The 115,343-nt window shown below is 48.0% G+C and carries 63 protein-coding genes and 2 pseudogenes (2 of these 65 running past the window's edge); 39 read left to right on the forward strand and 26 right to left on the reverse strand.

The window, feature by feature from the left end; all coding sequences use genetic code 11:
- Positions 1-887: the 5' portion of a nucleoside recognition domain-containing protein gene (locus tag PRU_RS13600; protein WP_013064839.1), read on the reverse strand. 346 nt of this gene lie to the left of the window's left edge; only the first 887 of its 1,233 coding nucleotides appear in the window; the start codon lies at positions 885-887; the stop codon falls past the left edge of the window.
- A 318-nt stretch (positions 888-1,205) separates the two neighbouring features.
- A complete protein-coding gene (locus PRU_RS13605) occupies positions 1,206-3,560 on the reverse strand; it encodes a hypothetical protein (protein WP_041386304.1) in 2,355 nt (784 codons plus the stop codon).
- Positions 3,561-3,730: 170 nt separating this feature from the next.
- Between PRU_RS13605 and PRU_RS13610 the strand changes: the two genes are divergently transcribed.
- Positions 3,731-5,062, forward strand: a complete 1,332-nt coding sequence (locus PRU_RS13610; protein WP_041386306.1) for an LruC domain-containing protein — start codon at positions 3,731-3,733, stop codon at positions 5,060-5,062.
- A gap of 92 nt (positions 5,063-5,154) precedes the next feature.
- On the opposite strand, the gene PRU_RS16375 is transcribed toward PRU_RS13610, so the two are convergent.
- Positions 5,155-7,506, reverse strand: coding sequence for a DUF4842 domain-containing protein (locus PRU_RS16375; protein WP_218140787.1), 2,352 nt, complete (start codon positions 7,504-7,506; stop codon positions 5,155-5,157).
- Between the two features lie 296 nt (positions 7,507-7,802).
- Here PRU_RS16375 and PRU_RS13620 point away from each other — a divergent pair, with 296 nt between their 5' ends.
- Entirely contained in the window at positions 7,803-10,142 is a 2,340-nt protein-coding gene (locus PRU_RS13620) for a beta-glucosidase (protein WP_013065579.1), read from the forward strand.
- A gap of 12 nt (positions 10,143-10,154) precedes the next feature.
- Positions 10,155-11,396, forward strand: a complete 1,242-nt coding sequence (locus PRU_RS13625) for an esterase (RefSeq protein ID WP_013065014.1) — start codon at positions 10,155-10,157, stop codon at positions 11,394-11,396.
- A gap of 39 nt (positions 11,397-11,435) precedes the next feature.
- Here PRU_RS13625 and PRU_RS13630 read toward each other — a convergent pair whose 3' ends face one another.
- From PRU_RS13630 to PRU_RS13640, 3 genes are read right to left on the reverse strand one after another with little or no spacing between them, the layout of a single operon-like run.
- Positions 11,436-11,885: an MgtC/SapB family protein gene (locus tag PRU_RS13630; RefSeq protein ID WP_013064315.1), complete on the reverse strand. Its 450-nt coding sequence runs from the start codon at positions 11,883-11,885 to the stop codon at positions 11,436-11,438.
- A gap of 2 nt (positions 11,886-11,887) precedes the next feature.
- A complete protein-coding gene (locus PRU_RS13635; protein WP_013063511.1) occupies positions 11,888-13,018 on the reverse strand; it encodes a hypothetical protein in 1,131 nt (376 codons plus the stop codon).
- A gap of 52 nt (positions 13,019-13,070) precedes the next feature.
- Positions 13,071-14,963, reverse strand: a complete 1,893-nt coding sequence (locus PRU_RS13640) for an AAA domain-containing protein (RefSeq protein WP_041386310.1) — start codon at positions 14,961-14,963, stop codon at positions 13,071-13,073.
- Between the two features lie 76 nt (positions 14,964-15,039).
- Here PRU_RS13640 and PRU_RS13645 point away from each other — a divergent pair, with 76 nt between their 5' ends.
- The 15 genes and pseudogenes from PRU_RS13645 (at position 15,040) to PRU_RS13715 (ending at position 42,222) form a co-directional block, all read left to right on the forward strand.
- Entirely contained in the window at positions 15,040-15,852 is an 813-nt protein-coding gene (locus PRU_RS13645; protein WP_013064698.1) for a bifunctional hydroxymethylpyrimidine kinase/phosphomethylpyrimidine kinase, read from the forward strand.
- Entirely contained in the window at positions 15,849-17,213 is a 1,365-nt protein-coding gene (locus tag PRU_RS13650) for an RluA family pseudouridine synthase (RefSeq protein ID WP_049769178.1), read from the forward strand. The genes PRU_RS13645 and PRU_RS13650 overlap by 4 nt, the downstream gene beginning before the upstream one ends.
- 54 nt (positions 17,214-17,267) lie before the next feature.
- On the forward strand, positions 17,268-19,763 hold the full coding sequence (locus tag PRU_RS13655) for a M1 family aminopeptidase (protein WP_041386313.1): 2,496 nt from the start codon (positions 17,268-17,270) through the stop codon (positions 19,761-19,763).
- 129 nt (positions 19,764-19,892) lie between these two features.
- Positions 19,893-23,603, forward strand: a complete 3,711-nt coding sequence (gene purL / locus PRU_RS13660; protein WP_013065273.1) for a phosphoribosylformylglycinamidine synthase — start codon at positions 19,893-19,895, stop codon at positions 23,601-23,603.
- Entirely contained in the window at positions 23,603-24,151 is a 549-nt protein-coding gene (locus tag PRU_RS13665) for a chromate transporter (protein WP_041386315.1), read from the forward strand. The genes purL and PRU_RS13665 overlap by 1 nt, the downstream gene beginning before the upstream one ends.
- 16 nt (positions 24,152-24,167) lie before the next feature.
- On the forward strand, positions 24,168-24,743 hold the full coding sequence (locus PRU_RS13670; RefSeq protein WP_013063661.1) for a chromate transporter: 576 nt from the start codon (positions 24,168-24,170) through the stop codon (positions 24,741-24,743).
- Between the two features lie 72 nt (positions 24,744-24,815).
- Positions 24,816-25,841, forward strand: coding sequence for a LacI family DNA-binding transcriptional regulator (locus tag PRU_RS13675; RefSeq protein ID WP_013065485.1), 1,026 nt, complete (start codon positions 24,816-24,818; stop codon positions 25,839-25,841).
- Positions 25,842-25,864: 23 nt separating this feature from the next.
- Positions 25,865-27,166: an MFS transporter gene (locus PRU_RS13680; protein WP_013064553.1), complete on the forward strand. Its 1,302-nt coding sequence runs from the start codon at positions 25,865-25,867 to the stop codon at positions 27,164-27,166.
- On the forward strand, positions 27,163-30,084 hold the full coding sequence (locus tag PRU_RS13685; RefSeq protein WP_013063949.1) for a two-component regulator propeller domain-containing protein: 2,922 nt from the start codon (positions 27,163-27,165) through the stop codon (positions 30,082-30,084). The genes PRU_RS13680 and PRU_RS13685 overlap by 4 nt, the downstream gene beginning before the upstream one ends.
- A gap of 184 nt (positions 30,085-30,268) precedes the next feature.
- Positions 30,269-33,484 carry a SusC/RagA family TonB-linked outer membrane protein gene (locus PRU_RS13690; RefSeq protein ID WP_041386318.1) on the forward strand — a complete coding sequence of 1,072 codons (3,216 nt, stop codon included), beginning with the start codon at positions 30,269-30,271 and terminating at the stop codon, positions 33,482-33,484.
- Between the two features lie 37 nt (positions 33,485-33,521).
- Positions 33,522-35,270, forward strand: coding sequence for a RagB/SusD family nutrient uptake outer membrane protein (locus tag PRU_RS13695; protein WP_033150532.1), 1,749 nt, complete (start codon positions 33,522-33,524; stop codon positions 35,268-35,270).
- Positions 35,271-35,313: 43 nt separating this feature from the next.
- Positions 35,314-36,777: pseudogene (locus tag PRU_RS13700) on the forward strand (hypothetical protein); the annotation flags it as partial.
- A 459-nt stretch (positions 36,778-37,236) separates the two neighbouring features.
- Positions 37,237-39,012 (forward strand): glycoside hydrolase family 43 protein, encoded by a 1,776-nt coding sequence (locus PRU_RS13705; RefSeq protein WP_013063755.1) that lies wholly within the window; start codon positions 37,237-37,239, stop codon positions 39,010-39,012.
- Positions 39,013-39,016: 4 nt separating this feature from the next.
- Positions 39,017-40,066 carry a family 43 glycosylhydrolase gene (locus PRU_RS13710; RefSeq protein ID WP_013064174.1) on the forward strand — a complete coding sequence of 350 codons (1,050 nt, stop codon included), beginning with the start codon at positions 39,017-39,019 and terminating at the stop codon, positions 40,064-40,066.
- 104 nt (positions 40,067-40,170) lie between these two features.
- Positions 40,171-42,222, forward strand: coding sequence for a glycoside hydrolase family 43 protein (locus PRU_RS13715; RefSeq protein ID WP_041386321.1), 2,052 nt, complete (start codon positions 40,171-40,173; stop codon positions 42,220-42,222).
- On the opposite strand, the gene PRU_RS13720 is transcribed toward PRU_RS13715, so the two are convergent.
- Complete coding sequence (locus PRU_RS13720) at positions 42,223-43,095, reverse strand: hypothetical protein (RefSeq protein WP_041386323.1); 873 nt, start codon at positions 43,093-43,095, stop codon at positions 42,223-42,225.
- Between the two features lie 129 nt (positions 43,096-43,224).
- Between PRU_RS13720 and PRU_RS13725 the strand changes: the two genes are divergently transcribed.
- The 10 genes from PRU_RS13725 to PRU_RS13770 all read left to right on the forward strand — a co-directional run bounded on the left by PRU_RS13725 (position 43,225) and on the right by PRU_RS13770 (position 58,909).
- Complete coding sequence (locus PRU_RS13725; RefSeq protein ID WP_013063402.1) at positions 43,225-44,247, forward strand: glycoside hydrolase family 53 protein; 1,023 nt, start codon at positions 43,225-43,227, stop codon at positions 44,245-44,247.
- Positions 44,240-45,400: an exo-alpha-sialidase gene (locus PRU_RS13730; protein WP_013063757.1), complete on the forward strand. Its 1,161-nt coding sequence runs from the start codon at positions 44,240-44,242 to the stop codon at positions 45,398-45,400. Before PRU_RS13725 ends, PRU_RS13730 begins: the two co-directional genes overlap by 8 nt.
- 59 nt (positions 45,401-45,459) lie before the next feature.
- A complete protein-coding gene (gene axe7A / locus PRU_RS13735; protein WP_013064540.1) occupies positions 45,460-46,779 on the forward strand; it encodes an acetyl esterase Axe7A in 1,320 nt (439 codons plus the stop codon).
- Between the two features lie 11 nt (positions 46,780-46,790).
- Positions 46,791-47,909: an alpha/beta hydrolase family protein gene (locus PRU_RS13740; RefSeq protein ID WP_013064981.1), complete on the forward strand. Its 1,119-nt coding sequence runs from the start codon at positions 46,791-46,793 to the stop codon at positions 47,907-47,909.
- Between the two features lie 17 nt (positions 47,910-47,926).
- Positions 47,927-49,570 (forward strand): glycoside hydrolase family 43 protein, encoded by a 1,644-nt coding sequence (locus PRU_RS13745; RefSeq protein WP_041386327.1) that lies wholly within the window; start codon positions 47,927-47,929, stop codon positions 49,568-49,570.
- Positions 49,571-49,786: 216 nt separating this feature from the next.
- On the forward strand, positions 49,787-52,822 hold the full coding sequence (locus tag PRU_RS13750) for a SusC/RagA family TonB-linked outer membrane protein (protein ID WP_013064223.1): 3,036 nt from the start codon (positions 49,787-49,789) through the stop codon (positions 52,820-52,822).
- Positions 52,823-52,846: 24 nt separating this feature from the next.
- On the forward strand, positions 52,847-54,460 hold the full coding sequence (locus PRU_RS13755; RefSeq protein ID WP_041386329.1) for a RagB/SusD family nutrient uptake outer membrane protein: 1,614 nt from the start codon (positions 52,847-52,849) through the stop codon (positions 54,458-54,460).
- Positions 54,461-54,484: 24 nt separating this feature from the next.
- Positions 54,485-55,591: a SusE domain-containing protein gene (locus tag PRU_RS13760; protein WP_013065219.1), complete on the forward strand. Its 1,107-nt coding sequence runs from the start codon at positions 54,485-54,487 to the stop codon at positions 55,589-55,591.
- A gap of 27 nt (positions 55,592-55,618) precedes the next feature.
- A complete protein-coding gene (locus tag PRU_RS13765; protein WP_177168166.1) occupies positions 55,619-56,995 on the forward strand; it encodes an Outer membrane protein SusF domain-containing protein in 1,377 nt (458 codons plus the stop codon).
- Positions 56,996-57,118: 123 nt separating this feature from the next.
- Positions 57,119-58,909, forward strand: a complete 1,791-nt coding sequence (locus PRU_RS13770; protein ID WP_013065195.1) for an alpha-amylase family glycosyl hydrolase — start codon at positions 57,119-57,121, stop codon at positions 58,907-58,909.
- A 4-nt stretch (positions 58,910-58,913) separates the two neighbouring features.
- Here the strand turns inward: PRU_RS13770 and PRU_RS13775 are convergent, their stop codons facing one another.
- The 12 genes from PRU_RS13775 to PRU_RS13830 form a co-directional block, all read right to left on the reverse strand.
- A complete protein-coding gene (locus PRU_RS13775; protein ID WP_013063212.1) occupies positions 58,914-59,717 on the reverse strand; it encodes a glycosyltransferase family 2 protein in 804 nt (267 codons plus the stop codon).
- Between the two features lies 1 nt (position 59,718).
- Positions 59,719-60,297 carry an LbetaH domain-containing protein gene (locus PRU_RS13780; protein WP_013063979.1) on the reverse strand — a complete coding sequence of 193 codons (579 nt, stop codon included), beginning with the start codon at positions 60,295-60,297 and terminating at the stop codon, positions 59,719-59,721.
- On the reverse strand, positions 60,294-61,568 hold the full coding sequence (locus PRU_RS13785; protein ID WP_013064221.1) for a glycosyltransferase family 4 protein: 1,275 nt from the start codon (positions 61,566-61,568) through the stop codon (positions 60,294-60,296). The genes PRU_RS13780 and PRU_RS13785 overlap by 4 nt, the downstream gene beginning before the upstream one ends.
- A gap of 410 nt (positions 61,569-61,978) precedes the next feature.
- On the reverse strand, positions 61,979-62,458 hold the full coding sequence (gene ispF / locus PRU_RS13790) for a 2-C-methyl-D-erythritol 2,4-cyclodiphosphate synthase (RefSeq protein ID WP_013064879.1): 480 nt from the start codon (positions 62,456-62,458) through the stop codon (positions 61,979-61,981).
- Positions 62,459-62,497: 39 nt separating this feature from the next.
- The gene (gene porV, locus PRU_RS13795; protein ID WP_143040125.1) at positions 62,498-63,640 is read right to left on the reverse strand and encodes a type IX secretion system outer membrane channel protein PorV; all 1,143 of its coding nucleotides are present in this window, start codon (positions 63,638-63,640) and stop codon (positions 62,498-62,500) included.
- 88 nt (positions 63,641-63,728) lie between these two features.
- A complete protein-coding gene (gene porU, locus PRU_RS13800; RefSeq protein ID WP_013063569.1) occupies positions 63,729-66,869 on the reverse strand; it encodes a type IX secretion system sortase PorU in 3,141 nt (1,046 codons plus the stop codon).
- Positions 66,870-66,905: 36 nt separating this feature from the next.
- Positions 66,906-67,523, reverse strand: a complete 618-nt coding sequence (locus tag PRU_RS13805) for a fumarylacetoacetate hydrolase family protein (RefSeq protein WP_013063311.1) — start codon at positions 67,521-67,523, stop codon at positions 66,906-66,908.
- A gap of 208 nt (positions 67,524-67,731) precedes the next feature.
- Complete coding sequence (locus PRU_RS13810; RefSeq protein WP_013064783.1) at positions 67,732-70,095, reverse strand: beta-glucosidase family protein; 2,364 nt, start codon at positions 70,093-70,095, stop codon at positions 67,732-67,734.
- A gap of 3 nt (positions 70,096-70,098) precedes the next feature.
- Positions 70,099-71,304 carry an esterase gene (locus PRU_RS13815; RefSeq protein WP_013064520.1) on the reverse strand — a complete coding sequence of 402 codons (1,206 nt, stop codon included), beginning with the start codon at positions 71,302-71,304 and terminating at the stop codon, positions 70,099-70,101.
- Positions 71,305-71,393: 89 nt separating this feature from the next.
- Entirely contained in the window at positions 71,394-72,308 is a 915-nt protein-coding gene (locus PRU_RS13820) for a hypothetical protein (protein ID WP_041386335.1), read from the reverse strand.
- Positions 72,309-72,357: 49 nt separating this feature from the next.
- A complete protein-coding gene (locus PRU_RS13825) occupies positions 72,358-73,944 on the reverse strand; it encodes a RagB/SusD family nutrient uptake outer membrane protein (protein ID WP_013065049.1) in 1,587 nt (528 codons plus the stop codon).
- 40 nt (positions 73,945-73,984) lie between these two features.
- Positions 73,985-77,014 (reverse strand): SusC/RagA family TonB-linked outer membrane protein, encoded by a 3,030-nt coding sequence (locus PRU_RS13830; RefSeq protein WP_013065448.1) that lies wholly within the window; start codon positions 77,012-77,014, stop codon positions 73,985-73,987.
- A 269-nt stretch (positions 77,015-77,283) separates the two neighbouring features.
- Between PRU_RS13830 and PRU_RS13835 the strand changes: the two genes are divergently transcribed.
- The 3 genes from PRU_RS13835 to PRU_RS13845 all read left to right on the forward strand — a co-directional run bounded on the left by PRU_RS13835 (position 77,284) and on the right by PRU_RS13845 (position 84,562).
- A complete protein-coding gene (locus tag PRU_RS13835) occupies positions 77,284-78,363 on the forward strand; it encodes an HAD family hydrolase (protein WP_013063153.1) in 1,080 nt (359 codons plus the stop codon).
- A 116-nt stretch (positions 78,364-78,479) separates the two neighbouring features.
- Positions 78,480-82,520, forward strand: coding sequence for a two-component regulator propeller domain-containing protein (locus PRU_RS13840; RefSeq protein ID WP_013064289.1), 4,041 nt, complete (start codon positions 78,480-78,482; stop codon positions 82,518-82,520).
- A gap of 110 nt (positions 82,521-82,630) precedes the next feature.
- The gene (locus PRU_RS13845; RefSeq protein ID WP_013063995.1) at positions 82,631-84,562 is read left to right on the forward strand and encodes an alpha-amylase family glycosyl hydrolase; all 1,932 of its coding nucleotides are present in this window, start codon (positions 82,631-82,633) and stop codon (positions 84,560-84,562) included.
- Positions 84,563-84,616: 54 nt separating this feature from the next.
- Here the strand turns inward: PRU_RS13845 and PRU_RS13850 are convergent, their stop codons facing one another.
- The 6 genes and pseudogenes from PRU_RS13850 to PRU_RS13875 form a co-directional block, all read right to left on the reverse strand.
- Positions 84,617-86,068, reverse strand: a complete 1,452-nt coding sequence (locus PRU_RS13850; protein WP_013064013.1) for a family 43 glycosylhydrolase — start codon at positions 86,066-86,068, stop codon at positions 84,617-84,619.
- Position 86,069: 1 nt separating this feature from the next.
- A complete protein-coding gene (locus PRU_RS16460; RefSeq protein WP_373314246.1) occupies positions 86,070-86,768 on the reverse strand; it encodes an acetylxylan esterase in 699 nt (232 codons plus the stop codon).
- A gap of 471 nt (positions 86,769-87,239) precedes the next feature.
- A pseudogene (locus tag PRU_RS16465) lies at positions 87,240-88,166 on the reverse strand (family 43 glycosylhydrolase); the annotation flags it as partial.
- 553 nt (positions 88,167-88,719) lie between these two features.
- Entirely contained in the window at positions 88,720-90,474 is a 1,755-nt protein-coding gene (locus PRU_RS13865) for a RagB/SusD family nutrient uptake outer membrane protein (protein ID WP_013065068.1), read from the reverse strand.
- A 28-nt stretch (positions 90,475-90,502) separates the two neighbouring features.
- Complete coding sequence (locus PRU_RS13870; protein ID WP_224082996.1) at positions 90,503-93,610, reverse strand: SusC/RagA family TonB-linked outer membrane protein; 3,108 nt, start codon at positions 93,608-93,610, stop codon at positions 90,503-90,505.
- A 329-nt stretch (positions 93,611-93,939) separates the two neighbouring features.
- On the reverse strand, positions 93,940-96,207 hold the full coding sequence (locus tag PRU_RS13875) for a SpoIIE family protein phosphatase (RefSeq protein ID WP_041386340.1): 2,268 nt from the start codon (positions 96,205-96,207) through the stop codon (positions 93,940-93,942).
- A 187-nt stretch (positions 96,208-96,394) separates the two neighbouring features.
- Here PRU_RS13875 and PRU_RS13880 point away from each other — a divergent pair, with 187 nt between their 5' ends.
- The 4 genes from PRU_RS13880 (at position 96,395) to PRU_RS13895 (ending at position 105,699) form a co-directional block, all read left to right on the forward strand.
- Complete coding sequence (locus PRU_RS13880; RefSeq protein WP_013064189.1) at positions 96,395-98,572, forward strand: cellulase family glycosylhydrolase; 2,178 nt, start codon at positions 96,395-96,397, stop codon at positions 98,570-98,572.
- 24 nt (positions 98,573-98,596) lie between these two features.
- On the forward strand, positions 98,597-100,612 hold the full coding sequence (locus tag PRU_RS13885; RefSeq protein ID WP_013064664.1) for a bifunctional carbohydrate acetyl esterase/feruloyl esterase: 2,016 nt from the start codon (positions 98,597-98,599) through the stop codon (positions 100,610-100,612).
- Between the two features lie 242 nt (positions 100,613-100,854).
- Entirely contained in the window at positions 100,855-104,064 is a 3,210-nt protein-coding gene (locus PRU_RS13890) for a SusC/RagA family TonB-linked outer membrane protein (protein ID WP_013065288.1), read from the forward strand.
- 21 nt (positions 104,065-104,085) lie between these two features.
- The gene (locus tag PRU_RS13895) at positions 104,086-105,699 is read left to right on the forward strand and encodes a RagB/SusD family nutrient uptake outer membrane protein (RefSeq protein WP_013063149.1); all 1,614 of its coding nucleotides are present in this window, start codon (positions 104,086-104,088) and stop codon (positions 105,697-105,699) included.
- A 48-nt stretch (positions 105,700-105,747) separates the two neighbouring features.
- On the opposite strand, the gene PRU_RS13900 is transcribed toward PRU_RS13895, so the two are convergent.
- The gene (locus tag PRU_RS13900; protein ID WP_224083063.1) at positions 105,748-107,148 is read right to left on the reverse strand and encodes a glycoside hydrolase family 125 protein; all 1,401 of its coding nucleotides are present in this window, start codon (positions 107,146-107,148) and stop codon (positions 105,748-105,750) included.
- A 234-nt stretch (positions 107,149-107,382) separates the two neighbouring features.
- Here PRU_RS13900 and PRU_RS13905 point away from each other — a divergent pair, with 234 nt between their 5' ends.
- The 4 genes in view from PRU_RS13905 to PRU_RS13920 are tightly spaced (at most 53 nt apart) and all read left to right on the forward strand, a layout consistent with a single transcriptional unit that may run on beyond the window.
- A complete protein-coding gene (locus PRU_RS13905) occupies positions 107,383-109,530 on the forward strand; it encodes a GH92 family glycosyl hydrolase (protein WP_041386342.1) in 2,148 nt (715 codons plus the stop codon).
- A gap of 52 nt (positions 109,531-109,582) precedes the next feature.
- Positions 109,583-112,720: a SusC/RagA family TonB-linked outer membrane protein gene (locus PRU_RS13910; protein WP_049769184.1), complete on the forward strand. Its 3,138-nt coding sequence runs from the start codon at positions 109,583-109,585 to the stop codon at positions 112,718-112,720.
- A gap of 20 nt (positions 112,721-112,740) precedes the next feature.
- A complete protein-coding gene (locus PRU_RS13915; RefSeq protein ID WP_041386912.1) occupies positions 112,741-114,357 on the forward strand; it encodes a RagB/SusD family nutrient uptake outer membrane protein in 1,617 nt (538 codons plus the stop codon).
- A 53-nt stretch (positions 114,358-114,410) separates the two neighbouring features.
- Positions 114,411-115,343, forward strand: partial view of a SusE domain-containing protein gene (locus PRU_RS13920; protein ID WP_013063198.1) — the 5' portion only. The gene runs 192 nt beyond the window's last position; 933 of the gene's 1,125 nt are visible here — the first part of the coding sequence; it begins with the start codon at positions 114,411-114,413; its stop codon lies off the right edge, out of view.

The following is a 115,343-nucleotide window of genomic DNA, read 5'->3' on the forward strand; positions in this document are numbered from 1 at the left end:
GAGGCACGGAACACACCGATGCCCACCAGGATGGCTACCAGGTAGGGGATGATACGTACGGCAGTAGTAAAGCCCTCTTTGGCACCCTCGATAAACGCATCGTACACATTAATCTTCTTGCGAACGCCTGCCAGTATAAAGGCGATGATAATCAGCATCAGCATAATGTTAGCGGCGCTGGTGCTCACTTTGTTCATCAATATCGAGTCCATCTGTCCGAAGCCCCAGATAACTGTGGCTACCACCAGAGCTGCACCGCCAAGGGTAAGCAGCATGGTTTTATTGAGCAGATTGATCTTCTGGAAAAAGCTGGTGATGATGATACCTGACAACGTAGAGAAGAACGTGGCCAGCAGGATGGGTATAAAAATATCTGTGGGCTGTGCAGCACCCATCTGGGCACGATACACCAGGATAGATATTGGTATGAGTGTAAGTCCGCTGGTGTTCAGTACCAGGAACATAATCATCGGATTGCTGGCTGTGTCCTTCTTCTGGTTCAGATCCTGCAACTGCTCCATCGCCTTAAGTCCGAGTGGTGTAGCGGCATTATCCAGTCCTAACATGTTGGCTGCGATATTCATAAATATCGAGCCCGTAACGGGGTGCCCCTTGGGGATATCGGGAAACAGCTTGGTAAAAATCGGACTAAGCAACTTAGCCAGTACGTTTACCACGCCGCCCTTTTCGCCTATCTTCATAATACCCAGCCACAGCGACAATACGCCTGTGAGACCCAGTGAAATTTCGAAGGCAGTTTTTGACGAAGAAAACGTTGAATCCATCATGGCTGGGAATACATCAAAATCTCCCCAGAACACCAGTTTTATCACGGCAATCACGAATGCGATGATAAAGAATCCTATCCAAATCCAATTAAGTACCATAACAGCGTGCAAAGATACAGTATTTTTCCGATATAAACAAGCATTATAGCTAATAAAAGCAAAAGAGAGCACCTGCTCCCGCAGCCGCTCACTTCATTTTTAGTTTGTTTAAGTATTTGATGCAAAGTAATTGGTTAAAAAACCGGTTTACTTTTTTTACCATGCAAAAATACTAAAAATAGTGCACCGCCAATGATTATTGTTGTTAAAATTCATTAAACGGCAGGTTTTTTATTGAAAACAGAAGAGCACCTGCTCCCGCAGATGCCCTCCCCAACATTTATTAAAGTCTTATTTTTATTTTGAAAAATCCAATTATTATGGAATAAGGGTTATCTTATTCAGTTTGAATTTCTGGCCTTGAACCTGCAAGCTTGAACCTGGAGTCCAACCTAAGTTCTTTTCCATAGCCAAAACCTGAGCATCGTCAGAAGTCAGTATATAATCGAAGTATCCCTTACTGATGTCGGTATTTGAGCCGTTTCTATAGCTATTTGCCATTGTCCAGCCTTGCTCATAACCAGTAAAGATTGTGAATTCCCATTCATTTTCATTGCTATTGTAGTTAGTTGCAGTACTTTCTACATAGAAGCGTATGATGCTGCCACCTTTTACACCCTTATTCATAAATGCGTCCAAGGGGAGTGAAATCTTGTTGCTCCATCCAAAGTCTAATGGTCCTGTCCATATTTCAGATTCTGCTGCAGGAACCTCATCAGCTACCTTCTGGCTGTTGTCGTAAGTAAGGGCAAGTGCAGTGGCACCAGTTCCTTGAATGATAAGACCACTTTGCTTAAAGCGGTTTGCCGTGGTGGTGTTTAGTTTAAACTCCACATAACCATTCTTTGCATTGCCGCTAATGAGATTCTTGTTCCAACCTGTGTTGTTAAGTTCAAAATCGCCCCAGGTATTATCTGTTGCCTTTATGGTATAACCGCTCTCGCTTGTGAAATAGATTCTTATGATAGTACCATTTCCAATTCCTGCAGCATTTAACTCGTCAGTAGAAATGGCTACGTAACCATTCCAATTGTCGAATTTGGTGTTGCCAGATACGTCGCTCCACCATACATGCTCGTTGGCTGCGTCGGCCAATGAGTAGCTATATGTAGTAGTTGAACTGCTGCTAAGCTCTTCATAACTTACTGATCCGGTTTTGTCGGTCTTCATGTCGTAAACCACGCCATCCAAGGGATAAAGATTATCCTCAACGCCAGTTGTGCCCCATGGTTCAGCGCCACCGCTTACATAACTTGAAAAGCCAGTGTAAGCATCCTTAATGTCTGTGCGCTCATAAGCCCAGCGGGTGCCTACGGGTACACAAATCTTATGAGGAGCTTCGCCCTTATATGCCGAAAGATCGTAAGCTACCTGCGAAGAGCGTACAATAACTACAAGGTTGTTGATGTTGGCATCGTATTCCGAAGTAAAACTGATTTTGTCTGTATTTCCTGCCAACGCCTCGATATGTGGTGTAGGTATGTCCTGATCAAATCGACAGGTGTTGATTAGTACGTTGTCCCCGGCTGTTGGGGTGAACATCTGGTGGATGTTACTGCTTAATGCATTAAACTTAATCATCAATTCGCCTCCTGCTGCCAGTGGTGTTACTTCGGCATAGTATGAGTGAGAATGATCGTCGGTATATGCCGATTCGTTACCATCGGCATCTCTCAAAACCTTGCACTCGTCGATGATTTTTGCATCAAATACCAAATCGTTGTAGTCGTAATCCTTATTGCTTGATGAGCTACCAAGGTCCTCGCAGAATACCCATTTGTGCACCATTACCGTCTTCTTTTTGTATACTTTGGTAACTTTGTCGGTGCTGATGGTGCTGCCGTTTCCAGGAATAACTTTTACAATCCAGTCGTCGGCGTATTGCAGATCTTTCTGCTCTTTATTTATCTTGCGGTAGCCATTGTCGTATTTCTCACCATACATACACATTCCTACGTACCAGCCCTTGCCTACGCCAGGTACATCAATTTCTGCGCACTTGAAATAGGTGAACTCTTCGCTCGACCAGCTGCAATGATATTTAAAACTCAAAGCCGAGCTGTTTTCCATATAGATGGTTTTCCATTGAGTTCCAGCATCGTTCGCGTTGAAATCTTTCAGATGTGTATAGTTGGTTCCATCGCCCACACTCAGGTAGTCAATTGTACCATTATCCCAATAGTCTGCACGATAGTAGTTGGATGTAGCTCCAGGATGATTGGTCTTGTAGTTCTGGTCGTAGGCTTCATACCATACTAGGTATGGCTTGCTGGCCTCGCCATATACATGCTGAACGTAGAAGTTGCTGATGTTGAGTCCTTCTGTGAATCCTGGGTGGGTCTCAAACCAGTTCTTTACATAAGCGCGTTCTTCGGCAGTTATGTCGGCTGGAGCATTTGCACTGGGATAGTTGGTCATGTCGGGCTTAATACAGGTTCCGCATGAATTATCGCCTACTCCTCGTGTCATAGCTCTGGTTGCAGCTATACTGGCATCGCTGAATCCCCAATCCTGAGTAGGACTGATTTTGCCGTAGAATTTCTCAAAGTTCTCGGCAAATTTGGCTTTTTTAGCTTCCTCCAGGCTTCCGTAATCTTCCATGGTTTCATGGCAACTGGTCATAAATATGTTGCTAACCAGAGCCAATACCCCTGCTATCAAATACTTCTTCATATTGCAGACTTTAATAAATTGTTACGTAACTGTTTCGATTTTCGGTGCAAAGTTACCATTTTTTCTGATTGGTTGTATCAGTATGATAGTTAAAATCTGTAAATATTACAGAAATATGCACTATTAATAGAGATATTTTTGTAATTTTGGCCACAAAAATAGATGATATTATGCGTAAAAGTCTGATTATTACACTTATAGCAGGTGTGGTGGTGATGCTCGGAGTTGTCTCTTGTAGTAAGAATGTGTACGACGAGAATACCCATCGCGAACTGATACATTATTTCTCGGCTGTGGATAGTGTCGACCAGCAGCATATGTGGATGCTTTCGGAGAGCAAGAGCCTGCGATATCAGGTGCCTTCGGGGTCTTACAAGCAGTTACGTATTTATTCTGCCAATCCAATATCAAATAGCAAGGCCGAACTGATGAATCAGATTTACGTTTCGGGTAATCAGTCGGGTGTTCTTACGGTAGATGTGCCTTATCAGGTAACAACCCTTTATGCAGCACTTGTTGATGCCAGCGGCAATCTTACCGTAGCCTCGTTCCCCTCTTCGCAGGGATCGGAAGAAACGATAGATTTTTCGGCTGCTACTACGGGTAAGGCATTGTCGACATTGAAGCCTCAGACTTACACATACCTTTTTGAGGAAAATTATCCCGAACCAGGCGATTACGATTACAACGATGTGGTGATGCGTGTTTCGCAGGAGCGTACCGCTGTTAATCAGATTACTGTGAACGTAACCCTCTCGGCTGTTGGCGCCGAAAAGCAGATAGCAGGCTGTATCCGACTGGTTGGTTATTCGTATGATGATATCGACTCGGTTTATACCACCACGGGTGTAACATTCAATGATGGTATCAACGACCAGACGCTTTACCCATTTGGTAATATCTTCAGCGATAAAACAGTGGCTCATTCATTGTTAATGAAGGGACGTAACCAGGAGGCAGTGCTTAATCTGTTTTGCGATGCCCATTGGGCTATGGCCTTTAACATCAATGCCGACTATGGACTGTTTACGCGAAAGAAATACAATGTAATGGATCCTTATAGCGACTATTACGATACGGATGTCTATCAGTCGCGTTCAGAACGCACACTTAGCTATGTGATTACGTTCAAGGAAGATAATCAGCTTGTTATAAACTCGCTTGATAACTTCTGCCAGGAAACTCTCGATCCGTTTATTATTACCTATTATAATGGTGGTAATTTTGAGACTCATGTTGAGCAATTCAAGGCTGCCAAAGTGTTTGCTGATTATTCTGTAGCATCGTTTAAGGACCTGCCTTGGGCATTAATGGTGCCACAAGGCGATTTTCTCTATCCTCAAGAGGGTAATGAGATTGGTTATAGAAAGAAACTTGAGTCGGGTGTTGTGGCAATGATGGGAGCCTACGCCACTTCGGGGCATAGCTTTGGTGAGTGGGCCGAAGATCATACACGATTCCTTGACTGGTATCTTTATCCCAATACAAGTATGACGTACTAATAGCGTACGAGTTAAGAAAAATGGCGGAGGGGCGTTCACATCACGTGTACACCCCTCCTTTTTCAATTTGACTTATAATAGAGTTTGAAAAATTACTCGTCGTAAACCATATCGGCTGTTGGGTTCTGATACCAGCCCCCTGTTTCGGCTCTTAGTGTCAGATCTGTTTGCTTACCCCATGCAACAAAGCCCTCGTAAGCATTGATGATATTTATGCGCTCTTTTGGCCACTTCCATTTGTCAGGGATGGCGATACCCAGTGGTGCCTGAGCCAGTCCGCTTGGGTTACCCTCCTTTACAATGCCAATAAAATCATTACTAAGCGACTTTGATAAATCATCTGGACTTGCACCAATTTTGAATGGGCGGATTTTAAAGTCGGCATTCTGGAAGTCGAAGTCGGCCGAAGGCTTGTCGATCGTTACTGTTACGGCAGGCAGATCCACGCCGCGACCGCGACCTGTATTTACCATGGTTTTGCTAGGTGCACCGAATGCAGCGTGTACCTCAGCTCCATTGGGCCAACTAATGCGTGTATCGCCTAAATATACGTAGTTGTCGTATTCGCAACCTGCTGCTACCAAAGTAATATCTATTTTGTTAGAGTTGCTACTATTCTGTTTCACCTGAATCACCACGTCGTTCATATCAAAGTCGCACTTGGTGGTGTTATCCTCAAAGGCGTATGTCCAAGTCTGATTCTCGACAGGTGTTGGGGCAATTGGTGGGTTGCTAGTCCAGCTGGCACCACAATCGGTAGCATTATAGGTTGGATTTAACTCGCTGAATTCTACAACTTTTGTGTTCTCTCTGAATTCTACATCCGGACCATACCATTTATTATCTTTGCCCTGGTCGTTAAGGTTTTTAATGCCGATAAAGATCTTTCCTTCGGTTACTAAACTGTATCTATGAGCTTCCACGGTTGTTGTGCCACCCAGACGTACATAGTTGTTCTCGCCTGTTGCAATGAATCCCTGATAGGTATTATCGCCCTGGCCTTTCCAATGGCTATCGCCTTTGATATTTATGCCAGCATTGCCATTCATGTTGATTCGGAAGTTGTTGATGATGGCTGTTTCTATTTCTGCGTAACTACCACTCATAAGATTGAATTGTCCATCGTGCATATAGGCTTGGCCATGAACAAACAATTGACAGTAGTTGTAGAAAGTAGAATTCCATGCACTGAATTCAATACTACCGGTTTCGTAATAGCCATTGTTAATCCAATAAATGTTTGACTGGGTTACGACCGTCTCATTAGTGATATTAACCTTTCCGCTGTTATAGAAATTACATGATGAGTTCAGTGTCATTGAAGGCGCGGTGATATTTGCATCATCGCCCATATTGATAAAGTATGAGGTATTGGCACTTCCAGGAGAATAACTCATAGGTCCACTAATGTTGAAATCTCCTTCGTTATAAATTGTGCTGAAGTTGCCAATATCATATCCTTCGGTGTTGGTAGCATTAATGGTGCCGCGGTTATACATCTTGATACCTTGATTGGCAGCAATACTGTTACGCTGGTCGTTCAGTGTGGCCCCTGCGGCAACAGAAATTGAACCAGCCTGCTCGCCATAGTTGCTCTCCAGCGTTACATTACCTCTTAGAATATACAGGTTAAAGTGAGTGGAGCCATTTCTACGGATGGTTACATTACCATCTACGTTAACATACACATTATATAATTGTGGTACGCCATCAACAATATTCTGATAAGTTCCTCCGAGTTCGAAAGTGCCTGCCTGGGTTATTTTTAGGTTGTAACCAGCCTTAATACGATTGACGTAAATTGCATATAAATCCCACATAGTTACTGGTCCATATTGAGTTTGGACAGTTGTACCTTTGTAAAGCGTTTCAAGTTCTGAGACCTCATCTGCGTTAGCAGGGATTGATGTTGGGAAGGCTGATGCTAACTCGTCATTGCTGGGGAAATTAAAAGCATCGTATGTATCACCATTTACAGTAATACTTCTTGTACGTGCATTGGCAGTAGTGCTGAAGTCGTAGCTTGCATTAATCTGACCGTCTTCGATGTCAACGCACTTGTAAATCATATTGCCATCGCTCTCTTGCAGGCCCACAAAGGCTTTGGTCATATACTGTGGAATGCGGAATCCGCTAATGGTGGTGGTTGTACCTGTCATCGGTGCGCTGGCAAGTATGCTGCCATAGCCCTCGGCCAGTGGACTATTTGAAAATACATATACGGTGCCGTTGGTATCGCTCAGTCCCTTTACGTTAAAGGTGGCTGTAGCGGTAGTGGTCATCACCCAGTCCTGGTTGGCGGGGATGTAGAATCCAAGTGTTTGTTGGGCATTATCGAGTGAGGCCTGCTGCTCCTGCACTTCAACGTTAACCTCCTTCATACAAGAGGTCATAGCCACTCCCATAGTAAGGAATGCGAATCCATTCAAAAGGTACTTTTTCATACTCTACTATTAGCTAAATTCTAAGTCAAATATATTTTTCCGGTGCAAAGATACGGACTTTATCTGTAGCAGCCAAATATTTTTGCGAATATTATACATTTTGAACAAATCAGAACGGTTTTGAACAAATCAGAAAACGTTGTAACTGATTTGAACATAGGTGAAAAACAAAAGTACGCAATCGAAAGCAACATTCTGAAAGATTGTTTACCTTTGCACTCGCAAGTTTCAAAATATTATCGTATATTTGCACCCAGAAACCAAATTCATAATAACTAAAAAATATAAATTAAACAATGAAAATTTCGTTTCATAACATTTGTTTGGTTGTAATGGCTGTAGCTGCCATGTGTGGCTGCAGCCTTAATGCAACTGCCCAGCAGTTAAAGGCTGAAAACATTGATGAGATTGTAAAGGCAATGACCCTCGAAGAAAAGTGCCACATGGTACTGGGGCGCGGCATGCATTTTAACGATGAGGCCAAATTCCCTGGTACAGCCGGTAGTACATTCTCGGTGGCTCGTTTGGGTATCCCCGAAACCTATTGTGCCGACTCTCAGCAAGGCTTGCGCATGAATGCCACTCGTGCTTGGGATCATAACGATTACTATCCTACAGATTTCGTGGCTTCGATGACGTTGGCTTCTACCTGGGATCGCGAGGCAGCCTTTATGGTTGGTCAGGGTATTGGTAACGAGGTGCGTGAGTTCGGACTCGATTGGATTCTGTCGCCTGCCATGAATCTTATCCGTAACCCATTGTGTGGACGCAACCATGAGTATTACTCTGAGGATCCTTATCTCTCAGGAACCATCGCTGCAGGCTATGTACGTGGCGTGCAGAGCGAGGGTACAGCTGCCTGCCCTAAGCACTTTGTGGCTAACAATCAGGAAACTAACCGCAATAACAATATCTCTCAGGTGTCGCAGCGTGCGCTCCGTGAGATTTATCTCAAGGCTTTTGAAATAATGGTTAAGGAGAGTGATCCTTGGACTATTATGACTTCTTATAATAAGCTGAATGGTCCATACGCTGTGCAGAATCGTGAACTGCTTACTACTATCGTTCGCGACGAGTGGGGCTGGAAGGGTATGTTTGTGAGCGACTGGAATGCTGGCGACGATGCCGTAGCTGCGATGCTTGCTGGCAACGATATGTTGCAGCCTGGTCAGGACAAGCAATATCAGGCCATACTCGAGGCTGCCAAGAGTGGCAAATTGCCCATGGAGGTGCTCGATGCCAACGTTAAACGCATTCTTGAGTATGTGATAAAGACTCATAACTTTAAAGGTTATAAGTATAACAACGAACCTGATTTAAAGGCTCATGCCCAGACGGTTCGTCAGGTAGGTGCCGATGGTATCGTACTGCTTAAGAATAGTGGTATTCTGCCATTGATGGGTAAGCGTGTGGCTCTGTTTGGTTGTACCAGCTACGACTGGATTTCTGGTGGTTCTGGTTTTGGTGGCACCTCAGTTGGTCACTATACCGTATCGCTTGTTGAGGGTATGCGCTCAGCTGGCTACGACGTTTATAAGCCACTGATTCGCGCCTATACCCAGCATATCGCTGCCGAGGAAAAGCGTTTGTTCCCCAATGGTCGTCCACCATTCTCACTCATGCCACCTGCACGTGCCGATGAGAAGCAGTTTACTGCCGATGAACTCAATGCTGCCATCGACGGTTCGGATGTAGCTATCATATCTTTGGGTCGTAAGAGTGGTGAGGCTGCCGATCGCAGCGAGGCCGACTTCTACCTGAAAGAGGGCGAGAAGCAGCTCATCAAGGTTGTAAGCGAGGCTTATCATGCAAAGGGCAAGCAGGTAGTTGTATTGCTCGATATCTGTAGTCCTATCGACGTGGCATCGTGGCAGAACCAAGTTGATGCGCTGGTTTGCACATGGCAGGGCGGTCAGGAGAGTGGTTTTGCTGTGGCCGATGTACTGAGCGGCAAGGTGAACCCCAGCGGCAAACTGCCTATGACCTTCCAAGTGAAGTATGGTGATGCCTATGCTGATAAGAATTTCCCTGCTCATGTGGACGATAAGACGATGGGCTCGATGTTTATGTGGGGGCGCAACAAGGATGATGCCAAGAAACGTGAGCCCCAGGCTAATATCGACTTTACTAACTACGAGGAGGATATCTATGTAGGCTATCGCTACTTTGACAGCTTTGGAAAACCTGTGGCTTATCCCTTCGGATTCGGACTGAGCTATACCACCTTTGCTTATGAGAATATGTGTGTGAGCGAGGTAAATGGCATTTATACCATTAAGGTTGATGTGAAGAATACAGGCAAGAAGGCTGGTCGCAATGTGGTAGAGCTTTTTGTGGCTGCACCAAACAGCAAGAAACTGAACAAACCTGAAAAGGAACTGCGCAACTATGCTAAGACAAGTTTGCTGCAGCCTGGACAGACAGAGACTGTTACCATGCTGGTAAAGGTAGAGGACTTAGCATCGTTCAACGAGAAAGCTTCTGCTTGGAAAACCGATGCTGGTCGCTACAACTTCCTGATTTGTTCATCGGCTAACGATGTTGAGGCTAAGGCATCAGCAAATGTAAAGGGCTGGACTAAGAAGGTAAACAACGTAATGAAACCCAATGTGAAACTTAACTTATTAAAAAGGTAATATAACAATCGTATGAACAAAAAAATCATGACTTTAGCGCTGGCAGCCATGTGCTGTGTTGGCGCTCAGGCACAGGAGAAACTCTTCAATAGTGCCAGTGTTCAATCCCCCGTTGTAAACAAAGACGGAACCGTAACATTCAATCTCTTTGCTCCTAAAGCCGTAAAGGTTGAGGTGACAGGCGACTTCCTGCCAACTCAGCAGATCGACATTCCTGGCTATGGCAAGTACGATGCCCCAGGTGTTGCTGAACTGAAAGAGGGTAAGAATGGCGTGTGGAGCTTTACCACCGATAAGCTGGCTCCTGAGATGTACAGCTATACCTTCAATATCGATGGTATGACTGGCGTAAAGGACCCCGCTAACATCTATGTAAATCGCGATATCGTTTCGTTTACAAATATCTTTATTGTAAGCGACCAGAAGGGAGATAAAGGCGATTTGTATAAGGTAAACGAGGTGCCTCACGGAAACCTGAGTAAGGTTTGGTACAATAGTCCTACACTGATAATGCAGCGTCGTATGACTATCTATACCCCTGCTGGTTATGATAAGGGTGGTAAGTATCCTGTGCTGTATCTGTTGCATGGTGCAGGTGGCGATGAGAATGCTTGGAGCGAGCTCGGTCGTGCCGCACAGATTCTCGATAACCTGATTGCAACAGGTAAGGCTAAGCCTATGATTGTAGTTATGCCTAACGGTAATCCCAACTGTCAGGCTGCTCCTGGTGAGTGGTCATGGGGTATGTACACTCCAGGCTTCCGCGACGGAGGTACTGGTCCTACAGCTCCTGCAGCAGCATCAATCCCCGAGAGCTTTATGGATATCGTAAACTATGTTGATGCCAACTATCGTACTCTGAAGGATCGTTCTCACCGTGCTATCTGTGGCTTGTCGATGGGTGGTGGTCACACTTTCCACGTAAGTCTGCTCTATCCTAACAAGTTCGATTACTTCGGTCTTTTCTCGGCTGGTCTGCACTTGGAGAATGGTACATACGAGGCTTCGTTTGCCAAGCAGATTGAGAATAGTAAAACCTTCGCACAGCAGAGTGCTAAACTGTTCGGTAGCAAGCCAAAGCTCTACTGGATGGGTATGGGTAAGACTGATTTCCTGTATCAGAGCACAGTCGACCTGCGTAACTACTGGGATAGCAAGGGTTACAAGTATGAGTATGTTGAGACCGATGGTGGTCATATCTGGCGCAACTGGCGTATTTATCTCACCATGTTCGCCCAGAAGATTTTTAAGTAATAGCAAAAAGAACCCTCGCCAATTGGTGAGGGTTCTTCTTTATTTCTTATGCTTATCTATTTTTCGAAGTACAAAGTTAAAGGCCTCTAAACCAACCAGTACTAAAACTGTGGATGCTATGGAGAGTACATACATACCGCCTCCACAAGCCAGACCGATGGCGGCTGTAACCCACAAACCTGCTGCGGTGGTTAAACCACGAACCACATTCTCGCTTTTATGGAAGATAATGGTACCGGCGCCAATAAAACCGATACCCGATACAACCTGGGCAGCTACACGCGAAACATCCCAACGGTGTTCAGGCGTATTCATAACGCCGTCGAATCCGTAAGCCGAGACTATCATAAATACTGCCGAGCCTAATGCCACTAAAAAGTGGGTGCGCAAACCTGCCTCTTTGGCTCGATATTCGCGCTCCAGTCCGATAGCACCTCCAAGGAGTGCGGCTACGAATATGCGTAATATAAACTCCCAAGTCATATCCATAACTATATCTTTTTACGATAACAACGATGTCGTCTGTGAATAGTGGCATCCAGATACTGCCACTGCGAGAGTACACCCTCGTTGGTCTCCATCTGCGGGCCTGTTTCTGCCCATTTAAAGCCATAGCGCTGGAACTGGCGAATCAGGTCATCGAAAATCAGGGCGTTGGCACCTTTGCCACGATACTCGGGTAGTACGCCTATCAGTAGCAGGTCGACAGTATCGGTGTTATGCCATTTCAGTGTTTTCAGCAATTCCCACCAGCCAAAGGGCAGGAATCGGCCATCGCGAGTGCGCTGGAGGGTACGTGAGAATGAGGGGAAGGTTACACCAAATCCCACCATTTTATCGCCGTCCATAATTCCTGTAACCAGGTTCAGGTCGGCAATCTTAATGTAATCGTTCACCAGTTTGTCTATCTGGTGTTGTGAAAGTTCCGAGAATCCGTACAAATCCTTGTAGGTTGCATTCAACAGATGGAATACCTCGCGGCCCCAGCCATCGCTTACCAGTTCCTTGCGGGTAAACTTATGTACCCTCAATCCATAGCGATTACGTACCATATCAGTAATCTTGGCAAACTTGGCAGGCACCACTTCGGGTACTTTCACCTTGCATTCTACATAGTCGTTGTCCTTTATGAATCCCCCCTTCTGTTCCATGTGTTGAGGATAGTAGGGGTAGTTGTAGTTAATGTACATGGTAGATAACTGGTCGAATCCATCAACAAGCATGCCCTCACGGTCGGTATCGATAAAACCTAACGGACCGGCTATCTCTGTCATGCTTTTTGCTTTGCCCCAGTCTTCTACAGCTTTTAAGAGTGCTGTGCTCACTTCGGGGTCGTCGATAAAATCGAACCAACCGAAGCGTACCTGTCGGCACCCCCAGCGCTCATTGGCGCGATGGTTAATGATGGCAGCCACGCGTCCTGCAATCTCTCCATTCTTGTATGCTAAGAAATATTCTGCTTCACAGCATTCAAACGAAGGGTTCTTATCGCGACGAAGCGTTGACATCTCATCTGAAAAGAGATAGGGCACAGCACTGTCGCATCCCCTGTACAGGTCGTAATAGAACTGTACGAACTGCTTAAGCTCACGCTTAGTTTCAACCCTTTTTATCTTTATCATAGGTGCAAAAGTAATACAAAAAAACGAAACTCGCAAACATTTATGAAGTTTTTTATAGGGCTTCTATGTAATCGTAGAGCTTCTTGTAGAATGGATGACGAGTCAGTGTCGAAGCATCTCCAAGTATGATTAGTTTCATTCGGGCACGGGTGATGGCTACATTCATACGGCGCAAATCGCGTAGGAAACCAATCTGTCCTTCGTCGTTGGCACGTACCAGCGAAATCATAATAATGTCGCGCTCCTGTCCTTGGAATCCATCTACGGTATTTATGCTGATAAGACTTTTGAAAGGCTTGAAGAATTCGCGCTTTTTCAGTTGTTGGCGCAGATACTGTACCTGGGCGCGATAGGGCGAAATCACACCCACATCGATGCGTTCTTTGATTATACGTTCCTTACCAATCTTCTCAAAATACTGTTGCAGCGCCAGCATGGTCAATTCTGCCTCGGCCTTGTTAATTCTACCAAAACTCTCGCCTACAAACTCTTCTTTGAATGTGATGCCGCTCTCCTCGGGGAAATCGAATTGTGAGGTGTCTATCCATGTCATCGGTACATCCAGGTCCAGAATGCTGCGATACTTTACATCTGGTGCACTTTCCACCTGGTTGTTGTAAAACCAGTCGCTCGAGAATCGCATAATCTCTTCGTTCATGCGGTATTGCATCTTCAGCAGCGTCACCACTTCAGGCTTGTTTTCAACAATGCGCTCCATCAGTGTTTTGCCTAATCCTGCCTTCAGGGCCTCGTAGCACTTAACGGTGGGTGGCAACTGACAGTGGTCGCCAGCTAGTATTACTCTCGATACACGTCGCATAGGAATCCAGCAGGCTGCTTCGAGCGCCTGGGCTGCTTCGTCAATAAATAAGGTGCCGAATTTCTGACCATCAAGCACTTTATTGGCCGAGCCTACCAAGGTGCAGGCTATCACACGTGCTTCGCTAAACAGATCGTTCTTGATGCGCAATTCCAGTTCGGTGGCTCGTTCCTTTAGGCGCTCCACCTTTTGGTGGAATTTCTGGTCGCCTCTTTTGCGATTGGCTCGAACCTCACGGATAGCCTTTCTTAATGCCCACAACATTTCATAGTCGGGATGGGCTTCAAAGCGGCGCTCGTAGGTAAACGATAGCATCTTATCGTTCACGCGGGTGGGATTTCCTATTCTCAGGACGTTTACGCCACGGTCGACTAATATCTCTGATATCCAGTCAACTGCCATGTTACTTTGAGCACACACCAATACTTGGCTTTCGCGCATTAACGTTTCGTAGATGGCTTCAACTAGTGTGGTAGTCTTGCCGGTTCCTGGAGGTCCGTGCACAATGGCTACATCCTTGGCTCTCAGCACCTTGTTTACAGCATCTTCCTGTGTGGCATTCAGATATGTGAAGTGTAGTGGACTGAAATTGAAAGTCTCAGCCTTCTGTCTGTTATAAAACAGGTCGCGTAGATAGCCTAATCGTCCTTTGGCGCTCATCACTCTGTCAAGCGCATCAAACATCATCTTATAGCTGGTCTCGTCGAAGAAGAGTTGTATTCCTAACTTTTCGGCATCCTGTATCTCTACCAGTCCGATGCCATCGGGTACAGCTACTACCATTCTGTTGCCATCTACATAGCTCACACTGGCTGTCATCTTAAAATAGCTGATTTTCCCGTCGGCATCCACGCTGAAGAATACTACGGGCTTGCCATATTCAAAATTATGTTCAATCTCCTCGTCGGTTTGTCTTAAAACCTCTATAACGCGTTGGTTCAGCGAGTTGTAATAAGTTTTGCTAACGGTGAGCGGAAACCATACGTCACCACGTTTTATCTTCCGCTGCAGCCCCATTTGTTCTGTCTGCTGGCGGAATTCTTCTTTCTCGGCCTCATACTCCATTTGTAGCAGTTGCCGTTGTTTCTGTAGTGCCAATATCGGCGAATCAAGTTGTTTTTCCATAAACGTGTGCAAAGTTAGCAAAAAAATAGGAAAGTATTATCGACTTATCTTAAAAAATAGTAACTTTGCAGCCGAAATGAAACAGATATTGCTTATTAACGATGTTGTGGGCTATGGAAAGGTTGGCATGGGAGCCATGTTGCCTATCCTCTCTTACTTAGGCATCCCTACGTATAGCTTGCCTACTGCCCTTGTGTCTAATACACTCGACTACGGAAAGTTTAATATCCAGGATACCACCGATTACATCCGTGGTACTCTGCCTGTGTGGAAAGAACTTGGCTTTGGTTTTGATGCCATCTGTACAGGACTGATGTTCAGCGATGAGCAGGCTAAACTGGTGGCTGGCTACTGCAAAGAGCAGGGCGAACAAGGCACAACGGTATTCGTTGACCCGATTCTGGGTGATGGTGGACGATTGTATAATGGCATGACGGAACGTCAGGTGGAGCTGATGCGCGAGATGGTATCGGTTGCGCATCTCTGTTTTCCTAACTATACCGAGGCTTGCTACCTGACCAATACACCAATCAAAATGGAAGGTATTAGCTGGGAAGAGGCTGGCGATTTGTTGGACGAGTTACGTAAGATAGGCACCAAGTCGGCTCTGATAACAAGCTGTAAGGTAGACGGACGCAATGCGGTGGTGGGCTATAATCACTACGATGATAGCTACTTTCACCTGGAGTATCATGAGATTCCTGGTTTGTTCCATGGCACTGGCGATATCTTCTCAGCGGTATTGATTGGTCATCTGCTGAATGGCGAGAGCTTGAAGACAAGTACTCGTACAGCGATGGATACTGTATTCCGAATGATTGAGCGTTACAAGGATACCGATGATAAAAATCGTGGTATTCCAGTAGAGAAATGTCTCGATCTCTTATGATCATCCATCCTCTTCATACTAACATTCCCAAACCAGAACGGTTCACTTGGCCTTTCTGCTATGAACCTCATCCGCTGTGTTTATTGGCATGCGACGAGGTGAAGCAGGAGATTGAAAGGATAGGTCCGAAAGAGGGTAAGATGTTTGGGGTCCTGGTTGTGGAAGTTAATGGCGGCTTAGGTTTCCTAGCTGCTTATTCTGGATTGTTAGAAGGGCGGAACGACTGGCCCTATTTTGTGCCGCCGGTTTTTGATGCCCAGCAGCCTGATGGCTATTTTAAGCAGAAAGAGCGCGAGATATCTGCACTTAACCAACACTCATCATCTGAAACTCAAAACCTGCACAAAGAGATGTCGCAGTATTTACAACTGTGGCTATTCCAACAATACAGAATATTAAATGCCCATGGCGAAATTAAAGATCTGGTGGAGATATGGCGCGACTATCACCAGAACCCCAAAATACAAAAGAAATTTCCCTTACCACCAGGTGGCACAGGTGATTGCTGTGCACCAAAACTGTTGCAGTATGCTTATCTGCAACATTTAAAACCTGTATGCATGGCAGAATTCTGGTGGGGACCTTCGCCTAAAAGCGAAGTGCGTTACCATGGTGAGTTTTATCCTGCCTGCAGAGGTAAATGTAAGCCTGTGCTTACTTGGATGTTGCAAGGTTTGGAAGTGGATCCCGATCCGGAAACCTCGGGCTTTTTGCATCAAGGCATCGAAATCGTCTATGAGGACGAGGCGATTGCGGCTGTTTATAAGCCATCAGGTATGCTGAGTGTACCAGGTAAGACTGATGATTACTCGGTCGCTACATGGGCTAAGGAACGATGGGCTGCATCTATGTTGCCTCATCGTTTGGATTTGATGACTTCCGGCATTATGCTGGTAGCCAAAACACCCGAGGCTTATCACCATTTGCAGAATCAGTTTGCGGCTCGTACTATCAAGAAGAAATACTTAGCAGTTGTCGAGGGCGAAATACAACAACCTCATGGTGTAATCGATCTGCCTCTGAGTAGCGATCCGATGAATCGCCCTTGTCAGATAGTTGACTATGAGCACGGCAAACGTGCCATTACCGAATATCGTGTATTAGACCGTCAGCAATCCCCTACCACTCATCGTCCAGTAACCCTTCTTGCCCTTTATCCTCATACGGGGCGTACGCATCAATTGAGAATGCACTGTGCGCATCAAGAAGGGTTAGGGTGTCCGATTTTGGGTGATGAACTCTATGGTCATAAGGCAGATCGACTTTATCTTCAGGCCGAGTCGATAGCTTTTGAACATCCAACTACTGGTAAGCGTTTGCATCTTTTTTGCCCGCAAGACAAAAAAATATGGCCAATTTGATGGATGTTTGCAGATAATTAGCTATTTTTGCAGGCAAATAAAAACAATAATTGTATGAAAGCTATTAAATATTTATGTTTGTGCATGCTAAGTTTCTTTACACTTGGTGTGTATGCTCAGGCGGATAGTCGTGTGGGCAATATTACTGGTATCCTGTATCAGCTGACGTTTAATGTGCCAGAGAATCCTCAGGCAAAGGTAACAGGTAAGGCTACAATTACATTCGATACCAGAACCAAGCAGGATGTGGTACTCGATTTTCAGGGAACACCAGGTAATGTGTTGGTATATAAAGGAAACAAAGGTAAAGGTAAGCAGGCCAGTGTAAAGATTCAGAATAATCAGATTATTATTCCAGGAAAACTGTTTAAGGCTGGTACAAATAAGGTTTCACTCGACTTTACTAGTCAGGACAAAGCTTTTGTTCGTAGTGGTAGCGTGCTGTATACTCAGGTGCAGGCCGACGAAGGCCGTGCCCTCTTCCCTTGTTTCGATGTAGAGGGTTTGCGTGCTCAGTATCAGACTACCATCAATGCCCCTGCTGGTTGGAAAGCTATTACTGTGGATATATCTGAGAAGATGGCACCATCGCACTACGCTTTTGCAGTTGGTAAATTCAACGAGAAATCGTCTACAGTAGATGGTCGTACTTTGCGCGTGTTCTACACAGAGACCGATCCTGCCAAGGTGGCCCAGATAGATGATGTATTTAAAGAGGTTACTAAGGCCATGAAGTGGATGGAGGGTTACACTGGTATAGCTAACCCTTATGATAAAGAAGGTGTGGTTTATATCCTGCCCAGTTTCCAGTTGGGCGGTTTGGAGCGTCGTGGCGCTGTAGCCCTGAGCGAGAAGACCATTTTCTTAGGCAAGAAGCCTTCGAAGGAGGATTTGATGAAACGTACCGAATTGATTGCCCACGAAACGGCTCATATATGGTTCGGTAATATCACTGCTATCGACGAGCCTTGGGCTAAGGAGGTGCTGGCCAACTTTATGGCATCAAAGATTACCAGTAGTCAGTATAAGAAGAATGAGTTTGAGATAAACTTCATGAATACCTATATGCGCAATGCGATGAATCTGGATAGAACCGAAGTCTCTCATCCCATTGCAGGTGAGTATGGTGATCCGCATGACCCCGTATGGATGTACGACCATATTAACTATTGCAAGGCACCAGTAATGATGCGTATGCTTGAAGATGAGATGGGAGCCGAGGCCATGCAGAAAGGTCTGCAACAGTGCATTAAGGATCACTATCTGGGTCATATCAGTTGGAATCAGATTGTTGAAACACTCGACAAGCAGGCTCCTGGTGCTGGTGTACGTCAGTTCTGTGATGTATGGGTAAATCAGAAAGGTATGCCTATTATCACAACCTCTTTTAAGAATGGTGATGTGATTGTATCGCAGACCGATCCTTATGGACGTGGATTGTGCTGGCGCCAGAAGTTTGAGCTGAAGGTGATCAGCAATTTAGGACAGTCGCAGACTATCAAGGTTGATATGCAGCAGCCAACCATGACCTTCAAGCAGAAGAGTGGTGCTGCTCCTGGCTATATTATTCCAAACCAGGATGGTCGCGGTTATGGTCGCTTTACACTCGATGATAACTATGTGAAGATTCTGCCCATGCGTCTCATCACAACACGCAATGACTTGCACCGCTATACCTTGCTGAATCTGATTCACGATAATTACTTGCAGGGTAAGTTGGCGCCATCGCACTTTGGCGAACTGTTCCGTTTCTTGGGGCGTGAGAAGAATCCGATAATTATGGAAACAGCCATCGACCAGATGCATAAGATTGCTTCAGACTTGACCATGCAGCAGCGTTATACACTCGAGTTGGTAATTATGGATCTGCTGGGTGAGAATAAAACCAAGGAGTGCCGCCAGTTGGTATGGCGTAAGTTGGGTACCAGTGCTATCTCGCCTGAGGTACTGAATAAGTTGCAGACCATTCTGGATCGCCATAACGAGAGCGTTTTGGATGAGCACGACTATATGGAGATAGCCTATCGTCTGGCCATCACCCGTCCTGACCGTCGTCAGCAGATTCTGGAAAAGGAGCGCGCTCGCCTCACTACCGATGAATTGCGACAGGAGTTCGATTTCGTAAGTCGTGCTACTGATCCTATTGCCAGCAATCGTGTAGAGGTTTTCAAGAGCTTGCTGAAGCCTGAGAACCGTCAGAACGAGGCGTGGGTACTGAATACCCTGCGTTTGTTGAACTCGGATGTGTATGAGCCACAGAGCAATGTTTACATTGTTGAGGGCTTGAAGGCACTGCCTGAGATACAGAAGACTAACAGTTTGGCTTTTCCAAGTCGCTGGACCAGAACGTTGATTTCTTCGCATAAGAGCGCTGAGGCTAAGACCGAGGTACAGAAGTTCTTGAATAGCTCGGCTGGCTTCCCTGCCAATCTGAAGAACTACGTATATGAGTCGGCCTGGGTGCTGATGAATCAGATTCCATACGTGGATAAGACAGTAAAGGCAGCGCCTGCTTCGGCTAAGAAGACTGTCACCAAGAAAAGAAAGTAATAATCTAAAGAGCCTCTCCTAATTGTATGGAGGGGCTTTTAATTTAAGTTTTAGGTAAATATATTTGTGATTTCAAATTAAAAATAGTACCTTTGCACGCAAATTAAAATATTATAAAATAAGTAAGGTATGATACGCTTCTTTCAGACCCCACAGAAATCGGTGATCGCCACGGAGGTTGATCACGTACTGAGTGAACAGGAAATCAAGGAATTAAACTGGCTTTATGGTGATGCCACGCTATTAGATGCAGAGCAGCTGGAGGGCTACTATGTTGGTCCACGCCGCGAGATGGTAACACCATGGAGTACAAATGCCGTTGAGATTACACAGAATATGGGCCTCAGCGGCATTTCTCGTATAGAGGAATATTTTGCCGTAGACTCAAAGGATGCTGAGCACGACGAGATGTTGCAGCGTATGTATAATGGCCTGAATCAGGACATTTTTACCATCAACATCAAGCCAGAGCCAATTAAGTATGTGGATAATCTGGAGGAATATAACGAGCAGGAAGGTCTGGCTCTTAGTCCAGAGGAGATTGAATATCTGCACGGACTGGAGAAGAAGAACGGACGTCCATTGACCGATTCAGAGATCTTCGGTTTTGCCCAGATCAACTCTGAGCACTGCCGTCATAAGATCTTTGGCGGAACCTTTATCATTGACGGTAAGGAGATGGAGTCAAGCCTCTTTGCAATGATTAAGAAGACTACACAGGAGAATCCTAACAAGATTCTTTCGGCTTATAAGGATAATGTAGCTTTTGCGCAGGGGCCTGTGGTTGAGCAGTTCGCTCCAAAGGATCAGAGTACTAGCGACTACTTCCAGGTAAAAGATATCGAGAGTGTTATCTCTCTGAAGGCTGAGACACACAACTTCCCCACAACCGTAGAGCCATTCAATGGTGCTGCTACAGGTACTGGTGGTGAAATCCGCGACCGTATGGGTGGTGGTGTTGGTTCATGGCCTATCGCTGGTACAGCTGTTTATATGACCGCTTATCCACGTTTGACCGACGATGACAAGCTGACTCGCGACTGGGAGGATATTCTTCCCGTTCGTCAGTGGTTGTATCAGACACCAGAGCAGATTTTGATTAAGGCCTCGAATGGCGCTTCTGACTTCGGAAATAAGTTCGGTCAGCCGCTGATCTGCGGTTCTGTACTCACCTTCGAGCACCAGGAGCCAAACGATACCAAGTATGCTTACGATAAGGTTATCATGCTGGCTGGTGGTGTTGGTTATGGTACTAAGCGTGACTGCCTGAAGAAAGAGCCTCAGAAGGGTAACAAGGTGGTAGTAGTAGGTGGTGATAACTACCGTATCGGTCTTGGTGGTGGCTCTGTATCATCAGTTGATACTGGTCGCTACAGCAATGGTATCGAGTTGAACGCTGTTCAGCGCGCTAACCCTGAGATGCAGAAGCGCGCCTATAACCTGGTTCGTGCTCTCTGTGAGGAGGATGTGAACCCCGTTGTTTCAATTCACGACCATGGTTCAGCCGGTCACCTCAACTGTCTCTCTGAGCTTGTTGAGGAGTGCGGTGGTGAGATTGATATGACTAAACTGCCTATTGGCGACAAGACTCTGAGTTCTAAGGAGATCATTGCTAACGAGAGTCAGGAGCGTATGGGACTGCTCATCGATGAGAAGCATATCGAACATGTACGTAAGATTGCTGAGCGCGAGCGTGCTCCACTGTATGTAGTAGGTGAAACTACTGGCGATGCTCACTTCTCGTTCAAGCAGGGCGATGGTGTGAAACCATTCGATTTGGATGTGGCTCAGATGTTCGGTCACTCACCAAAGACTATTATGAAGGATAATACTGTAGAACGCCACTATGCTGACGTAACCTACAGTCAGGATAAGATTAACGAGTACCTCGACCGCGTGCTCCAGCTTGAGGCTGTGGCTTGTAAGGATTGGTTGACTAACAAGGTCGACCGTTCGGTTACAGGTAAGATTGCACGTCAGCAGTGTCAGGGTGAGATTCAGTTGCCTCTGAGCGACTGTGGTGTTGTTGCCCTCGACTATCGTGGTGTTAAGGGTATCGCCACAGCGCTTGGTCATGCACCTCAGGCTGGTCTGGCTGATCCTGCTGCTGGTTCTGTACTCTCTGTTGCTGAGGCACTGACCAACATCGTTTGGGCTCCTCTGGCTGAGGGAATGGATTCGCTGAGCCTCTCTGCTAACTGGATGTGGCCTTGCCGCTCTCAGGAGGGTGAGGATGCTCGCTTGTATGCTGGTGTTAAAGCTCTGAGCGATTTCTGCTGCGACCTGCACATCAACGTACCAACAGGTAAGGACTCGCTGTCACTCTCTCAGCAGTATCCTAATGGCGAGAAGATTATCTCTCCAGGAACAGTGATTGTATCAGCTGGTGGTGAGGTTTCTGACATTAAGAAAGTTGTATCGCCTGTATTGGTTAACGATAAGAATGCGTCACTCTATCATATCGACTTCTCGTTCGACGAGCAGCGCCTTGGTGGTTCGGCCTTTGCCCAGAGCTTAGGTAAGGTAGGCGACGATGTTCCTACTGTTAAGAATGCCGAGTATTTTGCCGATGCCTTCATGGCCGTTCAGGAGATGATTAATCGTGGTTGGATTATGGCTGGTCACGATATCTCAGCCGGTGGTTTGATTACCACTCTGCTCGAGATGTGCTTTGCCAACACTAAGGGTGGTATGCATATCAACCTGCACGAGATTTGTGCCGATGGCGATGTTGTTAAGACTCTCTTCGCTGAGAACCCAGGTGTAGTTATCGAGGTAAGCGATGACTACAAGCAGGAGTTCAAGGACTTCATGGAGGAGCAGGGCGTTGGCTATGCTAAGATTGGTTATCCTGTTGAGGATGCCCGCACTATTGTTGTGAAGGCTGGTGATGCAGAGCAGACATTCGACATCGATGCTCTCCGTGATACATGGTATAAGACTTCTTATTTGCTCGATCGCAAGCAGAGCTTCAATGGCAAGGCTGCTGAGCGCTTCGCTAACTATAAGAAGCAGCCTATCGAGATGCAGTTTAATAAGGACTTCACTGGTAAGTTGGCTCTGTATGGAATCTCAGCCGATCGCCGTCAGGCTTCTGGCATCAAGGCTGCCATCATCCGTGAGAAGGGAACCAACGGTGAACGTGAGATGGCTTACTGCTTGTATCTGGCTGGTTTTGATGTAAAGGATGTGATGATGACCGACCTGATTTCTGGTCGCGAGACACTCGAGGACATCAATATGATTGTATTCTGTGGTGGATTCTCTAACTCCGACGTACTTGGTTCGGCTAAGGGTTGGGCTGGTGCCTTCCTCTTCAATCCTAAGGCTAAGGAGGCTCTCGATAAGTTCTATGCTCGCGAGAATACTCTGTCGCTGGGTATCTGTAACGGTTGTCAGTTGATGGTAGAACTCGGTCTCACAGGTGCTAAGGGTGCTAAGATGCTGCACAACGACTCTCATAAGTTCGAGAGTGAGTTCATCAGCCTGAGCATTCCTCAGAACAACAGCGTGATGTTTGGCTCACTGAGTGGCAACAAACTTGGTCTTTGGGTAGCTCATGGCGAGGGTAAGTTCTCACTGCCAGAGGCTGAGAGCGCTTACAATGTGATTGCTAAGTACAACTATGCTGGCTATCCCGCTAATCCTAACGGATCCGACTATAATGTAGCTGGTATCTGCTCAGCCGATGGTCGTCATCTCTGCATGATGCCTCACTTAGAGCGAGCCGTATTCCCATGGCAGAACGCCTGGTATCCTGCCGATCGTCGTCAGGACGAGGTTACTCCATGGATTGAGGCCTTCGTCAATGCACGTAAATGGGTGGAGGCTCACAAGTAATGAATATATATTGGGATTCTTTTAAGACCTTCTTTCACATTGGCATATTCACCCTTGGCGGTGGATATGCCATGATACCTTTGATAGAGGAAGAAGTTGTGAACAAGAAGAAGTGGGTAACCAAGGACGAGATGCTCGATTTGATAGCTATCGCCCAGAGTTGCCCTGGCGTGTTTGCCATCAACATCGCAACCTTTATTGGTTATAAGCTGCGCAAAACACGTGGAGCCATCTGTACCACGCTTGGAACGGCTTTGCCTTCGTTCCTGATTATTCTGGCGATTGCCATGTTCTTCAGCCAGTTTAAGGATAATAAGGTGGTGGCAGCAATGTTCCGTGGCATCCGTCCGGCAGTGGTGGCTCTGATAGCTGTACCTACATTTAATTTGGGTAAACGTGCCAAACTCAACTGGTACACCATCTGGATTCCCATCGCCTGCGCCCTGGCTATCTGGGCTTTAGGTGTTTCACCTATTTATATTATTATGATAGCTGCTGTTGGAGGTTATATCTACGGCAGAATAAATAAGACATCGTGTAATTCGTGAAATTCGTGCTTGAAATATGATTTTCGTTAGTTTATTTATCACATTTTTCGAGATAGGTCTTTTTGGCTTTGGTGGAGGTTATGGTATGCTTTCACTCATTCAGCACGAAACGGTCGAGGCACATCATTGGCTCTCAACATCAGAATTTACCGATATTGTTGCCATCTCTCAGATGACACCTGGTCCTATTGGTATCAACTCGGCCACTTATTGTGGTTATACTGCCATTCATAATGCGGGTTATGGTCATCTGGTTTCTATTTTGGGTTCTGCCACAGCTACCTTTGCTTTGGTGTTGCCATCGCTTATCCTGATGATACTTATCAGTAAGATGTTTATGAAGTATATGAACACATCGCTGGTACAGTCGATTTTTACAGGTTTGCGCCCTGCTGTTGTGGGGCTGTTGGCAGCTGCCACCCTGTTGCTTTGCAACACCGAGAACTTCTCTACACCTATCGAGAATCCTTGGCAGTTTGGTATCAGTTGCGCCCTTTTTGTGGCTACCGCTTTTGGTACAGGTTATCTTAAAATCAATCCCATCCGCATGATCTGCTATGCTGCATTTGCGGGGTTATTGTTGCTGTACTAATATTTTTTTTGATATTTTGGGATGCTTTTCGCAAAGATTTATTATCTTTGCACGCGGAATAATTGGAAACCGATGGAAGAAAAGGCGCCAATGACAATGAAGGATATCGCACGGGAGTTTGGTATTTCCGTGGCTACCGTGTCGCGTGCACTCAAGGATTCACCCCGTATCAGCGAAGAGCGTCGCAGGGCTATCCAGCAGTTTGCACGCGAGCATAACTTCTATCCTAATGCCATTGGCGAGGCTCTTCGCCATAGTCGTGTTATGCCCCAACGTGTTATTGGTGTAATAGTACCAGAGTTCACGCATTATTATTTCTCGTCCATCCTTACAGGTATCGAGGAGGCTGCTGCTGCCCGTGGCTATCGTATCATGGTGGCGCTTAGTGGCGAACAGTACGAGCGTGAGGCACAGATATGTGATAACTTCCATCGCTTTAAGGTGTGCGGTGTTATTGTGTCGCAAGCCAAGGATACCAAGAACTACGATCACTATCAGAAGTTGATTGATGCAGGTGTGCCCATCGTGTTTTACGATAGAATATGCACGGGTGTAAACGCCAGTCGTGTGGTTGTTGATGACTATATGGGTGCCATGAACGCCGTTAATTACCTGATAGAGTCGGGCTGCAAACGTATTGCTTTCTATGGCGGTCCGCTTCAGCTCGAGATATCCAAGAACCGTTTTAATGGTTATAAGGATGCCTTGTTGAGTCATGGTATGCAGATTGATGAGAGTATTGTGCAGGTGTGCGATAATCGTGCCGAAGCCGAGGAACTTACACCTAAACTGATGGCGATGGATAATCCGCCGGATGGTTATTTTGCAGTGAATGACGATACGGCTATCGGTGTGCTCTATACCGTTAAGCATGCAGGCTTCAAAGTGCCAGAGGAAGTGCAGATATGTGGCTTTACTAACGGACAGCGTGCTGTGGCCTGCGACCCGATGCTGACTACCGTTGAGCAGCGTGGTCATCGTGTAGGCGAGGAGGCTGCTACCATTCTGATGGATAAGGTCGAAGGTCTGTCGCCACTCGATAAGGTAGAGAAACACGTGGTTAAAACCCGTCTCGTTGTACGAGGAACAACCAAATAATTGAGAACTAAGAATTAAGAGATATGAAACAAAAACCTGATTTGTCTTTTTGGAAATTGTGGAATCTGAGTTTCGGATTCTTTGGCGTGCAGATTGCTTATGCTCTGCAGAGTGCTAATATTTCACGTATCTTCCGCACGTTAGGTGCCGATCCTCACTCTCTGAGTTTCTTCTGGATATTACCCCCGTTGATGGGTATTCTGGTGCAGCCTATCGTGGGTACGCTGAGCGATAGAACTTGGACCCGTTTCGGTCGTCGTATACCTTATCTGTTTATTGGTGCCTTGACTGCTGTAGCAGTAATGTGTCTGTTGCCAAATGCTGGTTCGCTAGGTCTTAGCATCTCCATGGTAATGATCTTCGGTTTGCTCATGCTGATGTTGCTCGATACCAGTATTAATATGGCCATGCAGCCATTTAAGATGATGGTGGGCGACATGGTAAACGAAGAGCAAAAGGGTAAAGCTTACTCTATCCAGTCGTTCCTGTGTAATGCGGGTAGTGTAGTGGGGTTCCTGTTCCCGTTCATATTTGCCTGGATTGGCCTGAAGAATGTGGCTCCCGAAGGCGTTGTACCCGATACGGTTATCTGGTCGTTCTATATTGGTGCTGCCATTCTTATTCTCTGCGTTATCTATACTACGCTCAAAGTCAAGGAGTGGACGCCTGAGGAGTATGCCGAATACAATCCTGTATCTAACGAGAAAGAAGATTCGGGCAACTGGTTCGTATTGCTTAAGAATGCCCCTTCGGCATTCTGGCGTATCGGCTTGGTGCAGTTCTTCAGTTGGGCTGCTTTCCTTTATATGTGGACATATGTGGTTGATGCAGTGTCGATTACGGTTTGGGATACTGCAGATTCTGCCAGCGAAGCTTATCAGGTGGCTGGTAACTGGACGGGTGTGCTCTATGCCATTCAGGCTATGAGCTCGGTAGCTTGGGCAGCCCTTATTCCACGCTTCAAGAGTATCAAATTGGCTTATGCTGTCAGCATGGCGCTGGGAGGTTTAGGCTTTGCACTTATTCCATTCTGTCCTGGTCAGTACCTGCAGATTGTACCATTCCTGTTTATCGGATGTGCTTGGGCTGCCCAGCTGGCATGTCCGTTCACACTGGTTACTAATGCCTTGCAGGGCTATGGTCACATGGGTGCTTATCTTGGACTCTTCAACGGAACCATTTGTGTGCCTCAGATTGTAGCAGCTTTGTTGGGTGGCTCTATCCTCACACTTGTTGGTAGCAACCAGGCCTATATGATGATTGTATCAGGTATCCTGTTGTTTGCCGGAGCCTGTGCCGTGTTCAATATCAAGACTAAAAAGTGAATCGATTAACTACGATTATACTTTCTTGTATGTTGTCGCTGACCATGTTGGCCAGCGGCAACATATTAACTGAGCGGTATAATCTGTCGTATATCAACCTCGAGAACGGCTTGCCGCATAACAATGTCAGTTCGCTTTATACCGATTCTAATGGTTTTTTGTGGATAGCAACATATGGTGGCGGATTAGTGCGTTACGACGGCTATGGTATGATGTCGCCGATGCTTGGTCTGAAGAGCCTGTCGTGCAAGTCGATAGCCGAGGACCGTTTTAAACGCCTGTGGGTTACCTTCGACGAAGGTACGAATGTCATCGACCTGCGTACGATGCTTACTGTCGTTCCCAAATCGCCTAATGCCGATTTGGTGTCGCTGCTTTCTCAGTCAGGTGTAAAATCCTACTGCGATGCTCTTGGACGTATCTGGCTTATTACCGACAAACGCGTTAATCTGATTACTTTTGCCGAAGATGGAAGTGTAGCTCATATTGCCTCATATCAGTATCGAGGTAATACCCCTGAGATATGTATTTGTGATGTTGAAGGAAATGGCAAACCTTGGGTAGGTATCGATTACGGTATCTATCGTATGGTAGAGAAGGATGGCAAACTGGTAAGAGAAGAGATATCTACCTTGCTCCATCCCTTGTATGGTCTTTATATTACCGATATCCTGAAGCGTGGTAATACTGTTTGGCTCACCACTAACCATGGTCTTTTCCGCTACGATCCATATCTGCAGCGTTTGGATCAGACGCCCATCCAGCATCTCTCGCACGAGTTTTTGTCGAGTCTCGCCCTGATGCCAGATAATACACTGTTGGTGGGTTCGCTATGCGGTGTGAACATCTACGACGATAAGTCGGGCACTTTTACGGCTTGGACGCAAGCCAGCAATCCACCACTGAAAAATGATTTTGTGCATTGCTTGCTGGTGAATGATGGATTGATATATGTGGGAACTGAGGCTGGTGGTATCATCAGACTCGTGCCAAGACAGTTGCTGTTGCAGAATAGTATTCACACTCAGGACCCCAGTTCTCTATCTCCCAATCCTGTGAATGCCATGTACGCAGCTCCTGATGGGACACTGTGGGTGGGAACAGTTGAAGGAGGTTTGAATCGCAGAGTTAAAGGCGAACGAGCGTTTATCCATTATACAAAGTCTAATTCAGCCCTGCCGCATAACAGTGTATCTACATTGGCTGCCGATGGCTATGGTCGTTTGTGGGTTGGCACGTGGGGAGGCGGACTCTGTTGGATTGACATGAAGAATCCTCAAACCATTGTCCGTCTTGAGCTTCCTGCCGAACAGGCCCGGTTAACCAATTATATCGGCGCCATGGCTTACGATGCCATTAACGGCGGCATGTGGATTGGTAGTAACGATGGTTTGTTTTTCTATAGTTTTAAAAACAAACAGTTGATAGAACCATTCGAAGAGTGCCAGTTGGTGCGAGGTTGTATAGGCTCGATCGTAACGCGCGATGGTCACTTGTGGATGGGGTGCATGCAAGGTGTTGTGATCGTCGATTTGAAATCAGAGAAGAATGGACAGTTTGCAACTCGCAATATCCGCCATCTTTTGGCCGATCCTACATCCAAAATCGTTGATAAGATTTCTTCGTTTTGCGAAACCAGCGATGGTACTCTGTGGTTGGGTAGTAACGGATACGGCTTGTATAAGCGTGTGGTGGATAATGATGGAAAGGAGCATTTTGATGTGCTGACGCAGGAGGATGGATTGGTATATAATGGCGTGAAAGGCATCGTAGAGGATCGTAATGGCAGATTATGGATTACTACTCAGAATGGTTTGTCGGTCTATGATCCCAAATTGCAGGCTTTTACTAACTACTCACAGCATGATGGATTGATAAGTCCGCATTTCTATTGGAACTCTGCTATAAAGGATGCTTCTGGTAATATTTGCTTGGGTAGCGAGGCAGGATTGATAGAAATGCTTGATGATAATACCGACACCCATTATCATGGTCATCTCACATTCACCCGATTGATGGTGGATAACCAAGAAGCATTAGCAGGCAGTGGCTATTTGACTGAAGACATCTCTGTGGCCAAGAATATCTGGTTGAAGGAGGGACATCGCTCTTTCTCTATTGATTTCTCTGCCCTCGACTATGGCTATGAGATGCAGGGTGTGTACAGCTACCGTATGAAGGGTTTTGATAACGATTGGGTTGTCTTAAAGCCTGGTGAGCATTCGGTGCGCTATAGTGTGTTGCCTGCAGGCAACTACACTTTTGAGGTGAACTATAAGTCGGTCCAGACGGCTGTTGAGGGTACTACCATCTCTATCGAGGTCGTTGTGAAACCGTATTTCTGGCGTAGCTGGTGGTTCCGTATGTTGCTAAGTATCCTGTTTATAGTATTCCTGATATATTTATATAATAGGTGGGCCGCAGTTGTAAAGCGTCGCGAGGCAGAGCAGTTACTGACACCTATCCGCAGGGTTTTGGAAGAGTCTGACGACCCTCGTCAGTTGCAGTCTCGCATCCAGAACATCCTGGATAACCAAGAGCGCTATAAGCAAAGCGTGACCAAGAGTGTGGAGGCCGACAAGGAGGAAGTAATGAAGAGTACACGTCCGTTTATGGAGCGTGTGATGGAGATTATGGAGACGCACTATATGGATTCCGAGTTCGGAGTGCAGGAGTTTTGTGATGCTTTGGGTATGAGCCGTAGTGTAGCCAGCAAGCATCTCAATGCCGAGGCTGGACTGCCTGTTGGACAGTTCATCCGCAATTACCGCTTGAATATGGCTAAGGAGATGTTATCGTCTAAAACCACTAACCGTAATATTACTGAGATAGCCTATGCAGTAGGCTTTAATGATCCTAAATATTTTACGCGCTGTTTTACTAAGATGTATGGTGTCAATCCAAGTTCTTGGTCTTGATTTAGCTCAAGGATGTGAATTGATATAGCTCAAGAAGTGGAAAATATACACGGATGAGGACAAAAATTATTTTGTCCTCCTTATTAATCATTTTGTCCACCATTGCTTTGTTTTATCTCCGTATCTTTGCGCCAGATTATTTCAAATTTTAACTAATTCAAATTAAAACTTAAAACAATTAGCAATGAGAAAACATGTATTTATCTCTGCGATGCTTGCGCTAGGTATGCTGGGCGGCCTGTCGGCTTATCCGGTTCCTGCTATGGCATTAGTGGCACAGCAAACCATTAAGGTTAGCGGCCAGGTTGTAGACCAAGAGGGAGAACCACTCATTGGTGCAACAGTGAAGTTGAAGGGGGCACAGACGGGTGTCATTACCGACTTCGACGGAAAGTTTACCATCGATGTACCTGCCAATGGTACACTTGTGGTGAGCTATGTAGGTTACAAGGATCGTGAGATAGCTGTACGCGGACGCGCGATTATTGAAACTATCGAAATGGAAAGCGACGCCATGATGCTCGACCAGGTTGTTGTGGTAGGTTATGGTGTACAGAAGAAAGCCGACCTTACAGGTTCTGTATCTATTGTGAATGCCGACGAGTTGAAGCGCGTTTCACATTCTAACATTTCTTCTATGCTCGAGGGTAAGGTAGCTGGTGTGCAGATTACCTCTGATGGTCAGCCTGGTGCCGACCCAACGGTACGTATCCGTGGTATCGGTAGCTTTGGTAGCACAGCACCTCTTTATGTTATCGATGGTGTGCCCGTAGGTACCAGTATTCGTGATTTCTCTCCAAACGATATCGAGACCATTCAGGTACTCAAGGATGCTTCTGCTGGTGCTATCTATGGTAGCCGTGCTGCAAACGGTGTGGTAATTATCACCACCAAGGGCGGAAAGAAGGAGCAGCCACTTAAGGTAGATTATAAGGGCTATTTCGGTGTGGATAAAATCCAGATAGGTGTTTACGATCTGACCAATGCCGAACAGTATAGTCGTTATCTGGGTATTGCTGCCGAGAATGCTGGTATTCCTGTTCCCGGTGGATATAGCTTGGGTTCTGATGGTTACTATCATTTCCGCGATAATACCGATACCGATTGGTTGGCCGAGGCCTTCAAGACTGGTATCCGTCAGAACCACAGCGTGAACCTGAGTGGTGGTGGTATTAATAATACCTATAATATAAGTCTTGATTACTATAATCAGAAGGGTACCCTCGAGGGTGCTGGTCCAAACTTCGAGCGTTATACTGCTCGTGTTAACAACACGATGGATACCAAGTTCGTGAAGTTCCGTACCAGTCTTGTTTATTCTCACTCCGATCAGGACAACCTGGCAGTATCTAATGCCAATGAGTATGTACAGGGTTTGTATGGTAATCTGGGTAACGTGTTAGGTGGTGTGCTCAATATGCAGCCTACCATTAAGGCTTACGACGCTTCAACATGGGTACTCGACGATGTGGTAGGCTCTGCCAGTGGCTACAAGTACGATGCTTATGGCTATGGTGTTTACTACGATACCGTACATGGCGATATCTCGGCTATGAACCCACTGCTGGTAAATAAGATGCTTACACGTAATACCATCGTCGATCGTTTTGTAGGTACCGCTTCTGCCGATGTCGATCTGCTGTCGATGGTAGGTATTAAGAGCAAGAATCATCAGCTCACTTATAAGATCAACCTGTCATATAGCACCACATCTTGTAATGATAAAACCTGGATTCCTGCATGGATTCAGAGTAACCGTGTATATCTGGCTAAGGAGAACGAGCGCCTTACCAAGGCTCATCGTAAGTACACTGATGCACTGATTGAGAATACACTTACTTACGATGGTACCATTGGTCTGCATCACGCTAACATCGTTGTAGGTCAGACCTATCAGGAGGAGAACACCCAGACACAGTCGGCTACTGGTGTTAACTTGTCGCAGCCTTACTTCCTGCAGCTGCAGAATGCCAGCTCTTGGAGTGCCGAAAGCTATGAGTACAAGCACACTTTGGCTTCTTACCTGGCTCGTTTGAACTACGACTTCGATGGCAAGTACCTCATTTCGGGTATCGTACGTCGCGATGGTAGCTCTCGTTTGTCAAAGGATATCCGCTGGGATACTTTCACATCTGTATCTCTTGGTTGGCGTTTCGATAAGGAGAAGTTCTTCCCCATCAATCGCGACATCGTGAATATGTTCAAGCTCCGTGCCAGCTATGGTGAGCTGGGTTACGAGGCTGCTGTAGGCGACTATGCCATCGAGGCAACTATGGCCCGTAACAACATGACCTATAGCTTCGGTAATCAGCCTGTTACTGGTTCGGCTGTTTCTACTTTCGTAAACGAGAACCTGACATGGGAGAAGAGAAAGACTATGAACGTAGGTCTTGATCTGGCTTTCTTCAATAACCGCATCGAGTTTACTGCCGAGTGGTATAAGAATAAGTCAGAGGATCTGCTTTATAACGTGCCTGTTCCAGCCAATGCAGGTGTGGCTAACACTTCAGTAACCATGAATGCCGCTTCGATGGAGAACAGCGGATTCGAGTTCTCACTCACCTATCGTAATCGCGATCACGCTCTGAAGCACGAAATCAGTGCTAACCTGAGCACCTTGAAGAATAAGGTTACATCGCTTGGTTTCGGTACGGAGAAGTATATCACTGGTTCTTATATCACCGAGGTTGGTCAGGAAGTTGGTAAGTTCTATGGTTGGGATTACCAGGGTATTATCCGTACCCAGGAGCAGCTCGATCAGCTGAACGCACTTGCACAGGCTCAAGGTCTGGAAGAGTATCAGCCAGGTGCCCATGTAGGTGATTGCTACTATCGCGATGTAAATGGCGACGGTCAGATTAATGCCGACGACCAGACAGTTTTGGGTAGCGGTCTGCCAAAGGTTAACTTTGGTTTGAGTGCACACCTCGAGTACAAGATTTTCGATTTGAGTATCTCAACTTATGGTGCCCTTGGTTACCATGTAACCGATTATCTCTATAACACCCTGAATTCAAGCTACGGCTACGGTAATAAGAGTGTTGATATTCTTGCTGCTAACCAGTGGGATGGTGGTACCTACGTATCAAACATCCCCCGCACTTACCTCTCTAACAGTGCAACCTTGGCTTGGAACGACCTGTTCAGCTGCCGCCAGATTCAGAATGCCGCTTACTGGAAGATTGCTAACGTAGAGCTTGGCTGCAACCTGCCTAACAAGTGGTTCGCCAACTACGTAACTGGTGTACGAGTATATGTTTCGGCTCAGAACCTCTTCACCTTCACAGGTTATAAGGGTTACAATGTCGATTATGCCGGTGGTACCTTCACTCCTGGATTCAACTACTGTTCGTACCCAACTGCCAGAAGCTTTATGGCTGGTTTGAATTTCACTTTCTAAGATGAGCATTGATATAATAATTGATAAATTGAAGTATATGAAACTACATAAAATTTCATTGGCTGTACTGGTAGGTCTTGGCACTCTCGCTTCGTGCGATAGCAAGTTGGATGTATCGAACCCTAACCAGCAAACCACAGCCACATTCGGCAACGATGTCGAATCATTAGAGGAGAATGTGATTGCTGCCTACAACCACATCCGTATGGAGGGCACCTATGCCCGTGTGGGCTATACACTCGACGTTTGTCGTGGTGATGAAGTTTGGAACTCATCGCAGGTATGGTATATGCCTTTCGATGACCTGAATGCACCTTTCACCGACGAGATTGGTCAGTGGTCATGGCGTGACTGGTATTACACCATCAATGTATGTAACTACACTATTACTCGTTGTGGCGAGGATAACTCAGTTCTTTCTGAGACTATGAAGCGCATCAAGGGACAGATGCTGTTCCTGCGCGGTCTGGCTTACTATAACCTGACTGGTTACTATCAGAACCCTATTCTGATTACCGATTATAATACCTATTCTACACTCGATGGTCTTTATGGTACTAACAGCACCTACGATGAGGCTTGGGATCAGGTAGAGAAGGACTTTGCCGAGGCTATGACCCTGCTGCCCAGTCGCGATGCAGGCGGTCAGTGGGCGCTGGGCCGTGCTACCAACGGTGCTGCTGCCGGCTATTATGCCCGTGCACTGATGATGCGTCATAAGTACAGCGAGGCTCTTGCCGTACTGAAGGATATCATTGGCGGAAAGTATGGTCACTATGAGTTGATGAAGAACTATGGCGATAACTTCCGCGAGGGCTCTGCTTATGAGAACAATGCTGAGAGCCTGTTCGAGATTCAGTATCTGGATTACGGCTCACAGGGTACCGACGACGAGTGGACACCTGTAAACACCAGTCCTAACGCTACTCAGGGTCATGCCGTTGAGAGTAACTTTGGTCCTGGTGACATGGGTGGATGGGCCGACCTTTCTGCCTCTCCATGGCTCTATCAGCTCTTTAAGTCTGAGAAGACCACCAGTGGTTCGCTCGATCCACGCCTGTATTGGACCATCGGTACTTACGAGCCCGAGTGGGATGGCTTTGAGTATGGTAACGTTTGCTATACCGTGCCTATGACAGCCGATGCCCCCGTGGTAACCAATAACAACAATGGTGGACTGCCTATTGCTAAGAATACCAACCTGCGTACTGGTCTTTACGATAAGGTGGTAACAGGTCTGCACTGCGGTATCAACCTGCGTATGATGCGTTACTCTGATGTACTGCTGCGTGCTGCTGAGTGCGAGAACGAGGTAAATGGTCCTACACAGCAGGCTATCGACTGGATTAACCAGGTTCGTAACCGTGCCGGTTTGGCCGATCTGAAGCTAGCTGATTTCTCTGGCAATGCCGATAAGCTGTTCGAGCAGATTGCTAACGTTGAGCGTCCTAAGGAGTTCGGTTGTGAGTTCGGTCGTGGTTTCGACCTTGTTCGCTGGGGCTTCTTCTACAGCGCCGATCGTCTGCAGCAGATTAAGGAGCATGGCACCTTCCGTCGTACCAACGACAAGACCCGTGTAAAAGAGCCTGTAAGCTATGCCGAGGTAGGTCTCGATCCTGAGCTCAAGAGTTCGTACGACAGTTGGATCCAGGGTCATGAGTTCTTCCCCATCTATCAGGGAACACTGAATGATAACCCCAACCTGGTTGGTAACTCAGCCAACAAGAGCGAGAGCAATGCCGATAAACTTTACGGCCCTGTTCATCCTGTGGTGAACCTCAAATAAAAGGTAAATAAGAAAAAGGTAAAAAAGTAAAAACTATAAGATTATGAAATACAATAAAATAGCAACAGTCATCTGTTCGGCTGCCTTGAGCTTGCTCACGCTGACAGGTTGCGAAGGTGGTGATTTGTTCAGCATCAATGCACCCGATTGGCTTTCGTCAAAGGCTGATTCTATTGCTGCCGAAAAGGCTAAGAATCAGGGCGACGATGTGATTGAAGGTATGGAGGAGGATGTGTACACCGTTGGTGCTACCGATTACTCTACAGGCTGGTGGGCTCAGTTCTCTAAGTACTATCAGATTCCCGAAGGCGGCAAGTGGATTGCTCAGTTCAACCTGAATATCAATCCCAGTGCCTCTAACACTTATAAGAACTTTGCCATGATTATTACTAACGACGAGGATCGTGGTGCTGGCAACTATAAGGAGTATGGTGCTATCCGATACGACTATCAGCCCAGTGGTAACTCTGAGTGGGGTGACTATATCGACCGTAGTCTGGCATCGAGCGACTTGGAGTTTGCTACCGATACCGATACTGGTGTTGATAAGTTAGGTGGTAAGGTAACACTCACTATCGACCGTACCAATGGTGGATTGGTGGTTACCATGACTAATGGCGTGGTTACAAAGACCTATAACCAGACTTCGGCTCTGGTTAACCTGAATGCTGATGCCTCTAACGGCACTATCCGCGCATTCCTGGTTCCCGAGGGTTCTTATATTAGCTGGCTGGGTTCTACCATCGAGCCTATCGGTGGCTTTACCTCTAAGGAGGATAAGCAGCCACTTTCGATGACACTGAATGGTGTGCCCAAGAAGGTGCTGCAGGGTACCGAGGCTGCCGATGCCTTTGCTAATGTTACTGCTACAGTTCAGTTCGAGCAGGGTGTATCTAAGGAGGTTACAGCCAAGGATCTTACCTTCCAGGCTATTCCAAATATGGATCAGTTGGGCAGTAAGACGCTGGTAGCCGTTTACAACAAGACCTATAAGGGCGAGGCTGCTAATCCTATTATCGCATACGCTTCATTCCAGGTGGTTGATAAGATGTACACCAGCATTGGTGCTACCGATAACACGACTGCCTTCTGGGGTGCTCATTCTGAGAATATCAAGGTTGGTGCTAAGGAAACGTTTGTTTCGCGCTTTACCAACTATACCAATGGTCAGAACAACTGGAACAACTTCTGCGTTGTTCTCTGTGCTGCCGATAATTCTGAGTATGCCGTAGTACGTGCCGATAACTATGGTTGGGGTGCAGGCTATGAGAATAATGCCGCCCTCGAACTTTCTGGTGGTCAGAGCGACTGGGGTGCATGGCTCAAGGCTATGGATGGTGCCAAGGTTACTACCTATGTTACTAACCATGGTAACGGTTCTGCCGATGTGAAGGCTGTGATGGTTGGCAACAACGGCGTTACCTATACACAGGAGTATAAGGGTATCAAGATTAACTCCGACGACTTCTACTTCCGCTTTACCGTGGATGGTAGCCATCTTGAGTTCGATGATGTGGTTGGTGCCGAGGATAACTCTACAGCCTTCTGGGGTGCTCACTCTCAGGACTTCAACGTACCTTCGGGCTATACCGTTAGCACACGCATCAAGAACTTTACAAACCTCCAGAACAACTGGAATAACTTCTGTGTAGTTCTTACCAGCGATGGTACCAACGAGTATGGTGTGGTACGTGCCGACAACTATGGCTGGGGCGACAGCTATGGTGCTTGCACACCAAGTGGTGGTCAGAGCGACTGGGGTGCATGGCTCAAGGCTATGGACGAGGCTATGGTAACCGTATCTGTTACTAACAAGGGCGGTTCGGCCGATGTGAAGTGTGTGATGGCAGGTAACGATGGCAAGACCTATAAGCAGGATTACATTGGTATCAGCCCCATCAGTAGCGATCTCTATTTCCGATTCACTGTAGATGGGAGTCACTTGATTTTCGAATAATTTAAATTGATGAAGAAGTATCTGTATATACTACTGTCTGCACTGGTTCCCATGGGTGCTTTGGCGTACACGCTGAAGCGAGTAAGCGTACACGACCCAAGCATCGTGTGGGAGCCAGCGTCCCAGACGTACTACATTTTCGGCTCGCACCGTGCGGCGGCAAAAACTACCGATCTGATGAACTGGACAGCGTTTACGGCTCCTTGGGCCACAGCATCCAGTCAGAATGCAGCCAACAGTGCAGCCTTTACAACCCCCGCAGTAACTACCGTTAAGAAAGGCGGTGCAACTGTGTCGTTGCCAAAATTCAGTGCTACAGCTTGGGCTAAGCGTGGTAGTACCAGTTATAATGTTGATGGCAATATGTGGGCGCCAGATGTTATCTGGAATAAAGCCATGAAAAAATGGTGTATGTACCTTAGTGTGAATGGCGATAACTGGTATTCGAGCATCATTCTGCTTACAGCCGATAATATCGAAGGTCCCTACCTTTATCAGGCTCCTGTGGTGATGAGTGGTTTCCATACCGGCACATCCTATAAGGATACCGATCTCGAAGTGGCCATCGGTACTCAGGCTTCGTTGCCAGGTCGCTATGCTGTGGGCAGCAACTGGGGCAAACGTTATCCCAACTGCATCGACCCTTGCGTGTTCTACGACGAGGATGGTAAGCTATGGATATCGTACGGCTCCTGGAGTGGTGGTATATGGATGCTCGAACTTGATGAGAATACTGGTCTGCGTGACTACGATGTGGAATATACCCTGACCGGTGCTGGCGATGGTGTAACTGTCGACCCTTATTTCGGCAAGAAAGTTGCTGGCGGTTTCTATGTGTCGGGCGAAGCCTCGTACATCGAGCATATCGGTAACTATTACTTCTTGTTTGTAACCTACGGCGGACTGGCTGCAGGTGGTGTGGCCAGCGACTATAACAATGGCGGTTACCAGATGCGTGTGTTCCGTTCTGAGAAACCCGATGGTCCTTATCTGGATACTGAGGGCAAGGATGCTATCTTCCAGAGTTTTATGGTCAATTTCGGTCCGCAGTCAAAAACCGATCGTGGTGTGAACATCTTTGGTGCTTATGGCGATTGGGGCAACATGGCTACAGGAAATCTCTCAGAGCGCTCGCAGGGTCACAACTCTATCCTTGCTGCCGAAGATGGCCGTACCTATCTGGTTTATCATACCCGTTTCCAGAATTCTGGCGAGAACCATCAGGTGCGTGTGCATCAAGTGTTCCAGAACCAGGATGGTTGGCTGGTAGCAGCTCCATTCGAGTATACTGGCGAGCAGGTAAAGAGTGCCGATATTGCTACCTCTCAGCAGATAGCAACAGCCCAAGTTCCTGGAGGTTACAAGCTGTTGATACATAAATATCGCCTGAATCACACTACCAAGGAACTGGTTACCCCCGTAGAAATCCAACTCAATGCCGATGGTAGCATAAGTGGCAGTCAGAGTGGTACTTGGAGTATTAACGAGGGCACCTCGTACATCACCATCACGTTGGGTTCAACCGTTTATAAAGGTGTGATGGTAGAACAGAACTTGGAGAATAAAACATTTAGCGACGATAAGACACCTGCATTCACGGCTTTGGCCGATGATGGTGTTACCATCTGGGGCTATAAGTATAGCGAAACCACTGGCATCAGCCAAACGCTATCTGACAATATACGCCAGAATGGGGCTATCTATGATATGCAAGGTCGCCGCGTAAACAATCCACAACGTAAAGGAATCTATATCCAGAACGGTAAAAAATACATAGTAAAATAAGAATATGAGAAAAACAGTTGTCTCGTTGATGCTGTTAGTCCTGAGTGCAAACCTGGCGGTTTATGGACAGCAGCACCCCAAGCAGCGTATGCCTTTTGTTACAGACACACCCATGGTGCACGACCCTGTGATGGCCTACGAGGATGGTACTTATTATATCTTTGCCACAGGTATGGGCATCCAGAAAATGACTTCAACTGATCGTAAGAACTGGACGGTGCATACAGAGCCGGTGATGTCGGTTATCCCTAAGTGGACACACGATTCTGTGCCAGGTTTCCAGCAGCATGTCTGGGCACCCGATGTGATTCAGTGGCATGGCAAATGGTGGATGGCTTATAGCTGCTCTACCTTTGGTAAGAACGGCTCGACCATCGGACTGCTCTCTACCCAGAAGCTGGCTTCTGGCTTGTGGAACGACGAGGGCTGTATCGTTACTTCGCGCGAAGGTCGTGACAACTGGAATGCCATTGATCCTAACTTTGTGATCGACGACCAGGATCAGCCTTGGCTGGTATGGGGCAGTTTTTGGGACGGCATCCAACTGGCGCGTCTCGATTCCACCATGCATATCGCCAAGGGTGAAAAACCTCGTACCATCGCCCGCAGGTTTAACTTGGATAGTAAGGCCAGCAAGAATGCGCTGCCCATCAATCCTAATCCACCCAAGAATCCAACGTCCGACTATGCCGGACCAAATGCCATCGAAGCTCCATTTATCTTCAAACACGCAGGATACTATTATCTGTTTGTATCGTGGGATTATTGTTGTCAGGGTAGCAAGAGCAATTATCGTGTAGCGGTAGGTCGTAGCAAAACCATCGATGGTCCGTATCTCGACCGTCATGGCATTGATATGCGCTATGGTGGTGGCAACCTCTTTATCGAGGGCGATAAAAAGGCATTCGAGGCTGCTGGTCATTGCGCAGCTTACCATATCGATGGTCAGGATGTTTTTATCTGTCACGGCTATAGCATTGCTCACCAAGGAGCATCTATTCTCATCCAGCGTCCTATCAGTTGGACGCCTGACGGATGGCCGACTTTGAAATAATGAAAAGAAAAGTGATAAAGTGAAGAGTTATGTTCACCATAGTTAGTTATAAGTTAGTTAGAAATAAAGAATTTTGCAGTAATGTTTGGTTAAAGGCGATAACAATGCTTTTCGCTTTTCACTTTTCTTTTACTTCGGCTTTCGCCCAGTCGTGGACGGCCGATAACGGTAATGGCACATTTACCAACCCGCTTTTCTACGATGAGTTTTCCGATCCCGACATTCTGCGTGTGGGCGACGACTACTATCTGGCTGGTACCACCATGCATACCGTGCCTGGTCTGGTGATTCTGCACTCCAAGGATTTGGTTAACTGGGAGAATATCTCGTATTGCTTTGATCGTTTCGATTTCGATGACGATGCTTTCTCTCTCAAAAACCACAAGGAGATTTACGGTCAGGGTGTATGGGCACCTGCCATCCGTTATGCTAACGGCCAGTTTTATGTGTTTACCAACATCAACGGTAAAGGTCTGCAGTGTTATACCTCGAAGGATATCCGTGGCCCTTGGCAGCATCATAACATGCAGGGCAACATCTACGATCTCTCCGTGCTTTTCGACGACGACGGTAAGATTTATGCCATCCATAAGTATGGCGAGGTGCACTGTACCGAATTGAAGCCTGATATGAGCGGTCCTGTTGAGGGTACTGATCGTGTAATTATCCCCGAGGGCAATGCCATCGGCGAGGGCCATCATGTGTATAAGATTAATGGTATGTATTATATCATATCTACCGATTATATGCCTAATGGCCGTACCCTCTGTAGTCGTTCCAAAAGCATCTGGGGACCTTACGAAACTGTTACCATTACCGCCGACGAAACCTTTGGCTACCATGCCGCCCCGCTTACACAGGTGCCGCAAGGCGTAAAATATCGTATTGGCGAGGATGGAACCAAGTTCGGTATTCCTCAGGTTGATAAAGATGCCACAGCCTGCACCAACATCCACCAGGGTGGTATCGTTCAGGATCAGAGCGGCCAGTGGTGGGCACTATTGATGATGGACTTTCATAGCATCGGCCGCACCGTTTGTCTCTCACCCATCACCTGGAAGGATGGCTGGCCTATGATAGGCCTTGAAGGCAATCTTGGTCGTGCGCCTCGTACCTGGTTCAAACCCAATATTAGTGTCAACGCTCAAGCACATGCCCCATATCTGCGTAGCGAGGATTTTAATGCTGCAAAGCTTGGTCGCGTGTGGCAGTGGAACCACAATCCTGATGATAGTAAGTGGAGCTTGAAAAAGGGCCGCTTGCGTCTTCAATCGATGCCTGCCGAACAACTGATGTGGGCACGAAACACACTCACTCAGCGTGTCATCGGTCCTACGTCTATCACCACTGTCGAGCTCTTTACCAAAGGTTTGAAAGATGGCGATGTGGCAGGTCTTGGCAATATCAACGTGCCCTGCTCGTGGATAGGCATTGTAAAAGATGGTAATACCCTTACACTCCGCTGCTTCGAACAGGCCACCAATGATACTATCAATCAAAAAGTGAATGCCGAAAAGCTGTGGCTCCGTATGGTGGGCGATTATGATAACAATCTGGCTCATTATGAGTATTCGCTCGATGGCAACACTTATCAGCAACTGGGTCGCGAAATGCCACTCAGCTATCAGCTTATCTCGTTCCAGGGCTCGCGCCATGCCCTTTTTGCCTTTAATCATAAAGGAAAACAGGGCGGATATGCCGAGTTCGACAATTTTAAGGTAGTAGAGCCACAGGCCGATCGTAGTGGTAATATCCCTTATGGCAAGAGCTTCCGCATCATTAATCTAGCTACCGGCAAGCCAGCCATCGCTCAGAAGCATGGTTTGCTTTATGATACGGATAAGTCTGATCAGAGTCTACAAACGCGTTTCCATATCATCGATAAAGGTCAGGGCAGAGTGTTTCTTCAGTGCGAAGATGGGCGCTATGTATGGTGTTCAGGCTTTGGTATTCCAGGCGATGTGCGCCTGACTACCGATGAGTCGAAGGCCGAGATGTTCCTGTGGCAGGACTATCTCAACCACGAGTTTATGCTCCTTTCCTTGCGTACCCACCGTTACATCGGTAAGAGTCCCACCACAGGCAGTCCTTATTCGATGGACTACGCTGGTGCCGACCCTGCCCGTCGCAATGGCGCCGTATTCCGTTGGGAGTAATTATTTTGCGATGAGGGCTTGCACCTGGGCGGGGGTGAGCTTGCCTGAGTTGATAAACTCCTGCATGATGTCGTTGAGTTTGTTTTCAACCTCTTCGGTGATGGTGTAATCCCATGTTAACGCCTCTTCGATGCTAACACGTACACCGCCCTTGTTATGACTGTTGTCCAAGCAATAGAGCGTGATGTCGGGATGCTCTTTCAGCAGATAGGCAATGCGCCCCTTAAAGAGCGGATAACAATACACATAGTAATAGTGACTCATGGCACGATTCGACCTGATTAAGCGGTTAATCATATTCGTGAATCCTGTTACCGGATCGTTGTGCACAAACACGATGCTGGCTTTAAACCCACGGTCTTGTACCATTTTTAGGCGACTCTCGAATGATGGAATACTGATAAAAGCACCATCGTACACCAATCCTGCACTATGGGCTAGCGCTTTCAGTTTGGGATTGTTCCTCAAAGCAGTAGATTTGCCAGATGCTGTCGATCCCATCATAAAAAAGATGGTTTTGTTACCTTCGGCCTCAGCACGGTCAATCAGTCTGGCTAATACCAAACTGTCTATCTGTCGGCTGGCCATGATATAATCGGTAACGTTCAGTCCGTTGTAGCCAATGCATTTTAATTCCTCGCGTACATTGTCGGGGTCGAGAATATTGCCACTTTTTGCCAGATACGAGTCTGCCAGCGAGTCGAGATGTTCGCCCACCCATTTATATGCCGCATCGAGTTTAATAACCAACTGTGTCGAGTCGGTTTTCTCGTTGGTATTGCTACTTAAGTTTGCTGCCAATGCTGTAGTTTGCCAAAGCATCAGCAGTGCTATAAGTATTGTTTTATAAATAGCACGTTTAAACATAATCATATTACTTCTTGGCTGCAAATATACAACATATTTTTAAAATAACAGGTTTTTACCATCATTTTTAGGGTAAAGTGTTTGCGTTTTGCAGAAAATGTCCTATTTTTGCAGCAGAAAAATAAACTAAATGTTATGAAACTACTGCTTGTATCGATGTTTATGGCACTCGTTTCGCAGAGTGCTTTTGCGCAGAATGACTTTGTAAAAGGAGCCGATGTGGGATTTCTCACAGGTCAGGAAAAACATGGTGTAAAATTTCACGATCGTGATGGAAAGGAACGAGAATGCTTGGAACTGTTGAAGAAGGACTACCAGATGAAGGCCATCCGCATGCGAGTGTGGGTGAACCCACGTGGCGGCATGAACGATAAGCACGAGTTGCTGGCTATGGCCAAGCGTGCCAAAGCACTTGGTATGGACCTGATGGTTGACTTTCATTACAGCGACTCGTGGGCCGACCCTGCCAAGCAGCCTATCCCCGAGGCTTGGAAAAATCATAGTTACAAGCAGATGAAGAAGGATGTGCGCCAACATACCATCGATGTACTATCGCTGCTCAAAGCTAATGGCATAGAGCCACGTTGGGTGCAGGTGGGTAACGAAACGGCCAACGGACTGCTCTGGCCCATGGGACATATCGAGCAGAATCCCAAGCAGTATGCAGGTTTTATCCGAGCTGGCTACGATGCTGTAAAGAAGGTATTTCCTCGTGCCATCGTTATCGTGCATCTGGATCGCGGACACTTGCAGAGCCTCTACGATTATAACCTTGACATCGTAAAGAAGTATGGTGGCAAGTTCGATATGATAGGCATGTCGCTCTATCCCTACTGGGCCATGCAGGATCATCCCGAATTGAATCCCGATGGCATTATTACCGACTGTATGGCCAACATCCGCCATTGTAGCGAAAAATACGGCTGCGATGTGATGATAGTTGAAACAGGTTTTGAGGTAGATGAGCAGCATCCTGAAAAGATGGACGAGGGTCGCCGCCAGCTAACCCGTGTGATTCGCGAGGCACGTAGCGAAACCAATGGCCGTTGCCGTGGTGTGTTCTACTGGGAACCCCAGTGCCTGCCTGGTGGCTATAAGCTCGGCGCCTTTAACAGTAACGCCGCGCCAACAACCATCATGGAGGCTTTTAATGAGTAAATTAGCTTCCTTATATATTATTGTATTTCTGCTGTTGTGTAGTGGTTCTGCTACAGCGCAGATACAAATGCCATCTATCCCCAATGGCGTAATCGATACCACTCAGTATGAAACTGTGGGGTTACACCCGGCTGCTAACGTAAAAAATGTTACGGTGTTTAAGGCAACTGACGATTCCGACCACTATGCAAATGGCGTTGTGCTGGCTGCGTTTAAGGGAGCGTTGTACTGCATGTGGCAAAGCTCTCCTAAGGATGAGGATAGCGATGATACCCGTGTGGTTTACAGCATCAGTAACGATGATGGTAACACATGGAGCAAGCCTATAACGCTGGCTGCACCAGATAAGGATTGTTATTGTACATCAGGCGGCTGGCTGGTTAATGGTGATACACTGTTAGCTTTTATTGATACTTGGCAGAAGGGACTTTCGCCACGAGGCGGAAAGACTTGTTATATAACCAGTACCGACGGACTTTCGTGGAGTTCCATGAAACCTGTAAGAATGGCCGATGGCAGCGAGATGGATGGTGTGTTAGAGCAAGATCCCTATCGCTTGCCTGATGGGCGTATAGTAGGGGCCACTCACTTTATGCCAGGATTACATGTATGTCCTGTTTATACCGATGATCCGAAAGGTATTAGCGGTTGGCGTAAAGGACTGTTTGAATACAAAGACTTGGGCAAAACATCGCGAGAGATTGAGCCCAGTCAGTACGTACAGCCCGATGGCACCATTGTGATGCTGTTCCGTGACCAAAGCAGTAGCTTCCGTAAATTAGTATCTATAAGTAAGGATAGGGGAGAAACATGGACAAGACCTGAATGCACAACTATTCCAGATGGGCGTACCAAACAATGTGCAGGTAATCTACCCGATGGCACCTCGTATATGGTTAGCTGTCCAGCCCCAGCCAAGCGCCGCTGGCCGCTCGTGCTGCATCTGAGCTGCGATGGTATTAAGTTTGATAAGGCCGTCTTATTGCGTAGTGGTTCAGCAAGCGATTTGCCGCCACGACGCTATGAAGGAAAATATAAAACCTTGGGATATAGCTATCCCAAGGCCATTGTGTTTCATCAAAAACTATATATAGGCTATTCTACCAATAAGGAAGATGTGCAATGTACTATCGTTAACCCTTTAGGGCTTTAACGTGATGGTAACATTTTTTTGTTGTCTTTGTAGTCGATTTTTTGAATTAATAAAAATAATTGTTTAACTTTGCACCCAAACAAACTACAGAAATGAAAAAATTACTATTTACATTGGTTTTTGTGTTAGGCAGTATGGCTACTGCTTTGGCCGAGAATTATCCCTATCGTGCTGATTATTTGTGGCTTACGGTGCCCAATCACGCCGACTGGCTCTATAAGACAGGCGAACGTGCCAAGGTCGAGGTGTCGTTCTGCCTTTATGGTATGCCACAAAATGTGGAAGTGGCTTATGAGATAGGGCCCGATATGATGCCTGCTACGTCATCTGGTAAGGTGACACTTAAGAATGGTCGTGCCGTGATTGATATGGGGACGATGAAGAAACCTGGTTTTCTTGATATGCGACTGAGCGTTGATGGCAAGTATCAGCATCATGTTAAGGTGGGCTTCTCGCCTGAGCTGTTAAAGCCCTACACCAAGAATCCTCAGGATTTCGATGCATTCTGGAAGGCAAACCTCGATGAGGCTCGCAAAACACCTGTATCAGTAAGTTGTAATAAGGTAGATAAATATACCACCGACGCGTTTGATTGCTATCTCCTGAAAATCAAGACCGATCGTCGTCATAGCATCTATGGCTATCTCACCAAACCCAAGAAGGCAGGTAAGTACCCCGTTGTGCTCTGTCCCCCAGGTGCAGGTATCAAAACCATCAAGGAGCCTATGCGTAGTACTTTCTACGCCAAGAACGGTTTTATCCGTCTGGAGATGGAAATTCACGGCCTGAACCCAGAGATGACCGACGAGCAGTTTAAGGAGATAACCACGGCTTTTGATTACGAAAACGGATATCTTACTAATGGGCTCGACGATCGCGATAACTACTACATGAAGCATGTTTATGTGGCATGTGTGCGTGCTATCGACTACCTGACATCACTCCCTGATTGGGATGGCAAGAATGTTTTTGTTCAAGGCGGTAGTCAGGGTGGTGCCCTTTCGCTCGTTACGGCAGGTCTCGATCCTCGTGTAACAGCCTGTGTTGCCAACCATCCTGCTTTAAGTGATATGGCCGGCTACTTGGATAACCGTGCTGGTGGCTATCCTCATTTTAACCGATTGAAGAATATGTTCACTCCCGAAAAGGTTAACACTATGGCTTATTACGATGTAGTAAACTTTGCCCGTCGTATTACCTGTCCGGTTTATATCACTTGGGGATATAATGATAATGTGTGTCCGCCAACTACCAGCTATATTGTCTGGAACCTGATAACAGCGCCCAAGGAATCGCTCATTACACCTATCAATGAACATTGGACTACTTCAGAAACAAATTATACTCAGATGCTATGGCTCAAAAAACAAGTAAAATAATCCTTGCGTTGATGGCGTTCTGCTGTCTTAATGCTTCAGCGCAGAAACGCGAAAAATTCGAGTTTATGCGTAATCTGCCTGTGTATGCCGACTCGCTAATTGCCCATTTCGATTATCCCTTGGCTTGGGAGAATAGTGGCATCAAGAAGTTTGGGAAGTGGAAGAAGATTGCACGCCAGAAGGTGTTTGACTGCATGCTGATGCCACCGCCACCACCAGCCGATGGGTATCAGACGAAGGTTCTATTCGAGGAACAGCGCGATGGTTATAAGGCGCAGAAGATTGAGATTCGCTTGTCGCAGTACTATACCGTACCTGCCTATGTGCTCATCCCCGATGGCAAAGGCCCATTTCCTGCCATCAATCTGTTGCACGATCATGGTGCCCATTTATATATAGGTAAGGAGAAGATGATACGTCCGCTATCCTGTGAGGATAAAGCGGTAGTGAAAGATGCTGAGGAGTGGCTGGCTGGTTACGAAGGCCAGTTCTTTGGCGATTATCTGGCCAGGCAGGGCTATGTGGTATTCTCTGCCGATGCCCCGATGTGGGGAGAACGTGGACAGAAAGAAGGACCGCGCCGCGACCGATACGATATGATAGCTGGCAATATGATGCTGTATGGCATCGACCTTTCGGCCTGGATGACTTACGACGATATCGCTGGTACCGAGTTCTTAGCGCAGATGCCTGAGGTTGATGCCTCGAGGATTGGTTGCACAGGCTGGTCGATGGGTGCCTATCGTGCCTGGATGCTGGCTGCACTCAGCGACCGCATCAAAGTTAGCGCCTCGGTATGCTGGATGGTTACAGCCGATGAACAGCTGTCGTTTAAGTACGACCGTACCGAGAATGGTGGCTTTGCCAACTGCTTCCCTGGTCTGCGCCGCTGGATGGATTATCCCCATGTGGCTAGTATCGCTTGCCCTAAACCTATGCTCTTTATCAATGGTAAACAGGATAAACTGTTCCCTGTGGCTGGTGTCGAAAAGGCTTTTGCCATCATGCACAACACCTGGAAAAGTCAGGGTGCCGACGATAAATTGGAAACTGAACTTTGGGATATCCCCCACAGCTGTGGTCTGAAAGCACAGCAGCGTGTGCTCGAATTCTTCAAGAAACACTTATAAAAGGAAACTACTAAAATATGAAAAGAACGATTTTAATGGCAGTTGTCTGCCTGCCTCTTTTAGCTTCGGCTCAGTATGTGTCGAAGGTGTGGAGCCCCGAAAAGGGCGATGGCACCTACACCAATCCTGTGATTAATGCTGATTATAGCGACCCCGATGTGTGCGTGGGTGCCAGCGGCGAGGATTATTACATGACGGCTTCGTCGTTTCAGTGCGTGCCTGGTCTGCCCATCCTGCACTCCAAGGATTTGGTAAACTGGGAGATTATTAATTATGCATTAGGCAATCTGTACGAGGGCGATGAGGCTTTGCTCGAGCATTTTAGTTCGCCTCGTCATGGTGCTGGCGTTTGGGCACCCAGTATCCGCTATCATGCCGGCTGGTACTATATCTATTGGGGCGATCCCGACTTTGGTGTGTATATGGTAAAAACACAGGATCCTGCCGGCAAGTGGGAGGCTCCCGTTTGTGTGATTAAAGGGCAGGGGTATATCGATACCACGCCGCTTTGGGACGATGATGGACGCTGCTATCTGGTTAACGGATGGGCCAACAGTCGTTCTAAGTTCGCCTCGGTACTCACGGTGCGTGAATTATCAGCTGATGGCACTCGTGTCATTGGCCAGCCTGTGATTGTTTTTGATGGCAACGGCACTGAGAATCGTACTTGTGAGGGACCGAAATTCTACAAGCGCGATGGTTGGTACTGGATTATGTGTCCTGCAGGCGGCGTGCCCACTGGCTTCCAGTTGGCCATGCGTAGTCGCAGCCCTTATGGTCCTTATGAGCATAAGATAGTATTAGCTCAGGGCAAAACTACTATCAACGGCCCTCATCAGGGTGGTTGGGTACATACCAAATACGGCGAGGATTGGTTCCTGCATTTCCAGGATAAAGAGGCTTATGGTCGTGTGGTTCACTTGAATCCCGTTGATTGGAGCACCGGTTGGCCCATCATGGGTAAGAAGGGCGAGCCTGTAACTACCTATAAGAAACCAAAGAGCAGTTCAACGCTGGTGATTAATCCTGTTGAAAGCGACGAGTTTAATAGTAACAAGCTAGGCCTGCAGTGGCAATGGCATGCCAACTACGATGAGAAATTCGGTATGCCCACCGCCTTTGGCACCTATCGTATCTATAATTATAAACTCTCGGATAACTTCGTGAACTTCTGGGAGGTGCCCAATCTGTTGCTCCAGAAAACACCTGCCGATAAGTTTACCGCTACCACCAAAATCCGCTTTACTTCGAAAGCTGAAGGACAGATGGGCGGCCTCATTATGATGGGCCTCGACTATTCGGCGTTGGTAGTAAAGCGTGTGGGTAAGCAGTTCCAATTGCTGCAACTCACCTGTAAGGCAGCCGATAAAGGCACTCCGCAGACAGAGCAGCTGATAGCAACCCTAAAACCCTCAGCCGAGGATAAGATCGATTACAAACCAGCTATCCACATGGATATCTATCTCCGTTTGAGTGTAGATAACTCTAAGTTGAAGTTCGCCTACAGTCTGGATGGCAAGAAGTTCAAATCCTGTGGTACTGAGTTCCAGATGCGCGAGGGCAAATGGATTGGCGCTAAGTTCGGTTATGTATCTGTAGATGATAATGCTAAATCCGATCGTGGCAATCTGGATGCCGACTGGATTAGGGTAACACCATAAGGTGCTTATATATAATAAGGTGTGGGCTTGTATCTATGGGATGCAAGCCCTTTTTTATTATGCAAACGTTTGCACGTCAAAAATAACATTTTTAAACAGAAAAAAGAATAACGTATTGAAATCTGATTTATCTTTGCACCGATGAAACTGTAAATTCAAGCTCCCAAGAAGCTTAAAACGATATAACAATAACAAATTAACTCTAATTCAAATGTAATGATGAAGCAGGTAAACATTCAATTCCCGATGAGGATGATTGGCCTTATTTTAGGTCTGTTCCTATCGGTAAGTGCCTTTGCGCAGATTGACGTAAAAGGTCATGTGAAAGATGCTACAGGCGAACCCATTATCGGCGCAACAGTACGTGTTGACGGCACACAGGCCGCCACTGTTACTGATTTCGACGGTAACTTCGTGCTGAAGGCAGAACAGGGTGCAAACATTACCGTGAGCTATATTGGCTATCAGAGCCAGACGGTAAAGGCTGCTCCCAGTTTGGTGATTACGCTCCAGGACGATGCTGCTGTTCTTAACGAGGTAGTGGTTATCGGATATGGTGCAGTAAAAAAGAGCGACCTGACTGGTTCGGTTACAGCTTTGAAGCCCGATACAAAGAACAAGGGTTTGGTTGTTAACGCTCAGGACATGATGCAAGGTAAGATTGCCGGTGTTAATGTAACAAGTGGTGGTGGTTCTCCTGGTGGTGGCGCTACCATCCGTATCCGTGGTGGTTCTTCATTGAATGCATCTAACGACCCTCTGATTGTGATCGACGGTGTGGCAATGGATAACAATGGAGTGAAGGGTCTTTCTAACCCCCTTTCAATGGTAAACCCACAGGATATCGAGTCGTTCAACGTGCTGAAGGATGCTTCAGCTACTGCTATCTATGGTAGCCGTGGTTCAAATGGTGTTATCATCATCACCACAAAGAAGGGCCGCAAGGGCATGGCTCCTCAGGTATCTTACGCAGGTAATGTTTCTCTGAGTGCTAAGAAGAAGACTATCGATGTAATGGATGGCGATGAGTTCCGTGCATTCATCAAGTCGGCATTCGCAGGTAAGGCTAACTATGATGAGGCTGTTGGCGTTCTTGGTGATGCTAACACCGACTGGCAGAAGCAGATTTATCGTACCGCAATCAGCCACGATCACAATGTAACTGTTGCTGGTGCATTCAACAATCTGCCTTATCGTTTGTCACTTGGCTATACCGATCAGCAGGGTATCCTGAAGACTTCTGACTTCAAGCGCTACACAGCTGCTTTGAACCTGAATCCTTCGTTCTTTAAGGATCACCTGACATTGAACCTGAATGCTAAGGGCATGTGGGCAAAGACTCAGTATGCCGACACCGAGGCTATTAGTGCAGCTGTTCGTATGGATCCTACCCAGAGCATCTATGATACAACATCTACAGATGCTGCTAACTTTGGTGGATTCTTCCAGTGGCGTAACCCAGGTGCTACTCTCAACGACCCATCATGGCCTTATACTCACAACAACCTCTCTGTAAAGAACCCTGTTTCTTTGCTCGAGTTGAATGACGACCGTGCTATCAGCCGCTCATTCATCGGTAATGCTGAGGCTGACTATAAGATTCATGGTTTTGAGGACCTGCGCCTCCACCTTACTTTGGGCGCCGACGTATCTGAGGGTAAGCAGTGGACAGATAAGCCAGGTTCTAACCCTTCAGCCATCTACTATGGTTCACATGGTTGGGATCGTATCACCAAACGTAACCTATCACTCTCTGCTTATGCACAGTATTATAAGGACTTTGCTAAGCTTCACCACTTCGATATCATGGGTGGTTACGAGTGGCAGCACTTCTGGCGCTCTCAGAAGAATAACTATTGGGGAGCATATCCTTCTACCAATACTGTTAAGCCAGGCGAGTATAACAACTGGACCATGTATAGCTACAAGACCGAGAACTACCTCGTATCGTTCTTCGGACGTATGAACTATATCTTCAATGAGCGTTACTATCTCACAGCAACTATTCGTGACGACGGTTCTTCACGTTTCAAGGATCACTGGGCACTCTTCCCATCAGTTGCTCTGGCTTACAAGATGAGCGAGGAGACTCCTCTTAAGAATATCAGCTGGCTTTCTGATTTGAAGCTCCGTCTTGGTTGGGGTAAGACTGGTCAGCAGGAGGGTATTGGCGACTACAACTACTTCCCTGTATATAAGCAGAACTCTGGTTCAGAGGGTAGCTACTACGATTTGATGGGCGATGGTACTTTTGTACGTCCAAATGCTTACGACCCGAACCTGAAGTGGGAGACCACAACTACTTATAATGCCGGTATCGACTTCGGATTCCTCCAGAACCGTATCAGTGGTAGTGTAGATGTTTATCATCGTAAGACCACCGATCTGTTGAACACCGCATTCGTACCCGCAGGTTCTAACTTCCGCAACCAGGTAACAACCAACATCGGTTCTCTCGAGAACACTGGTGTTGAGCTCGCTCTGAGTTGGAAGCCTGTTCAGACCAAGGATTGGTACTGGACCATCGATTACAACTTTACTTATAACCACAATGAGATTACCGAGCTGATTGGTGGCGATGACGACTATTATGTTGCTACTGGTGGTATTTCAGCAGGTACTGGTAATAATATCCAGGCTCATACTGTTGGAAAGCCAGCTAATTCGTTCCATGTTTATCAGCAGGCTTACGATGTAAATGGTAATCCTATCGAGAATCAGGTAGTTGACCGTAATGGTGACGGCCAGATTACAGAGGACGACCTCTATTACTACAAGAGCCCAATGGCTCCTGTTACAATGGGTCTGAGCTCTCGCGTAGAGTATAAGAACTGGGACTTCGGTTTCACTCTCCGTGCAAGCATTGGTAACTATGTATTCAACGACCTGATGGCTGGTCAGAGCAACGTATCAGCAGGATCTGTTTACTACTCTGGCTATATGTCAAACCGTCCTACTTATGTAGTTCCATTCAACTATCAGACCTACGACACTCGTAACATCCTCTCTGACCGTTGGGTACAGAATGGATCGTTCCTGAAGTGTGATAACATCACACTGGGTTATAGCTTCGAGAACCTCTTCCCAATGGGTAGCTATAAGGGCGTTAGCGGTCGTGTATACGCTTCGGCAACAAACGTATTCACTATCACTAAGTACAAGGGTATCGATCCTGAAGTGTTTGGAGGTATCGATAATAACCTCTATCCACGTCCTATTACTTTCCAGCTGGGTCTGAATCTGAATTTCTAAATTCACCATTTAAATTAAGTAACAATGAAAACATCAATTAAACATATAATTCCAGTAGCAGCATTGCTGCTCGTGATGGGATTCACATCCTGCACCAAAGATTTGGATGTAACGCCTATCGACCCGAACTATGTGGAGCCAACCCCAGAGCAGCTTTATAACAAGTGCTTTGCCACCATGGCAACAGCCGGTAACGATGCTGCTGATGGCGATAGCGACGTAGATGGTATCGATGGTGGTACTTCTGGTTACTTCCGCCAGATGTGGAATGAACAGGAGCTCACTACCGACGAGGTGTTCTGTGCTTGGGGTGATGAGGGTATCTCTGGTTTCTGCTATAATACCTACGACGCTTCTCACCCAATGCTGCGTGGTTTCTACTATCGTCTTTATGTAGCTATCACTTTCTGTAATCAGTATCTGCAGGAGTATAGCAGTTACAATCCTCAGATGACAGCCGAGATCCGTTGGCTGCGTGCTTTCCACTATTATCAGCTGGTTGACGGTTGGGGAAGTGTTCCTTTCGTAACTTCTATCAGTTCTGAGAAGCCTCAGCAGGCCAGTCGTAATGAGATTTATAGCTTCATCGAGAGTGAACTGCTTGATATCGAGAGCCAGTTGGCCGATGCAAAAGCTAAGAACTCAAGCGATTCTATGTGGGGTCGTCCCGACCGTGCTGCTGCTTGGTTGCTGTTGGCTCGTCTGTACCTGAATGCCGAGGTTTATACAGGTACTGCTCAGTGGGCTAAGGCTGCCGAATATGCTAATAAGGTAATGAATTCGGCTTATCAGCTGAATACAAAAGGTGTTGGTGCTTGGACTGCTTACCGTATGCTGTTTATGGGCGACAATGGTGAGACAAGTGCTGCTAACGAGATTATCTTCCCACTGCTTCAGGATGGTAAGCGCACCACTTCATGGGGTTGTGCACTCTATCTAATTGCAGCTCCTTGGAAGAATAATATTATGTTTGAGCATCCTACCGATCTTACACAGACCAATGGTACAACAGCTGGTTGGGAGGGACATCGTGCTCGTCCTGAGTTGGTTAAGAAATTCTTCCCCAATGGTGATGCACCAACCGATGTTCGTAGCTACGATATGGTTACAGCTGCAGGCGACGATCGTGCTCTGTTCAACAGTGTTCAGCGAATTTTGGACATCGACGATGTAAGCGTCTTCGAGAATGGCTTTGGCTATACTAAGTTTACCAATTTCAAGACCGATGGTTCTGCAGGTCACGATCCTCAGCACCCCGATATGGATGTTCCTCTGATGCGTAAGGCCGAGGCTTACCTGATTTATGCTGAGGCAACAGCTCGCCAGGGTGGTGGTAATGCTACATCTGATGGTGTAACAGCTCTGAATACACTTCGTACCCGTGCACACGCTTCGGCTAAGAGCAGCTTTACACTGAATGAGATTTGCGACGAGTGGAGCCGTGAGTTCTACGCTGAGGGTCTGCGCCGTACTACACTTATCCGCTTCGGTAAGTTCGGTGGTAATACCGATTATCAGTGGCAGTGGAAGGGTGGTTCACACGATGGACGTAACTTCGCAGCTACCCGCAACCTCTTCCCGATTCCAACCACAGACCTCGTGGCTAACGAGAATCTGACTCAGAATCCTGGTTACTAATCAATTACATAAAGGAAACAAGTTATGAAGAATATCATAAAATCATCACTTCTGCTTCTCTGCAGTGTTGCTTTCTTGGCAGCCTGCTCAGACGACAACGATTCTAATCCTACGCTGCAGAATCCTTCAACGTTCACTCTGAACGAGCCAGGCTATGCATCACTAATCGTTGATTTGGCTACATCCGAGGGTATCCCCTTCACATGGTCGCAGCCTGATTATGGATTCCCTGTTGCTGCCGAATACCAGTTACAGGTATCACTCGATGGAAACTTTACCACCGACTTGGCTGATGTAGAGGAAGGCAATGAGACAACTGCCAATTTTGCTACACTTGCCAGCTATTATAATGTGCCCAGTGGTAGCATCATTCCCGATCAGCTCTCTAACGCTATCAACGCTATGAGCGGCTGGGACGGTGAGACTGTTCCTCAGGTAGCAACTGTTTATGTACGTGCTACTGCTACTACCGCAGGTGCTCCTGTTATCTACTCTAACGTAGTGCAGATTAAGGTTGTGCCTAACCTCGTGGTTGCTCCTTCTTATAAGGAATTCATTTATGAGATTGGTAACGAGAGTGGATGGGGTACTTCTTATGCTATGCGCAGTCCTGATCAGGATGGTATTTATGTATCTTACAACTGGCTCGATGGCGCCTTCAAGTTCAAGCCAAATGAGAACAGTTGGGATGGCGACTGGGGTCAGGATCCTAATGGCGACTTTGGTACTCTTGTTGTTGACGGCGAGGAAGACTGTAACAAGGCCGATGGCTCATTCCCCGATAATGTTCAGCCTGCTGGATTCTACAAGATTCAGGTAAGTCTCGTTGATATGACTTGGAGCATCACTCCTATCACAAATGTCAGCATCATTGGTGGATTCAATGATTGGGCAGGTGATGTAGAGATGACATGGAATGCCGATGAGCATTGCTGGGAGACTACTACCAGTGCTGTTTCTGGTGAGTTCAAGTTCCGTGCTAACCATGCTTGGGATATCAACTGGGGTGGTGATTCGTTCGATGAACTGAAACAGGATGGTGCAAACCTCAGTATCGATGCCGGTACCTATAAGTTCCAGCTCTATCTCACTTACGATGGTGGTTCTAAGGTTGTTATCACAGCTCAGTAATTCATAAACGTCAAAATGATAATGAGTATGAAAAAAATATTGTCAATGATGGGTATAGCCCTGCTGATGGCAAGCTGTACCGAAGATTATAAGGATTGGGCCGCCCCTATTGCCAATGGCCCTGAGGATGCTATCAGTGTAGGCTTCACAGCCTCTCCCTCGAGTGCAATTAACTTTGCCGACTATACTGAAGACACCTATAAACTGTTCGATGCTACGATTACAGGCGTTGAGGGTGCTACAGCAACGTATGGCGCTGAGATTACAAACGAGGATGGTAGCAAGGCTATCACTCTGGAGTTGGACGAGAACAATAACGTGAATACGGCCGAACTGGAGAGCGCAGTATACGCTCTCTGGGGCCGCCGTCCCGTAGCTCGCACCATTCCTGTTAATATTGCAGCCCTTATCAATGTTAATGGCGTTTCGTATGCTTCTCAGGGTTCTACTACCCTCACAGCTACACCTAACGCACCAGAGATTGAGGAGGCTTACTATATCACAGGTACAGTAAATGGTTGGGATAACACAAATACCGATTATGAACTGTCGAATGGTGGTGCCGATCCTTACGAGAACTCTATCTTCACAGTGATGATTCCTGGCGAAAAGGTTACTGGCGATATCGAGTTCAAGGTTACACCAAAGTCGGGTATCGGTGGCGACTGGAGCAAGTGCCTCACCGCATCTGATAACGAGGGCGTATTTGCTACCAATAACAAGGGTGGAAACCTTAAGGTGGCTTATGTAGAGGGTGCAAAGTTCTATCGCATTACCTTTGATATGATGAACCAGGCATGGAGTAGCGAAGCTCTGAAGTTTGGTGACTACTTCTACGAGATTGGTAACGAAAGTGGTTGGGGAACTGCTCACGCACTTTATGGCGCTAATGGTGATGGTAAGTTCTTGGGATACTACTATCTGGATGGCGAGTTCAAGTTCAAGCCAAATGCCGACGACTGGAATGATGACTTGGAGTATGTAAGTGGTGATAACATGAGCGGAACTCTGCAGTCATCAGGTGGTCCTAACTGTCCTGATCCAGGTGCTGGCTTCTACCAGATTAACCTCGATGCTGCTGCCATGACGTATAGCCTTACCAAGGTTGAAGTTATCAGTATTATCGGCGACTTCAATGGTTGGGGTGCTGATGTGGATATGACCTACAACAAGGAAGCTGGCTGTTGGGAGGCTACTGCCGAGGTTAACGCCAATGGATTCAAGTTCCGCATGAACCACGACTGGGCAATCAGTTGGGGTGGCGCTAACGGCGATGGTAAGCTTTACGATAACCTGACTCAGAACAATGGTGCTAATATCGTTGTTGATGCTGCAGGTACCTATAAGTTCCAGCTCTATCTTAGCTGCGAGGGTAAGAATAAGGTTGTTATTACCAAACAGTAAGCACGATTTCGTGCAACCGTTTGCACAAGATAACTTGCATAAAATGAGCCGCTTGGAGAATAACCAAGCGGCTTTTTTCATATCTTTGCAGCAAAATCAATAATACAGATAACTAAAAGGCATATGAGAAGATTTTACTCATCATTGATATTTTGTTTCGTTGTTCTTACAGCGATGGCGCAGGGCTGGCCCAAAAGTTATAGTGGTGTGATGCTGCAGGGGTTCTATTGGAACTCTTATGCCGATACGCAGTGGACACGTCTGGAGCGACAGGCCGACGATCTCGCGAAGGTGTTCGACCTGGTGTGGATTCCGCAGAGTGGTTACTGTGGCGGACAGTCGATGGGCTACGACGATCTGTATTGGTTCACCAACTATAACAGTTCATTTGGAACCGAGGCCGAATTACGCTCCATGATTAAAACTTTTAAGTATAAAGGTATCGGCACCATCGCTGATGTGGTGATTAATCACCGTCGTAATGTGTCATCATGGACCGACTTCCCTGCTGAGACTTATAATGGCGTGACTTATCAGATGACTTATAATGATATCTGTAGCGACGATGAGGCTGCAAAGAACGGTCAGAAGGTTGGCCCGAATAAGGATACTGGCGAAGGCTGGGATGGCATGCGCGACCTGGATCACAAGAGCGAGAATGTGCAGACTAATGTCAAGGCTTATCTCAAGTTCCTTCTTAACGACCTGGGCTATACCGGATTCCGCTATGATATGGTGAAAGGTTATAGTGCCGAATTTACAAAGATGTATAACGAGGATAGTAAGCCACAGTTTTCTGTAGGTGAGTGTTGGGATAGCAGTAATACCATTAAGAACTGGATTGATGGTACCGGCAAAACCAGTGCTGCCTTTGATTTCCAATTCCGCTATACCGTTCGCAATGCTGCCAATGCTAGCGATTGGACTAAGTTGGGACAGCAGAATGATGGAAACTATCCGCTCATTAGTAAGAATTACGAGAATGCCAGCTATAGTCAGTATGCAGTGACCTTTGTAGAGAATCACGATACCGAGAAGCGTCCTGATGCCGATCAGGATCCTATCAAAAAGGATACCTTGGCTGCTAATGCTTATCTGTTGGCTATGCCTGGTACCCCTTGTGTGTTCTTCACTCATTGGAAGGCTTATAAGCAGGAGATTGCCAATATGATTGCTGTGCGTAAGACTGTTGGTATCACCAACACGAGTGCTTATGTGAATATGGCTTCTAATAAAGACTATTATGCCGTGCAGACAACAGGTACAAAAGGTAAGCTGCTTGTTGTAGTGGGCACCGGTGCTGCAGGTTACACCCCCAACGGCAGTGAATGGAAGAAAGCCATTAGCGGATACCATTATGTATATTATGTGAGCGATCTTGATCCTGCAACTATTGTTTATCCAGAGATCAATACCGAGGAAGAGAAAGATGGTGAATACGCTGGAGTTCCTGCTTTCTGTACCATGGAAGAGGGTGAGCGCTGTGCTTTCTTCGAGGCACCTGTCTCATGGGGTAGTCAGATATTTGTTTGGGCTTGGATGAACAATGGTGATGGCAAAGACTACCTTGGAACCGCCTGGCCTGGTGTTTCTGCCACTAAATTAGGAACTGCCGATAATGGTAACAGCGTTTGGAAGTGGACTGTAACGGGTGCTGTTAATCCCGATAACATTATTTTTAGTGGTGGTGGTATGCAGACGGAGAATATGAAATATACCAACGGCGGCTACTACTTTGGTAAAGACGGGTTGAAAGCCACTGTAACAGCCACGGCTATACGTCATATCGATATGACAGGTCAGCCTGCCGAGCATGCCGTCTTCGATCTTCAGGGCCGACAGGTAGGCACCACCAAGAGTTCGCTGAAACCTGGGGTTTACATTATTAATAAGCAGAAGTTCATAGTAAGATAGTTAGTTAGTATTTGAGAAACGTGCGGACGGCAAACCAACAGTGTAGTAGCAAGGTTTGCACGCGTCCGTAATGATGCTCCATCACTCGGTATCGCTCCATGAGCGATTCGCGGTGGTGGAGTGTTGTTTGTCCCTCCTGGGTGTAGTTGGCCACTATCATGTGCAGGTTCAGCAGGGGCACATTCTCTTTGGCGGCTGCTTTCATCACTCGGATACACCAGTCAACATCGGCCGAATAGCGATACTGCATGTCGTAAGGTGTGGCAATGGCATAATCGGCACGGGCATAAAAAGCCTGATGGCATACCAGCATGCCCTGGCGGAACGATTTCCACGTAAGGTGTTCGGGTGGTGCCAGTCGGCGGTGGTGCAGGAAATGCCCCTCGCCATCCACAATGTCGGTGTCGCCGTACGCAACTGCTGGCAGTTGCGAGGTGTTGGGTGATGGGTGGTTGGTGTCGGTGATTGCCAGCGCTATGCGGGTGGCGATATCTGGTGCAGGCAGGAAATCGCCGGCATTCAGAAAACATACGTAATCGCCTGTGAGGCATCTCAGACCTTTGTTCATAGCATCGTAGATACCCTTGTCTGGCTCTGATATTACCTGTATCTGATGCCCGTTTTCGGCTGCATTCGATTGGGCAATGTAGTCGCTTACCAGTTTCAGCGTATCGTCAGTCGATGCACCATCAATAATCAGGTGCTCGATGTTGGGATAGTCCTGCTCAAGCACACTGTCGAGTGTACGTTTCAGCACCTTGGCTGCATTATAGGTAATGGTAACGTATGTAATTCGTATCTCACTCATATTATAATTCAATCTTACAGTTCTGTCCGTCTTTCTTAACGATGTAGGCGGGATTACCGACGACGGTGCAGTTGTCGGGTACGTTCTTGGATACCACGGCGCCGGCACCGATGGTTACATGGTTGCCGATGGTGATGCCGCCAAAAACGGTGGCGCCGGTAAATATCTTCACATCATCACCGATGATGGGACGCTGCATCTTGCCGTCGTTGCCTAATGTTACCAGCTGCAGACAATAGAAATTGCTACCTATACGCTCAGCATTCAGGTAGGTGGCGTAGTTGTGCTCAAAGTGGGCACCAGGTCCGATGCTTGGGCACCAGATGTGGAGCGTAGGATCGGGGGGAAGCATCCATTTGATGAATACCGATACATACTCGCCCAAGCGGTAATAAAACAGGTTGCGGAACACCTTCTGACGGGTGCATACCTTGATAAAAGCACCAATGCCACAGCCGTCGGCAGAGTACTTCTCTAAATCGGGGGCTATCTTGCTGCGATTCGCCATATATAATATGATATGTGGAATCATGCGCAGGGTTGAGGCCGATAGTATCACGGCTTGAGTCAATGGATTCATATCTTGTAATGCTTGTAGGCCATAGCCTGATTATACACTTCGATATATCTCGAGGCCACACTGCGCTGCGAGTAGCTCATGTTAACCTGATGTACGGCTTGCTGAGAGAGTTGTGCATAGTCGGTATTGCTAAGCACCCAGTTGATACCGGTTGCCAGATCGTCGGCATCGCGGAAACGGGCCACATAGCCATTCTTCTGATGGTCGATCATCTCTGGAATGCCGCCTACTCTGAATCCTACGCAGGGCACACCGCAGGCCATGGCTTCCATAATGGTGTTAGGCAGATTGTCCTCAAGTGATGGCAGCACAAACACGTCGGCAGCATTGTAAACATCCACAATGCGTTTCTCGTCGTTTACATAGCCTAACGGATAAACGGGCAGTGCCAACTGGGGAGCTACATCCTCCGCGTGTCCGCCTAAGATGGCTATCACCATGTTCTCGCGTGCTTCTGGATGCTGTTCTGCCAAGCGGTTGATGGCATCGGTAAAGTAGGCCATACCTTTGCGGTCGTCGGTAACACGTTGCGATACAAACAGTATGATGCGCTTATCGGTTGGCAGCTCCAAACGCTGACGGGCCTGCTGCTTATCTTCGGGGTGATAGATATGCGTGTCGATGGGGTTGGGCACGCTGCAGATATGCTGTCCCTGTAGCAGGGCACTTTTCTTGGCCTCGCCTTCTAACCACTTGCTGCAAGCCACAAACGATATGTGGTGCTCGCTCAGTAATTTCTGCTTTTGGTTCCAGATGGCGGTCGAAAGGTCGTTCGCCGAGCCGCCACCAGGCAACAGCTGGCATTGCTTGCAGGCCGTTTTAAAGTAGCCACAGCCACGGGTGTAATGACAGATACCGGTGGCTGGCCAGATGTCGTGCATGGTCCAAACCACAGGTTTGCCGCTACGCAGTATCTTACGGATACTGTTGAGCGACAGCATGCCCTGATTAATCCAGTGCAGATGGATGATATCAGCCTCTTGGAATTCGCGCATGTTGGTGATGTCGGTTCCTGCATTGGCGATGTCGATCTCAAACAGGTGCTGCTTGCTGAAGTGCAGATGGCAGAACACCACCAGTCGCTCCCATAGGAAATGCCAGCGCTTCATAGGCGACTTAGGGAGTTGGGCAACCGTCAGGGTATCCGATTCCTTATCGCGTACCAGCATCTTGGCTTTTACACCACTATTATTAAGAGCCTTCATCAAGCGGTTGGCTGCTACAGCAGCCCCGCCTGTACGCTCGCTTGTATTTACTATGAGTATTTTCATGGGGACAAAGGTACAATAAGTTTTTGTTAAAACCAAGTGAAAATACGTAAATATATGTTGTGCCCGTGCACAAGACTTGATATAAATCAAGATTAGCGTGTAATTATACACTTAAAACGCAGAAAAACTTGTGAGATTCGAAAAAACGTCGTACCTTTGCACCCGTCAAAAGGTTAATAGATTAGATTGTTTTAGGTTAGTAGTAATATTTATAGTTTTAGGTTTTTAGTTATTGGTAAAAGAAAGTTTTCAACAGTGGGATAACTGGAGGTCGCTGTGAAGCTCCCTTTTAAACTTTCAAATTTTTGGCCCTTGTGGGCTGAAAATTTCTTTTTTATACGAAAAGGATTTTTAGTTAAACATAGGCTTTTGTGATGCCACAGCTCGTGAGGGTTGTGGCATCACTCTTTTTATGCCTTTTCAATCAGCACCACAGCATAAGCCGAGATACCTTCTTCGCGACCGGTAAAGCCCAGTTTCTCGGTAGTGGTAGCTTTGATAGAGATATCATCTTCGTCGCAGCCAATCACCTGGGCCATGCAGGCTTTCATTTCGGGGATGTATGGGTTCATCTTTGGGCGCTCGGCGCAGATAGTGGCATCAATGTTCACCAGCTTATAACCTTTGGTAGTTATCAGCTCGATGGTCTTCTTCAAGATAACCTTACTGTCCATACCGTCGGTAAACTCAGCGGTATCGGGGAAGTGGTAGCCGATATCACGCATGTTGGCAGCGCCCAGCAGCGCATCGCACACGGCATGCAGCAGCACGTCGGCATCGCTGTGACCTAACAATCCCTTACTATGTTCTAACTTAATGCCGCCCATCCAAAGGTCGCGGCCTTCTACTAACTGATGGACATCAAAGCCCATACCAACTCTAATCTTCATATTCTAAATATTTAATGTTTAATCTTTAATGTTTAATCTTTAATGTCTGAACAGGTCCTTAATTCCGTCCATATCAAACGTCAGCGAGAAACGCAGTGTCTGGTCGAGTGGGTTGCTGCGTGCTGTTGATATCACGTAGCCCACATCCAGCGAAAACACGTTCATCTTAAAGCCGCCACCCACGGTAAAATATTTCAGGTTACCTTTCGACTCGGCCTGATGGTGGTAGCCGGCACGCAGCGAAAACTGATCGTGGTACACGTACTCGGCACCTACGCTCCATTGTATCTCCTTCAACTCTTCGCTCAGTCCGCCAGGGGCATCGCCAAAACTCTTGAAGATACCGCTGATGGCACTGATGTCGCTATACTCGCGGCGCACGCGGTCCTGGTAGTCGCTGTTCGATTCGCCCTCTTCCTGTCGGGGCACGGTGGGCACCAGCAGTTTGTTGGCGTCGGCGGCTATCGAAAAGCGGTTGTACTCGTCGATGGGCACCATGAGCGAGGCACCAAGGCGCAGGTTGGCGGGCAGGAACTGACTCTCATCGTCGCCGTAGTAACTAATCTTACTACCTATGTTCGACATGTTTAATCCAATGCCCAACTGGCACTCTCTGCTGCCCAGCATCACGTAGTTGTTATAGTACATCGCCAGGTCGGCAGCAAAGGCCGAGGCGGGTTTCGAGTCTTCGCTGTAGTCGTAGCGTAGGTCGCTGTATATCCAACGGATAGCGGCAGCCAACGAGAACTTCTCGCTCAGCATCATCGAATAAGCCACATCAAACGACATCTCGTAGGGTTTAACTGTCATGCCATCGTTGGCAAACACCTCGCCAAGCGAGAAATAGCGCAGCGAACCGCTGACGGCCGAATAGTCGCCAATGCGGTAGTAGCCTGCCAGATAGGCCAGGTCGATATCGTTTACCAACTGGCGCAGCCATGGGGTATAGTTCAGGGCGATACCTGCACGACTGATACAGAAGGGGTATTTGGCGGGGTTCCAATACTGTGAGTTCACGTCGGGATCAGTAGCCGCACCCACATCACCCATACCGGCGCCACGGGCATCGGGGGCAATCGTCTGCGATATCACGGCATGCTCTACGGGGTTGAACATCGCGTTCTTCTCGTCCTGCGCCGAAGCAGAGAAAAGTGAATAGTGAATAGTGAATAGTGTCACCATCACCCACCTTAGTATACGTCCTTTATCTTCCATATTCTTCAATTTTTCAATGTTCAATCTTTAATGTTTAATGTTTAATCTTTAATGTTTAATGTTTAATCAACACTTTCACCGTTTTGCTATCGCCATCGTTCAGGGTTAGGCGGCACAGGTACAGACCTGTGTGTAGTCGGCTGCCGCCTGCTACGTTCAGGTTCCAGTCTATCGTAACGGTGTCGTTAGTTGCCATTACAGTATCGGTCTGTCGCCAAAGCTGTCTGCCACCCAAGTCAAACACATCCAGTGTTACCTTCAGTTCGCTGCCAGGACGGTCGTGGGTAATCACAAACTGGGTGTTGGTGCTGGCTGGGTTCTGCGTGCAGGTAACGTTGAATTCGCCTGAACCCGCATCCTCGCTCACCTCGAATAGCAGTTCAGTGGTGGTCGAGTTGTTCAGAATGTCCCAAGCTCTGAACAGCAGCTTATGGGTGCCGATGCTCAGTTGGGGTATGCTAAAGCCGATGCTACCACTGCGGTAGTCGCCAAAGTCGTACTCAAAATAGTTGTTCAGGTTGTAAGTCTGGTTCATGTCGCCGTCGATAATCAGCTCCAGGTCGTGACCGATGCTGCTACCCGAAGCGTTGATACCGCTGTCGTCGTAGAGTTCGGCTATAAAGTAAGGCGTGGTGTTTACCTTGCCGCCGTTCTTAAAGTTTTTCGAGTTCAGGTAGCAGTAAACCGATGGACCGATGGAATCTGTCAGTGCCGTGCTACTGCCTATTAGCTCAAAGCTCTCGTTCTCGCCGTGGGCCGAGCGCGTCTTATCGGCATTAATGGCATAGAGCGTCATCAAGCCGCTGCCGTCGGTATAACTGATATCCTTGGGGATAGCGAAAGTGAAGTGGAAAACACCTTCGGTTACGTTCTCCGAACCGCGATACAGATAGTTGGTACGGTCCTGATACACAAAAGCTTTGTCGGCTCCAGTGCTCGATCGGTCGTTCAATCGGCAGGTGATGGTTTCTTCGGCGTCACGTACCGACAGGGTCACGATACCGTTAAAGTCAGTGTCGGTCTCGTTGTTCAGTTCTACATGACCGGTTATCTTTACGATCGAACCTGCTGCCAGTTTAATGCCCTGGGTAGCAGGCATACCGTTAATACTATCTACCACCATTTTTTGTCGGGGCGTGTTCAGCTGTAGGGCTGGGTCGCCTAACAGGGTGTATTGCAGTTTGTTGCAGGTCAGGTCGCTGCTTTTCTCTACCAGTTCGCACTTGGCCAGGCGTACGGCCTCACCGATAGCCATGCCTGGGGTAAGCACATGCTTGGTAAAGGCCAGGTTCATCACCTCGTTATAGGTGGCATATACGGTGCGGGTGGTGCCAAAAAAGGCAATGCCGCCGCCTTTACTGTTCAGCATCACGGTCTCGCCGATATTCTCTTCCTGTCCGTCGAAGGGCATGATGTCGCACGAGGCTGTCATCCACAGTGGCAGGTAGTTGCTCTGCTGACTTTCAAAGTCGGTTAGCTTCATCACCAGCTCATGACTCATGGCATAGGCTGCACCATGTCCGCAGTAGTTCATCATCAGCGCGCCGTTCTGCAGTTGCTGCTTAATCAGTCGGGTTACGTCAGGGTAGCTATAGCCCGTGCTCGACGAGGTGCGCTGGTAGGCATCCCAGTAAATCTTATCTACATTGTAGTTGGGGTAGGTGTTCTCTATCATCGTGGCCACCTTGTCGGCGGTCTTCATGTGTGAGTTGTCGTTGCCGTCGTCGCCCATCATGCATATCTCGTTCTGCCAAGGACCGGCATATTCGTTCTGGGCGTAGCTGATAATCTTATCCACCAGTGTCTTTGCCTCGTCTGGGGTGCGGGCTGGCAGACGACCAACAGCTACATCGGGCTTGCCGGCATAGGTGGTGCTGTTGCCGTTAGTGGTTTGTATCACCTCTTCGTCATCCAACAGACAGAAGAAATCGTCGCTGACGTAGCAGTTTACCTGACTGAACGAGTTCTCGCTCTCGTAGCACAGCAGATAGTCGTCGGGATTATAGCCGCTCCACTCGCTGGTGAGCATGCGGTTGTCCCAAGCGCCATCGCCAAACAGCAGCAGGTAACGGGGCTTATCGTTTGGTGTGGTGGCACGGTCGTACAGCATCTTCAGATAGCGGCGGTAGGCAGTGGCATCGGGGGTGCCGCTGCTGAACTCATTATACAGCTCGTCGGCAGGTACGATGGTTACACGCAGTCCGTCGTGCTGCTCATGGTGGGCTTTCAGGCGTTCGGCCTGTGCCAACAGGTGTTGACTGGTGGGGATGATAATCACCATATCGGTGGCGGCATCGGCATGGTGATCCTGATTGGTGATGCGATACACGTAGGTGGGCTCGCCGATGGTGATGGGCGCAGGCTCTGCGTGTTGCAAGTCGATGTAGTCCAACCGCAGGTTGCCGCCTGCGGTCTGGGTAATGCTGATGGTGTTCTCGGCCTTCAGGTTCTGCAGGTCGTACTGCCACAGCTGCTCGTCGGCCTTGGTATAGCTGTCTAATGTGATTTTCTTACTGATGGTGGCTATCACCGAATCGTTTACGCTGATGGTTGCCTCGTAGTCGGCATCGGCTGTAAGGGCTATGCCTATACGCCCTGTGCTGCCTGTGCCCTTCAGCTTGTAAGTCTGTGGTGTGCCGATGGTGTAGAGTGTTTTATCAAACAGGTTGCGCCCGCCGTGGTACCAGGCATAGTTATCCACCTCGTACAGCTGGTGGTAATCATGGTTGGCGGGGTAGTGCTGGCCAACTAAGGTGGCGCTGTCGGTAGTCAGCGGCTCGTCCTCACTCTCGGTCAGGAAGTAATAACCGTAATCAGCATAAGGGTTACGCGTGCGCGCAAGCGATTCCTTATTATTCCAGTTAACCGGCCCCACGCCATAGAATACCCGCTTACCGTTCATGGTGCAGGTGGGCAGCTCTTTCAGGTCGTCGGTAGCCGTCAGGTAATCGCCTGTCAGGCGTTCGGGTTGCAGCGCGCCGCCATAGCCGTATATTTTTACTTTACTGGCATCGCTAAACCCTGCTTTTCTAACCAATTCGTCTGTTAGTTCGTAAAAACCACTCTCGGCAACGCTGATTTTTGCCCAGTTACCCTCGCGGAGCACCGAGTGTTCCGCATACCGCCCTTGTGCCTTGGCCGTGGTGCCTAAGGCTATCAGGAGCAGCACTGAAAGTAACGTGCTGATGGTCTTCACTATATGTATTAACGTAAAGAGCTGTGTTTTATTGCGTTACTTGCAATGAAAGTCAAGCACTTTTCGTTCTTCAAGCCAACCTTCCAGGTGGTCGTTAATCTTTACGGGACCCACGCCAGCGGGTGTGCCGGTGTAGAGTATGTCGCCTGTTTTCAGGGTAAAGAACTGCGATATGTAGGCGATGATCTCATCTATCTTATACAGCATATCGCTGGTGCAACCCTCCTGAACGGTCTGTCCGTTCATATCCAGATGGAAGTGCAGTGCCTGCAGATCCATGAACTTCTCCTTAGGCACCCACTCGCCGATGGCAGCTGAACCGTCGAACCCCTTACAGATGGTCCAGGGCTGTCCGGCCTCGCTGGCCTTGCGCTGCAGGTCGCGGGCTGTAAAGTCGATGCCTACGGTCACGGCATCGTAGTAGCGATGGGCAAAACGCTCAGGGATGTTCTTGCCTAAACGGCAGATACGTACCACCACCTCGGTCTCGTAATCGATACGCCCCAGGTGGTCGGGGATAAAGAATGGCTTACCCTGATTCAGTATCGCCGAATCGGCCTTCGTAAATATCACAGGCTCATCAGGGCGCTTCAGCGTCCCATGTAACTCCTGGTTATGTGCGGCATAGTTCATGCCAATTGCAAATATCTTCATATCGGTGGCAAAATTACAAATAAGCGAGCGAAATACAAAATAAATTGCGTTTTTTTTCTTTCCAAACGCTAAAGGTACTTTACCCTGATACTAACTTCCCTTTTGTGTTATACTATCAGACAGATAGTATGATACTAAATAAAAGCCGCCGATGAGATCGGGTGGACGATTCATCGGCGGCGGGGGAGTTAGAAATTTGATTAGGTTTTTATCTCTTCAGGAGGTTGAGCTGGGTTTGGGGAGCCAGCACGTTGTTAACCTTGGTTTGCTGAGCCTTGACAGTGGCCTTGAGAGTGGCCTTGATGTCGGCTGATGAGGCGCCTACCAGGAACTGGTATTCGCCGGCGGCTACTACCCAGGCTGAGGCTGATTCGTCGAACGAAGCCAGGTCGGCAGCCTGTACGGTCATCGTTATTGTCTCGCTCTCGCCTGGAGCCAACTGCTTGGTCTTACCATAGGCCTTGAGCTCCTTGACGGGTTTGTTGGCAGCCTGGTTATCGGGAGCTGAGATGTAGAGTTCAACCACTTCCTTGCCCTCGTGCTTACCGGTGTTCTTAACCGTTACGCTCACCTCGTAGGCATCGCCGTTCTCAACAATCTTGGCATCGCTATACGCAAAGGTGGTGTAGCTCAAACCAAAACCGAATGGATAGCTGACGGGCACATCGAACGAGTCGAAATAACGATAGCCCACGTAGATATCCTCTTCGTAATCGGTATAATCCACATTCTTCACATTGGCGCTCTTTGAGCCCTGATTGGTCATGTCGATACGTGGATCCTGATCTACGGGGAAGTTCTTTGAGCTGTAGGCATCGGTAAAGTTAACAGGCCATGTCATGGTGAACTTACCACTTGGCGACTGCTTACCGCTGAGCACATCAACTACGCTGTTACCGCCTTCCTGACCAGCCTGCCAAGCGCACAGGATGGCATCGGGCAACTGATTCCATGAGGCTGTCTCGATGACGCCACCGATATTGAGCAGTACTACTACCTGCTTACCAGCCTTGTGGTAAACGTCGCATACCTGGGTGATGAGCTGGCGCTCAGAGTCGCTCAAGTTGAAGTCGGCAGCCTTGCGGTCCATGAACTCACCAGAGATACGGCCCAAGGTGATAACAGCGATATCCGAAGCGGCAGCCTGCTTGGTCAGCTCGTCGGCGCTGAACTGCTTTTCGGCAGGCAATGGTCGGGGCATGAAGCGCATCAGCATGGCGTTCTTGGGATCTTTCTTGGCAGCAGCTGCAATCTCTGCCTCTACCTTTGCCTTGCACTCGGCAGCGTAGGCGGCATAGGCGTTCTTCAACTCGTCCGAAACGGTGTAACCACCATTCTTCAGACCGTCGAGCAGCGACACCACATAAGCGTGGTTCACATTACCCGAACCAGTACCACCGGCAATAAAATCGTAAGAGGTGTTACCATACAGAGCTACATTCTTTACCGTCTTGGCAAAAGGCAGGGCGCCTCCATTTTTCATCAGCACCATACCCTCGGCTGCGCTCTGACGGGTGACAGCAGCATGTGCTTTGAGGTCAGGCTTGTTTGAATACTTATAACCCTGATAGCGGGGGCTCTTCTCAACCAGGTTCAGAATGCGCTTGACGCTGCGGTCGAGGTCGGCCTCGCTCAGCTTGCCGCTCTTTACACCTGCTACGATGCTGTCGAACTGCTCGGCCTTACCAGGCTGCAGCATGTCGTTGCCGGCCCACATCTGCTTGGCACCATCCTTGCCGCCAAACCAGTCGGTCATCACCGTACCCTCGTAGCCCCACTCATCACGCAGAATAGTGGTTACCAGGTCCTTGCTCTCTGAGGTGTAAACGCCATTGATATAATTATAAGAGGTCATCACCGTCCAAGGCTTGCTCTCCTTGATGGCAATCTCGAAGCCTTTCAGGTAGATTTCGCGCAGGGCACGCTGAGAGATATGGGCATCGTTGTTCATGCGATTGGTTTCCTGATTGTTGGCCGCAAAGTGCTTGATGCTGGTACCCACATCGTTCTTCTGCACACCGGTGATATAGGCAGCAGCAGTCTTACCAGCCACCACGGGATCTTCAGAGTAGTACTCGAAGTTACGACCGCACAGTGGGTTACGCATGATGTTCAGGGCAGGCGCCAGCAGCACGTCGGCACCATATTCCTTAACCTCCTCGCCGATGGCTTGTCCCACCTGCTCGATGAGCTGGGTGTTCCAGGTCGAGGCCAGCAGGGTTCCGATGGGGAAGTGGGTGCAGTAGTAGGTGGCTGAATCGCCATCACGCTTGGCATCGATACGCAGTCCGGCAGGACCGTCGGCCAATACCACAGCGGGAATGCCTAATGAGTCGAGAGGGTAGGTAGTACCGGCGGCACCAGGTACTAAGCTACGGGTAGCGCCAATCACAGCATCGTTGCCCGAGAAGCCTGCCATACCAGTACCAATCACGAAGTGTGCCTTGTCCTCAAGTGAGAGTTTCGACATCACCTCGTCCTGATTGATGGTGTTCTTAGGACTCTGCTTGTCAGCAGTAGCGCAGCCAGCTGCCAATGCTGCAGCAGCTAAAAATAATACAGATTTCTTCATAGATTACTTAAACAATAATGGAGTGAACTCTGAGAGATAGATACGCCAGTTGCGCCAGATGTGACCACCCTCGGTCTCGAGGTAGGTGTATTTGTGGTGTTTAGAGTCGAGATAAGCACGCAGGTCGTTGTTGTTCTTGATGAGGAAGTCGGTCTTGCCGATGCCAATCCAGAACAGCTTGGGGTTCTTGGCAAACAGCTTGTCGATCTTAGCATTGCGGTCGGCATAGATGTTGGGGAAACCACCATTGGGCTGCTGCTGATCGACTGCGGCTGAGAACAGACCTACGTAACCGAACATATCAGGATTGTTGATAGAGATGAAGAGGCTGTGGAAACCACCCATCGACAGACCGGCGATGGCGCGGTGAGCCTTATCCTTCTTGACACGGTAGGTCTTCTCGATAAACTTCACAACATCGGGGAAGGCGGTCTCGAAACTGCCCTCCATGGTCTTAGGCAGCATCATGGTTGGCACCTTGAATCCCTCGCTGGTCTCGCCTGGGCAAGCCTCCTGCGAGATGTTGCCATTGGTCATCACTACCAGCATAGGCTCAGCCTTGCCCTGAGCAATCAGGTTGTCGAGAATCTGGGCAGCACGTCCCAGCTCGCTCCAAGCATTCTCGTCGCCACCGATACCATGCAGCAGGTAGAGTACAGGATACTCCTTACCGCTGGTTTCGTAGCCGGCAGGGGTGTAAACGGTGAGACGACGGGTGAGTCCGGCAGTAGGACTCTCGTACCACACCTTACTAACGGTGCCATGAGCCACCTTGTTAACCTTATAAAGGTCTGTACGCTGATCGCCACCAATCAGCAGTACGCTGAACAGGTTGTTAATGTCACGGATATTGTAAACGTTCAGGGGATCGATAATCTTTACACCATCCACAATCATATTATAGGTATAAAGCTCGGGCTTCAGGGGCTCGGTAGTAAAGCTCCAAACACCCTTCTCGTTCTTAACCAAATCAACTACGTTAGGGGCGTCGTAAGTGTTACCGCCAAACTCCACCTTCTTTGGGGGCAGGAAGTCGCCGGTAATCTGTACCTTCTGTGCCTCAGGGGCAATGAGGTTGAATGTTACACTGTTGTCGGCATGTACATCGGGTGAGGCCACCTGTGGGCCCTGACCCCAGCTCAGATTCTGCTGAGCTTGGGCTGCCATGCCCATCAGGCAGAGGGCAGCCATAAGCATTAGTTTCTTCATTATTATTATTTTTTTAGCAACGGACTACAAGACATAAGGACTTTTTTCCTATAAATCCTGTTGTCCGCTGCAAATATACGAAATTTTTCTTACTTTACTAACGAAATGAACATAAAATTGAAAGCACCGCTACCGGTAGTACCTGCAGCATCGATGGTTTCGAGACCTGTACCCTTGAACGAGTAGAGGGTTTCGCCCTCGGCGCTCTTGGCGGTGGTTATCTCAACGCTACCACCGGTCAGATACTGCATTGTGCCGCCATTATCCAGATAGCTGGTGCCGCCTGCCATTCCGTAATCGGGTATTGAGTAGCCAGCGCTTATCTGCATGGCATCATGCGCATCGCCAACGATGGTATAGGTGCCAGCCAGGTCGGCTGCCTGCTTGCTGTTGCCATTGATGGCATCGAACAGGGCTACCTGCTGACCGTTAGGATCTTTGACGGTAATGGTATATTTGGTAACGTCGGGATAAACGGTGTTCTGGAAGGTGGTCCAGTCCATGATGGCAACCTCGCTCGTTGCGATGGTCATGGTATAGCCGCTGGGCTCAGGATCATCCTCGCCAACGATGAAGGTCAGCTCACCCTTGAAGTAAGGCTTGTACTGCTTGCCGTCGCTGGTCTTCACCAGTCCGCTGATAAAGTAGCAACCGTTCACGGCGCTCACGTCGATGCTACCCTCGCTGATGGTTGCGCCATTGATGCTACCAGCGTAGGTGCCACCTGTAGTGAGGGTGGCTACAGGCTGATAGGTACCCTCGTTAAGAATCCACTCCTTGCTGCCAAAGCTGAGGCTGAGGCTGTTGCCTGCAGCATCGGTAAACTGTGTGTTCAGCGCCTTAATGCCCTTACCCAACTTGGTGGTAGGCTGTACGCTGCCGTTATTGAAGGTGCAGAAGGTGATGTTGCTGAATTCACCGTTCAAGTCTTCGATTGATTTATTGTCGCAAACCGTAAAGCCAATCACAGCCAACAACATGATGATATATCTAAACTTTTTCATAATTATCAATTTTTACATTTTCTCATTCTTACATTTTTACATTGTAGAATTACCATCCCGTGTTCTGAGTCATATTGGGGTTGAGTTCGATTTCCTTCAGAGGGATTGGCAGTAGGTTGTGCTTCTCCTGGAAACCATACTTATCGTTCTTGAAGAGCCACTGTACACCCTCGGTACCGAAGGCTGGTATCTCCTTACCCTGCTGACCCAGTGCCGAAGCTGCATCGCCCCAGCGAACCAGGTCCTGGAAACGTACGCTCTCGTTGCAGAGCTCCAGGCGCTTCTCGGTCTTGATGTCGTTCAGCGTTACGCTGGTCAGCGGTGTCTCCTTGGCACGTACACGAATCTGATTGATGTAGTCGAGTGCCTTACTGCTGTTGCCTGCCTGCAGCTGAGCCTCGGCGGCCAACAGCAGCACCTCGGCGTAGCGCATAATCTTCAGATTGGTGAACTGAACGCCCTGGAAGAATGACTGATCGACAACACAGTCCTCCTTCAGCGACTGGTTCTTCCACATAAAGTAACCCTCGCAGCCATATACCAAGGCGCCCGTCTGGATGCTAACGCCAAAGTTCTTCAGCTGCTCGTAGGTCATCATGGTCTTGTTCAGACGGTAGCCGTTGGCACCTTCCCAAGCCACGAACGCATCGTAGAGCGACTTGCGTGGGTTCATGAATCCGTAGGTACCCTGGGCAATCACGTTAGCAGCCTGTCCGCTGTAGTTCATCTTGTCGGTACGCCAGCCCTGCATCAACAGGTACATATCAAACTGGTTCCACATCTGCTCGGTATCGTTACGCTTCTGCAGTTCGAATACCGACTCGCAGTTGTTGTTGGCTGCAGCATGGAACTGCGCATCGTACTCACCCTGATAGAGTGCATATTTGCCCGAGTTGATCACATTGTCGAGCATGGCGGCAGCCTCGCTGTTCTTACCTTCGAAGAGATAAGCCTTGCCTAAGAAAGCCTGAGCCGTCTCCTTGGTGATGCGGATGCCTCCCTCGGCATCGTTCACGTCGCTCTTCGAGGGAAGGGTTCCACTGTTGATGGCCTCGTTCAGGTCGTTCTCGATGAGTGCCCACATCTCGGCAGGATCGCTGTTGCCTAAGCGATACTCACCTGGTTCCAACAGGTGGTCCACAACAGGAGCTGTGCCAAACAGGGTTACCAGTTCGAACGAAGCCCATGCACGGAACACCTTAGCCTCGTTGATGGCGCGTTTCATAATAGAGGTTTCTCCCTGTGTCTTGTCGATAATCAGGTTGGCTTTATAGATGACGCCATAGAGACCCGAGTAGAGGCTCTGGATCATGCCATGATCGGTGCCGAAGGTGTATTCGTTGAGTTTCTCCATTTCGGCGTTGTCGCCACGCGAACCGCCACCTGTCCAGACATCGTCAGACAGACAGTTCTTGGTCATAAACCAATTGTAATGTAGGCTACGCATCTGCAGATAGAGCGAAGAGGTGGCCTGCATGGTGTTCTCGTCGTTGGTGTAGAAGTCTTCCATGCTTCCCAGGTTGCCGTGCTTGGCAATGTCGAGCTCGCTGTCGCAGCTCACTACGAGGAAAGAGGAAAGAGGAAGGAGGAAGGAGAATACTCCTGCTACAACCATTTTATATATATTCTTTTTCATAATGATTTCAATTTTTCAATTCTTTAATTCTTTAACTCTCTTAGAACTCAATGTTCAGTCCCAGTACCACTTTCTTCGAGGTGGGGTAGCCACCCTTGTCGATACCCATACCCGAGGTAGAGTTGGTAGCAGCCTCTGGATCGAAGCCTGGATACTTAGAGAAGGTGAAGAAGTCGTCGAGCGAAGCGTAGATACGGGCATGGCTCAAAGCTACTTTGTTGATGAGGTTCTTAGGCAGGGTGTAACCCAGCTGAATCTGCTTGATCTTGAAGAAACTGCCGTCGTAAACCAGCGCACTTGATGTGGCATACTTATCCATGTCGTTAGCGCCAGCACGGGGGACGGTGCCGTTAGGATTATCTACCGTCCAACGGTTGTCGTAGAACACTTCCTTCAAACGGTTCGAAGCAGCGTAGTCGGGACGGTTGATACAGTTGAAAATCTTGTTGCCGTGCGAACCGGTTCCGAATACGGTCAGGTCGATGCCCTTATAGGCCGCTGTGAGGGTGAGACCATAGGTGAAGTCGGGGATGGCATCGCCGATGTAGGTCAGGTCGCCATCCGATACTTTTCCGTCGCCATCCAGATCCTCGAACAATGGGTTACCTGTTTCCTTGTCGATGCCGGCAAACTTGTAGCCGCGGAAGTAGTAAACGGGATAGCCCTTCTCGAAATAGGTGATGGTGTAAGTGTGGAAGTTGCTACCGCTCAGGCGGGTGATAGAAGGATCGATATAGGTCACCTTATTGCTCAGGGTGGAGAGGTTGGCACGGATGCTGTAGTTGAAGTCGCCGATATGGTCGCGCCAGCCCAGCTCAAACTCAAAGCCCTTGTTTTCTACGTTACCAGCATTCATAGGCGAGGTGCTGCCACCGATGATAAGCGATGGTGTGGTACCCCATACCAGCAGGTCCTTAGTCTTCTTGATAAAGTAGTCGATGCCGAAGGTCATGCGACCGCCCATCAGGATACCGTCGAAACCAAAATTCAACTGCTCTGAAGTCTCCCACTTCAGGTCGTCGTTACCCATGGTTGATGGGGCTGCGGCCTGGGTGTAGTTGATACCTGAAGAGAATGGATAGAGTCCGCCCAGTGCCATATCGGTGCTGTAGCTGTAGCCACCCAATGCCGAGAGACTACCGTTCTGACCCCAGCTGGCACGGAACTTCAAGCTATCGAAAGCTTTTTTCAGTGGTGCAAAGAACTTCTCCTCGCTGATGGTCCAACCTACTGATACGGCAGGGAAGTAACCCCAACGGGTTTTCTTTGAGAGCTTCGACAAGTCGGCAGCATCTGCACGCAGCGAAGCCTGCAGCAGATAACGACCCATGAAATCGTAAGACAGGCGACCGAAGTAGGAGTATTTGGTACTCTCGTTGGTTTCGCCGCTCACACCCTTGGTGGCTGATGCGTTGGCATAGTTCAGATAGTAGAACAATGGGTCGTTCTTCTTCAAGGCATCTTCGCCATTGGCTGTCAGCGAACCGTTCACATTGTCGCTTGATGACTTCTGGAACGACATACCTACCATGGCTGTAACGGTATGACCACCAAACTGTTTCATATAGTTGGCAAAGTTCTCCCACTGATAGTAGATAGAGGTAGAAGAGCCTGCGCTGAAGTCGAGGTAGTCGCGACTCTGTACGCCGTTACCATAGAATGGCAGACTGGTGCTGCTGCTACGTGTACCAGCCAGGCGATAACCGAAACGAGAGGTAACAGTGAGGCCTTTTAATGGTGTGAAATCGCCATAGATAGAACCGTTGATATTGAATCCCTGGTTCTTCGACAGACCGTTGTCGCGCATAATCATGGGATGATACTGCTCGCCGGCATAGAACTTAGATACGGCATAGTAGTTGCCATTCTCGTCCTGCAACAGCTGCTTGCCGTTGGCCTGGGCATTTACCATCTGGTAAGGCAGGTTCTCGGCGGTGTAGGTGTCGGGAGTCAGTGGGTCGAGCATCAGGATAGATGTCAGTAGCGAGCCGTACTCGCTGTTGGTAGATACCGAGCGTACGTCGTATTTCTCAATCTGGTTGGTAGTACCTACCTTCAACCAGTCTTTTATCTTATATTCGGCGTTGATGGTGGCTGTGAGTCGTTTGTACACATCAGCGTCGCCTTTAACGATACCATTATTATTAAGGTACGCGAGCGAGAGGAAATAGTTGCCACGGTCGTTACCACCGGTAAACGAGAGGGCGTGCTTCTGCATGTGACCATGATTGAAAGCCACATCAGTCCAAGCTGTGTTGGTCACACCGTCCCAGTTCTTCAGCATATAGTCCTTCGTAAAAATGTTTCCCTCGTCCATATACTGGATATACTGCTCGGCGTTCAGCATCTTGGGGATGCGGGCCAGACTTTCGTCGGTAAACATAAAGTCGTAGGTAATCTTACCCTGTCCAGGCTTACCTTTCTTAGTGGTGATAAGAACAACTCCGTTACCGGCCTCGGCTCCGTAGATAGCGGCCGAGGCTGCATCCTTCAGGATTTCCATCGAGGCGATGGTGCTGGGGTCGATACCACTGATATCACTCAGGCGCACACCATCAACAACGAACAGGGGCTCTGAGCTTGAATTAGAGGAATAACCGCGTACGCGAATGGTTGGTGATGAACCAGGAGCAGCGCTCGACTGGATAATCTGTACACCCGAGGTCTTACCCTGCAGGGCTTGTTGAGCGTTGGCGATGGTGCGGTTTTCCATATCCTCGGGCTTTACCTGAGAGATGGCACCTGTTACACTACTCTTCTTCTGTACACCATAACCAACAACAACGACTTCGTCGAGTACCTTGTTGTCGGGTTTCAGGTTGATAGTCATGCCGTTCTTAGCGGCACCTTCAAAGGTTTGATAGCCGATGTAGGTCACCGTGAGGGTATGACCTGCTTGAATGTTTACCACGAAGTTACCATCAAAATCGGTGATGGTGGCATTCTTGGGATTACTTTTTTCGGCTACGGTTGCTCCGATAACGGGTTCGCCGTTCTCGTCGATTACATGGCCCTTCAGTCCTTGGGCGAAAGATGTTACTGACATCATCAGTGCCATCAACATCAACATAATACTACTCTTCTTCATTGAGCTTTAATTGTTTTGAGTTAATTGTTAGGAATATAATTTGGTTATGAAAATCTCGGCTGCAAAGGTAACGCGAATTATTAAATAGTGTTTTTTTATTCTGTTTTTCGTTTTTCGCGCTTGTTCAAATCTATATAGGTGTTGTTCGATTTGTTTAAAACTTGTCGATTTTGTTCATATTTCCGTATTTTTCTTTTGCATTATTAAATATGTTTTGTACTTTTGCAACAACAAACTAATCTTATGATAAGATGATAAAGAAATTAACCGTTTTGATGTTTGCCGCTTTGTTATCGTTCAGCGGCGCAAGTGCAATTACTTCGTGCAGTAATGATGATGTAGAAGCTACTGTACAAAAATCGTATTTTGAGTCCTGGAACAAGTGTGAGGCACTGACAGCCTTGCAGGAGTATGTTGAGGATGTGACTAACCCGAAATCGCCGAACTATATCAGCGAGGAAGACCGTATTGCCACCTTTGATATGGACGGCACCTTTGTGGGGGAGCTTTATCCTACTTATTTTGAGTATAATCTGCTGGAGTACCGTGTGCTCGACGATGCTGACTACCGCGACAAAGCTCCCGAGGATGTGCGTACAGCAGCCCAGAACATCCGAGACTTTGTGCGTAACGGCACGGCGTTGCCCGACCATTTCGATATGATTCATGCCAAAGCCGCTGCCAAAGCTTATGCTGGTATGACGCTGGCCGAGTTTGATGCCTACGTAAAAGCCTATGCTGCTAAGACTGCTAACGGTTTTACAGGTATGACCTATGGTCAGAGCTTCTATCGTCCCATGCTCGAGGTGTTCGAGTATCTGAGGGAGCATGGCTTTACCTATTATGTGGTATCGGGTTCCGATCGTTTTATCTGTCGTGCATTGGTAGAGTCAATCGGTATTGCACCAAACAGGGTGATAGGTATGGATGTAAGACTGGTGTCTAGCAGTCAGGGCGACGTGGCAGGTGTGAACTATACCATGGGCAAAGAAGAGAACTTGGTGCGTACCGATGAGTTGATTATCAAGAATCTGAAGACCAATAAGGTGCTGCAGATATCACAGGAGATTGGTAAGGTGCCCGTACTGTCGTTTGGTAATAGCGGTGGTGACAGCGCCATGCATAACTACTGCTTGAGCAATAGCAAACACCGTGCTGCCGCCTTTATGCTGGTGGCTGATGATGAGGCTCGCGACCATGCTAACCGCGAAAAGGCACTATCGCTGGCACAGAAGTGGCGCGATAGCGGCTACCATGTAATTTCTATGCGCGACGACTTTAAAACCATCTACGGACCAGAGGTAGTGAAGGTGCCTTTCACCTTCGAATAAGCCCTACGCGGGTTGTCCGATTTGTTTAAAAGTTGTCGTGTATGTTCAAATAATGGTGATAATTGCTGAATTATCTGGAGTTTTTGTTATCTTTGCAAGCAAATAACTACAAAAAGATGACTAATAGAAAACCTGTTTTCGCAATTATAGTTTGTGCAATGCTTGCTCTGTTGATGCTGGGCTGCCAGCGTCAAGGGACTATTGGTACTACACTCGATAAGGATGAGGAGCATGATCTGGTGGTGGCCAATGAACTGTCGAACAGTCGTGTACAGTGTATCGCCGAAGATGCCGATGGCTACTTGTGGATTGGCACCTTCCGTGGCTTGAACCGTTACGATGGTCACGAATATCACCAGTATTTCTGTACATTCGATTCGTTGGGACTGCCTGATAACCAGATACAGAGTCTGCTTTGCGATCAGCAAGGTAGGCTTTGGGTGGCTACCGTAAATGGTGTGTGCCGTTATACCCGACAGGACAATTTTGAATCGATACCGATGCAAACGGGCAACCGGAATGCCCGTAAACTATTGATGGACAGTAAGGGCCGCATATTTGTGTATAATGGTATGGACCTGCTGATGTACGACGAGCAGCATCATATCTTCCTGTCGAAGTTTAACAGAACGGCCACCAATCAGTCGTGGGGCGACTGTTTTATCGATGGCGCCGATAATATCCTGATGGTGAGCGCCGACAATCTGCTGGTCATCAATGGCGAGACGTTTAAACAGAAAGCCGAGGTGAAGGCCGGTCAGCAGTTGGGCTTCTATTTCTTCGAACTGCTGCCCAACGGTTTGCTGTTGTGTTCGGGTAATGGCACGTTGCTGCTCTACGATACCAAGTCGCAGCAGATAATTCCGCTCAGTACCGAGATGCATGAGAGGCTAACAGCTCACAATAGTGTGCTGCAGGCTGCCTGTTTGCTGGATAACAATACCATCCTGCTCAGCACATCACGTAACGGACTCTTTGAATTGAATCTGCTCACTCATACGCTGAAAGGTCAGGCCGACGCTAACTTCACCTTGCCGGTGCCCGATGCCTATGTCACTAAGATTTTCCAGGACTCCAGAAAGAACATCTGGTTGGGCACCTATGATAAGGGCCTTTTTGCCGACTACTATTATAAAGAAAAGTTCGGCGGTAGCGATAACTACTTGAATAGGGTGATTGAGAATTCGTCGGTATTGGCTGTGGCTATCGATAAACAGGCCAATCTGTGGATATCTACGCTGCTGAAGGGGGTGTTTGTGTATCATTCCACCACCCAGAAAGCCGAGCATATCGAGATTGCTGGTCTGCCGGCAGGCGAGAAGAAGAATGCGATCACCAATATCTTCTGCGATAGCGACGGACAGCTTTGGCTTTCTACCACCAGTGGGGTGATGAAGTGCCAGTATGATGGCGCGAAACTGAATATTCTGAGTCAGTGGCAGCTGCCGCCAACGATGTGTTTCGAACAAACCGAGGATGGCACTGTCTGGGCAGCTACAAGCACCACCTATATCTTCGCCTTCAGACCAGGTAGCTCAGAGCCGGAGGCCAAGCAAGCATTTAATGTTGACTTTACGTTTATCCCATCGCTGCTGAAATTAAAGGATGGCTCGATGCTGATATCTGCTTTCTACCAGCCCATCACGAAGATGAACCCTCAAACGGGGAAGCTGAGTGCGTTGGATATCCCCAGCTTGCAGCGTTGCATCCGTCGCAGTGTGTATATCCCTACCGATATGCTTCAGGATGCGAAAGGGAATATCTGGATTGGTACTGTGAGCAATGGGCTGCTGTGCTATTATCCGCAAACCAACGAGGTGCGTCGTATTGCCGGCCTGTCATGTTCGGATGTAGGTAGCATTGAGGAAGACCGACAGGGTAATCTGTGGATTAGTACCATGAAAGGCTTGAACCGTCTCGACCCCAAGACAGGCACGATGACTGCACTTTATAAGGCCGACGGATTGGCTGGCGATGAGTTTGCCGATCGTGCCTCGTGTCAGTTGCCTAATGGCTGTCTGGTGTTCGGCGGTACCGATGGTATCACCATGTTTAATCCTGCAGATATTGATACACTCAGGAATATCCCCCTGAAGTTCTGTCATCTGAAGATTCATAACCAGATGATACGTCCCACAGAGGGCGCTCCCATCGAGTCGATGCTCGATAATTGTCAGGAGGTGCGCCTGAAGCACAGTGAGAATAGTTTCAGCATCTCCTATACCGCCCTCGACTTTGGCGAATACGAGCGTGTACATTATTATTATAAGCTGGATGGATTTGATAACGATTGGATTGATGCCGGTAGCAGGCACGCCGCGGGCTATGCCAATCTGCCTTCGGGCCACTATACCTTCCGTGTGCGTATCACCGATAGTACCAGCGACGAGGCCAGCAGCGACGAACGCCGGATTAGTGTCGTGGTGGAGCCGGCACCGATGTTGTCATGGTGGGCTTGGCTGATCTATCTGGCACTGGGGGCGCTGTTGGCTTGGTATCTCTACCGCAATGCCAAGCGTGTGGTGGCTGCCCGTCGTGCTGCCCGAAAGGCTGAGATGGAGAAGGAGCAGGAGTTGCGTACCAACCAGATGAACATGAGCTTCTTTGCGAATATCGCCCACGAATTCCGCACACCGTTAACGATGATTGCTGGTCCGGTGGGACAGTTGGCTAAGAGTGACCGTGTGGGCGACGAGGAGCGCAGTCTGCTGAGCATTGCCCAGCGCAGCATCCAGCGCATGTTCAAACTGGTCAACCAGCTGATGGATTTTAATAAATTGGAAAACGATACCCTGCGACTGAGTGTGGAACAGCTTGATGTGGTGGAGCTGATGAACAATATCTGCGACACTTTTGAGTTTAATGCGAAGGAAAAGGGACTGACGTTGAGTCGCTTTGGTATGGAAGACCAGCTGATGGCCTGGACCGATGGCGATAAACTGGAAAAGATAGTGAGCAATCTGCTGTCGAATGCGTTGAAGTTTACCCCACGTGGCGGTAGGATAGATGTACACCTGGATGTGGTGGATGATCAGGTGAAGGTGACCATCGCCGATACTGGTAAGGGCATCCCCGAGGAGCATAAAGAGAATATCTTTAAGCGCTTCTACCAGTTGGATAACCAAACCAAGGCTGTTGTAAACTATGGTACGGGCATCGGTCTTTATTATGCCCGTCGATTAGCCGAGCTGCATCATGGAACCTTGACAGCAGGCAACCGTACTGACGGAGAGGGAGCTGTGTTTACCTTGGTTTATCCCATGAATAAAGAGGCATATACCGATGCAGAGCGCAGCCCACTCGAAGGCGACGGCGTTGCCGACTACCGCATCGTGGATTCTCCTGCTTCGGTAGGCTCTCATCTCACACCTCTCACTTCTCACCTCTCAAATGACGACGACAGTCGTCCGACAATCCTTGTTGTTGACGATGATACCGAAATCATCAACTATATGCGAATGCTGTTCTCGCATGATTATCGACTGATTACCTGCCTAGATGCTGACACGGCACTCGAAGAGATGCGTGCCGCAGAACCGAATATCGTTCTGAGCGATGTGGCTATGCCTGGTAAGGATGGCTATCAGCTCTGTCAGGAAATCAAGCAGGATATCCAGCTGAGTCATATCCCTGTTATTCTGGTAACAGCCAAGGTAACAGCCGAAAATCAGGTTGAGGGCTTGAATGTAGGTGCCGATGCCTATGTTACCAAACCTTTCGAGCCCGCTGTACTCTCGGCACTCATCCAGTCGCAGCTGAAGAACCGCGACCGTGTACGTAAGTTGCTCACCAATGCCACTACTACCGAGGATGAAAGCGTGGATAATGCCCTCTCGGAGCAGGATAAGCACTTTATGGAGGAGCTCTACAAGCTGATGGAGGAAGAGTTGTCGAATTCAGAACTCGATGTAACCCGTATTACCAAGATGCTCTATATCTCGCGTACCAAACTCTATTATAAGATAAAGGGTTTGACAGGCGAAACGCCCAGCAGTTTCTTCCGTACCTACAAGTTGAACCGCGCTGCCGAACTGTTAAAGGGTGGTAAGCATACGGTAGCCGAGATTGCGGATATGACGGGCTTCAGTACCCAGAGTCACTTCTCGGTGGTATTCAAGAAACAGTTTGGCGTTACCCCTACCGAGTACAAGGGGTAGGGGTTGTGCAATCGTTTGCCACAGCTATGTTATGGGATTTCTTTTCTGATGCGAACAACGTATCAGAAAAATCCCTATCTTTGCAGCATGAGAATAAACTAAGAACAAAAATGAAACGGATTTTATTAGTAACCGCCATTCTGATGGCAAACGTTTTAACGATGAGTGCAGCAAAAAAACAGGTGATTGATCGTATTGAACCCACCGACTGGTATGTTGGCTTGAAGAATCCTCAGGTACAGCTGATGGTGTACGGAAAAGGTATCCGCGATGTGGCCAGTGTCACAACCGATTATCCAGGGGTGGTCATCGACAGTCTGGTGCGCCTTGATTCGCCCAACTACCTGTTGGTGTATATGAATCTGCGTGATGCACAGCCTGGCACAATGACGTTGAACTTTGGCAAGACCAAGGTACAGTATCAGCTCAAACAGCGCGAGATGAGTGGCGATAAGCGTATGGGCTTTACCAATGCCGATGTGCTCTATATGCTGATGCCCGACCGTTTCGCACAGGGTGCCAATCATCCTACAAAGATAAAGGGCATGCGTAACTATGTAGAGGATCGCACCAAGCCCAGTCTGCGTCATGGTGGCGACCTGAATGGTATCCGCGAGCACCTCGACTACTTTAAGGAGCTGGGCGTAACCGCGCTTTGGTTTACCCCTGTGCTCGAGAATGATTCGCCCGATACCAAGAATGATTTCGCAACCTATCACGGCTATGCCACCACCAATTATTATAAGGTGGACCCCCGCTTTGGTTCGAACGAGGATTATAAGCGCCTTTGTGATGAGGCTCACCAGAAAGGCTTGAAGATTGTGATGGATATGATTTTTAACCACAGCGGTTTTGAGCATCCCTGGACCAAGGATATGCCAACCAAGGACTGGTTGAACACCCCCGAATGGCTGAACGAGCAGCAGAGCGGTCGCGACCCGATGACTGGTTTTACCGCTAATGCCGATGGTTCAGAGCCTGCCAAGAGCGCTTATCTGCAAACATCGTATAAGCTTACCCCAGTGGTTGATCCTTATGCCTCAGAAGTTGATTTGAAAGAAACCGTAGAAGGTTGGTTTGTGCCCTCTATGCCCGATCTCAACCAGCATAACCCTCATCTGATGCGTTATCTCATCCAGAACTCTATCTGGTGGATTGAGACCGTGGGTATCGATGGCATCCGCATGGATACCTATCCTTATGCCTATGCCGATGCAATGGCTCAATGGATGAAGGAACTCGACGACGAATATCCTAACTTTAATACCGTAGGCGAAACATGGGTCACCGAGCCTGCTTACACCGCTGCCTGGCAGAAGGATTCCAAACTCTCAGAGAAGAATAGCTATCTGAAGACAGTCATGGACTTCTCGTTCTTCGACAAGTTGACTCAGGCCAGATTCGAGGAAACAGATGGTTGGTGGAAGGGATTTAACCGTATCTATAACTCGTTTGTTTACGATTATCTCTATCCCAACCCATCGAGTGTGATGGCTTTTATCGAAAACCATGATACCGACCGCTACTTGGGTAATGGCAAAGATACCCTCGCCCTGAAGCAGGCGCTGGCATTGTTGCTCACCGTGAATCGTATTCCCCAACTGTATTATGGTACCGAAGTGCTGATGAACGGCACAAAGGAAAAAACGGATGGTAATGTGCGCAAGGACTTCCCCGGAGGCTTCCCCGGCGATACACATAACTGCTTTACTAAGGAAGGTCGTACGCAGAGCGAACAGGCTATGTTTACCTGGCTTTCTCGCTTGCTGCACTGGCGTCAGGGTAACGATGTGATTATTAAGGGTAAGCAGATTCAGTTTACACCGTTTAATGGCATCTACGTGATTGCCCGTCAGTATCAGGGTAAAACAGCGCTCACCATCCTGAATGGTACATCGAAACCAGCAACACTTGAAGTTGAGCGTTATGCCGAGGTTATTGGAAAGACATCAAAGGCTAAGGATATCCTGACTAATCGTTACTATGATTTGTCGAAGAATTTCGACCTGAAGCCACGTCAGTCGCTCATTCTTGAATTTTAAATAAATAAAACAGAAAGGATTCCCTCCCGCCATGCAGGAGGGAATCCTTTTTGTTTAGCGCTTTTTGAAATTCCACTTACAGTTGTCTGTATTGAAATCGTATTTAGCGAGTGTAGGTGTTGAGTCGCCTGCTGAGTAGAGGCAGAACTCCTTGTTCACGCCCTCCTGACCAGGAATGGCCTTAGGCATGATGCGGTAAGTACCGTCTGTCAGCTGCTCAATACGCCAGAGCTGTTCGTCGGCACCGGTATAGGCAGGAACGGTTGTTACCTCCTTGTTGGCTGTAGCAGCGAGTGCACGGTCGGTACCTTCGATGGTGATCTTGAAGTAAGGATTGCTCAGATAACCACCTGCAGAGTCAACTGGAGTAATGGTCCAGCGCTGGTGAGGACGGTTCATATAGTCGCAGATGCGAGCAGGAATATCACCCTTAGGCCATGTGTCGATTACCTCAGCGAGGGTCTGGTTAGCGATAGGCTTCACAGGCTGCTCCATCTGGTTGCGGTTGAACCAGCCCTGGCGCTCCTGCTTCATGCGAATAAAGTCAACGGTGAGCTCCAAAGCATAACCACGGCGCTCCGACTCAATCCAGAAGTTGCCACCCTTGAAGTTATCACCGGCAACAGGCCAACCGTTCTTCCATACGATAGGACGTACGGCTAATACCGAACGGCCGCTCTGCTCAAAGTCGGCCTCCCAGTGGAACGACATCACCTCAACACCTTCATCGACGATGAAACGTCCGAAGTGACCAGCACCGCAGGCACGGTCTTCGGCTGCTATCACCATCTTTCCTCCGCCATGATACATGTCACGACCTACATTGTCGAGATAAGGACCTTCTACGTTGCAAGAACGGCCCACTACAATATTATAGGTAGAGTTCACACCGTCGCAGCAAGTGCCGTGGGTTCCCAACAGATAGTACCAGCCATCGCGGTACATCAAGTCTGAAGCTTCGCAGTCGATAGCAATATCCTTCTCTTTGTTACCCTTCTTGCGGAAACCGGTCTTGGGGTCGAGCTCAATCAGTCGGATGGTGCCGAAATAGGTACCGTAGCTTACCCACAGGCGTCCTGTCGTGGGGTCTAACAGCAAACCGGGGTCGATGGCATCCTGATCTTCCATGCCGTCAGAGGCGCAAACCTCTACAGCCTCACTCCATTTGAAGTCGGGCGACTTGGGGTCGAGGGTTTTGTTCCACATGGTGAGGATACGACCAGCGTGTCCGCCACCTAAGCCACCACCTGTTGCACCGTAGATGCAGAGGTAACGATCGCCAATCTTCAGTACGTCGGGGGCTGCGCCGCCACCAGGACGGTCGGCGCCGCTATGCCAGCTCCAGCCATCGTCGGTAATGATACCGCCGCCACCAGTGCCAAAGGTGTAGTATTTGCCATCGCACTCAGCGAGTGTCGAGGGGTCGTGAATATAAGGTGCGCCAATTTGCGCATTAGCGGCTGCTGTTACAGCAAGTGCCGCCAGAAGTGTATGTAGTCTTTTCATTTTATTGTGCTTTGATTGTATAGTTAGTTACAGGATTACCTTTCTCGTCGAGGAAACGAACACAGAAGTCGCTCATGCCAGGACCGTTAATAACGGCACCACGCAGGATGTTACGTCCCTTCTTCAGGGTGAGGCGAGCCGACATGGCGTCGTCCTTAACCATGCGGCGGTCGCCAGAGAGCAGCAGAGCCTCCTCGCCATTGAGCCACCACATTGAGGCTGAGTTAGAACCTACGGCCAGGCGTACGTTTTCGATGTCCTCGTCGCAGTCAATGATAGTTACAGCCCAGAAGAGTACGCCGTAAACCTGCTGTCCCCATTTCTCAGCAAAACGGAACAGTTTTACGTTCATGTTCTCGCTGTCGAGAGCATGCCATGTCAGTGTCTGCTTAACGGTTGTTACCTTTGGCTCGGCAGGTGCCTGCTGACCAAAGCCGCGACCGAAGCCGGGAGCTACTTCTACCTTCTTATATTCGGCCTTCACTTTCTGTCCATCCTTTGGAACGATGGTCTGCTGGCCCTTGAAGTACGTTGTGTTAAAGTGCTCGCGCAGATAAGAGTCGGTGAATACGGTATTGCCACTATTGGGCTTGTCGATAGGCTCCAGGAGGAACCAGCGACGAATGAATCCCTCGTTATCGGGCTTAGCGCTAGGCGTGGTCACTGCCGAGAAGTACTTAGGACGGTTCTTGAACTGAATCCAGTCAACACTCACACCAGCATCGCCTTCACAGGTGATTACCAGGTCGGTAACACCCTTTGGCATGTACTCTAATGGGGCTGTGAGTGTGAGCCACTGGTTACTGAAGTCGCGACGGAACATAGCTGGTGCGCCAGCAGGACTCTCGGGCTTCACGGTCATGTCGATCTTAGCGATAATCTTGCCGTTGGATGACTTTTCACGTACGTAGAGTGTGGTATTGCCGGCTGCCTTGGCATTTACAATCAGGTATCCCTCGGTCAGACAGTCGAAGTTTACGTCGTTATACTTAATCCAGCTGCCCTTTACGGGGAGTGTGGCCTGGTAACTACGGAATGTATTAACAGTGTCGATCAGCGATGTGGTTACATCATTGCTGGCCTCGCTGTAGCGGTCGATTTCAATCTTCTCTGTTGCCTCGTTGATACCTGCACCACGCATGGTTGGCTTCACCTCCTGGATAGTGCCGTCGGGGTTGAAGTACAGCTTCTCGATACATACCGAACGGCGCTTGTCGTCGCGGGGCGAGAAGTCGTTGTGGTGATAGAACAGATACCACTGACCCTTGTAGTTGATAATGCTGTGATGGTTGGTCCAGCAGCCGTTGGCATGCTCGGCCATAATCAAGCCTTTGTACTCGTAGGGGCCCATGGGGTTCTTACTCATGGCATAACCGAGAACCTCGGTATTCTCTCTTACATAAGGATAGGTGAGATAATAGTTACCATTATATTCGAAAGCGAATGGACCTTCGGCCTGACGACTTGGCAGTCCCTTCAGGCAGTTCACACCTTTCATTTCAAATTCACGCTCGCCAAATTTTACTTTCTCTGTTGGTGTGTCGTCGGCCAGCTCCTTCATGTTGGGCTTAAGCTTGGCGCAGCGTCCTGCACCCCAGAAAATGTAAGCATTACCATCCGAAGCCTGGAGCACGCAGGGGTCGATACCGCTGATGCCTTTGATGGGCTCTGGCTCTGGAATGAATGGACCCTCAGGATTGTCGGCAACAGCTACGCCGATACCAAATCCAAATCCCTTTCCCTCAGCGGGGGCAGATGGGAAGTAGAAATAGTACTTGCCGTTGCGATAAACACAGTCGGGCGCCCACATCGAGTACGAGTTAGGACGTACCCAGGGCACTTTGTTCTGGGTTACAATCACACCATGATCTGTCCAATCGGTCAGATTCTCTGATGAGAATACGTGGTAGTCTTCCATGCAGAACCAGTCCTGTCGCTGACCAGCGGGTGGCATGATGTCGTGCGATGGATAGAGATACACTTTGTTGTTGAATACGCGAGCCGTCGGGTCTGCCGAGAATTGGTCGCGGATTACCGGATTCTGTGCTAATGATACCAGAGGCACAGACATCAGTAAAGAAATACAAATTTTCTTCATTGGCAATGGTTTGTTATTTATTATAGATAATGTATAGTAATACGTTTAATCGTTAGATTTCAGTTATTTGAGTCTTTTCTTAGGGAAACGTTTAATCCCTTATTACCTTTTTATATATAAATGTTACAAATGCAAAACTGATTGTAACATTCCTCTTCGCAAAGATGCCGCGTTATCACAACGCAGCATCTTACAAATAAAACCAAAACAAGTCTTTTTTAGTATTAATCTGTATAGTCGTATGGTCAGATTCTTATAATTGGTAAGAGAAGCTTCTGGATAGTGGTAAAAGGTTTATGGCTGACTATCACTGATGCCACTTTTGTTGTAACACGTTGCAAATATACGATAAAAATACACTTTCTAACTTTATTTCTTGTAACAAATTCTTTTTGTTTTATATCATTCTTGTTAATTTGTTTTAATATGTGGGTAAATGTTGCTTTTAGCACAAAAAAAAGTGCCGCATCTCGCGACGCAGCACCTTCGAAATACCAAAACAATGTGTCTAATACTAACTACTATAATTCATTTGTTAAACATCCGATTTGATTTAGTTGTTAGCCCAACCACGTACCTGATGCATCTGATCGTTGATTTCGATAACGGTCTGTGGAATTGGCCAGTACTCATTCTTACCAGCTACGAACTGGAGTTTGATACCAGCGTCGGCGAATGGATGATGGATCTTGTAATAGAGCTTGTGAGGCTTGGTCTTTGGAGCAGAACCATCTGAAGGATTCCAGTACTCATCCCACTGCAGAGGAATGTTGTCGAGAACCTTGTCGTAGCACTGCTTAGCAATACCCCAACGTACGATGTCGAACCAACGGCAACCCTCGAACCAGAGCTCATACTGCTTCTCGTCCTGAATGGTCTGCAGGTCAACTGATGAAGAGATGGTCTTAGAACCGGCGCGCTGCTGGATCTTGTTCACATACTTCAGAGCCTCTGAGCTGTTGCCAGATGCCAAGCAAGCCTCGGCATAGAGCAGGTAAGCCTCGCCCAGACGTGCCAGGCACAGGTTGGTGTTGTTACAGTTGTCACCTACAGAGAGGTCAACATCCTTAGGATGACACATCATCTTCACCTCCATGACATCACTGCGAGAGAAAGAACCGGCACTCTTGGTGATACCGCGATTCTCGTCAAATTCCTTCTCGGCACGAGTTGAGAGTTTTCCGCCTGCTTCTACGTCGTCAGCCCATGGGCAAAGTGTTGCATCGTAGAAGAACTCGTCAGAGGTGAGGAAGGTTGCCTTACGACGATAGCTGTCGCCATCATTAGCAAGCATCTTGTGAGCGAAATCCTGGTTGATAGAGCCACCGCCCCAACCACCGGTTGCGCAGATTTGTGGATTCTTACCACCGCCTACGATATCGTCACCACGCCAGTTGAGTACGTTGGCAACCATCCAACGGCCGCGCTGAATGCTACCGCCCCATACACCACCGATAGCAGTGTTAGTGGTATAGTTGAACTCGAAGATCTTCTCCTCGCAACCGTCACCCTCTACGTGGAACAGGTCGCGGAAACGGTTACCGGGAACCAGTGCATAGTTTGAAGACTCAACCAGTGGCTTCAGCAGACTGGCTGCCTTAGCGTTATCACCAGCGAACAGGGCAGATTTTCCACCTACGAACTGAGCAAATCCCTTTGTTACGCGCCAAGCACCTTCCTTGTCGCTCTGACCCTTACGCTCAGGCAGATCGTTTGCTGCTTCTTCGCATTCCTTGACACACCAGTCGAAAATCTCTTTCTGAGAAATGTCGTTAGATGGCTTGTCGGTAGTGATCAGGTGGTCAACCAATGGTGGCTGATAGTAAACCTGTGCAGCCAGCATGTGAGCCCATGCACGCATTACTCTTGCCTCGGCAACAGCCTGTTTCTTAGTAGGTGTGTCAGCGAGTTCGCCACCAAAGTAGTTGATAACCAGGTTGGCAGAGTAGATGGCCTTATAGATGTGGTTGTAAAGGGTGCTGACTGGACCGAAACTGGCATCGTAGCGGAATTCGTTCAACTCACGGAATCCAGTATGGTCGGCCATGTCGCCACCTGCTGCGAATACATCGTCAGATGCATAGTTGATACCTGTGATATAGGCACTCCAGATACCTTCATTACCTCCAATTTCTCCAATGTATGTTGCATACATGGCTGTCACGGCAGACTCTGCATCGGCATCTGTTTTATAGAAGTTACCTGTGCTGCTGGTTGCTTTCTGCTCAATTTCGAGCAAGTCCTGATCGCACGAAGTGCACATCATGCCAGCAGAAAGCAGAGCAACTGAAAATAATATCTTTTTCATATTTATATTCGATTTTTATTGATTGGAATTAGAATGTAACACTTAAACCAAGAACCAGTTTGCGCATGTTAGGATAGTTACCCTTGTCAAGACCTGGGCAGTTGTACTCCTGTGTGCAGGTTTCTGGATCGAGACCAGGATACTTGGTGAATGTGAAGAAGTCGTCAAGAGATACGTAAGCACGTACGTTCTGCATATAAACCTTCTTGGTCAGGTTGGTAGGCAGGGTGTAACCCAGCTGAATCTGCTTGAGCTTGAAGAATGAACCGTTATATACCATAGCTGATGACTGGTAGAACTTGGCAACACCGTAAACACTCTTTGCCTCGGGGAACTTCTTTGACTTGAAGTCATCATAAACACCCTTTGCGATGTTGTTGTAACCTGTACGATACAAACCATAGTAGATATCGTTACCGGCCTGTCCTGCACCGAATACGGTCAGGTCGAAGCCCTTATATTCAGCATTGATAGTCAGACCGAAGGTAACGTCGGGCAGACCAGAACCGATGTTGGTCATGTCGCTATCAGTTGGGTCGTTGGTAAGGCCGCCATCTTTGGTATAGTACTGAGCGGTACCATCAGCAGCACGACCGGCATACTTATAACCGCGCATGTACCATACTGGCTGACCCTGCTCGAAGTAGCAGCGGATAGCACCAGGAGACGCTCCTTCAACGGTGGCACCAGAGATACGCTCGATAGAAGGATCAAGGTAGGTTGCCTTGTTCTTCAGTGTAGCGAAGTTACCAGAGATACTGTATCTGAAGTCACCGATGTTGTCCTTCCAAGTAAACTCAACCTCAAGACCGCTATTCTCAATCTCACCAGCGTTGATAGTCATGTCAGTGTAACCAGACTCAGGCATTACAGGAGCTTTAACGAGCAGGTCCTTAGTGGTCTTCTTATACCAGTCGATACCGAGAGACAGACGATCGTTGAAGAAACGGAAGTCAGCACCCAGGTCAATCTGTCTTGATTTCTCCCAAGTCAGGTCGGGGTTGGCAATACCATTAGGCATAGAGCCGTATGTAGCAGCGTTTGTAGCACCATACTGATACCACTGGCCATTCAGACCAATACCAGCTGTATATGAGTAGTTACCCAATACGTTTACGTTACCGTTAGTACCCCATGATGCACGGATCTTACCGAAAGACATGATGCTTGGGTCGATGTTGTCCTTAAAGAACTTCTCGTTAGAGAATGTCCAACCTGCTGAACCAGAGAAGAAGTAACCCCAACGGTTATCCTTTGACAGTTTAGAAGAGTCGAATGCATCAGCACGGAAGTTGCCCTGCAAGCTGTAACGGTTGTCATAGCTATAGAGAATACGTCCGAAGTAAGAGAGTGCACGTGTCATGTTAGGCATGCCGCTGAATCCCTTAACAGTATCATCGTTACCGTTTACACAGTTCAAATATCTGTAGTTAGGTTCATAAGCAGTCAGAATATCTGGACCAGAAGCATTGGCGCTAACACCGTTAGAGTTGTACTGGCGGAATGACATACCGGCCATGGCGCCTACATTGTGCTTACCGAAGTCCTGGTTGTAGTTGATGAAGTTTTCCCACTGATACCAGGTAGAGTTGTTGCTTGCACCGTTGATGGTGTAGTTGTCACCCTTGGTCTGACCATTCAGGTAGTAAGGATACTGCCAGTCAGAGCTATTGTTGAATGACAAACGATAACCTAAGCGAGAGGTGAAGGTTACCTGCTTGATAGGAGTGATGTTCATGAATACAGTACCATTCACGTTTACACCCTCGTTTCTGCCCTCGGCACGGTCGCGCTGTGAGAATGGGTTGGCACCTGCCAGACGTGTATTGAAGTATGAAGTGGCATAGTAGCCATTCTCATCACCAAACAGAGTATATTTTGAGTTGCCAGCCTGAATTGCATCGTAATATGAAGCATATTCACCCAGCATCTGGTTGCGAGAAGTCCAATACAAGGGAGTCAATGGGTCGATCAAAAGCAGCATTTCGAATGAAGAACCATAACCATTCTCTGATACGCCACGTGAAGACCACTTCTCGATAGCAGTGTTGGTACCAATCTGCAACCAATCCTTAATCTTATAGTCAGCGTTGATCTGAGCTGTCAGACGCTCGTATTTATCCTTGTTGCCCTTTACGATACCATCCTGGTTTACATAGCTGGTGCTCAGGAAGTAAGAACCACGGTCATTTCCACCCTGGAAAGTCAAAGTGTGCTGCTGTGCCCATGTGTCCTCGAAATATTCCTTCATCCAATCAGTATCGGTGTTGGGATTCCAACCATATTGGTTTATGGCATCTTGCATGTCCAGATCGAGCTGACGGTACTTCTGACCATCTTTCTCGACCTCACCTAACTGCATGTCCATCCAATCCTTGAACTGACCTGCATTCAAGAGCTTACCAACGTGACCGAGGTTCTGGTTTGTGAACTTGACCTCGTAAGTGATTGAACCCTGACCCTTGCTCTTGGCACCACTCTTGGTGGTGATCAGTACAACACCATTACCAGCCTCAGCACCGTAGATGGCAGCCGAAGCAGCGTCCTTCAGTACCTCCATTGACTCAATCATTGAAGGATCGAGGTACTGGATGCTTGATACCTGCAGACCATCGACGATCAGCAGAGGACCGATGTTGCTAGAGTTAGAAGAGTAACCACGTACGCGGATAGAAGCACCCTGACCAGGCTTACCTGAACTGTTCAGAATCTGTACACCAGCGGCCTTACCCTGCAGAGCAGCAGCAGCGTCGGTGGTTGAACGGTGCTTCAGGTCCTCGGCCTTTACTGATGCTACAGAACCGGTCAAGTCTGACTTCTTCTGCACACCATAACCGATAACTACAACGTCGTTCAGGGTCTGTGCATCTTCTTTAAGAGTAACAGAGAGATTGTTTTTGCCAGCTACCTTTACAGTTTCGGTAGTGTAGCCAATGTAACTGATAACCAGTGTGGCGTTGTTGTCGGCCTGAACACTGAAGTTACCATCGAAGTCTGTAATGACACCCGACTTTGAGCCTTGTACTTTTACACTAGCACCAATGATCGGGTCGCCAGATACATCTTTCACCGTTCCCTTGATCAAGCTCTGAGCCAGCGCTCCCAGTGGGAACAAACAGAGCAGGAACAGTGCCATTAACGGCTTTTGGATTGATTTAAAATTCCACATAATTAATTTAATTAGTTAGATAATTGAATATGTTATTTGGCTGAATTCGTACTTTTAGGTTTCAATTTCCGGTTGCAAATATATTATAAATTTAACTCATTTAGTTTATTTTTTGTAACGTAGAGTTTGTAAAATTGTCAAATTGTCCAAAAATGTAACATTTGATAAAGTTCTGGTTACTTTTTAATACTATCGCCTCATTAAACGTTTACCATTTTTAAGCTTCTAATAATACTAAAAAAGGTGCTGCGTTGTGTTGCGCAGCACCTTTTGAATATGTTTTGCTAACTGTTTGTCTATTGTATCTCAGTAGCTTCGGCATCTTCGATGATCACATCTGGCTCGTCGTAGTACTCTGGTTCGTCGTAAACCTTGGGCTCTTCGAATACCTGTGGCTCAGGTATGGGCTCGGTAGCAATTGTGGGCTCTGGTTGCTCTGGTGCAACGGTTGTTTCTACCTCAGGTTCCATCTCAGGCTCTAAGTCCTCGTCGGCTTTCTGCTCCAGTTTGGTGGCACCCTTGAAACGGATGGCCAACAGGGCCATATCATCACGCTGTTCGAAGTCGCCGGCAAAGCGGTGTACGGCATCCAGCATGTTCTCGATAAATGGTTTGGGTCGTGGGTCCAGCTTCATGGCCTGCAGTGCCGATCCTAACATACGTTTCTCGTTAAACACGCGGTGCTCGGCATTCTTTACCTTAATAAGTCCTTCGGTATTCAGGAATATCATGGTGCCAGGCAGCATCGTCATCTCCTGAGCCTCATAGGCATAGTTGGGTTCTTCGCCTATGGCTACATTCTGCTCTACAGGCAGGTGGTGCAACTCGTTGCTTACCAACAGTGGAGCTGCATGACTGGCATTACAGAAGTACAGTTTGCCATTATAAATGTCGAGTACACCAATAAACAGACGTATATCGATACCCTTGTTTTCTTTCTGTGCCAATGCGTTGTTGATAGCCGACATAATCTTGTCGGGCTGCGATTCGAAGGTGGCTGCTGTACGGAACTGTGCTTTGACGATGGTTGTAAGCAATGATGCTTTGACACCTTCTACGCCTGATTCTCCTACACAGAAGAACAGTTTGCCGTCGCGTACACAGTAGTCCATCACACCACCACCTTCCATCTGGCCCATTTTTATGGCGCTCCATAGGTCGAACGACTTATACTTGGGTAGCAGTCGTGGGGCAATCACACGCTGTATATTCTGGGCGATACGGAATTCTGAGGCTTCGCGCTCTTTCACTGCCGTATCGGCTTCCATGCGATCGTAGTCGTATTTCAGATCTTCGTAGGCAGCCTGTAGCTGATGCGCCATACGGCGACGGATGAGTGCATAGCCTAACAAACAGAGTATGACAATGGCAATACCGAAAGCAATCATAAACTGATACTTGCGATTTTTCTTGGCTTCCTGCTCTGTCATCTTCTCTACGGTCTTTACAATCACAGCCTGCTCTTCCTGTTCTATCTTCTTCGACTTGGCAATCGCCTGACCTAATGCGTTACTGATACTGAGTGCTACCTGAATGGCTGAGTCGCGTCGCCCAGCTTGCAGGTTTGTGCGGTATTTCTTCAGCACCAGGTTCTCGATATTCTCCAACGAGTAATTCTGCGGCGTTTCGCCCATCATCGCATCCAGACTACGATAGTGTTCGGCAGCCTCATCCCAGCGGTTAGCGGCTGTCAGATAGTCGTTAGCGTCGATACGTCCCTTAGGTGTGTTACTGTAACGGGTACTCTGGAACTTTTCGTAGGCTTTGGCAGCTTCTTCGGTTTGACCTAAACCTAGTAGGGCAAGCGCCTGGTAGATATCGTAGCGGGCCAGCTGTCGGTCGATAAAGTCGGCATCGGCATCAGGTCGCTGTTCATATTCGCTCAGTATCTGTCCAAAGCGGGTGGTCCATGTCAGGGCCTCCTGCCATTTCTTTGCATATATATAATTATAGGTAATATTGATGAGACCGGTGATTCCATCTTTATAGACCACATCGTTGTGGAAGGTCTCTATGTTTTCCTTATGCCGCTGGTAAGCCTTATTAAAACCATCGCTATTACCATTGGCTGTGCCTAATCCCTCCTGACAGCAACCTATATATATAAGTATGTTCAGGTAATCGCTGGTACTGTCGCAGTGAAGCTCCTCCAGTTTGTTGGCTGCAGGGACGGCTGCATTCAGTCCCTCCTCGTAGTCGCCTCTTACGGATAGCATGTTAGCCAGACGACTGGCCGACTTGGCATAGTAAGCCATCTCGTCGCTGCTGGTTGCGTTTTCTGCCGCATCGAGTGATGCTTTCCAATAGAACTCAGCCAGGCGCTGTCGTTTCATCTTGTCGCAGGCATAGCCTCGCCAATAGTATGCTTTGGTGGGGGTGATACTGCCGATGGTTTCTAAGCTGTCAACCACCTTCAGCAGTTCAGGGTAGTTCTTGGTCTTCTGAGTGTTCTCAATCAATTTGTCGGCTTCACTCATCTGTCCGTTCTGCTCCTCATTGTTGCAGGCTGCCATCAACACGCCTGCCATCACCATCAGGAATATCCAAATTTTTGTCTGTCTCATATACTGTTCCAAGTAATTGAAGTTTCTGGATGCAAAGATACAAAAGAATTTTAAATAAACTCAAAAACAAGGCAAAAAAGTGCTTGTTAGGGGACGATGATACGCACACAAAAGTAAATGTAACTCTTTGAAAAAGGTATTTTCTGAAAACTGCGTACCTTTGCACCCAGAATAAACTGAAACATTGATGAAACGTATATTTACTCTGATTACAATTCTATGTGCGCTTGGCGCAGGAGCTCAGGGAGTCAAGCCATTGCCCTCGCTCCATACTGAAGGAAGATGGCTTGTTGACAAACATGGAAACCAAGTGGTGCTCCATGGTGTGATGGATACGCCCAGTAATTATTTTAATGGTGGACGCTGGGAAGGTTCCAAGGCACTTGGTTGGTGGGACCACTATAATGATACAGGCGTTACCAACTGTCTGGCTTATTTTGAAAAACTATTTAAAGGCATGGAGAAGGCTAAGTGCGATGTGTTCCGTTTGCACATGGATCCTGCTTGGACCAACGATCCTGCCGATGGCTATGTTTATGCAGGCTCAGTAGGACAGGCTTCCGATGCGTCGGGCGAGGCAGACATCAAGAAGTTTAATCCCGAGCGCTATCAGAAATACATGCCACAGCTATATCTGAAGTTGGCCGAGATGGCTATGAAATATGGTATGTACGTAGTAGTACGCCCTCCCGGTGTATGTCCTCATGACTTGAAGGTGGGCGATTATTATAATCAGTATCTGATGTATGTATGGGATGTGTTCTCTCAGCAGGAATTTGTGAAGGATCATGCCGGTCAGATTAGTATTGAGCTGGCCAACGAACCTGTTAACTTGAGAAATGCCCAGAATCAGGACGATCCCAAAGCGCTCCATGACTATTTCCAGCCTATCGTCAATAAGATCCGCGAAAACGGCTTTACGGGTATTATCTGGGCGCCTGGTACTGGATGGCAGGCCAACTATACCAGTTATGCTACTTATCCTATCGAGGGTGATAACATCGGTTATGCTGTTCATGACTATACTGGATGGTATGGCTGCAGCGATGCCAATCCCGATCCACAGAACAAGATTGAGCAGTTCCATAAGCAGGTGCCTGTAGTTGATACCAACCCGATTATTATTACCGAGGTTGATTGGAGTCCCGAGAACCCCTCGGCTCAAGGTCATTATAATGAGCATAACGAGTGGGTACAGCCCAACTATGGTACATGGTCAACAGGTTCTACCTCTAAGTGGGGTAAGGCTTACAAGGCTATGCTCGACTATTATGGTAATATCTCGATGACGCTGTCGGGAACAGGCTGTTTGTTCGATATCGATAAGTTGCTCTCTACGGGCAATGTCTATCCGGCTTTTAATGGTCTTGAAGAGGCCTGTGGTAAGGCTTGCATGGATTGGTATGCCGAGTATTATACAGTGAACTATCCCCATGCTGACGACGAGGCTGAGACTGGCGACTTCTATACCATCGAATCGCTGAAGGCTGATCAGGAGTCATTCGATTTGATGATTGGCGATAAGACCAAGATCTTGCTGAATGTGCTCTATCGCGATGGCCATACGAAGGATATCTCTGATGTGGCCACCTATGAAGTAGATGAGCCCTCGGTGGTTGAAGTCAAGAAAGGTTCTATACGTGCATTGGCCAATGGCGAAGCCCAGGTACAGGCCTCATATACCGATGTGCAGGGTATCATTTGGAAGAAATCGTTTGTGGTTAAGGTTACCGGTCTTGATTTAGGCGCCCTGACAGCTTTGAGCAGTCTTTCGGATATAACCGACCAGCCTTTTGCTATCGTGAATAAGGAGAGTCAGAAGATGTTTTATGGTCCTGAGAATCAGAATCTTGACATGGGCGATCCTCTGGGCGTCATCAATAACAAGAGTATCAGCGGTTATATGTTTAAGGCCGAGGCTATTTCTGGTCGTGATGGTTGTTATCTGTTGCGTTTGATGACGTTGAACGGTAGCGAATACAGCGTTTATGGCAAGCCAGGCTATCTTAATTCTCAGCCAACAACAGGCTGGTGTAGCTTTATTCTCGGTTTGAACAACCAGAATGGCGAAGATGTCAAAGATGGCGCTGTGTGGGAAATAAAATATGAGAGTGGCAAGGGCTTTACATTGAAGAATATGGCTACGGGCAAATACCTGAAGGATGCAGCCCCAGCCAAATACGATGCGCCAGCCTATTTCGACTTCCTGAAGTCCAGCGTTACAGCGGGTATTCATAAGGTAGAGCGTTCTGTGGATAACGATGCTGTTTATACGCTTCAGGGCATCAAGATAGCAACCCTTCAGCAGTGGGATGCGCTGCCTCGTGGCATCTACATCGTTGGTGGAAAGAAAAAACTTAAATAATAACTTTATATCAACTCAATTAAAATGTATCAATCAACTTTAAAAACTATCCTGTTGGCATCGGCATTGCTCATTTTGCCCGCCAGCATGTCGGCCCAGAAACGTAAGGCCGCTCCTAAGAAGGCTGCTACCGAACAGGTTGGCAAGCCCGATCCTAATTTCTACATTTTCCTGTGTTTCGGTCAGTCAAACATGGAGGGTAATGCCCGTCCCGAGGCTCAGGATTTGACTAGTCCTGGTCCACGCTTCCTCCTGATGCCCGCTGTCGATTTCCCCGAAAAAGGTCGTAAGATGGGTGAGTGGTGCGAGGCTTCGGCTCCTCTCTGTCGTCCAAACACTGGTCTGACTCCCGCCGACTGGTTCGGTCGTACCCTCGTGGCTTCACTGCCTGAGAATATTAAGATTGGTGTCATCCACGTGGCTATCGGTGGTATCGATATCAAGGGCTTCCTGCCTGATAGCATCCAGAACTACCTGAAGGTAGCTCCCAACTGGATGAAGGGTATGCTGGCTGCTTACGATAACAATCCCTACGAGCGCTTGGTTACACTGGCTAAGAAGGCTCAGAAGGATGGTGTTATCAAGGGTATCCTGATGCACCAGGGAGAGACCAATACCGGTGATCCCAAATGGGCAGGTATGGTTAAGCAGGTTTACGACAACCTGTGTGGCGACCTGAACCTGAAGCCCGAGGAGGTAAACCTCTATGCTGGAAACATTGTTCAGGCCGATGGTAAGGGTGTATGTATCGGTTGTAAGAAGCAGATTGATGAGTTGCCTCTTACCCTGCACACCTCGCAGGTCATCTCTTCGGATGGTTGTACCAATGGTCCCGACCGTCTGCACTTCGATGCCGCTGGCTATCGTGAGTTAGGTTGCCGTTATGGCGAGGCTGTAGCCCGTCATCTGGGTTACGAGCCCAAGCGCCCCTATATCGAGATGCCTAAGCAGATTGAGGTTCCTGCCGATGCTTTCATTGCCGAGACAACCGTTCCTGGTAACGAGTTCCCCAAGGTTGATAAGGAAGGTCGTGCTTATTTCCGTATCGCAGCTCCCGAGGCCCGCAAGGTGGTGCTCGACATCTGCAACAAGAAATACGACATGCAGCGCGATGGTAAGGGCAACTTCATGGCTGTTACCGATCCCCTGCCCGTTGGTTTCCACTATTATTTCCTGAATATCAACGGTGTAAACTTCATCGATCCTTCAACCGAGACCTTCTTCGGCTGTAACCGCGAGTCCGGTGGTATCGAGATTCCCGAGGGTTCTGAGGGCGACTACTACCGTCCGCAGCAGGGTGTGCCCGCTGGTCAGGTTCGTAGCATCTATTACTATAGCAACGAGCAGCAGACCTGGCGCCACGCTATGGTTTATACCCCAGCCGAGTACGAGCTGGCCAAGAATGCCAAGAAGCGTTACCCCGTGCTCTACCTGCAGCATGGTATGGGTGAGGACGAGACTGGCTGGAGCAAGCAGGGCCACATGCAGCACATCATGGATAACGCCATTGCCAAGGGCGAGGCCGTACCTATGATTGTGGTCATGGAGAGTGGCGATATCAAGGCTCCATTCGGTGGTGGTAACAATCAGGCTGGTCGCAGCGCCTATGGTGCTTCGTTCTATCCTGTACTGCTGAACGACCTTATTCCTTATATCGATAGCAACTACCGCACTAAGAGCGATCGCGAGAACCGTGCTATGGCAGGTTTGTCATGGGGTGGTCATCAGACTTTCGATGTTGTACTGACCAATCTCGATAAGTTTGCTTGGCTCGGAACCTTCAGCGGTGCTATCTTTGGTCTCGATGTGAAGACTGCCTACGATGGTGTGTTTGCCAACGCCGACGAGTTCAATAAGAAGATACATTATATGTATATGAACTGGGGCGAGGAAGATTTCATCAAGAGTGGCGATATCGTTAAGCAGCTGCGTGAGTTGGGTATCAAGGTAGATTCAAACGAGTCGAAGGGTACCGCCCACGAGTGGCTCACCTGGCGCCGTGGTCTCAACGAGTTTATCCCACATCTGTTCAAAAAATAGCCAATTTCCCCAAACCTAACATCGCGCCCCTCCCGAGTCACATCGAGAGGGGCGCTTATTATGGTTATAAAGAAAAATGTGGAAATTAACCGTGTTTTGGACAAAAATGGCAGAGGATAGGACTGCTATTATTTTTAAAAGACAGATATTTGCAACCAGAATTCCAAATTCACCAACTCGTAAATTCAACACTATACTTATTACTTAATATTTAATTATTAACACATTAACTAATTAACATTATGTACAAACGCGAAAGAAAAGTCTCGAAGACGATGTGTTCTTCGCTATTACTACTTTCTGCTGGTGCAATGACATTCGGTTCTCCAGTCAGTGTTCTAGCTAACTCAGTTTCCCAACCGTTGACAGAGGTAACATCTGTTCAACAGCAAAAAAAGGTGATCATTACCGTCGTTGATGGCCAGAATGAGCCGGTTGTTGGCGCCAGTGTGATGATGATGTCTTCTAAAACAGGTGTCATTACCGATATTAACGGCCGGTGCGACATCGATGCAGCTTCTGGCGACGAGATACGAGTGTCGTCTATTGGCTATGTTGCCCAAACCATAAAACTCGGTAAAGGTGGCTCGCAGCGAATCGTACTCCTGGAGGATAAACAACTCCTGGATGAGGTGGTTGTGGTAGGTTATGGTACGATGCGTAAGTCCGACCTTACAGGTTCGTCTTCTACGACCAAGGGCTCTGAAATCTTGAAAATGCAGGGTTTCAATGCCTTGGAAGGTTTAAAAGGTAAGGCTGCGGGTGTAAACATCTTTAATAACACCGGTCAGCCTGGTGGCGAGATGCGTGTTATTATCCGTGGTATCTCAACTATCAATGCCTCTTCTAGTCCATTGTATATCGTAGATGGTGTTGCCATGACTGATTTCCAGTTCCTCAACCCTAATGATATCGAGAGTATCGAGGTGCTTAAAGATGCCTCTTCGGCGGCTATCTATGGTGCCCGTGGTGCCAATGGTGTTATTATGGTAACCACCAAACGTGGTAATGCCGGTAAGGGAGCGCACATCAAGTATGATGGCTCGTTTTCGGTAAGCAGTATGGCCCGAAAGATGGATGTCATGAATGCTTCTGAGTGGATGAGCGCTTTCAAGCAAGGTCTTGAGAATGCTAATCAGTTCCAGGGCATGAACTTTGATACCGACCTGTCGAAGATATTCACCGATACCCGTTATTTTGATAGCAATGGTAATCCGCTTTATGATACCGATTGGCAGGACGAGTGTTCTCGTGTAGCCGTATCTCATAACCATGAGCTGAGTATCCAACGCTCTGGCGAGAATGGCTCTTCGGTTGGTGCATTCCTTAACTTTACCGATCAGCAGGGTATTCTTCTCAATACTTATTATAAGCGTGTAAATGCAAAACTGGCCTACGATGATAACCCAACTAAGTGGCTTTCTACAGGATTGAATCTGTTGGTGAACCACTCATGGGGTAATCATACCTCCGACAATCCCTATGGACAGGGTGCTCTGCGCACGATGATTGAGCAGTTGCCTTGGTTGCCTGTACAGCTTAATGGTGAGTATGTACAGAATAACATGATTAATACAACAGGTATACTTAAAGATAAGGATAACCCCAATAGCGGTTATCAGACATTCTCTCCCGAGGGTGTTGCCAACCCAGTAGAGTTGCTTGAGCGTGTACAGGTTATACAGTATAAGACTCAGATCTTCGGAAATGCTGCTCTTACTTTCCACCTGGCTAAGGGATTGGATTTGAGAACCCAGTTAGGTATCGACTACCATAATAACCGCAGTAAGGGATATACACCTTTCCAACCACATCAGCTTATCGACCAAGGTGCCTCTCAGGGTGCAGCTTCTGCAGGTAACTCAAACTCACTTTATTGGCAGGAAGAAACCTATCTTACTTATGTAAACGACTTTGGGAAACATCATCTGAATGCCATGGCTGGTGCTTCTTGGCAGGCACGCAAATATGATTATTTCGGTGCTTCCGACAATACCTTTACCGACGATTACTATGGCTACTATAACCTAGGTTCTGGCACATTGAAGCCATCTGTTGGCTCCGACTACGATAAGTGGGCCATGAACTCATACTTCTTACGCTTGGCCTATAACTACAATAATACCTATATGGCTACTGTAACGGGTCGTTATGATGGTTCTTCTAAGTTTGGTCAGAACAACAAGTATGCTTTCTTCCCATCAGTGGGCTTAGGATGGTTAGCCTCGAACGAGAGTTTTTTGAAGGATATTGAGACCATCAGCAAGTTAAAGCTTCATACCTCATTTGGTATGACGGGTAACTCTGAGATTGGTACCTATCGTTCTCTGGCTACTGTCAGTCAGTCAACCACTATCTTAGGTGGTAAGATGGTAACCGTTTCTTATCTTGACAATATGCCTAATGCCAACCTGAAGTGGGAGAAGACAGCACAGTGGGATTTAGGCTTCGAACTGGGTTTATTCAAGAATCGTTTGAATTTTGACATCTCTTACTACTATAAGTACACCTCTGATCTGCTCTTGAATCGTCCTGTTCCCGAGTCAACAGGTTATTCTTCGATTATGGACAACATTGGTGCCGTATCTAACCACGGTTTTGATATTCTGGTAACAGCTTATCCTATTCAGACTAAAGACTTCCAGTGGACCTCTACTTTGAACCTGGGCTTTAATAAGAATAAGGTGGAGAAACTCGATGAGGGTGCTTCTGTTGATCCAGTCAGCGGAAAACGTCAGATTCTTACAGATGGCTTTGTAGGTTACGATATGCTTATCCGCGAAGGCGAAGCGCTTTCTACTTTCTATGGTTACAAGCGCGCTGGTATCTACGATGGTCACCCCGAGAACTGGGATGCCAGTACGATGAATATCCCATCTATTGTAGGCGAAAAGGTTACTTATAAGCAGCGTCAGATTCTGGGTAATGGTCTGCCTGATTGGACAGGTTCTTTCATCAATACCTTCAACTACAAGAATTTCGACCTTACGCTTGATCTTCAGTTCTCAATGGGTGCAGATATTATGCAGGAGTACTATCACTCTACCTTGGCTCGTTTCCTTACCAATGGTCTCGATCGTTTATACGAGGAGGCTTGGCATCCAGTAAACAATCCCAATGGGGTAGAGCAGGCCTTGCGTTTGAATAACTTCGGTATGGGCGCCAACAATCAGGCCGATTCCGACTGGGTTTGTGATGGTTCTTACTTGCGTTTTAATCTCTTGCAACTTGGTTATACCTTCTCTGGTTCTGCTTGCCGAACTCTTGGTATTTCAGCTTTGCGCCTGTATGCTAACCTGAACAACTTCTGGCTCATCTGCTCCGACGATTATAAGGGTTACGATCCAGATAACTCAACACGTCTGGGTAGTAATAACTGGGGTGCCAACCGTCAGTTCTTCTCTTATCCTCGTCCAAAAACGTTCTCTTTTGGTGTTAATGTAACTTTCTAAACAACTTATTGTAACTGTTTTATGAAAACAATAAAATATATCATATATGGAATGATGGCAAGTGCCACATTCGGTCTTACTTCTTGTGACGAATTCCTGGAAGAAAAGCCATTGGATCAGAAATCGTCAAGCCAGTTCTGGCAGTCAAAGGAAGATGCGCAGACAGGTGTTGATGCGCTTTATTTCGGTGGCGTACCTTATTTGAATCAGAATGGTGGTGGTTGGCAGCCCAAAGCCACGATGTACGGTGGTATTATCTCAGGTTTGTTCTACGACGACCATGGCGACTCACAGTTGGCCGAAGCTGCGAAGGCATGTACCTATACCTTGGAGAAGTTTTCCAGTCCTGCCATGTCATTGTGGCATGAGTTCTACAAAGGTATCTCCCGTGCCAATTTCGTGTTGGCCAATGTGCCCAAGATGACCGATGTGCTCGATCAGGCTACTATCGACAACTATGTGGCCGAGGGTAAATTCTTCCGTGCTTATGCCTATTTCTATTTAGTAAAGGAGTTTGGCGATGTGCCTTATGTGGATGAGCCATACACATCTACCGATGGCATGTTCAAAGAGCGTAACTCTGCTGCCGAAGTCTATCAGCATATCATCGACGACCTGACTGATATCGCTACGGGAACGGCCCTTCCCAACAAGTCGTTCTACGATAATGGCTGTCGTGTAACCCGTGCTATGGCACAGACCCTTCTGGCTCAGGTATATCTTCAGCGTGCCGGTTTCCCCATGAATGGTGGTGCCGAAGATTACAAAAAGGCTGCCCAGATGGCCGAGATGGTGATTGATGGTGGTACTGCTGTACTGGAGCAGGCAAATGGCAGTTCCGACGATCTGAACTCAGCTTATAATGTGATTAAGACCTCTAAGACTTCTAAGGAAATCATCTTTGCTAAGGAGTACGATTATTCAAATAATAATATAGGTAACGGGTATGTTAATCTCAGTATCGGTTCCGACGCTACCACCTGGAAGGATGCCAATGGTAATCAGGTGTTCAGCATGAACGTGTTACATAAGGCCTACCATCCATGTGATATGATTTTCAAGAGTTATGCTCCCGAGGATATCAGAAGTCACGAGAAGCAGTTCTTCTTCAATACCTATACTGATAAGACTGGTGTGGAGCATACGCTCAACTATACCGGTATCTGGTCGTGGTTTGATGAGGATGCCATCATCAAGAACCACGGTGGCGACTATAATATTCCTACCATGCGTTATGCCGAGGTTCTGCTGATAGCTGCCGAGGGTCATGCCCGTACCGGCAATACCGCCAAAGCACAGGAGTATCTGAATCAGGTGCGTAAACGTGCTGGTTTGACTGCCGAGACAGCAACTGGCGATGAACTTGTTACAGCTATCTTGACAGAACGTCTGCACGAGTTCCCTGTTGAATTCAAAGTATGGGATGATATCCGTCGTACCCGTTTGTATCCAGAAGCTGCTGGCGATTATTCTGGAAAACTCAATTGGGTTGCGCTCTCAGGTGCGAAGATCCAGAATAAACCTGTAGATAATGTTAAGATTGGTGCTATTCCTGAGTGGGTTCTCCTTTGGCCTATCCCACAGGATGAAATTCAACACAATCCTGCTCTTACACAGAATCCTGGTTGGGAGTAAATAAAAAAGCGATAGCCTATATCACTATAGGCTATCGCAACTTTTTTTTTATTTATGAATGTTTTTGAGCAGGTTCAATTTTCCATCATCTATCAGTTTTAGTATCAGCTCACCAAACAAGGTGTTTTGCCAGGCAAACCAGTGGCGACTGTAATTGGCAGCATTGTCCTTGTTGAACGACTCGTGCATAAAGCCTGTGCCGGCATCTGTATCAACCAGCATCTGCAGGCACTCCTTAATCTCCTGATCGTCGGTGCTGGTAAAGGCACGCATCATAATCGACATGGGCCATACCATATCATAGCCTACATGAGGTCCACCGATACCTTCGCCGGCCTTACCACGGAAGAAGTAAGGGTTATCCTCGCTCCATACAAACTTACGGGTGTTCTGATAGATAGGGTCGTTTACATCCACATCACCTAAGTAAGCCATTGCCAGCAAACTGGGCACGTTAGCATCGTCCATCAGGTGCTGGTTACCAAAGCCATCCACCTCGAACGCATAAATCTTACCGTATTTAGGATGGTTATAGATAGCATACTTCTGCAGGGCGTCGCTCACTTCGTTGGCCAGGGCTGTGCATTCGTTGGCAGTCTTACTATCCTTGTTAACCTTGGTCAGAATATCAGCTGCCTTGCGCAGTGAGGTTACGGCAAAGAAGTTGGATGGGATGAGGAAGGGGAACACCGTAGCATCGTCGCTGGGACGGAAGATAGAGGCTATCAGACCTACCGGCTTAACAGGGTTGCCATAACCGCCGTGACTCACCGTGTCGTACTGCTGGGCTGTGGTGCGCATAAAGCGGTAGGGACCGTGTCCCTCCTTGCGCTGCTGCTCACGGAAGGTCTTCAGAATCTTGCCGATGGCTTCCTGCCACAGGCCGCCAAAAATACTGTCGTCGCCAGTCACCTGCCAGTAGTAATAGGCCAGTCGCAGGGGATAGCACAGCGAGTCGATCTCGTACTTGCGCTCATGCAGGTTGGGGTTCATCGTGGTGTGGTCGCTGGCCCATTCGCTGCCTGTAGGTCCCATGTTAAAGGCATTGGCATAGGGGTCGATGCAGATACACTTCAACTGGCGTAGGATTGTGCCTCGTACCATTTTTCTGATTTTCTTGTCTTTCTTGGCAAACTGTACATAAGGCCACACCTGGGCACCCGAATCGCGCAGCCACATGGCGTGAATGTCGCCTGTATATACAAAGGTATCGTCGTCGCCCTCAGCATCCGAGTAGTGTACGGTGGTGTCGAGCGTGTTCGGAAAACAGTTCTCGAACATCCATGCTAAGTATGGAGCGTCCTTCAGCATCTTTTTTACCTCGGCAATCTTCTTTTCGATGGTGTCTGAGTAAAACAGTCGCTCTTTGGCGGCGGGTCTGCGAGATACTTTTGTGTTGTCGGCTGGAGCGGCAATCGTTTTGCTCCAGTCTTCTATCCCGTCGGCCATAACAGGCACCGATAGCCCTGCCAACAGGATGGTGGTGAGTAATGTACGTCTGTTCATTTTTGTTCTGTTTTTAATGTTTTAATTAGTTGTTTGCAAAGATACTAATTATAAATAAGCTCCTTGTCGTAATTCCTGTCAAATCAGTATGTTGTACAATAATTGCAGAAATGAGGACATTGTTTCGTTTCTTTCTGTCTACCTTTGCCACACGAAAATAATAAAAACCGTAAAGTGATGAAGAAAACTCTAACATTACTCGTCTGCCTGTTCATTTCAGGACAACTCGTACAGGCTGAAAATCTAACCGGAAAGGTGAACCCTTTTATCGGAACAACAACTCTATGGAGCCCAGCCGATCTGGGATATACACGCACAGAAACTAAACGCGCTTGGGGAGCTGAGTCATTTCCTGGCTCAGCCTTACCCAATGCCATGGTACAGCTCACCCCTGTCACCATGTATCCTTCGGGTTCAGGTTATCAGTACGAAGACCATCAGATATATGGTTTCGCGCACACATGTAAAGGCCACTGGAATCTGCTTCACCTGCCCATCATGCCAGCTACTGGTAGGTTCTATCCCGATAACTTCTGCTCATGGTTCAGTCATGCTAACGAGTCGGCTCATCCTGGCTACTATCAGGTGTATCTCGACCGCTATCATGTAAATGCCGAACTCACCTCAACCCTGCGTTGCGGCTTCCATCGTTATACCTTCCGTGCCGATGATGAGAAACGTCTGATTGTAGATATCACACGAAGCAACAATCGTCCCCGCACGTGGAAAATCGAGAAGTCGGGTGCCAACACCTTCCAGGGATTCCAGGATGGCGAGGGCCGTATCTACTTCTATGCTGTGGCCAATCACGATGTAAGCGAGGTAAGCATCCAGAAGGATTTTCGCCATCAGATAGCTGTGGTCGATTTCCTAAATAATAAAGGATCGCGCGCATTGGAGCTCAAAATAGGTTTCTCGTTTGTAAGTATTGCCAACGCCAAGCAGAACCTCGAGGCCGAGATGCTCGGCAAGAGTTTTGAGCAGGTGCGCCAGGAGGCTGATAACATCTGGAACAAACAGCTGGGACATATCCAGGTAGAGGGTGGTACCCAGAAGCAGCAAACCATGTTCTACTCTACACTCTACCGTGCCTTCCTTTGGCCTGCCTTGCGTAGCGATGTGAATGGCGAGTACACCGACGAACAGGGCCGTGTTTGTAAGGCCGACTTCCGTTACTATACCAATCCTTCGTTTTGGGATACCTATCGTAACAAGCTCATTCTGTTAGGTATGATTAACCCCGATGTGGCTACCGATATCATCAAGTCGATTATCGATAAAGGCGAGAAAGCCGGTGGTTATATGCCAACCTTCTTCCATGGCGACCATGCCTCTACCTTTGTGGCAGGTTTATGGCTGCGTGGTATCAAAGGGTTCGACTTGCAGCGTGCCTATAAGCTCCTGCTCAAGAATGCTACCGTTCCAGGTCGTGGCGGTCGTCCTTGGCTCGAAGAGTACCTGAAGCAGGGCTGGATAGCCGAGAAGGATACCACCAACGTGCCCACTTGGGATGAGTATAAGGCCTCGGTAACCAAGACCCAGGAGTATGCCTACGACGATTATGCCACCGCTCTGATTGCCCGCGAGCTGAAAGATAAGAAAAACTACCAACTACTGATGCAGCACTCGCAGAATTACAAGAACCTGTTTGATGCGTCGACAGGTTTCTGGCGTGGCAGGATCGCCGATGGCTCATGGATTAAGGATTTTGATCCCTGGTACCCCTATTATGCCTATATGTATCGTGAGGCCGATGCCTGGAACTCGCTGTTCTTTGCCCCGCACGATCCTGAGGGTATGGTGGCGCTCTACCCATCAAAAAAGGCTGTTGAGCTGAAACTCGACTCGCTGTTTACCCAGCCTAACCATGGCTACGAGGCCTGGAACCTTACAGGTTTCCTAGGCACCTACTGTCATGGCAACCAGCCTGGTCATAGCATTCCTTATACCTATTATTTTGCCGATAAACAGGAGAAGGCACAGGTGGTGATTGATTCGCTGCTGAACCATTACTATGGTATGGGCGAAGAGGGACTGGCCTATGCAGGCATGGACGATGCCGGCGAGATGTCGTCGTGGTATGTACTCAATGCCATCGGTATCTATACCTATTCGCCTGCCGATCCGCAGTATATCGTTACCGTGCCATTGTTCAACAAGGTTAGATTCACCTTGGGCACCACTGGTAACACGTTTACTATCCGTCGCGAGGGTAGTGGTCGTAAAATCAGTCAGATAACGGTAGGTGGTAAGCCGCTCAAGGGCTGGTTTGTGCCCCACGCCCAACTGGCAAAAGGTGCTGAAATGCTGATTAAAACCGAATAAACAATTAAACTGTTCTGTAACTAAAATTACATTCAATCTAAAGTTTTACTAAATGAAAAAAGTAAATTTCAACTATTCCAGATTCATCTGGCGAGGTTTTATGGGAGTGGCCCTATGCGTAGGCAGTCCTTCCGTGGCTCTTGCCAATGGTGTCTCAGTGGCTGCTACTAACAATGTACAGCAAACCACTGTCAGGGGCACAGTTGTTGATGCATCGGGAGAGCCTATGATCGGTGTAACAGTCTCGGTAAAAGGTTCATCCTCGGGTACCGTTACTGGCCTTGATGGTAGCTTCTCGCTGAACTGCAAACCAACCGATGTCTTGGTCTTCTCGTATGTAGGCTATGTAAACCAGGAGCTGCGTGCCAATGCCAACCTGAGTCGTATTGTGCTGAAGGAAGACAATGCTATCCTCGACGAGGTGGTGGTGATTGGTTATGGCACCACTACTCGTAAAAGCGCCGTGGGTGCTGTAGATCAGGTTCGTTCCGACCTGTTGGAGAATCGTCCTGTAGCCAACGTTACACAGGCTTTGCAGGGTGCAGCACCAAACGTTATCATCCAGCGTAAGAACTACAACCCTAATGCCCAGAACAACAACTTTAATATTCGAGGCATCAGTACGCTGAACGATAACAGTCCGCTGTTTGTGATCGATGGATTGGTTACCGATTATGATAACTTCAATCGTCTGAATCCCAATGATATCGAGAATATCTCTATTCTGAAAGATGCTGGTACCGCCGCTATCTACGGTTCACGTTCGGCCAATGGTGTTGTGCTTGTTACTACCAAGAAGGGTAAGAACAACGAGCGCACCAGTATCCGACTGAATGGTATGGTAGGTTGGGAAGATCCCCATATCCTGTTCACACCTGTTACCGGCTACCAGAATGCTGTGCTGCGTAACATAGCCGAGACCAACGTGGGTAATACCCCCGTTTACAGTCAGGATCAGATTCTCGACTATTACGCCCATCAGAGTGAGGAGAGCTGGGCGCTGAACGAGATCTTCCAGACAGCCATGCAGCAGAACTACAATATCAGCATCAGCGGTGGTAGCGATAAGACCACTTATATGGTTTCTGCCGGCTATTTTGATCAGGGTAGCAACTATGTGAGCACCCAGAAGTTCGGTTTGCAGCGCTACAACTTCCGTACCAACCTGGTTACCGAGTTGGGCCGCCTGAAGCTTACTGCCACACTGGCCTACACCCGCACCGATAGCAAGAATACCAATGGTGGTAGTCTGGAGATTGATGCCAGTCGTGTGCCTAGTGCCTATATCTATAAGATGAAGTCGGCCGATGGTCGTTACCTGCTCAATGATGTGTGGGGTGAGTTCAACCCACTCGGTCAGCTCGAGTCGGGCGGTTTCGATAAGTACCGTACCAATGCCATCACCGCCAGTGTTACCGGTGAGCTCAAGATTATCGATGGCTTGAAGCTCCGTGGCGTGTTTGGTGCCGATGTGGTGGGTAACAACCGTTACTCGCGTAGCATGCCTTCTTATTATTATGCCGGCGAAGATGCTACCGAGCCCCGTCCACGTAAGGAGTCGGATTTCAGAACCAGCAACTGGAATGCCGACAACTACCGTCTGAACACCCAGATCCTGCTGGATTATAATAAGACCTTCGGCGTGCACACTGTTAGTGGCCTGTTTGGTGCCACCAACGAGTCGTACACCTGGTATAACAACGAAATCTGGAAGAACTATGTTGATCCCGACTTGGGTACCTCTACCAGCATCACTACTGGTGAGGTAGGTAACATCGGTGGTGCTACCACCGTGGATAGTTCTGGTCAGACCAGCATTACCTCACTGCTGGGTCGTATCGGCTATAACTACAAGGAGCGTTATTATGCTGAGTTCGACTTCCGTTACGATGGTAGCTCAAAGTTCCATAAGGATTACCGCTGGGGTTTCTTCCCCTCACTGTCGTTAGGCTGGCGCATCAGCGAAGAGCCTTTTATGGAGAAATATCGCGAAAAGGTGGGCGACCTGAAGATCCGTGGTTCATACGGTATTCTGGGTAGTCAGGCTGTAGGCGACTACGACCGCTATACCCGCTATAGCGTTAGCTCTACCACCTATGCTTATAATAATCAGGCCGTAGCCGGTGCCGGGTTTAACCTCGGACTGAAGGACCTGACTTGGGAACGTACCAACACTTTCAATATAGGTTTCGATGCTTCGTTCTTGCACAATGCACTGAACATCACATTTGATTACTACACCAAGCGCACCAAGGACATCCTGATGAAGCCCTTGCAGCCCAGTGTATTCGGAACCACCATGCCAAGCACCAATATTGGTGAAATGTCGAACGACGGATGGGAACTCTCTATCAACTACCGCCTGAAGACCGGCGATATGAAGCACAACTTCTATTTCAATATCGGCGACTCAAAGAACAAGGTTACCAAATTCCCTGGTAACGAGCAGATTAGCGGTGTAGATGAGATCTATAAGATCATTCGCGTTGGTCAGCCCCTCAACTCCTACTATGCATGGCAGGTAGAGGGCTTGTTCCAGAGCTACGATGAGATTAAGAACTCAGCTCTGCCTCTTGGCGCAGAGGTAGCACCTGGCGACCTGAAGTTCAAGGATCAGAATGGCGATGGTGTCATCGACTCTAACGACCGTGTCATCGTAGGTAACGCTTTCCCACGTTACACCTTCGGATTCACCTACCGCTTCGAGTGGAAGGGCTTCGACTTCAGTATGTTCTGGCAGGGTGTAGGCAAACGTTCGCAGATGCTGCGTGGCGAGTTGCTCGAGCCATACCACTCAAACTATTCTTACGTGATGTACAAACATCAGCTTGATTTCTGGACCCCAACTAACACAAACGCTAAATATCCACGTCTGGCAGCACAGGGCTCGGCCTCAGATACCAACAACTGGGGCCGCCCGTCAGACATCTTCGTGCTCGACGCCAAGTATGCACGTTTAAAGAACCTCGCCATTGGTTACTCACTGCCTAAGAAGGTGATAGAGCCTCTGGGCCTGCAGAAACTCCGTGTATATGTTACCGGTCAGGATCTGTTGACACTCACCAAGAACTCGTTCATCGATCCTGAGTCGTCAGAGTTCGGTTCAAACATGAACTCTGGTGGTGGTAACAGTGGTCGTAACTATCCTATGCTTCAGTACTATGGCTTTGGTTTCGATGTAGAATTTTAATGATTAAGTATCTTATGAAAATGAAAATCAAGAAATATATCTATCTGTTTGCTGCTGTGGGCGGACTTACGCTTACTGCCTGCAACGGCATGGAGAATGCCCCTGGCAACCAGTTTACCGATGCAAACTTCTGGGACTCTCCCGACAGAGCGCAGTATGTGGTAAACATGGCCTATGCACAGATGTATAATGCCGGAAAAATGTGGCGCGACGAGTCGCTCAGCGATAACATGATCGATGGTCGTTCTACGACCGACCAGCGCCTGATGCGTATGGGACAGGCCACACCAAGCACTGGTATTTTTGCCAGCGAGTGGGCCGACCTGTATGGCGGCATCAAGACCTGTCATGTGTTCCTCGAGAATATCGATGCCATCACTAACCTCGATGCAGCCAAGAAGGCTCGTATGATTGCCGAGATACGCTTTGTACGCGCCTATATCTACTTCCGTCTCACCAACTTCTATGGCGATATTCCTTTCTTTACTAAGGATATCACTGTGGATGAGTCGAACACCATCGGTCGTACCTCGCACGCCGAGGTGATGGCGTTCATCCATCAGGAGTTGAACGATATCATCGGCGATCTGCCCTCGCGCAACGACCTGCCCGAGAGCGAGAACGGCAAGATTACCAAGGGTGCTGTGGTAGCCCTGCAGGCCCGTGCCTATCTGATGGACAGCGACTGGAGCAATGTGCAGAAATACTGCGAGATGCTTATCAATCAGCCCGAGACTTACGGCTCGTATGCTCTGTTCCCCAGCTATCGTGGACTGTTTGAGGAGGACAATGAGTATAACCAGGAGGTAATCCTGGATCGTGCCTATGTTCGCAACCTGCTTACCTGGGGCGAGATTCTCGACATGGTGCCCCTGAGCAAGGGTGGTCGTGTGGCTGACCGTGTACCTCAGCAGTCGTTGGTTGATAGCTATCTCACCCTGACCGGTTATACCATCGATGAGGCTGGTACCGATTACGATCCTAACCATCCTTACGACAACCGCGACCCACGCCTGGCAGCTACCGTTATCTATAACAACTACGACTGGAGCGCTAATGTGGGCGATGGCTCAAAGGGCGAGGTGATCCATATCGATCCTGCTGGCGATAACACCGTTGATACCTATATCGGAACAGGCAGCAATACCACTGCTACAGGTTACTACACCCGTAAGTGGTTTGCCCCACAGGCTACTGGCGACATGAGTTCGGGTCTCAACATCATCATGTTCCGCTATGCCGATATCCTGCTCATGTGGGCCGAGGCTAAGCTCGAGCAGAACCAGATGACAGCCGATGTATGGAACAGCACCGTACGTGCCATCCGTCAGCGTGCTGGCTTCAAGACAGCTAAGGCTCTTAACTTCCCTGCCGATAAGTCGCAGACCGAACTTCGTCAGATCCTGCGTAACGAGCGCCGCTGCGAGCTGGCCCTCGAAGGCTTGCGCTGGTACGACATCAAGCGCTGGAAGGCTGGTTCAGAGTATCTCACCCAACCCGTTCGTGGTGCCAGCTTTACCCACGACATCCCCTGGAAGTTTACGTTCGATGAGAACCGCGACTACCTCTGGGCTGTTCCTCAGAGTCAGATCGACCTCAATCCTAACTTAGGCCAGAATCCTGGCTACGGCAATTAATCCATATCATCAATAAGTATTATTAGTAAAAACCAAAAAAGAAACAATTAACTATGAATAAGAATATTATTAAGGCATTCGCGCTGTTTGGCGCCGTGTTCAGCATGTCAGCCTGCACCTCCGACATGGAGTTCAAGGATAGTCAGGTATCAGCCATCACCCAGCTCTACGAGCCTGCCGATGGCAAGAGTGTAACCCTTCAGGCATCAGCCACTGCCTCTACTTTCTTCGAGTGGGAGGCTGCCAAGGCCGAGGATAGTGGCTCGCCCCTTTACGAGGTGGTGTTCTACAAGGACGGCGAGAGCACACCTATCTATAAGGTGCTCTCTGATAAGAATGGTATGATGAACAGCGCTACCATCACCCACAAAACCCTGAACAAGGTTGCCGCTGCTGCCGGTTTCAAGAGTGGTGCCAGTGGCACAGTCAGCTGGTCGATCATCGCTTCTCGTGGTTTGAATCAGGCCGAGGCTACAGTTAAACACAAGCTGAACATCACTTCGCTCGAGGGCTTCGACGAGATTCCTTCATCGCTCTTCATCATGGGCGAGGGTGCCGAGAACGGTGCTGCTTTCTCATCACCCGAGCAGGGCGTATATGAGATCTTCACCAAGCTCGAGGGTGGCAAGAGCTACCAGTTCTGCAGCAACAACAAGGGCGATGGCACCATCTATTCGCTCGATGGCCTGAAGCTGCGCGAGGGTGGCTCAACCGTAGCACCAGCTACAGGCATCTATCGCCTGGTTCTCGATTTCAATGTGGCTTCGGCTACCATCCGCGAAATCAAGAGTCTCGGTTTGTTCTTCTGTCCTAACAACAATATCATGTTCGATCTTCCTTATGCTGGCAACGGCGAGTTCTCAGGTGTAGGTGTGGTAGCCTTTAAGCAGGAGGGCTGGGGCCGCGACGAACGTTATAAGTTCCTGATGGAGTATGCCGATGGCACCAAGCAGTTCTGGGGCACCAAGAATGGCACCGACTCACGA

The sequence above is a fragment of the Xylanibacter ruminicola 23 genome (assembly GCF_000025925.1).
Taxonomy (GTDB): Bacteria; Bacteroidota; Bacteroidia; order Bacteroidales; family Bacteroidaceae; genus Prevotella; species Prevotella ruminicola.

What these genes read in the sequence shown, in the direction of transcription:
- PRU_RS13605 (WP_041386304.1), bottom strand. Translation starts at nt 3,560, where the DNA reads ATGAAGAAGTATTTGATAGCAGGGGTATTGGCTCTGGTTAGCAACATA.
- PRU_RS13610 (WP_041386306.1), top strand. Translation starts at nt 3,731, where the DNA reads ATGCGTAAAAGTCTGATTATTACACTTATAGCAGGTGTGGTGGTGATG.
- PRU_RS16375 (WP_218140787.1), bottom strand. Translation starts at nt 7,506, where the DNA reads ATGAAAAAGTACCTTTTGAATGGATTCGCATTCCTTACTATGGGAGTG.
- PRU_RS13620 (WP_013065579.1), top strand. Translation starts at nt 7,803, where the DNA reads ATGAAAATTTCGTTTCATAACATTTGTTTGGTTGTAATGGCTGTAGCT.
- PRU_RS13625 (WP_013065014.1), top strand. Translation starts at nt 10,155, where the DNA reads ATGAACAAAAAAATCATGACTTTAGCGCTGGCAGCCATGTGCTGTGTT.
- PRU_RS13630 (WP_013064315.1), bottom strand. Translation starts at nt 11,885, where the DNA reads ATGGATATGACTTGGGAGTTTATATTACGCATATTCGTAGCCGCACTC.
- PRU_RS13635 (WP_013063511.1), bottom strand. Translation starts at nt 13,018, where the DNA reads ATGATAAAGATAAAAAGGGTTGAAACTAAGCGTGAGCTTAAGCAGTTC.
- PRU_RS13640 (WP_041386310.1), bottom strand. Translation starts at nt 14,963, where the DNA reads ATGGAAAAACAACTTGATTCGCCGATATTGGCACTACAGAAACAACGG.
- PRU_RS13645 (WP_013064698.1), top strand. Translation starts at nt 15,040, where the DNA reads ATGAAACAGATATTGCTTATTAACGATGTTGTGGGCTATGGAAAGGTT.
- PRU_RS13650 (WP_049769178.1), top strand. Translation starts at nt 15,849, where the DNA reads ATGATCATCCATCCTCTTCATACTAACATTCCCAAACCAGAACGGTTC.
- PRU_RS13655 (WP_041386313.1), top strand. Translation starts at nt 17,268, where the DNA reads ATGAAAGCTATTAAATATTTATGTTTGTGCATGCTAAGTTTCTTTACA.
- purL (WP_013065273.1), top strand. Translation starts at nt 19,893, where the DNA reads ATGATACGCTTCTTTCAGACCCCACAGAAATCGGTGATCGCCACGGAG.
- PRU_RS13665 (WP_041386315.1), top strand. Translation starts at nt 23,603, where the DNA reads ATGAATATATATTGGGATTCTTTTAAGACCTTCTTTCACATTGGCATA.
- PRU_RS13670 (WP_013063661.1), top strand. Translation starts at nt 24,168, where the DNA reads ATGATTTTCGTTAGTTTATTTATCACATTTTTCGAGATAGGTCTTTTT.
- PRU_RS13675 (WP_013065485.1), top strand. Translation starts at nt 24,816, where the DNA reads ATGGAAGAAAAGGCGCCAATGACAATGAAGGATATCGCACGGGAGTTT.
- PRU_RS13680 (WP_013064553.1), top strand. Translation starts at nt 25,865, where the DNA reads ATGAAACAAAAACCTGATTTGTCTTTTTGGAAATTGTGGAATCTGAGT.
- PRU_RS13690 (WP_041386318.1), top strand. Translation starts at nt 30,269, where the DNA reads ATGAGAAAACATGTATTTATCTCTGCGATGCTTGCGCTAGGTATGCTG.
- PRU_RS13695 (WP_033150532.1), top strand. Translation starts at nt 33,522, where the DNA reads ATGAAACTACATAAAATTTCATTGGCTGTACTGGTAGGTCTTGGCACT.
- PRU_RS13705 (WP_013063755.1), top strand. Translation starts at nt 37,237, where the DNA reads ATGAAGAAGTATCTGTATATACTACTGTCTGCACTGGTTCCCATGGGT.
- PRU_RS13710 (WP_013064174.1), top strand. Translation starts at nt 39,017, where the DNA reads ATGAGAAAAACAGTTGTCTCGTTGATGCTGTTAGTCCTGAGTGCAAAC.
- PRU_RS13715 (WP_041386321.1), top strand. Translation starts at nt 40,171, where the DNA reads ATGCTTTTCGCTTTTCACTTTTCTTTTACTTCGGCTTTCGCCCAGTCG.
- PRU_RS13720 (WP_041386323.1), bottom strand. Translation starts at nt 43,095, where the DNA reads ATGATTATGTTTAAACGTGCTATTTATAAAACAATACTTATAGCACTG.
- PRU_RS13725 (WP_013063402.1), top strand. Translation starts at nt 43,225, where the DNA reads ATGAAACTACTGCTTGTATCGATGTTTATGGCACTCGTTTCGCAGAGT.
- PRU_RS13730 (WP_013063757.1), top strand. Translation starts at nt 44,240, where the DNA reads ATGAGTAAATTAGCTTCCTTATATATTATTGTATTTCTGCTGTTGTGT.
- PRU_RS13740 (WP_013064981.1), top strand. Translation starts at nt 46,791, where the DNA reads ATGGCGTTCTGCTGTCTTAATGCTTCAGCGCAGAAACGCGAAAAATTC.
- PRU_RS13745 (WP_041386327.1), top strand. Translation starts at nt 47,927, where the DNA reads ATGAAAAGAACGATTTTAATGGCAGTTGTCTGCCTGCCTCTTTTAGCT.
- PRU_RS13750 (WP_013064223.1), top strand. Translation starts at nt 49,787, where the DNA reads ATGATGAAGCAGGTAAACATTCAATTCCCGATGAGGATGATTGGCCTT.
- PRU_RS13755 (WP_041386329.1), top strand. Translation starts at nt 52,847, where the DNA reads ATGAAAACATCAATTAAACATATAATTCCAGTAGCAGCATTGCTGCTC.
- PRU_RS13760 (WP_013065219.1), top strand. Translation starts at nt 54,485, where the DNA reads ATGAAGAATATCATAAAATCATCACTTCTGCTTCTCTGCAGTGTTGCT.
- PRU_RS13765 (WP_177168166.1), top strand. Translation starts at nt 55,619, where the DNA reads ATGAAAAAAATATTGTCAATGATGGGTATAGCCCTGCTGATGGCAAGC.
- PRU_RS13770 (WP_013065195.1), top strand. Translation starts at nt 57,119, where the DNA reads ATGAGAAGATTTTACTCATCATTGATATTTTGTTTCGTTGTTCTTACA.
- PRU_RS13775 (WP_013063212.1), bottom strand. Translation starts at nt 59,717, where the DNA reads ATGAGTGAGATACGAATTACATACGTTACCATTACCTATAATGCAGCC.
- PRU_RS13780 (WP_013063979.1), bottom strand. Translation starts at nt 60,297, where the DNA reads ATGAATCCATTGACTCAAGCCGTGATACTATCGGCCTCAACCCTGCGC.
- PRU_RS13785 (WP_013064221.1), bottom strand. Translation starts at nt 61,568, where the DNA reads ATGAAAATACTCATAGTAAATACAAGCGAGCGTACAGGCGGGGCTGCT.
- ispF (WP_013064879.1), bottom strand. Translation starts at nt 62,458, where the DNA reads ATGAAGATTAGAGTTGGTATGGGCTTTGATGTCCATCAGTTAGTAGAA.
- porV (WP_143040125.1), bottom strand. Translation starts at nt 63,640, where the DNA reads ATGGTGACACTATTCACTATTCACTATTCACTTTTCTCTGCTTCGGCG.
- PRU_RS13805 (WP_013063311.1), bottom strand. Translation starts at nt 67,523, where the DNA reads ATGAAGATATTTGCAATTGGCATGAACTATGCCGCACATAACCAGGAG.
- PRU_RS13810 (WP_013064783.1), bottom strand. Translation starts at nt 70,095, where the DNA reads ATGAAGAAATCTGTATTATTTTTAGCTGCTGCAGCATTGGCAGCTGGC.
- PRU_RS13815 (WP_013064520.1), bottom strand. Translation starts at nt 71,304, where the DNA reads ATGAAGAAACTAATGCTTATGGCTGCCCTCTGCCTGATGGGCATGGCA.
- PRU_RS13820 (WP_041386335.1), bottom strand. Translation starts at nt 72,308, where the DNA reads ATGAAAAAGTTTAGATATATCATCATGTTGTTGGCTGTGATTGGCTTT.
- PRU_RS13825 (WP_013065049.1), bottom strand. Translation starts at nt 73,944, where the DNA reads ATGAAAAAGAATATATATAAAATGGTTGTAGCAGGAGTATTCTCCTTC.
- PRU_RS13830 (WP_013065448.1), bottom strand. Translation starts at nt 77,014, where the DNA reads ATGTTGATGTTGATGGCACTGATGATGTCAGTAACATCTTTCGCCCAA.
- PRU_RS13835 (WP_013063153.1), top strand. Translation starts at nt 77,284, where the DNA reads ATGATAAAGAAATTAACCGTTTTGATGTTTGCCGCTTTGTTATCGTTC.
- PRU_RS13840 (WP_013064289.1), top strand. Translation starts at nt 78,480, where the DNA reads ATGACTAATAGAAAACCTGTTTTCGCAATTATAGTTTGTGCAATGCTT.
- PRU_RS13845 (WP_013063995.1), top strand. Translation starts at nt 82,631, where the DNA reads ATGAAACGGATTTTATTAGTAACCGCCATTCTGATGGCAAACGTTTTA.
- PRU_RS13850 (WP_013064013.1), bottom strand. Translation starts at nt 86,068, where the DNA reads ATGAAAAGACTACATACACTTCTGGCGGCACTTGCTGTAACAGCAGCC.
- PRU_RS13865 (WP_013065068.1), bottom strand. Translation starts at nt 90,474, where the DNA reads ATGAAAAAGATATTATTTTCAGTTGCTCTGCTTTCTGCTGGCATGATG.
- PRU_RS13870 (WP_224082996.1), bottom strand. Translation starts at nt 93,610, where the DNA reads ATGGCACTGTTCCTGCTCTGTTTGTTCCCACTGGGAGCGCTGGCTCAG.
- PRU_RS13875 (WP_041386340.1), bottom strand. Translation starts at nt 96,207, where the DNA reads ATGAGACAGACAAAAATTTGGATATTCCTGATGGTGATGGCAGGCGTG.
- PRU_RS13880 (WP_013064189.1), top strand. Translation starts at nt 96,395, where the DNA reads ATGAAACGTATATTTACTCTGATTACAATTCTATGTGCGCTTGGCGCA.
- PRU_RS13885 (WP_013064664.1), top strand. Translation starts at nt 98,597, where the DNA reads ATGTATCAATCAACTTTAAAAACTATCCTGTTGGCATCGGCATTGCTC.
- PRU_RS13890 (WP_013065288.1), top strand. Translation starts at nt 100,855, where the DNA reads ATGTACAAACGCGAAAGAAAAGTCTCGAAGACGATGTGTTCTTCGCTA.
- PRU_RS13895 (WP_013063149.1), top strand. Translation starts at nt 104,086, where the DNA reads ATGAAAACAATAAAATATATCATATATGGAATGATGGCAAGTGCCACA.
- PRU_RS13900 (WP_224083063.1), bottom strand. Translation starts at nt 107,148, where the DNA reads ATGGCCGACGGGATAGAAGACTGGAGCAAAACGATTGCCGCTCCAGCC.
- PRU_RS13905 (WP_041386342.1), top strand. Translation starts at nt 107,383, where the DNA reads ATGAAGAAAACTCTAACATTACTCGTCTGCCTGTTCATTTCAGGACAA.
- PRU_RS13910 (WP_049769184.1), top strand. Translation starts at nt 109,583, where the DNA reads ATGAAAAAAGTAAATTTCAACTATTCCAGATTCATCTGGCGAGGTTTT.
- PRU_RS13915 (WP_041386912.1), top strand. Translation starts at nt 112,741, where the DNA reads ATGAAAATCAAGAAATATATCTATCTGTTTGCTGCTGTGGGCGGACTT.